97 protein-coding genes and 2 pseudogenes are annotated in these 105,495 nt (G+C 62.8%); 44 read left to right on the top strand and 55 right to left on the bottom strand.

Features of this window, described 5'->3' with window-relative positions:
- Positions 1 to 396 precede the first annotated feature (396 nt).
- The 7 genes from fae to AC0L2Z_RS20145 form a co-directional block, all read right to left on the bottom strand.
- Positions 397 to 903, bottom strand: coding sequence for a formaldehyde-activating enzyme (fae, locus tag AC0L2Z_RS20175; RefSeq protein ID WP_023797737.1), 507 nt, complete (start codon positions 901 to 903; stop codon positions 397 to 399).
- Between the two features lie 168 nt (positions 904 to 1,071).
- Positions 1,072 to 1,956, bottom strand: a complete 885-nt coding sequence (locus tag AC0L2Z_RS20170; protein WP_473629118.1) for a triphosphoribosyl-dephospho-CoA synthase — start codon at positions 1,954 to 1,956, stop codon at positions 1,072 to 1,074.
- Positions 1,953 to 2,921 carry an ATP-grasp domain-containing protein gene (locus AC0L2Z_RS20165; RefSeq protein ID WP_473629117.1) on the bottom strand — a complete coding sequence of 323 codons (969 nt, stop codon included), beginning with the start codon at positions 2,919 to 2,921 and terminating at the stop codon, positions 1,953 to 1,955. The genes AC0L2Z_RS20170 and AC0L2Z_RS20165 overlap by 4 nt, the downstream gene beginning before the upstream one ends.
- 86 nt (positions 2,922 to 3,007) lie before the next feature.
- Positions 3,008 to 3,964 (bottom strand): methenyltetrahydromethanopterin cyclohydrolase, encoded by a 957-nt coding sequence (gene mch / locus AC0L2Z_RS20160; RefSeq protein ID WP_023797740.1) that lies wholly within the window; start codon positions 3,962 to 3,964, stop codon positions 3,008 to 3,010.
- Positions 3,961 to 5,097: an ATP-grasp domain-containing protein gene (locus tag AC0L2Z_RS20155; RefSeq protein WP_287180476.1), complete on the bottom strand. Its 1,137-nt coding sequence runs from the start codon at positions 5,095 to 5,097 to the stop codon at positions 3,961 to 3,963. Before AC0L2Z_RS20155 ends, mch begins: the two co-directional genes overlap by 4 nt.
- Entirely contained in the window at positions 5,087 to 5,980 is an 894-nt protein-coding gene (locus AC0L2Z_RS20150) for an NAD(P)-dependent methylenetetrahydromethanopterin dehydrogenase (RefSeq protein WP_473629116.1), read from the bottom strand. Before AC0L2Z_RS20150 ends, AC0L2Z_RS20155 begins: the two co-directional genes overlap by 11 nt.
- A 41-nt stretch (positions 5,981 to 6,021) precedes the next feature.
- Positions 6,022 to 6,990, bottom strand: coding sequence for a beta-ribofuranosylaminobenzene 5'-phosphate synthase family protein (locus AC0L2Z_RS20145; RefSeq protein WP_287171195.1), 969 nt, complete (start codon positions 6,988 to 6,990; stop codon positions 6,022 to 6,024).
- A gap of 159 nt (positions 6,991 to 7,149) precedes the next feature.
- Here AC0L2Z_RS20145 and AC0L2Z_RS20140 point away from each other — a divergent pair, with 159 nt between their 5' ends.
- From AC0L2Z_RS20140 to AC0L2Z_RS20120, 5 genes are all read left to right on the top strand, one after another.
- The gene (locus tag AC0L2Z_RS20140; protein WP_023797744.1) at positions 7,150 to 7,530 is read left to right on the top strand and encodes a 4a-hydroxytetrahydrobiopterin dehydratase; all 381 of its coding nucleotides are present in this window, start codon (positions 7,150 to 7,152) and stop codon (positions 7,528 to 7,530) included.
- 118 nt (positions 7,531 to 7,648) lie between these two features.
- Complete coding sequence (locus AC0L2Z_RS20135; protein WP_473629115.1) at positions 7,649 to 8,740, top strand: tungsten formylmethanofuran dehydrogenase; 1,092 nt, start codon at positions 7,649 to 7,651, stop codon at positions 8,738 to 8,740.
- On the top strand, positions 8,734 to 10,365 hold the full coding sequence (locus AC0L2Z_RS20130; protein ID WP_473629114.1) for a formylmethanofuran dehydrogenase subunit A: 1,632 nt from the start codon (positions 8,734 to 8,736) through the stop codon (positions 10,363 to 10,365). Before AC0L2Z_RS20135 ends, AC0L2Z_RS20130 begins: the two co-directional genes overlap by 7 nt.
- Positions 10,353 to 11,261: a formylmethanofuran--tetrahydromethanopterin N-formyltransferase gene (gene fhcD, locus AC0L2Z_RS20125; protein WP_128173308.1), complete on the top strand. Its 909-nt coding sequence runs from the start codon at positions 10,353 to 10,355 to the stop codon at positions 11,259 to 11,261. Before AC0L2Z_RS20130 ends, fhcD begins: the two co-directional genes overlap by 13 nt.
- Positions 11,258 to 12,067 (top strand): formylmethanofuran dehydrogenase subunit C, encoded by an 810-nt coding sequence (locus AC0L2Z_RS20120; RefSeq protein ID WP_473629113.1) that lies wholly within the window; start codon positions 11,258 to 11,260, stop codon positions 12,065 to 12,067. The genes fhcD and AC0L2Z_RS20120 overlap by 4 nt, the downstream gene beginning before the upstream one ends.
- A gap of 61 nt (positions 12,068 to 12,128) precedes the next feature.
- Here AC0L2Z_RS20120 and AC0L2Z_RS20115 read toward each other — a convergent pair whose 3' ends face one another.
- The 3 genes from AC0L2Z_RS20115 to AC0L2Z_RS20105 are packed head-to-tail and all read right to left on the bottom strand — an operon-like array spanning position 12,129 to position 15,697.
- Positions 12,129 to 12,953 (bottom strand): alpha/beta hydrolase, encoded by an 825-nt coding sequence (locus AC0L2Z_RS20115; RefSeq protein WP_473629112.1) that lies wholly within the window; start codon positions 12,951 to 12,953, stop codon positions 12,129 to 12,131.
- 11 nt (positions 12,954 to 12,964) lie between these two features.
- Positions 12,965 to 14,452: an NAD-dependent succinate-semialdehyde dehydrogenase gene (locus tag AC0L2Z_RS20110; RefSeq protein WP_473629111.1), complete on the bottom strand. Its 1,488-nt coding sequence runs from the start codon at positions 14,450 to 14,452 to the stop codon at positions 12,965 to 12,967.
- Positions 14,453 to 14,470: 18 nt separating this feature from the next.
- Positions 14,471 to 15,697 (bottom strand): iron-containing alcohol dehydrogenase, encoded by a 1,227-nt coding sequence (locus AC0L2Z_RS20105; protein WP_473629110.1) that lies wholly within the window; start codon positions 15,695 to 15,697, stop codon positions 14,471 to 14,473.
- Positions 15,698 to 15,834: 137 nt separating this feature from the next.
- Between AC0L2Z_RS20105 and AC0L2Z_RS20100 the strand changes: the two genes are divergently transcribed.
- Both AC0L2Z_RS20100 and AC0L2Z_RS20095 read left to right on the top strand, forming a co-directional pair.
- On the top strand, positions 15,835 to 16,536 hold the full coding sequence (locus AC0L2Z_RS20100) for a GntR family transcriptional regulator (protein ID WP_287119420.1): 702 nt from the start codon (positions 15,835 to 15,837) through the stop codon (positions 16,534 to 16,536).
- A gap of 126 nt (positions 16,537 to 16,662) precedes the next feature.
- Entirely contained in the window at positions 16,663 to 17,256 is a 594-nt protein-coding gene (locus AC0L2Z_RS20095) for a DJ-1/PfpI family protein (RefSeq protein ID WP_473629109.1), read from the top strand.
- Positions 17,257 to 17,343: 87 nt separating this feature from the next.
- Here the strand turns inward: AC0L2Z_RS20095 and AC0L2Z_RS20090 are convergent, their stop codons facing one another.
- The 3 genes and pseudogenes from AC0L2Z_RS20090 to AC0L2Z_RS20080 form a co-directional block, all read right to left on the bottom strand.
- Positions 17,344 to 18,867, bottom strand: a complete 1,524-nt coding sequence (locus AC0L2Z_RS20090) for a xylulokinase (RefSeq protein WP_287342113.1) — start codon at positions 18,865 to 18,867, stop codon at positions 17,344 to 17,346.
- Between the two features lie 82 nt (positions 18,868 to 18,949).
- Positions 18,950 to 19,918 (bottom strand): shikimate dehydrogenase, encoded by a 969-nt coding sequence (locus AC0L2Z_RS20085; RefSeq protein WP_473629108.1) that lies wholly within the window; start codon positions 19,916 to 19,918, stop codon positions 18,950 to 18,952.
- Between the two features lie 73 nt (positions 19,919 to 19,991).
- Positions 19,992 to 20,375: pseudogene (locus AC0L2Z_RS20080) on the bottom strand (glucose-6-phosphate isomerase family protein); the annotation flags it as partial.
- 191 nt (positions 20,376 to 20,566) lie between these two features.
- Here AC0L2Z_RS20080 and AC0L2Z_RS20075 point away from each other — a divergent pair.
- From AC0L2Z_RS20075 to AC0L2Z_RS20045, 7 genes are all read left to right on the top strand, one after another.
- Positions 20,567 to 20,728, top strand: a complete 162-nt coding sequence (locus tag AC0L2Z_RS20075) for a hypothetical protein (protein ID WP_473629107.1) — start codon at positions 20,567 to 20,569, stop codon at positions 20,726 to 20,728.
- On the top strand, positions 20,721 to 21,221 hold the full coding sequence (locus AC0L2Z_RS20070; RefSeq protein ID WP_473629106.1) for an orotidine 5'-phosphate decarboxylase / HUMPS family protein: 501 nt from the start codon (positions 20,721 to 20,723) through the stop codon (positions 21,219 to 21,221). Before AC0L2Z_RS20075 ends, AC0L2Z_RS20070 begins: the two co-directional genes overlap by 8 nt.
- Positions 21,164 to 21,712, top strand: a complete 549-nt coding sequence (locus AC0L2Z_RS20065; RefSeq protein ID WP_473629105.1) for an SIS domain-containing protein — start codon at positions 21,164 to 21,166, stop codon at positions 21,710 to 21,712. The genes AC0L2Z_RS20070 and AC0L2Z_RS20065 overlap by 58 nt, the downstream gene beginning before the upstream one ends.
- A 201-nt stretch (positions 21,713 to 21,913) precedes the next feature.
- Positions 21,914 to 23,386, top strand: coding sequence for an ABC transporter substrate-binding protein (locus AC0L2Z_RS20060; RefSeq protein ID WP_473629104.1), 1,473 nt, complete (start codon positions 21,914 to 21,916; stop codon positions 23,384 to 23,386).
- A 73-nt stretch (positions 23,387 to 23,459) separates the two neighbouring features.
- On the top strand, positions 23,460 to 24,596 hold the full coding sequence (locus AC0L2Z_RS20055) for a carbohydrate ABC transporter permease (RefSeq protein ID WP_473629103.1): 1,137 nt from the start codon (positions 23,460 to 23,462) through the stop codon (positions 24,594 to 24,596).
- Positions 24,593 to 25,639, top strand: a complete 1,047-nt coding sequence (locus tag AC0L2Z_RS20050; protein WP_023797762.1) for a carbohydrate ABC transporter permease — start codon at positions 24,593 to 24,595, stop codon at positions 25,637 to 25,639. The genes AC0L2Z_RS20055 and AC0L2Z_RS20050 overlap by 4 nt, the downstream gene beginning before the upstream one ends.
- Positions 25,640 to 25,644: 5 nt before the next feature.
- A complete protein-coding gene (locus AC0L2Z_RS20045) occupies positions 25,645 to 26,721 on the top strand; it encodes an ABC transporter ATP-binding protein (protein ID WP_128173295.1) in 1,077 nt (358 codons plus the stop codon).
- A gap of 90 nt (positions 26,722 to 26,811) precedes the next feature.
- Here the strand turns inward: AC0L2Z_RS20045 and AC0L2Z_RS20040 are convergent, their stop codons facing one another.
- From AC0L2Z_RS20040 to AC0L2Z_RS20015, 6 genes are all read right to left on the bottom strand, one after another.
- Positions 26,812 to 28,320: a tripartite tricarboxylate transporter permease gene (locus tag AC0L2Z_RS20040; protein WP_027151366.1), complete on the bottom strand. Its 1,509-nt coding sequence runs from the start codon at positions 28,318 to 28,320 to the stop codon at positions 26,812 to 26,814.
- A 10-nt stretch (positions 28,321 to 28,330) separates the two neighbouring features.
- Positions 28,331 to 28,792 carry a tripartite tricarboxylate transporter TctB family protein gene (locus AC0L2Z_RS20035; protein WP_473629102.1) on the bottom strand — a complete coding sequence of 154 codons (462 nt, stop codon included), beginning with the start codon at positions 28,790 to 28,792 and terminating at the stop codon, positions 28,331 to 28,333.
- Positions 28,793 to 28,892: 100 nt separating this feature from the next.
- Complete coding sequence (locus AC0L2Z_RS20030) at positions 28,893 to 29,867, bottom strand: tripartite tricarboxylate transporter substrate-binding protein (RefSeq protein ID WP_128173293.1); 975 nt, start codon at positions 29,865 to 29,867, stop codon at positions 28,893 to 28,895.
- Positions 29,868 to 30,126: 259 nt separating this feature from the next.
- A complete protein-coding gene (uxuA, locus tag AC0L2Z_RS20025) occupies positions 30,127 to 31,359 on the bottom strand; it encodes a mannonate dehydratase (protein WP_473629101.1) in 1,233 nt (410 codons plus the stop codon).
- Between the two features lie 261 nt (positions 31,360 to 31,620).
- Positions 31,621 to 32,727: a glycosyltransferase gene (locus AC0L2Z_RS20020; protein ID WP_473629100.1), complete on the bottom strand. Its 1,107-nt coding sequence runs from the start codon at positions 32,725 to 32,727 to the stop codon at positions 31,621 to 31,623.
- An 8-nt stretch (positions 32,728 to 32,735) separates the two neighbouring features.
- Complete coding sequence (locus tag AC0L2Z_RS20015) at positions 32,736 to 34,301, bottom strand: GumC family protein (protein ID WP_473629099.1); 1,566 nt, start codon at positions 34,299 to 34,301, stop codon at positions 32,736 to 32,738.
- A 171-nt stretch (positions 34,302 to 34,472) separates the two neighbouring features.
- Between AC0L2Z_RS20015 and AC0L2Z_RS20010 the strand changes: the two genes are divergently transcribed.
- A complete protein-coding gene (locus tag AC0L2Z_RS20010; protein WP_473629098.1) occupies positions 34,473 to 35,780 on the top strand; it encodes a VpsF family polysaccharide biosynthesis protein in 1,308 nt (435 codons plus the stop codon).
- Positions 35,781 to 35,797: 17 nt separating this feature from the next.
- Here the strand turns inward: AC0L2Z_RS20010 and AC0L2Z_RS20005 are convergent, their stop codons facing one another.
- Positions 35,798 to 36,919 (bottom strand): glucosamine inositolphosphorylceramide transferase family protein, encoded by a 1,122-nt coding sequence (locus AC0L2Z_RS20005; RefSeq protein ID WP_473629097.1) that lies wholly within the window; start codon positions 36,917 to 36,919, stop codon positions 35,798 to 35,800.
- A 519-nt stretch (positions 36,920 to 37,438) separates the two neighbouring features.
- Here AC0L2Z_RS20005 and wecB point away from each other — a divergent pair.
- The 3 genes from wecB to AC0L2Z_RS19990 all read left to right on the top strand — a co-directional run bounded on the left by wecB (position 37,439) and on the right by AC0L2Z_RS19990 (position 40,717).
- Complete coding sequence (gene wecB, locus AC0L2Z_RS20000; protein ID WP_473629096.1) at positions 37,439 to 38,593, top strand: non-hydrolyzing UDP-N-acetylglucosamine 2-epimerase; 1,155 nt, start codon at positions 37,439 to 37,441, stop codon at positions 38,591 to 38,593.
- Positions 38,586 to 39,917, top strand: coding sequence for a UDP-N-acetyl-D-mannosamine dehydrogenase (gene wecC, locus AC0L2Z_RS19995; protein WP_473629095.1), 1,332 nt, complete (start codon positions 38,586 to 38,588; stop codon positions 39,915 to 39,917). The genes wecB and wecC overlap by 8 nt, the downstream gene beginning before the upstream one ends.
- 86 nt (positions 39,918 to 40,003) lie before the next feature.
- Positions 40,004 to 40,717 carry a WecB/TagA/CpsF family glycosyltransferase gene (locus tag AC0L2Z_RS19990; protein ID WP_473629094.1) on the top strand — a complete coding sequence of 238 codons (714 nt, stop codon included), beginning with the start codon at positions 40,004 to 40,006 and terminating at the stop codon, positions 40,715 to 40,717.
- Between the two features lie 104 nt (positions 40,718 to 40,821).
- Here AC0L2Z_RS19990 and AC0L2Z_RS19985 read toward each other — a convergent pair whose 3' ends face one another.
- On the bottom strand, positions 40,822 to 42,261 hold the full coding sequence (locus AC0L2Z_RS19985) for a lipopolysaccharide biosynthesis protein (protein WP_473629093.1): 1,440 nt from the start codon (positions 42,259 to 42,261) through the stop codon (positions 40,822 to 40,824).
- A 165-nt stretch (positions 42,262 to 42,426) separates the two neighbouring features.
- On the opposite strand from AC0L2Z_RS19985, the gene AC0L2Z_RS19980 reads away from it, so the two are divergent.
- Both AC0L2Z_RS19980 and AC0L2Z_RS19975 read left to right on the top strand, forming a co-directional pair.
- Positions 42,427 to 43,545 carry a glycosyltransferase family 4 protein gene (locus tag AC0L2Z_RS19980; RefSeq protein WP_473629092.1) on the top strand — a complete coding sequence of 373 codons (1,119 nt, stop codon included), beginning with the start codon at positions 42,427 to 42,429 and terminating at the stop codon, positions 43,543 to 43,545.
- Positions 43,542 to 44,960 (top strand): phenylacetate--CoA ligase family protein, encoded by a 1,419-nt coding sequence (locus tag AC0L2Z_RS19975; RefSeq protein WP_287395706.1) that lies wholly within the window; start codon positions 43,542 to 43,544, stop codon positions 44,958 to 44,960. Before AC0L2Z_RS19980 ends, AC0L2Z_RS19975 begins: the two co-directional genes overlap by 4 nt.
- On the opposite strand, the gene AC0L2Z_RS19970 is transcribed toward AC0L2Z_RS19975, so the two are convergent.
- Entirely contained in the window at positions 44,954 to 46,198 is a 1,245-nt protein-coding gene (locus AC0L2Z_RS19970) for a glycoside hydrolase family 5 protein (RefSeq protein WP_473629091.1), read from the bottom strand. The two genes, AC0L2Z_RS19975 and AC0L2Z_RS19970, sit on opposite strands and share 7 nt — an antisense overlap.
- A gap of 117 nt (positions 46,199 to 46,315) precedes the next feature.
- Between AC0L2Z_RS19970 and AC0L2Z_RS19965 the strand changes: the two genes are divergently transcribed.
- The 3 genes from AC0L2Z_RS19965 to AC0L2Z_RS19955 all read left to right on the top strand — a co-directional run bounded on the left by AC0L2Z_RS19965 (position 46,316) and on the right by AC0L2Z_RS19955 (position 50,575).
- Positions 46,316 to 48,220, top strand: a complete 1,905-nt coding sequence (locus AC0L2Z_RS19965; RefSeq protein WP_473629090.1) for a heparinase II/III family protein — start codon at positions 46,316 to 46,318, stop codon at positions 48,218 to 48,220.
- A 241-nt stretch (positions 48,221 to 48,461) separates the two neighbouring features.
- Positions 48,462 to 49,448 carry a sterol desaturase family protein gene (locus AC0L2Z_RS19960; protein ID WP_128184001.1) on the top strand — a complete coding sequence of 329 codons (987 nt, stop codon included), beginning with the start codon at positions 48,462 to 48,464 and terminating at the stop codon, positions 49,446 to 49,448.
- Positions 49,445 to 50,575, top strand: a complete 1,131-nt coding sequence (locus tag AC0L2Z_RS19955; RefSeq protein ID WP_473629089.1) for a GNAT family N-acetyltransferase — start codon at positions 49,445 to 49,447, stop codon at positions 50,573 to 50,575. Before AC0L2Z_RS19960 ends, AC0L2Z_RS19955 begins: the two co-directional genes overlap by 4 nt.
- A 58-nt stretch (positions 50,576 to 50,633) precedes the next feature.
- Here the strand turns inward: AC0L2Z_RS19955 and AC0L2Z_RS19950 are convergent, their stop codons facing one another.
- The 7 genes from AC0L2Z_RS19950 to AC0L2Z_RS19920 form a co-directional block, all read right to left on the bottom strand.
- Complete coding sequence (locus AC0L2Z_RS19950; RefSeq protein WP_473629120.1) at positions 50,634 to 51,953, bottom strand: PQQ-dependent sugar dehydrogenase; 1,320 nt, start codon at positions 51,951 to 51,953, stop codon at positions 50,634 to 50,636.
- A 63-nt stretch (positions 51,954 to 52,016) separates the two neighbouring features.
- Positions 52,017 to 53,102 carry a c-type cytochrome gene (locus AC0L2Z_RS19945; protein ID WP_473629088.1) on the bottom strand — a complete coding sequence of 362 codons (1,086 nt, stop codon included), beginning with the start codon at positions 53,100 to 53,102 and terminating at the stop codon, positions 52,017 to 52,019.
- Positions 53,102 to 53,725, bottom strand: coding sequence for a cytochrome c oxidase assembly protein (locus tag AC0L2Z_RS19940; protein WP_023797787.1), 624 nt, complete (start codon positions 53,723 to 53,725; stop codon positions 53,102 to 53,104). Before AC0L2Z_RS19940 ends, AC0L2Z_RS19945 begins: the two co-directional genes overlap by 1 nt.
- The gene (locus AC0L2Z_RS19935; RefSeq protein ID WP_128166553.1) at positions 53,722 to 54,102 is read right to left on the bottom strand and encodes a hypothetical protein; all 381 of its coding nucleotides are present in this window, start codon (positions 54,100 to 54,102) and stop codon (positions 53,722 to 53,724) included. Before AC0L2Z_RS19935 ends, AC0L2Z_RS19940 begins: the two co-directional genes overlap by 4 nt.
- Positions 54,103 to 54,109: 7 nt before the next feature.
- The gene (gene ctaD / locus AC0L2Z_RS19930; protein WP_473629087.1) at positions 54,110 to 56,626 is read right to left on the bottom strand and encodes a cytochrome c oxidase subunit I; all 2,517 of its coding nucleotides are present in this window, start codon (positions 56,624 to 56,626) and stop codon (positions 54,110 to 54,112) included.
- The gene (gene coxB / locus AC0L2Z_RS19925; protein ID WP_473629086.1) at positions 56,623 to 57,612 is read right to left on the bottom strand and encodes a cytochrome c oxidase subunit II; all 990 of its coding nucleotides are present in this window, start codon (positions 57,610 to 57,612) and stop codon (positions 56,623 to 56,625) included. The genes ctaD and coxB overlap by 4 nt, the downstream gene beginning before the upstream one ends.
- Positions 57,613 to 57,910: 298 nt before the next feature.
- Positions 57,911 to 58,381 (bottom strand): nucleoside deaminase, encoded by a 471-nt coding sequence (locus AC0L2Z_RS19920; protein WP_023797791.1) that lies wholly within the window; start codon positions 58,379 to 58,381, stop codon positions 57,911 to 57,913.
- Between the two features lie 164 nt (positions 58,382 to 58,545).
- Here AC0L2Z_RS19920 and AC0L2Z_RS19915 point away from each other — a divergent pair, with 164 nt between their 5' ends.
- Positions 58,546 to 58,983 carry a DUF2267 domain-containing protein gene (locus AC0L2Z_RS19915; RefSeq protein ID WP_091596603.1) on the top strand — a complete coding sequence of 146 codons (438 nt, stop codon included), beginning with the start codon at positions 58,546 to 58,548 and terminating at the stop codon, positions 58,981 to 58,983.
- 35 nt (positions 58,984 to 59,018) lie between these two features.
- Here AC0L2Z_RS19915 and AC0L2Z_RS19910 read toward each other — a convergent pair whose 3' ends face one another.
- The gene (locus AC0L2Z_RS19910) at positions 59,019 to 59,198 is read right to left on the bottom strand and encodes a hypothetical protein (RefSeq protein ID WP_023797793.1); all 180 of its coding nucleotides are present in this window, start codon (positions 59,196 to 59,198) and stop codon (positions 59,019 to 59,021) included.
- A 450-nt stretch (positions 59,199 to 59,648) separates the two neighbouring features.
- Here AC0L2Z_RS19910 and AC0L2Z_RS19905 point away from each other — a divergent pair, with 450 nt between their 5' ends.
- The 4 genes from AC0L2Z_RS19905 to AC0L2Z_RS19890 all read left to right on the top strand — a co-directional run bounded on the left by AC0L2Z_RS19905 (position 59,649) and on the right by AC0L2Z_RS19890 (position 65,699).
- Positions 59,649 to 61,598 (top strand): PrkA family serine protein kinase, encoded by a 1,950-nt coding sequence (locus AC0L2Z_RS19905; RefSeq protein WP_023797794.1) that lies wholly within the window; start codon positions 59,649 to 59,651, stop codon positions 61,596 to 61,598.
- A gap of 19 nt (positions 61,599 to 61,617) precedes the next feature.
- A complete protein-coding gene (locus AC0L2Z_RS19900; RefSeq protein ID WP_023797795.1) occupies positions 61,618 to 62,928 on the top strand; it encodes a YeaH/YhbH family protein in 1,311 nt (436 codons plus the stop codon).
- Between the two features lie 9 nt (positions 62,929 to 62,937).
- On the top strand, positions 62,938 to 64,560 hold the full coding sequence (locus AC0L2Z_RS19895) for a SpoVR family protein (RefSeq protein WP_128166565.1): 1,623 nt from the start codon (positions 62,938 to 62,940) through the stop codon (positions 64,558 to 64,560).
- A 548-nt stretch (positions 64,561 to 65,108) separates the two neighbouring features.
- Entirely contained in the window at positions 65,109 to 65,699 is a 591-nt protein-coding gene (locus tag AC0L2Z_RS19890) for a DUF1772 domain-containing protein (RefSeq protein WP_473629085.1), read from the top strand.
- A gap of 21 nt (positions 65,700 to 65,720) precedes the next feature.
- On the opposite strand, the gene AC0L2Z_RS19885 is transcribed toward AC0L2Z_RS19890, so the two are convergent.
- Both AC0L2Z_RS19885 and AC0L2Z_RS19880 read right to left on the bottom strand, forming a co-directional pair.
- A complete protein-coding gene (locus tag AC0L2Z_RS19885) occupies positions 65,721 to 65,927 on the bottom strand; it encodes a hypothetical protein (protein WP_029350518.1) in 207 nt (68 codons plus the stop codon).
- Between the two features lie 226 nt (positions 65,928 to 66,153).
- Positions 66,154 to 68,147 (bottom strand): annotated as a pseudogene (locus tag AC0L2Z_RS19880) (protein-L-isoaspartate(D-aspartate) O-methyltransferase).
- Positions 68,148 to 68,407: 260 nt separating this feature from the next.
- On the opposite strand from AC0L2Z_RS19880, the gene AC0L2Z_RS19875 reads away from it, so the two are divergent.
- The 3 genes from AC0L2Z_RS19875 to AC0L2Z_RS19865 are packed head-to-tail and all read left to right on the top strand — an operon-like array spanning position 68,408 to position 72,433.
- A complete protein-coding gene (locus tag AC0L2Z_RS19875; RefSeq protein WP_473629084.1) occupies positions 68,408 to 70,819 on the top strand; it encodes a phosphoketolase family protein in 2,412 nt (803 codons plus the stop codon).
- A complete protein-coding gene (locus AC0L2Z_RS19870) occupies positions 70,819 to 71,991 on the top strand; it encodes an acetate/propionate family kinase (RefSeq protein ID WP_473629083.1) in 1,173 nt (390 codons plus the stop codon). The genes AC0L2Z_RS19875 and AC0L2Z_RS19870 overlap by 1 nt, the downstream gene beginning before the upstream one ends.
- Complete coding sequence (locus AC0L2Z_RS19865; RefSeq protein ID WP_287238682.1) at positions 71,957 to 72,433, top strand: hypothetical protein; 477 nt, start codon at positions 71,957 to 71,959, stop codon at positions 72,431 to 72,433. Before AC0L2Z_RS19870 ends, AC0L2Z_RS19865 begins: the two co-directional genes overlap by 35 nt.
- 179 nt (positions 72,434 to 72,612) lie before the next feature.
- Here the strand turns inward: AC0L2Z_RS19865 and pdxR are convergent, their stop codons facing one another.
- The gene (gene pdxR, locus AC0L2Z_RS19860; RefSeq protein WP_473629082.1) at positions 72,613 to 74,133 is read right to left on the bottom strand and encodes a MocR-like pyridoxine biosynthesis transcription factor PdxR; all 1,521 of its coding nucleotides are present in this window, start codon (positions 74,131 to 74,133) and stop codon (positions 72,613 to 72,615) included.
- Between the two features lie 170 nt (positions 74,134 to 74,303).
- On the opposite strand from pdxR, the gene AC0L2Z_RS19855 reads away from it, so the two are divergent.
- From AC0L2Z_RS19855 to AC0L2Z_RS19845, 3 genes are read left to right on the top strand one after another with little or no spacing between them, the layout of a single operon-like run.
- Positions 74,304 to 74,930: a LysE family translocator gene (locus AC0L2Z_RS19855; protein ID WP_473629081.1), complete on the top strand. Its 627-nt coding sequence runs from the start codon at positions 74,304 to 74,306 to the stop codon at positions 74,928 to 74,930.
- Positions 74,931 to 74,942: 12 nt separating this feature from the next.
- Positions 74,943 to 75,863, top strand: a complete 921-nt coding sequence (locus AC0L2Z_RS19850) for a dihydrodipicolinate synthase family protein (RefSeq protein ID WP_473629080.1) — start codon at positions 74,943 to 74,945, stop codon at positions 75,861 to 75,863.
- 23 nt (positions 75,864 to 75,886) lie between these two features.
- Positions 75,887 to 76,528 carry a LysE family translocator gene (locus AC0L2Z_RS19845; RefSeq protein WP_473629079.1) on the top strand — a complete coding sequence of 214 codons (642 nt, stop codon included), beginning with the start codon at positions 75,887 to 75,889 and terminating at the stop codon, positions 76,526 to 76,528.
- Between the two features lie 68 nt (positions 76,529 to 76,596).
- Here the strand turns inward: AC0L2Z_RS19845 and AC0L2Z_RS19840 are convergent, their stop codons facing one another.
- From AC0L2Z_RS19840 to AC0L2Z_RS19820, 5 genes are all read right to left on the bottom strand, one after another.
- The gene (locus AC0L2Z_RS19840) at positions 76,597 to 76,827 is read right to left on the bottom strand and encodes a hypothetical protein (RefSeq protein ID WP_473629078.1); all 231 of its coding nucleotides are present in this window, start codon (positions 76,825 to 76,827) and stop codon (positions 76,597 to 76,599) included.
- Between the two features lie 61 nt (positions 76,828 to 76,888).
- Positions 76,889 to 77,971 carry a methyltransferase gene (locus AC0L2Z_RS19835; RefSeq protein ID WP_473629077.1) on the bottom strand — a complete coding sequence of 361 codons (1,083 nt, stop codon included), beginning with the start codon at positions 77,969 to 77,971 and terminating at the stop codon, positions 76,889 to 76,891.
- Between the two features lie 215 nt (positions 77,972 to 78,186).
- A complete protein-coding gene (locus AC0L2Z_RS19830) occupies positions 78,187 to 78,864 on the bottom strand; it encodes a DUF6064 family protein (RefSeq protein WP_473629076.1) in 678 nt (225 codons plus the stop codon).
- Between the two features lie 87 nt (positions 78,865 to 78,951).
- On the bottom strand, positions 78,952 to 79,866 hold the full coding sequence (locus AC0L2Z_RS19825; RefSeq protein ID WP_023797811.1) for an aldo/keto reductase: 915 nt from the start codon (positions 79,864 to 79,866) through the stop codon (positions 78,952 to 78,954).
- A gap of 214 nt (positions 79,867 to 80,080) precedes the next feature.
- Complete coding sequence (locus AC0L2Z_RS19820; protein WP_473629075.1) at positions 80,081 to 80,581, bottom strand: hypothetical protein; 501 nt, start codon at positions 80,579 to 80,581, stop codon at positions 80,081 to 80,083.
- 238 nt (positions 80,582 to 80,819) lie between these two features.
- Between AC0L2Z_RS19820 and AC0L2Z_RS19815 the strand changes: the two genes are divergently transcribed.
- Complete coding sequence (locus AC0L2Z_RS19815) at positions 80,820 to 81,665, top strand: hydrolase (protein ID WP_023797813.1); 846 nt, start codon at positions 80,820 to 80,822, stop codon at positions 81,663 to 81,665.
- A 28-nt stretch (positions 81,666 to 81,693) separates the two neighbouring features.
- The gene (locus tag AC0L2Z_RS19810) at positions 81,694 to 83,280 is read left to right on the top strand and encodes an ABC transporter substrate-binding protein (protein WP_473629074.1); all 1,587 of its coding nucleotides are present in this window, start codon (positions 81,694 to 81,696) and stop codon (positions 83,278 to 83,280) included.
- A 266-nt stretch (positions 83,281 to 83,546) separates the two neighbouring features.
- Here the strand turns inward: AC0L2Z_RS19810 and AC0L2Z_RS19805 are convergent, their stop codons facing one another.
- Entirely contained in the window at positions 83,547 to 83,723 is a 177-nt protein-coding gene (locus AC0L2Z_RS19805) for a hypothetical protein (protein WP_473536806.1), read from the bottom strand.
- Positions 83,724 to 83,824: 101 nt separating this feature from the next.
- Positions 83,825 to 84,016: a hypothetical protein gene (locus AC0L2Z_RS19800; protein WP_023797816.1), complete on the bottom strand. Its 192-nt coding sequence runs from the start codon at positions 84,014 to 84,016 to the stop codon at positions 83,825 to 83,827.
- Between the two features lie 240 nt (positions 84,017 to 84,256).
- On the opposite strand from AC0L2Z_RS19800, the gene AC0L2Z_RS19795 reads away from it, so the two are divergent.
- Both AC0L2Z_RS19795 and AC0L2Z_RS19790 read left to right on the top strand, forming a co-directional pair.
- Positions 84,257 to 86,194: an adenylate/guanylate cyclase domain-containing protein gene (locus tag AC0L2Z_RS19795; protein ID WP_473629073.1), complete on the top strand. Its 1,938-nt coding sequence runs from the start codon at positions 84,257 to 84,259 to the stop codon at positions 86,192 to 86,194.
- A gap of 28 nt (positions 86,195 to 86,222) precedes the next feature.
- On the top strand, positions 86,223 to 86,459 hold the full coding sequence (locus AC0L2Z_RS19790; protein WP_128166583.1) for a hypothetical protein: 237 nt from the start codon (positions 86,223 to 86,225) through the stop codon (positions 86,457 to 86,459).
- Positions 86,460 to 86,684: 225 nt separating this feature from the next.
- Here the strand turns inward: AC0L2Z_RS19790 and AC0L2Z_RS19785 are convergent, their stop codons facing one another.
- The 6 genes from AC0L2Z_RS19785 to AC0L2Z_RS19760 form a co-directional block, all read right to left on the bottom strand.
- Positions 86,685 to 88,571 (bottom strand): adenylate/guanylate cyclase domain-containing protein, encoded by a 1,887-nt coding sequence (locus tag AC0L2Z_RS19785; protein ID WP_473629072.1) that lies wholly within the window; start codon positions 88,569 to 88,571, stop codon positions 86,685 to 86,687.
- A gap of 452 nt (positions 88,572 to 89,023) precedes the next feature.
- Positions 89,024 to 89,776 (bottom strand): MOSC domain-containing protein, encoded by a 753-nt coding sequence (locus tag AC0L2Z_RS19780; RefSeq protein ID WP_198032780.1) that lies wholly within the window; start codon positions 89,774 to 89,776, stop codon positions 89,024 to 89,026.
- 7 nt (positions 89,777 to 89,783) lie between these two features.
- Positions 89,784 to 91,415 carry an ABC transporter ATP-binding protein gene (locus AC0L2Z_RS19775; protein ID WP_473629119.1) on the bottom strand — a complete coding sequence of 544 codons (1,632 nt, stop codon included), beginning with the start codon at positions 91,413 to 91,415 and terminating at the stop codon, positions 89,784 to 89,786.
- Between the two features lie 41 nt (positions 91,416 to 91,456).
- Complete coding sequence (locus AC0L2Z_RS19770; RefSeq protein WP_473629071.1) at positions 91,457 to 92,284, bottom strand: ABC transporter permease; 828 nt, start codon at positions 92,282 to 92,284, stop codon at positions 91,457 to 91,459.
- On the bottom strand, positions 92,281 to 93,222 hold the full coding sequence (locus tag AC0L2Z_RS19765) for an ABC transporter permease (protein WP_023797824.1): 942 nt from the start codon (positions 93,220 to 93,222) through the stop codon (positions 92,281 to 92,283). The genes AC0L2Z_RS19770 and AC0L2Z_RS19765 overlap by 4 nt, the downstream gene beginning before the upstream one ends.
- Positions 93,204 to 94,403 carry a C45 family autoproteolytic acyltransferase/hydolase gene (locus AC0L2Z_RS19760; protein WP_023797825.1) on the bottom strand — a complete coding sequence of 400 codons (1,200 nt, stop codon included), beginning with the start codon at positions 94,401 to 94,403 and terminating at the stop codon, positions 93,204 to 93,206. Before AC0L2Z_RS19760 ends, AC0L2Z_RS19765 begins: the two co-directional genes overlap by 19 nt.
- 140 nt (positions 94,404 to 94,543) lie before the next feature.
- Between AC0L2Z_RS19760 and AC0L2Z_RS19755 the strand changes: the two genes are divergently transcribed.
- Positions 94,544 to 95,476 (top strand): GntR family transcriptional regulator, encoded by a 933-nt coding sequence (locus AC0L2Z_RS19755; protein ID WP_023797826.1) that lies wholly within the window; start codon positions 94,544 to 94,546, stop codon positions 95,474 to 95,476.
- Positions 95,477 to 95,656: 180 nt separating this feature from the next.
- Here the strand turns inward: AC0L2Z_RS19755 and AC0L2Z_RS19750 are convergent, their stop codons facing one another.
- Positions 95,657 to 95,836 carry a hypothetical protein gene (locus tag AC0L2Z_RS19750; RefSeq protein WP_084833640.1) on the bottom strand — a complete coding sequence of 60 codons (180 nt, stop codon included), beginning with the start codon at positions 95,834 to 95,836 and terminating at the stop codon, positions 95,657 to 95,659.
- Between the two features lie 297 nt (positions 95,837 to 96,133).
- Between AC0L2Z_RS19750 and AC0L2Z_RS19745 the strand changes: the two genes are divergently transcribed.
- On the top strand, positions 96,134 to 96,568 hold the full coding sequence (locus AC0L2Z_RS19745; protein WP_084646611.1) for a hypothetical protein: 435 nt from the start codon (positions 96,134 to 96,136) through the stop codon (positions 96,566 to 96,568).
- 197 nt (positions 96,569 to 96,765) lie between these two features.
- Here the strand turns inward: AC0L2Z_RS19745 and AC0L2Z_RS19740 are convergent, their stop codons facing one another.
- Both AC0L2Z_RS19740 and AC0L2Z_RS19735 read right to left on the bottom strand, forming a co-directional pair.
- Positions 96,766 to 96,930, bottom strand: coding sequence for a hypothetical protein (locus AC0L2Z_RS19740; RefSeq protein ID WP_023797828.1), 165 nt, complete (start codon positions 96,928 to 96,930; stop codon positions 96,766 to 96,768).
- Positions 96,931 to 96,972: 42 nt separating this feature from the next.
- Positions 96,973 to 97,257, bottom strand: coding sequence for an acylphosphatase (locus tag AC0L2Z_RS19735; RefSeq protein ID WP_023797829.1), 285 nt, complete (start codon positions 97,255 to 97,257; stop codon positions 96,973 to 96,975).
- 164 nt (positions 97,258 to 97,421) lie between these two features.
- Between AC0L2Z_RS19735 and AC0L2Z_RS19730 the strand changes: the two genes are divergently transcribed.
- Complete coding sequence (locus AC0L2Z_RS19730; protein ID WP_023797830.1) at positions 97,422 to 98,234, top strand: nucleotidyltransferase family protein; 813 nt, start codon at positions 97,422 to 97,424, stop codon at positions 98,232 to 98,234.
- A complete protein-coding gene (locus tag AC0L2Z_RS19725) occupies positions 98,227 to 98,979 on the top strand; it encodes a metallophosphoesterase family protein (protein WP_023797831.1) in 753 nt (250 codons plus the stop codon). Before AC0L2Z_RS19730 ends, AC0L2Z_RS19725 begins: the two co-directional genes overlap by 8 nt.
- 16 nt (positions 98,980 to 98,995) lie before the next feature.
- On the opposite strand, the gene AC0L2Z_RS19720 is transcribed toward AC0L2Z_RS19725, so the two are convergent.
- The gene (locus AC0L2Z_RS19720; protein WP_473629070.1) at positions 98,996 to 100,186 is read right to left on the bottom strand and encodes an NADH-quinone oxidoreductase subunit D; all 1,191 of its coding nucleotides are present in this window, start codon (positions 100,184 to 100,186) and stop codon (positions 98,996 to 98,998) included.
- A 116-nt stretch (positions 100,187 to 100,302) separates the two neighbouring features.
- Entirely contained in the window at positions 100,303 to 100,740 is a 438-nt protein-coding gene (locus AC0L2Z_RS19715; RefSeq protein ID WP_023797833.1) for a hypothetical protein, read from the bottom strand.
- A 221-nt stretch (positions 100,741 to 100,961) separates the two neighbouring features.
- Here AC0L2Z_RS19715 and AC0L2Z_RS19710 point away from each other — a divergent pair, with 221 nt between their 5' ends.
- Positions 100,962 to 101,399, top strand: a complete 438-nt coding sequence (locus tag AC0L2Z_RS19710; protein ID WP_287238658.1) for a CBS domain-containing protein — start codon at positions 100,962 to 100,964, stop codon at positions 101,397 to 101,399.
- A gap of 182 nt (positions 101,400 to 101,581) precedes the next feature.
- Here the strand turns inward: AC0L2Z_RS19710 and AC0L2Z_RS19705 are convergent, their stop codons facing one another.
- The 4 genes from AC0L2Z_RS19705 to AC0L2Z_RS19690 form a co-directional block, all read right to left on the bottom strand.
- Positions 101,582 to 101,941: a YybH family protein gene (locus AC0L2Z_RS19705; protein WP_128173110.1), complete on the bottom strand. Its 360-nt coding sequence runs from the start codon at positions 101,939 to 101,941 to the stop codon at positions 101,582 to 101,584.
- A 112-nt stretch (positions 101,942 to 102,053) separates the two neighbouring features.
- Complete coding sequence (locus AC0L2Z_RS19700) at positions 102,054 to 102,278, bottom strand: hypothetical protein (RefSeq protein WP_023797836.1); 225 nt, start codon at positions 102,276 to 102,278, stop codon at positions 102,054 to 102,056.
- 72 nt (positions 102,279 to 102,350) lie between these two features.
- Positions 102,351 to 103,514 carry an NAD(P)/FAD-dependent oxidoreductase gene (locus AC0L2Z_RS19695; RefSeq protein WP_473629069.1) on the bottom strand — a complete coding sequence of 388 codons (1,164 nt, stop codon included), beginning with the start codon at positions 103,512 to 103,514 and terminating at the stop codon, positions 102,351 to 102,353.
- A gap of 2 nt (positions 103,515 to 103,516) precedes the next feature.
- Positions 103,517 to 103,642 carry a hypothetical protein gene (locus tag AC0L2Z_RS19690; RefSeq protein WP_287171130.1) on the bottom strand — a complete coding sequence of 42 codons (126 nt, stop codon included), beginning with the start codon at positions 103,640 to 103,642 and terminating at the stop codon, positions 103,517 to 103,519.
- A gap of 144 nt (positions 103,643 to 103,786) precedes the next feature.
- Here AC0L2Z_RS19690 and AC0L2Z_RS19685 point away from each other — a divergent pair, with 144 nt between their 5' ends.
- A complete protein-coding gene (locus AC0L2Z_RS19685; protein ID WP_128166604.1) occupies positions 103,787 to 105,154 on the top strand; it encodes an aspartate aminotransferase family protein in 1,368 nt (455 codons plus the stop codon).
- Positions 105,155 to 105,495: the final 341 nt, after the last annotated feature.

Below are 105,495 nucleotides of genomic sequence, written 5' to 3'. Positions count from 1 at the left end.
GCCGGCGGGGTGCGCAACGAGGCTGACATTCGCGCGCTTTCGTCACTCGGTATCGCCGCGGCGCTGGTTGCGACCTCGCTGCATGACGGCACGCTCACGCCGGGGCACCTCGCAGCGCTTGTCACCTGACAAACGCTGGGCACCTGACATTCGTGTGGCCTCGAACTTCGGCCGCGGAAACAGGGCCTTGTAGAGCGGCGGGCCGTCAAGTCGATCGTCTCGCCGCTCTATCTCTTTGCTGGAGCATCGGATTCCCAAATACCGGCTCTCAACCCTCGGATCAGGCCCGAGGGCAGTTTTTGGTCCGGTGCTCTAAAGGCCCAGAAGCTTTTTCAGGCGACGCAACAGACCATCCGGCTCCGCGGAGGGTTTTGCCTGTGCGGGGCTGTCTCTTGTCTAAGCCGCGAACGGATGCTTCACCTGGTCCCGCTTATCCGTGGCTTCGGCGGCCGTTGGCGTTCCTGCAACGGCGCGTTGGATGGCTTCCTTCGTCGCTTCGTAATTGTACTTCTGGATCTTGGCGTCGTCGGCGGCGTCCCAATGGATGAAAACGCCGACGCAGATGAACAGGTCGTCCGCCTCATTGGCAGGAATGGTCCCATCGGCGACGCTGTCCTGCACGGCCTTTGCGACTGCATGCTGGGCCGGGCCGAACATCTGCACGGCCTGCTTGGCGCCCTTGATCGTGACCTTGTTGAACATCACGGTGTTGGGCTTGCACTGAAGATTGGGCGCGATCACCGCCAAAAGGGAGGTAAAGCCGTCCTTGTTGTTGGTCAGCGCGTTGCAAAATGCTGTTTCGACTGCGCTCCCCCGTGGGCCGATGAGCAGGTCGACATGCGCCACTTCGTTGCCGTCTCCTACGAGCGATTCACCGACCATTACTTTCGAGATCTTTGCCATGCCAATTTTCCTCCAAGACACAGTTATGGTGTCCAAAGACGCCGCAAACCGAGCGAGCGCTCGATGGACAGCTATCCTTGTTGGCAGCGCCCGGGGATCCGGACCGGTTGGCTGGATAGCCGCGGAAGCCCAGCTTCCGCTCCTGAAAGTCAACCACCAACGTTGCGATTATGCAAGCTGAACGCCGAGAGTGTGGACTAAAAGAGTAGCCACGGTCAGGTCGGCCGAGGTGCCGGGGTTGACGTTGTTCGCTTTCAGCCGGCGGTCGAGCTCTATGAGCAGACGAATGCGTGACGCCCTGTCGTCATTGCCATGCAGCGCCGCCTCAATGGCAAGGGCTTGTTGCCGCGCCTGATTTGCGACTTCAGCGCCATGGTTGCGCACCACATGACTGTCAGGGAAGCCGGCGAGAAGCGCCATATAGGCGAACACCGTTGGCCACATGCCGCCTTCGCCGCGCGCCAAGGCGGCCTGCAGAGCGGCAAGCCCGACGCCGAACACGTCGCCGAAACCGGTAACATACTGGCGGGCGATCATGTCGCGTTCGGCCGCCTCCCGCATGGCTTCGAGCAGATGAACCTTCGGCTCCTGCCGCACATCGTTCGCCGCCTCTCCGAGGCCGCCCGGCGCGGCGGCGACGATCGCCTCGAATACCGCCCTGGTATCGTCGATGCTCATCGCGCGCAGCACCGCGTCGAGATTGTCGTGCAGTCGATTGTCAGGCAGTCGATTGTCGGGCAGTTGGGTGCCCGCCATTTCAGCGGCGCACAGCAGAGGCCCTGCCAGAAGGATGATGCCGAGATTGGTATTGGTCGCGACCGCCAGGCGTGTCGCGCGGACCGCTTCCAGCATGCGCTGTCCGACCGGCAGGCGCGGATCGGTCAGCGGGACTGACGAGACCTCGGCGCTGGTCATGAACTGGGCGGCGGACATGCCGTGCCCGTCGGCGAACAGATGGACGTTGCCCGGTTTCAGCGCCTCGATCTCCATCCGGCAGGCGTCCTTGTAGGCAGCCCGGAGGCGTTCTCGCGAATGCGCCATGCCGTCGGTCACGAATTCGCCGGCGCGGTGAGGCGGTAGGGTCGCGCCGCCGCCGCCTCTGGGTGATCAGCTGGGCGATCAGCCAGGAATTTCAGCAGGGCGTCGGCAATCGCATCGGCGATGTTGACCGCGACCACCGATTGAAGCCCGGACCAGGCGGGCATGCTGTTGACCTCCAGCACCAACAGCTTGCCGTCTGCCGCCGGCACGATATCGACGCCGGCGAAATCCGCTGAGATAGCGGCGGCGGCGGCCCGTGCCAGCGCCGCCAGTTCGGTTTCGCCATGCCCCGAAACCTGCCCCGAGACTTGCTCGGGCACCGCCCCGCGATTGACATTGGTGATCCAGTCGTCGCCACGGCGGCTCATCATCGCCAAAACCTCGCCGGCGCAGACGAAAACGCGAAAATCGCGGAAAGGAGGGCCAGAACGCGACACGTAATGCTGGAGATAGTAGACGCCGTTCACCTCGTCCTCGGCGGGGAGGTCGGACAGTGTTTCGATCAGCCGGATGCCGCGGCCCTGGGCGCCGAAAAGCGGTTTTAGCACCAGTGGCGCGAACGGCAGTTCGCGTCTGGCGACCGCTTCGGCCATGGCAAGACCCTCGACCGCGAATGTCGGCGGCGTCGGCAGGCCGGCATTCTTCAGGAGGAAGGTCGTCATCGACTTGTCGACGCAGCGTTCTATCGCCTGCGCGGAATTCCACACCGGAATGGAAAGCTTGCCGAATGCGTGCAGCACGCCGAGACGCCGGGTGACCGCTTCGAACGATCCGGCGGCGATCGAACGGACAAGCACGGCGTCGGGCAGCGCGCCGTCGAAACCGGGGATCGACAGTCCGCTCGGGCTGCCGGTGTCGAACGCGATCGCCGCCAGCGGCACGGTTGAGACCACGGCGCCGCGCCGCTCCAGCCTTGCCGCCAGGCCCTTGGAGCGGGCGTCCGAGACGTCGCTGACGATCAGGATGCGAGGGATCATGTCACGCCTTGGATACCGGTATACGGAAAGCCGGAACGAATGCCCCGGCAGGCGGATGACAGACCGATCCATTGCAGCGCCATGGTCTAACCGAGGCTCCGTTCGAGCATCTGCAGATCACGCTCGCCGGCGCGGAACGTATCGCCGGTCTCGATCGCCGTGACGATCACTTCGGCCGGGCTGAACAGCAGCGGATCGATGGCATAGAAATCTCCCTTGAACCGCTTGAAGACTTCGGCGAAGGGGTGGCCGTGGTCGCGCGAGGCGCGGCTCGGCAATCGCTCCGCGAGTTCGCTGGCGTCTTTCGCCGAGCCTTTTACGAAGAGCTGGACGCTGCCGCCATAGATGATGGCGTCGTTGGTTCTGCCCATGGCGGTCAGAAAATCCGGATGCGGGGCGGGGATGGGCGCCGTGCCGATGCCGTCGACAACGTTCTCCAGCGGAAATTTGAGATCGTTGGTCTTGTGCAGGGCAACCTCGAGCGCGCGCGCAACGATCTGCACGCCGCCCGCCAGGCTTTGTGTCGGCGCATAGAGGAAGGTGAGCTTTTCGGGTGCCAGTCCGGTTGCCCTGCCGACCTTCTCGACGATCGCCTGGGGCGGCGGTTTTGCCGTCTCCAGGATCAGCACGGCGGACGACGCGGTGTCGCGATAGGAGAGTGTTTCGAACAGCGGTTCGACGCGGGCGAGCGCCCGCGCCGGTCCCGATCCCATGGCAAAATAATCCTGGCTCGACAGGTTCCAGCCCGCATACTGGCTGCCCAGGCAGGCAAGCACCGGCTGCGACGACCGCACTTCGATGGTGAACGGCCATTTTGGTGACGCACGGTCCATGCACACCGAAATGCTGCCGAGGCCGCCCATCGCGGCTTCCGCCATGCGCAGCCCGGCCTCGACGCCGCCGGCGGCCTTGGCGCCGGCGTCGATCAGGCACTCGCCCAATGGCCCGGTGGAAACGCCGATACGTAGGCGTTCGGCGTCGCCGATCATGCCGTCGATGATGCGCTGCGCATTGTCGTTGAGGAATGCCGAACCGTCTTTCATGTCCGGTCTCCTTCCCATTGGTGTTGCAATCGGCTGGCTTGTCCCTTGATCAGCCGCCTGGTCAGATCGGCGCTCGGACCGCGCGCGAAGATGGTGCAGACCGGATCGCCGGCGATCAGTCGGGTGCCGGGCGACTGATGGTCGGCAGTCCATTCAGGCCAGGCAATCGATGGAAAGCGGGCGATCGGCGCCGCCGCATAGGTCACCATCGACGCCATCGAATCGACGAAGCGCGGCAGACGGTATTTCTTGCCCGCCGCGGCGCGCAGATGCGCTTCGATCAATGGCGCGTCGGCATCGTCGAAAATGTCGAGCGTGGCGCCGGGCCGCGGATTGATCTCGATGAGCTTGTAGCCATCCGGTCCGCGAATGAGATCGGCGCTGCACAATCCAACCAGGCCGGCGCGACGCGCCAGACCTGAAAGCCAGCCGCGGATCATCGCCGCCCGTCTGCGATCGAAGCGCCTCAACCGCACGGCGCCGCCATAGCGATAGGGCGCTGCCGGGGCAGGCGACGCCCATTGTTGGCTGAAGCCGACGATGTCAGCGCTTTGGCCGTCGCCGACGAACAGGGCCGAGATGCTGCGACCGGCAACGAAACGCTGAAAATAGCGGCCGCTAGGAGCCTGACACTGTAATATCGGGGTTTCTCCGGCGGCCCGCCTGATATGCGCGCCGCCGGCGCCGCCTGCGGTCTTGACCACCCAGTTCTCCGGATCGGGCGGCGGGTCCCATCGGAAGTCCGGATGCGGGATGCCGAGTTCGGCGCAATCGGCGGCCAGCAATTGCGGGTCCTTGATCCTGCGGATCGCGGCGCCGCTGTTGCCGGCGAGCGGAAAATGGCGCGCGAACTCGTCGACGGTCTCCGTCATCCGCTCGAAGCCCGAGCCCAGGACAATGGCGACCGGCTGGTCGTCTCCGGCCAGTTGCCGAAGCGTCTCGATGATGCGCTCGCCGTCGATGCCGCCTTGCAGGTCGCCCGGCAGCATCGTCGCGCGCTCGGCAAGCGCGACCGTGTCGGTATCGCAAAAGAAATCGGCGACCAGCGGACGATAGCCGGCGCGGCGCGCAGCGGCAGCCAGCGCCCGGCCTGAAATCGCCGCGATCAGGAGAGATCCGGCGTTATTTGGCAATCTCGCGTGCAAGGGAAAATGCTTCCTGGAAATCGAGCGTGATGGTTTTTTCGGATTCGATCATTCTTTTGAAGAGGCCGAATTCGACCTTGTATTTCACGTTGCCGATGGCGAGCGGACCAATGCCGACAGCTTTTGCCGCTTCGAGCGGATCGCCATTGGCATTGACGGCCACGCCTTCGATGCCGGCCGGCGGGACCGCATTGACGTCGGCGGCAATGAGCAGGCCGTCGCCTTTCAACTGGGCTTTTGAGACCACCTGGACGCCGGCCTTGGCGCACGCCAGGATCACCTCGCTCGCCTCGACCAGCTTCGTCTTGCGGGCGTCGCTCGATCCGTCGGCCGCATCGACGGCGATGTTGAACCGGCTTTTGATCTCGGCCGCGATCTGCTTGACCCTTTCGATGCCGTCATGGCCGACCAGCGTCACCCCCGCGCCTTCCCTGGCGGCGATCACGGCGGTGCAGAAGCCGACGACGCCGGTGGCGCCGAAAACAGCGATCCTGGTGTCTTTCAGCCCGCGCTCGAATTTCTTCTCCAGCGCTTTTTCGACCTTGGCCACCATCGCCGCGGCCGTGGTGAACGAGCCGGCCGGATCGGCGAATACCGAGACCTGGAAAGGCGGCACCATCGCTTTTCGCGCTGCCTCGAACATGTCAAGCGCCAGCGAGGCATCCTTGCCGGCGATAAAAATGCCGGTATCGACGCCCACATCGGGCGGGCGCGAAAAGATCGCGTCCTGCACGAGGCCTGTCACCTCTCCCAGGCTTACATCGACATAGGGGACGACGGCGTCGAAGCCTGCATCGAGCGCCATGTTCACGTCGAAAGGGCTCATATGCTTCAACGGCGTCAGCATGTGTAGGATATGTTTGCGGGCCATTTCTCGCCTTTCTTCTTGAACCTGATCGCGTTGCCCAGCCGTCAGCTGCCGACGAGGTCAAGTCTGGTCGAACTGATCTTCGCGCCGGAATTCCTGCCCTTGACGATCCTGATCTCGATGCCGTCTTCAACTGTCTGCCGAACCGCGTTGACGAAGCTGACTGCAGCGTCTTGCGATGGGGCAAAGGCAAACCCTGTCGGCCCCCACGAGCTCTGGCCGATGCCGACAGCGCCTGCTTCGTTGAGAGCGTGGGCCACGTTCTCGACCCGCCTGGAGGTGAACACGCCGCCTTGCGCCGGGGCGAAATGGGTGCCGATCAGCATCTGGATCGCGGTGACGGCGGCGCCGAAGGCTTGCAGGTCGTGCTCGACCAGAGCCGGCATGATGCCCATCAGCACCCGCCGGCAGATCTCGCCGCTGCCGGATGCCGGGAACGGTGGCAGCGAACGAAATGCCGCGATCTCGGCATCGCCATGCAGCCCATGCCCGCCATGGTCGAGGATCAGGATGACGCGCCACTCTTCCGGGAACGGCAGTCGCGCCACGACCGGCGGCGGCCTGCCGCTGTCGTCCTTGCCGGCGTCGACAATGACGCCACCGCTTTCGAAGCTGGCGATGCCGATGCCGGATCGTCCGCCGCGATCGAGCAGGGTCGCATCGCTGCCGATATCGAGAGGCAGTTGGTGGAGCGTGCGCAGCGCCGCGGCGACGGCAAGGGCGATCTGCGTGCCGGAGCCCAGGCCGGCATGGCTCGGGATCGACTGTTCGACCACCAGACGGTGCTGACCGCGAATGCCGAGATGGCTGCAGAGCGTCGACAGATGTTCGCCGGCGCGCCGGCTGTCGGCGCCTTCGACGATGGTCTCGCTGGACCGTGACAGGGTGACGACGGTTTCGGGTTCGCTCAGCGGCAGCCCGACGCTGCCAAAGCGACGCCCGGTATCGCCGTTGAGATCGAGGAAGCCAAGATGCAGGCGGGCGGGCACTTGTATGGTAACAGAATTCGACATCTACCCCCCGATGGGTGCATCATAGACGCATCATGGAAGTTTAGGTGCCCGTCGCCATGATAGCTGTTTTCGTCGAAGGGGCAAGCCGCAGAGAGTGCATTCGTTTTATCTTCTTTTGGCTCGGCGCGAGAACGGACCGGGCAATTCGCGGAGGTCGAGATGAACGAGACGCCGAGGGAAAAAGTCTATTCGGAAGCCGAGATTGCCGACCGGATCGAGAAGGAACTGCCGAAATGGTATTACGAGAACGGCTGGATCCGGCGCAAGTACAAGACCCACAGCTGGAAATCGACACTGATGGTCATCAACACGGTCGGCCATCTCGCCGAGGCGGCATGGCACCACCCCGACATCACGGCTTCCTATGCCTGGGTCGAGGTGCGCCTGATGAACCATGCAGCCAAGGGCATCACTGACAAAGACTTCGAGCTTGCCAAAAAGATCGAGGATGTCGTCCAGTGGCAGCCGGCCCGGGAAGGCGGCGCGCTGGAAGGCACTCCGCCGACCGATCAGCGCTTCGCTTACATCAAATATGATTAAGCGCGGTCGGAATTTGTTGATGGCGTAAGAAAACATTCGCTAATCTGCTGACAGGCGGGGTTCACGGCCAATCCAGTTTCGTCTAGGATTGGGCCGGCACCAGAAAGTAGCGTAGTGAATGGCGGTTGCTTGGATCGGCAACCGGGTAACGCTGGTCGAGCGCGCGGCCGCACATGCCGCCGCGCTGTTGGGGTCAAGCCGGTGCCCGGTTTTCAGCCTGGATACGGATATACACGGCACCAGGGCGGCGATCGCGCTGGCTGAGCGGGTTGGCGCGGCATACGATCATGCCGATGGCGCGGCAGTTTCCCGGGAGGCCGCGCTTTTTACCGACAAAGGCGCGATGACCGTCGCGCCCGGCGAAACGCGCCGGCGCGCCGATGTCGTGGTGATCGTCGGCGAACTCCCGCAGATCCATCATCAATTTGTCGGCGAGCTTGCCGAGACGGTTCCCGACCTCTCGGCCAAGAATCAGCGCGAGATCTTTCTGGTCGGGTCGAAAGAAACGTCTGCGCCGCGGTTGAGCAACGGGCGGACGGCGACGCTGCTGTCCTGCGGCGAGGCAGGCCTCGGCGCGACGCTGGCGGCACTGAGGGCGCAGTGGAGGGGGCGCCAGACATCGCAGCCGGTGTCGAATTTCGACGATTTCGCCAAAGCCCTGGAGGCTGCGCATTTTCCCGTCTTCCTGTTTTCAGGCGACGCAACCGAAGGGCTGGCGCTGGAGATGCTGCAGGGACTGGTCAGCGATCTCAACCGCAAATCACGCGCATCCGGCCTGCATCTGCCGGCGAGCGAAAATGGCTGGGGAAGCGCGCTCGCCTCGACCTGGATGACCGGTTTTCCGATGCGCACCGGCTTTGCGCGCGGCTTCCCGGACTTCGATCCCTGGCGTTACGATGTCGCGCGCATGATCGCCGCCGGCGAAGCCGACCTGCACCTGCGGATCTCGTCCTCGATTGTCCAGCCGCAGAAGAAAAGGAACCGCATGGCGCTGATCGCCCTGGCGAAAACGCATGAGCCGGTCGCGGGTGCTGCGGTCACCATCGCCATCGGCGAAGCCGGCGTCGATCACCAGGCGGTGGCCTATTCCAGCCGCACCGGTTCGCTAAGGTCGGTCGAGGCGCGAGCGGCGTCGGAACTGCCCTCCGCTGCGACCGTTATCCGGCTGGTTGCCAGTCATGTCTCCGCCGAGGCGGCGTTGCCATGCTGACGAAAATCGCCGGCGGCGACATCATCGATCCGGTCAACGGCCGTCTCGGCAAGGGCGACCTGTGGATCAGCGACGACAAGATCGCTGCGGCGCCGGCGGCGGGCGCTGCCGACCGGACCATCAACGCAGCCGGCTGCATCGTGATGGCGGGCGCCATCGACATCCATTCCCACATCGGCGGCGGCAACGTGAATACGGCACGGCTGCTCCTGCCCGAGCAGCATGCGGCGCACCAGGCGCGACCGGCGACGACGCCGCTTTCCAATGCCGGCTGGTCGACCTTCCAGACCGGGTGCCTCTACGCCAAGATGGGTTTCACCACGGTGGTCGAGCCGGCGATGTCGCCGGGAGCCGCGCTTCACACCCATCTCGAACTGGCCGACATCCCGATCATCGACAAGGCGACGCTGGCCATTCTCGGCAACGACGATTTCCTGCTGTCGATGATCCGCGACGACGCCTCCTCAACGATGATCGAGGACTATGTCGCCTGGACGGTCGCCTCGACGCGGGCGCTTGGGGTCAAGGTGATCAATGCCGGCGCGGCGGCCGCCTTCAAGGAAAACGTCCGCACCTTCTCGCTGGACGATGTGGTGCCTTCCTATGGCGTCAGCTCGCGCAAGATCGTCAAGACGCTGCAGGCGGCCGTCGACAGCCTTGGCGTCCCGCATCCGCTGCATGTCCATTGCAACAATCTGGGCAGCCCCGGATCGGCGGACACGGCGGCCGCGACGATCGCAGCGGCGGAAGGATTGCCGCTGCACCTCGCCCATCTCCAGTTCTATGGCTACGGCACGGAAGGCAAGCGCAGGTTTTCCTCGGCCGCCGCGCGCCTTGCCGAACTGGTCAATGCGACGCCGGAAGTCACCATCGATATCGGCCAGGTGATGTTCGGCCAGACGGTCACCATCTCCTCCGACGTCATGCGGCAGTTTTCGGCGCGTGGCAGTGCGCAGCCGAAGAAATCCGTCATTCATGACGGCGACGGCAATGGCGGCGGCATCGTGCCCTACCGCTATGGCAAGGATTTCTATGGCACGATGCAGTGGGCGATCGGGCTCGAGCTTTTTCTCCTGATCGACGATCCGTGGCGTGTCTTCTTCACCACCGATCATCCCAACGGCGCGCCCTTTACCTCCTATCCGGCCCTGTTCGAGCTGCTGATGAGCCGGGAAGCGCGCACCGAAATGATTGCCGGACTTCCAAAATCCGCCATGGCGCTCTCCACCCTGGCCGCAATCGACCGCGAATACACGTTCGAGGAAATCGCCATCATGACGCGTGCTGCCCCGGCCAAGCTGCTCGGGCTGACGGATCGAGGCCATCTCGGCGCCGGCGCTATCGCCGATATCGCTGTCTACCGCAGGGAGGACAATATCGCGAAAATGCTGGGGCAGGCGGCGTATGTCTTCAAGGATGGCGATCTCGTCGTGCAGGACGGAGAGATCACCCATTACCGCTGGGGCAAGGCGCTCAGGCTCAATCCGCCGCCGGACAAGGCGATGCTGCGGCGCCTGGAGGATTATCACCAGCAGCGCTACGGCCTGTCGCTGGACTGGTTCAATTTCCCGGAATCGGCGATCGCGCGCGAACAGCCATTCGGCGAGGTTGCATGCCGAACGTGAGCGTAAATGGCATAGTGATCGACGATACCTTTGCCGAGGCCTTCGGCATGCGCGCGACCGCCATCATCATCACCGCGCCGAACCGGAAATGGGCGCGCCAGGCGGCGATCACCATGACCGGCTTTGCCACCTCGGTGATCGGCTGCGGCTGCGAAGCGGCAATCGATGTCGAACTGGCGCCATCGGCCACACCGGATGGCCGGCCCGGCTGCCGCGTGATGATCTTTGCGATGGGAACAGACGAACTGCAGAAACAACTGCTCAATCGCGTCGGCCAGTGTGTCTTGACCTCGCCGGGTTCCGCCTGCTTCGCCGGACTGCAGGGCAGCGCCGAGCTGAAGCTCGGTTCGGCGCTGCGTTATTTTGGCGACGGCTGGCAGATCTCCAAGAAAATCGGCGGCAGGCATTTTTGGCGCGTTCCCGTCATGGACGGCGAATTCCTGTGCGAAGCGACGACCGGGCTGACGAAGGGCGCCGTCGGCGGCGGCAATTTCTTCGTCATGGCTGAAAGCAGCGCCAGGGCCTTGGCTGCCGCCGAGGCCGCGGTTGCCGCGATCGGCCTGGTGCCGGGCGCGATCGTGCCGTTTCCGGGCGGCATCGCTCGTTCGGGTTCCAAGATCGGCGGTAAATACAAGGGCATGATCGCCTCGGCCAACGAAGCCTATGCGCCGACACTGCGCGGTGTCGTCAGGAGTGAGCTCGGTGCCGACATCAACGCCGTCCTGGAAATCGTCATCGACGGCGAGACCAACGATGCCGTTGCCGCCGCGATGAAGGCCGGCATCAAGGCCGTCATCGAGCTTGGGCCGAAGCGAGGCGCGGTTCGCATAAGCGCCGGCAATTACGGCGGCAAGCTCGGCAAGTTCATCTATTCGCTGAAGGATATGCTGCCGTGAAAGCGCTGACCTTCACCCTTGTCGCCGAGCCGCCCGAGCGCCTTGACCTGTCGGCGCTGACGCCGGAGCGGCTTGCCGGGATCGAAAGGCGCGATATCGAAAAGATCCAGATCGGCACGTCGAAGCATGGATCGAAGGTCGGCGATATCTTTCGTGTCGCCGGCAACGATCCGCTGGACATCGTCTTCGAAGGCGGCAGCGCGCGCCTCGACCGCGTGGCGGAAGCCATGCGGGACGGTTCGGTTCGCGTCGTCGGCAATGCCGGCGCCCAGGCCGGGCGCGCCATGCGCGGCGGCACACTCACCATCGAAGGCAATGCAGGCCCGCATGCCGGCTCCGGCATGCGCGGCGGCAGGCTTGAAATAACGGGCAACGCCGGCGATCACCTTGGTGCGCCGCTCGCCGGGGAACTGGCCGGCATGAATGGCGGCGTGCTGATCGTCAGGGGCAAAGCCGGCGCTTTTGCCGCCGACCGCATGCGGCGCGGCCTGATCGCGGTGCTGAAAGGCTTGGGCGACAATGCCGGCAGCCGCATGATCGCCGGCACGCTGGTGGTGGCCGGCGGCACCGGCGAGATGCCCGGCTATCTGATGCGTCGCGGTTCGATCCTGCTCGATCGCGCGCCGAAAAGCCTGTCGCCGAGCTTCGTCGAATGCGGCGCGCCGGAGAGCGTCTTCGCCGCCGTCATCGATCGCCATCTGATCGCCGAGGGTATTTTGAAACGGCCGCTGCTGGGCAACGCGCCGCAGAAATATGGCGGCGACAACGCGGTGCTTGGCATGGGGGAGGTTCTTTTCCCTCGCTGAGGCGTGCTGCTGACGCCCTTGCGGTAAGCCGCGATGGATGATGGCCGGCATGTCTGCTGGATCAACGATCGTCGTTGGCAATCAGTTTCGTCAGGCAATCCCCCGCCTGGCTCCGGGGCATGCCGAGATCTCTGACACTGTCCATGTGGTTGCGGTTGGCGAGAACAAGCGACGTTACCGGCGAACCCTGCTGCAGCAGGTGCTCCTTGAATCGATCTGCCTGCTGATGGAAAGGCGGCGTCTCGTTGGCTCCGACCAGAACCATCGCCTTGGTTTGAGGATCATGCCGATGGGCAAGCGGTGTAAACCTGGCGACTTCCTCATCGGTGATTGCAATCTCGTTGGCGAGAAAGGAGTTTTGGAGTGGTTTCAAATCGTAGAGCCCGCCGAGCAGAAGGGCTGCCCGCACATTGGAGGGGGTATGCTCGCTGTTGAACAGGAACGTTGAAAGATGTGCCCCGGCCGAATGACCGCTGACGGTCAGGTTTGCCGGGTCTCCGCCATGGTCGGCGATATGGGCCAGAACCCACCGCTTGGCGCGGCGCACCTGGTCGACGATCGTCGCCATCCTGACCTTGGGCATCAGCGCATAGTCGACGATGGCGGCAATCGCACCGGCCTGGGTAATCGTCGCCGCGACGTATGAGTAGTCGCGCTTGGAGAACATCCTCCAATAGCCGCCATGGATAAACATGTGCACCGGCAGGCCGCTTGTTTTGCCCGGGGGAAAGAACAGGTCGATGGTTTCGGTCTGATCCGGCCCATAGGCAATGTCCGCTGTCATCGGGATGGTTGCGCGGACCGCCTCGCTGCGGTGAACGATGTCCTGGACGATTTGATCGAAATCGGCGACATGGTCGCGGATGCGGAACGGATCGTTTTGCACTTTTCCTCCGCTCAGATGCTGATGGCGAGGTATTTCGCCTCCATGAACTCGGCAATGCCGTGATGCTGGCCGCCCTCGCGGCCGAGGCCGCTCTGCTTGACCCCGCCGAACGGTGCTGCCGGATCGGACATCAAGCCGCGGTTGAGAGCGACCATCCCAGCTTCGATCCTGGATGCCACCCGCATTCCACGCGCAAGATCGCGCGTGTAGATGTAGGCGGCAAGACCGTATTCGGTGTCGTTGGCGCGCGCGATGATTTCGGCTTCCGTGTCGAATCTCGAGATCGGCGCCACCGGCCCAAAAATTTCCTCATGCGCCATCTCCGCCTCGGCCGGGACGTCGCAGAGCACGGTCGGCGGATAATAGTATCCCGTTCCCGAGCCTGCCTTGCCTCCGCACAGCACCCGCGCGCCACGGGCGACAGCATCGTTGACCAGACGGTCGATCTTGTCGACGGCCTTCCTGGTGATCATCGGCCCGCACTCCGTGGCCGCGTCCGTGCCAGCGCCGATCTTGAGTGCCGACATCCGCCTGGCGAGGCTTTCGCAAAAGGCATCGTAAACGCCGGACTGGACATAGATGCGGTTTGCAGCCGTGCAGGCCTCGCCGGCGTTGCGCATCTTCGCCACCATCGCCCCATCGACCGCCGCGTCGAGGTCCGCGTCATCGAACACAAGGAATGGCGCGTTGCCGCCAAGTTCCATCGAACACGAAACCACGTGCTTTGCGGCCTCGGCCAGCAGAACGCGCCCGACAGAAGTCGAGCCGGTGAAGGAGAGTTTGCGCACCCGCGGATCGGCCAGCATCGCGGCCGTCACCGGGCCGGGATTGGAGGTTGTCAGAACGTTGACAACCCCCGGTGGGACACCCGCTTCCTCATAAAGCGCGGCAAGCGCGTAGGCGGTGAGCGGGGTCTCGCTGGCCGGCTTCAAAATCACCGTGCACCCGGCAGCCAGGGCGGGCGCGATCTTGCGCGTCGCCATGGCGGCAGGAAAATTCCAGGGTGTGACAAGGACGCAGATGCCGATCGGCTCGTAGTCGACGACGATGCGGTTGGTGCCGGAAGGCGCCATCCCGAATTCGCCGGTGATGCGAACGGCTTCCTCGGCATTCCAGCGAAAGAATTCCGCGGCATAGGCGATCTCGCCACGCGCGTCCCGCAGTGCCTTGCCGTTTTCCAGCGAGATCAGGGTGGCCAGCGTCTCGCAACGCTGCGTCATCAGTTCGAAGCAATTTCTGAGGATTTCGGAACGCTTGCGGGGCGCCGTTGTGCGCCAGCCATCGGCGGCCTTGGCCGCAGCCTCGACGGCAGCTGCGGCATCTTCGATCGTCGCATCGGGAACCGCAGCGATCACCGCTTCCGTGGAGGGGTCGACGACCTGGATTTCCCTGCCGTCGGCGGATTGCCGCCATTGGCCGCCAATATACAAGCCGTGGGAGAATCTATGGAAGCCGGCAGTGTCCTGCTCGTCCTCCAGCAACTGATGAGATATGTTCATGGCCTGCTCCTCGATTGCTCACATGACACAGGCGGCGAGATCGCCATCATAGGCGGCCTGGATAAGGCCGCGCATGGCTGCCGGATCGAAAGGACGCGGATTGTTCTTGATGAGACGGTCGATGCCGAGCGCCTGTTCGGCCGTCCAATCGAGCTTGTCGGCGGGAAGCCCGAGCCTGGCCAGCGTAGGCGTGATCCCGATCGCTGCAAACAGCCGGCCGATCTCGTCGATCGTCGCGTCGGCCATCTCAGCGGTGCTCCGGTCCCTGCCGTCGAGACCAAGGGCAAGGCCGATCTCGGTCATCTCGGCGGCCGCGGCGGCCCGGTTGTACTTCATGACATACGGCAGCATGGTGGCGACACCCAGCCCGTGAGCGGTGTGGGTAAGGGCGCCGACCGGATATTGCACCGCGTGCGCCGCCGCCGTTCCGGCCGTCCCGAACGCGCAGCCGGCTGCAAGCGCGCCCATCATCACATCGGCGCGAGCGTCCTCGTCGGCGGGGGCGCGGCAGGCCTTTTCGAGACTGCGGCCAAGCAGCTTGATCGCGAGCAGCGCAAAATGATCGGTCAGCGCGCTCTTGCCGATGAAGACATGCTGTTGCGGCAGGCCGGGGTCAGTGCCGCGCCTGGCGGCGGTAAAAGCCTCGACCGCATGGGTCAGCGCGTCTGCGCCGGCGATCGCCGTCAGTCCCGGGGGACATGTCATCGTCAGTTCCGGGTCGCAGATGGCGGCTGCCGCGATCAGATGCGGGCTGGAGATGCCTACCTTCATGGTGCGATCCGGATCAGAAATCACCGCGACAGGGGTCACTTCCGAGCCGGTGCCGGCTGTCGTTGGCACCGCGATCAGCGGCAGCGTCGGACCGGGCACCTTGAACTCGCCGTAGTAGTCCTGGAGCAGGCCGCCGTGGCTGATGAGCAACGCGGCGCATTTGGCCATATCGAGACAACTGCCGCCGCCGATGCCGATCACCATGTCGGGCGCAAACTCCCGCGCCTCCTCGACGCAGACGGCAACCGTGTCGCGCGGCACATCGGGCTGCACACGATCGTGCACCAGAACATCGACCGATGCGCCCTCGAGCGCCGCCATGATCTCGGCGAAGGCGACAGTTGCGGCAAAGCGCTCGTCCGTACAGACGAGAGCGCGATGGCCGAGCCTGGCCGCAACGGTTGCAATGACATGGCGCTGACCCTTCCCGAAGAGGATTTCACGCGGCAGCCTTATGGCAGCGAAAAGGCTCATGGTCTTGCGTCCCTGGATGATGGTGGAAAGGCGAAAGCTCGCCGAGCTCCCAAGGTATCCTCTATCAAATCGTATAGGATATAGGATTGTATTGAGCGAAGCATCGTGTTAGCCAGTGATCCTGTCAAGAGGCAAAGATGCAGGTCACGAACGCAAGCAATTCCCGAGAAGTCGACCCCGCCAGCGGGCGCATCCAGCGATCCACCAGCCTGGTGGAGGACGTCTATGAAGCGATCTTCGCGCAACTCATGTCGCTGAAAATCGCGCCTGGCTCGCGGATCACCGTCGACAGTCTGGTCAAGGAACTCGACGTATCCCACACGCCGATCCGTGAAGCGCTTGGCCGCCTCGAAGGCGAGGGCCTTGTGCTGAAAACACACTTGATCGGCTACCGCGCCGCGCCGCAGATAACCAGGCGCCGATTTGACGAACTCTATGAGCTTCGCCTGCTGCTCGAGCCGCATGCGGCGGCCAAAGCAGCCGCATTGATGGATGAGACGAAACTTGCGGTGCTGGAGGAGTCCGCAGGCGGCATGGCGCGCCGCGAAGGCAAGGATGAACGCCTGCGTTACTCCAACTTCGCGCGGCAGGACGCCATTTTCCACGACCGTATCATGGAATTTGCCAACAATGGCCTCGTGCGCGAGACGCTCGCGTTCCAGCATACCCACTTCCACATCTTCCGCCTGATGTTCCATTCGCGCGTCACCGAGGAAGCGCTCGACGAGCATCAGGCCATCCTGGCCGCCTTCGCTGCCTCCGATCCCGCGGCGGCGGAACAGGCGATGCGCCGTCATATCGAGCATTCCCGTGATCGTTTGTTGCCGGCGTTCGATTGAGGCTGGCACGATGTTCGTCACCGTCGGGAGCGGCGCCGTCAAGTTGAATTCACCGTTGATCAACGCGAGCAAACGCCCGGGAGATCCCGGATAAAACCCTTCCACCCAAAAAACGAGGAGCCGACCATGCCTGGCAAGAAAATACTGATGTTGACCGGTGAGTTTACCGAAGAATACGAGATCTTCGTCTATCAGCAGGCGATGGAGGCGGTCGGCCACATCGTCCATGTCGTCTGTCCTGACAAGAACGCTGGCGACCTGATCAAGACGTCGCTTCACGATTTCGAGGGTGACCAGACCTACACCGAAAAACCCGGCCACTACGCGTTGCTGAACAAGACCTTTTCGGAGGCGGAAAGACAGCTCGACCAGTATCATGCCGTCTATTGCGCCGGCGGCCGTGGCCCCGAGTACATCCGCACCGACAAGCGTGTGCAGGCGATGGTTCGCCATTTCCACGAGACCGGGAAGCCGATCTTTACCATCTGTCATGGCGTCCAGATCCTGATCGCGGTCGACGGCGTCGTGCGTGGCAAGAAGGTCGGTGCGCTGGCTGCCTGCGAGCCGGAAGTGACGCTGGCCGGCGGAACCTATATCGACCTGTCGCCGACCGAGGCCTATGTCGACGGGACGATGGTCTCGGCAAAGGGCTGGACCGCACTTGCCGCGTTCATCCGCGAGTGCCTGAAGGTGCTGGGGACGGAAATCCGCCACAGCTGAAGTCGATCGTCCGATGCATCCCAAACGGGATGCATCGTGATTGCCAGATCTGTCGCTGCAGTCAGGGCTCGGCAGGCCTGAGATGCGTCACGGCTGCGTCGGCCGCGTGGCGGCCGCCAGTGCGTCGATGTCGTCGTAGAGCGCCTGGCTGTGATGGTAGAGCTGCTCGAAAACCGGTTGGGTGCGGCTGTAGATCTCGACCCATCCGGGGTCCGGCAGGATTTCGGCGCCGTAGCTCACGAAGCGCTCGGCCGCCTGGTCGACGCGCGAGAAGCGGCCTGTCGCCGTCGCGGCCATCGCGGCACAGCCGACAATGCCGCATTCGGGCTCCCGCGGGACCAGGATCGGAATGTTGAAGGCACTGGCCTTGATCTTCAGCCAGAGTTCGGTGCGCGCCCCGCCACCCGCAGCGATAACGCGCTCCAGCGGCCTGTTCGACGCGTGTTCCATGATGCGGATGTGGCGGGTCATGGCAAAGGCGATGCCTTCCAGGATCGAGCGGTGCAAATGCTCCATGCCATGCCCGGCGCCCAATCCGAAGAACTGTGCGCGGGCGTTGCGATGGCGACCCAGGCGTTCGCCGGTGAGAAAGGGCATGAAGAGCAGCGCGTCGCAACCGGCCGGCGCCTCGGCGGCGCGGGCGACGATCTCGTCGTAGGACAGCGCGTTGCCGTGGAAGGCGCGGCGTGCCCAGCGCATGCCGTCGCCGCCGGTCTCCAGTAGCACGAATTGCGCCCAGTTGCCTTCGACCGTCGCAACGTTCGAGATTTCCGGGTCAAGCAGCGGCTTCTCCGCGATAACAGTGATGATGGCGCCCGTGCCGGTGCTGTCGGAACCCATTCCCGGGCGACAGGCGCCTGAGCCGAGCAGTGCCACCGGATAGTCGGCGCCACCGACCAGCACCGGGGTTCCAGAGCGCAGGCCGGTGTCGAGCGCCGCCTGTTCGGTGACATGGCCGACGACATCCAGCGGATTGCGGATCGGCGGCAGCTTGGCGGCGTCGAGACCCATGCGCTCAATCATCACCGGCGACCAGTCGAGCCGCTCTGGGTTCATCAGGAAGCTGCAGGACGCGTCGCCTGTATCCATGGCGATCTCGCCGGTCAGCCGGTAGTTGATGTAATCCTTCGGCATGATGGCGACTGCGCTGCGGGCGTATGCGGCGGGATCGTTGTCTCGGACCCATTGCAGTTTGAAGCCCGGCCATGCCGGGGTCGGCGTGTTGCCGCTTTCGGGCAGGTAGCTGTCCGGCTGGTTCGCTTGCTCGAAGCGACGGACGAGATGGACGGTGCGCTTGTCGTTCCAGAGCGGTGCCGTGTCGCGCGTCAGCGCTCCGTGCGCGTCGAGCAGGACCAGCCCGTGCATCTGCCCGCAGACGCAGATGGCGGAGATGTTTTCGCGGGCGCCTTCGACGCGGTCCAGCACCGTCTTGACGCTCGCTCGCGCACCCTCCCACCAGTCGAGTGGCCGCTGTTCGGCCCAGCCGAATTCCGGCACGATCTGGTCGTGCTCGCGCGACGCAAGCTCGAGGATCTTGCCGGCGACATCGATCAGTGCGGCGCGGACGCTGCCGGTGCCGACGTCGATGGCGAGGAAAAGCTCGCCGCTCATTTCGGAAGAGTCCTGAGATGGGCAAACATGTGATCCTCTGTCTATCGGTCAGAGCGAGCGCGGCGTGACGAGACCCACGGCATCAGCCTTTCGCCGCTTCGATGGCGATGCGCGACATCTCGTCGAAATCCGGTCCCGACACCGGGATCGCGATGTCGAAGACCTCTGCGATCACCTGCGTCCAGCCATGCAGGAAATATGTCCAACCATCCTCGATCTGCAACTGCTGTCGGGCCTGCTGCCGCCTTGCCTGGTCGAGGAAGATCAGGTCGCCGCGATAGTTGAGATCCCAGGCAATGCCGCGCTTGGGGAACACGCCGTCACCGGTAATCGGCGAGCCGGGCGCGTCCTTGCCAAGTCCGGTCGCGTTGATCGCCAGCGAGCCTGGTTTCAGCGCCGCCAACGTCTCGTCATTGATCTCGGGTCGGTCTGCCAGGACATATTCGATCTCGACCGTCGACATCATGTCTTTGTGGATGCGCTCGATTTCATCGAGACGCGGCTGCCAACGGTCGCTGACAATGATGCGCGAAGGCAAGTCGGCGCCACGCTCCTTGCGCATCAGGTGCCAGGTGATCGCTATCGTCGATCCGCCGGCGCCCATCGACAGGACCTCCGCGCTGGTGTCCGCAAAATATCCCGCCGGAATGAAACCGTCTATCGCAAGGCCCGAAGAGATCGGATCCTTGGCATGGCAGACGAGTTTTCCGCCCCGCTTCGACAGGCAACTGGTCTCGTGCATCAGGCAGGCGTGCGGATCGATCACATCGAACAGGTCGCGCGCTGCGTTGAAAAGATCGATCTTGTGCGTGGTGACCAGCGCGCCAAGCGACTGCGGGTCGGATTTTATGAAGGAGACGACCTCACGGTAGGCCTCCGGATCGGCATGGAGTGGAAAGTCGATGCCCCTGAGAACCGCATCCTTGAGAACCGCTTCCTTCAGCCGGAGGTGGCGCGCCCATGCCGGGAAAACCCGCATGATCGAGCTGCTCCTCGTCGTGACGCCGATAAAATAGAATGTCGGCTGGGTGGCCGGCCGATAGCGGCTCATTTGCCATTCTCCCGGATTTTCTCCGCGCGCAGTGCAGCAATGCTAAATGAAGCAGCGATCTCGTAGCGAGCCTTCATGCCGGCGCCGTGCCGGATTGTTGCCCATAGAGGGCAGAGATCAGCTTTGCGTCACGCGGTCGCCAATCCGGGTTGTCGACTTGCCTCCAGCCTCCATCGCCGGCGACCACGCGCGAGCGCATGCCTCCCGATCTCGCGATGATCTCGTAGTCCTGCCCTGAATCGGCGGGGTAGCAGAACAGCATCACCAGATCGCCTTCCCCGACATTGATCGAGCGGTGGATCCAGAACGGCGGAACATAACAGACGGTCTGGGCGTCGATCGGCAGGATGCGAACCTCGCCCTCCGGCGACTCCATCAGCATGAGACCGTGCCCTTTCTGGCCATAGTAGATCTCGGGCCGGTCGGCCTGCCTGTGGATGTGACCGCGCGTCATGAAGCGTCGGCGCTGATCTGGCCCGCACCTCCTGCTATCGACAAGACCACTTGCTTTGCAGGGCACGATTTGCTCTCCCTGTGCAGACCAGCCTGGAGGTTGCTGGATTATGGCAGATTTCGACCACGAAGCACACGACAGTGGGTTGGGCGGCATGCCGCATCCGCTGTCTTAAGCAATCCGGGAGAGCCGCCTTGCTCCTCCAAGTCGCCTTCGACAAGCCTGAACACCTGGCTCTGCTCGCGCAGATGAAGGAATTTGCCGACATTATCGAGATCGGCACGCCATTGCTGAAACGCCTCGGCCTCTCGGCCATCACCACAGCGCGCGAGCTCTGCCCTGAAGGTGTTGGCTGATACGAAAACCGTCGACGCCGGCCGGTTCGAGGCTGATATGGTATTCGGCGCCGGCGCCGCATTCATGACGGTGCTGTCGTGTGCTTCGCCCGCCACGCATGAGGCGGTCGGAAAACGTGCCGCAGCCTTCGGCGCGACGGTCGTCGTCGACACCATCACCGAGGCGGGCAAGGCAGAATTGATTCCCTTGAATGCTGTCTTCCCCGAAAGCTTCGGCTATATCGCTGTCCACTCGCCAACCGATGCGCGGCTGGCCGGCAACATTTCCACGTCACATATCGACGCCGTCAGAAAGATGCATGATCGTGGCTTTCTGGTTTCGCTCGCCGGCGGGATCGGCCCCGACACGCTGGAAGCGGTGATCGCAGTCGAGCCCGAAATCCTCGTGGTTGGCAGCGCCATCACGGAATCCGCAAACCCGAAAGAGGTAGCCCGATGGATTCGCGACAGATTGCCCAATCCAGGCCGTGGCTGGCCGTGGGACAGGAGATAGCCGAAGTTCTCGGCCGGATCGACGCCGACGCCTTTGCAAGGCTGGTGCAGGCGTTCGATGACCCTGATCAGCGATGGTTCTTTTCCGGGCAGGGACGCTCCGGCCTTGTCGCGCAGATGGGTGCGATGCGCTTCATGCATCTTGGCCGAACGGTGCATTTCGTCGGTGAAGTATCGGCGCCATCGATCCGTAGGGGCGATGCGCTGCTGATCATCTCCGGCTCCGGGGAAACGCCGGTCAGTACAGGCTTTGCCCGCATCGCCAAGGCGGAGGGCGCCAAGGTCGTTACGCTGACGCATCAGCCGGCCGGGACCCTGGCCGGCATTGCCGATGTCACGCTGCATGTCCCTGTCGAGAAATCGAAACAGTTTGGCGGCAGCCTGTTCGAGCCATCCTGCCTCATCCTGCTCGACAGCATTGTGCTCTTCATGGCCCAGCAGATACCCGACGCGCACAGACTGATGTTGCACCGCCACACCAACTTGCAGTGAGCATCGGTGACGCGGTGCATTGGCCGGGAAGCCTGGCTGGGCGCCTCATCTTCCGTGGCGGCAAGGCACTGGACTCGCTGCGCGATGCCGATATTGTGCTTGGCAAGCGTTGGTGCCGTGCTCTGGCGACGGCAACCGACGGGGAGATACCGGCGGCTTGGTTCGCAGGAACATGTCCCGGTCAACACGGGAGGAAGTCTGATGAGAATTGGGGTCTTTCTGGCCGGCTTTTCGGCTTTTGCCGCGCTGGATGGCGCGCCTGCCTTTGCCCAGGACAAGCCGTTTGCGGGGGTTACCGTGAACGTCATTACGCAGACCGGTGCGATTCAGGAGCCGCTACAGCGGCGCGCGCCCGAGTTCGAAGCGCTCACCGGCGCCAAGATCAATGTCATCGCGGTGCCCTTCTCGGATCTCTATCAGAAGATTCTCACCGACTGGGCGAGCGGCACCAACTCGGTCGACGCCGGCGTGTTCGCCCCGCAATGGATGGTCGACTACATTGCCGGCGGCTACCTCGAGGACCTGACGCCGCGGGTCGAGGCCGACAAGGACATCCAGCAGGACGATGTGGGCGCGTTCTTCCGGGACTTCTCCGAGAAGTACAACGGCAAGACCTACATGATCACGCTCGATGGCGACTTCCACATGATGTACTACCGCAAGGATGTGCTCGAAGCGGCCGGCCTGGCGGTGCCGAAAACCTGGGACGAGTATCTCGAGGTCGCCAAGGCCACGCATGGCAAGGACATGAGCGGCGATGGCGTGCCGGATTTCGGCTCGTGCATCGCCAAGAAGCGCAACGCGCAGAGCTACTGGTTCGTCACCGATGTGGTCGGCTCGATGACCCAGTCCAAGGGAACCAGCCAGGGCACCTTCTTCAACACCAAGGACATGACGCCGCTTGTCAACAACGACGCCTTCCGCAAGGCGCTCGACTTCCTGTCTGAATCGACCAAGTACGGCCCGCCGGACGAGTTGAACCTCGACGTCAGCGATACAAGGCCGCTCTTCGCTTCCGGCCGCTGCGCGCTGAACCTCGACTGGGGTGATGTAGGCACGATCTCGATCGATCCGAAGCAGTCCAAGGTGATGGGCAAATGGGGCGCTGCGATCATGCCCGGATCCAAGGAGGTCCTGAACTGGGACACCGGCAAGCTAGAGGCCTGCACGGCAGAAAACTGCCCGCACGCGATCGACGGCGTGAACCATGCACCATTCGCCGCCTTTGGCGGCTGGGGCGGCGGCATCAACGCTGCGGCCGATCCGAAGGTGAAGGACGCCGCCTACGCCTACTTCTCGTTCATGACGCAGCCAGCGCAGTCGAATGCCGACGTTACCGTCGGCGGCACCGGGTTCAACCCGTACCGCACCTCGCAGCTCGGCTACAGCGACCTTTGGAAGAAGGCCGGGATGAGCGAGGAGGAGGCCAAAGTCTACCTGGGCGCGATCAACGACAGCATGAGCAGCCCGAACATGATCCTCGACCTGCGCATCCCACAAAATCAGAAGTACCAGCAGGTCGTGCTCGACGAGGCGGTCTCGCGCTTCCTCGCCGGCGAAATCGACAAGGAAGCGACCGTCGCGGCGGTCGAGGAAGGCTGGAATGAGCTGAACGAAGAGGTTGGCAAAGACGAGCAGCTCAAACTTTACAAGGCGACCATCGGCGCCAAATAGGCAGCCAAGCAAACAACCCGGCGTGGCATCGTCCGCGCCGGGTCTGATGCCTGCCCCACTTTCTCAGGGTATGATGACCACAACCGACACGATGCCAGACGCTGCCAACCGCCGCAGCTGGGCCGAATGGCTGGACGGTCACTCAGGCCGGATCATGGTGCTGCCAGCCGTCGTCGTGCTTCTCTGCTTCGCAATTTTTCCGCTCATCATCTCGGCCTATCTCGCGCTTTCGCGCTTTGCGCTCGCGTCGGGCGGATTCACGTTGAAATTCATCGGACTTTTGAACTTCCGCAAGCTGCTGGTCGGCTCGCAGCAGTATCACCTGCTCGGTAAGTTTGGCACGTTCGGCTTTGTCCAATTCGCTTTGCTGGCCTTGATCGCGGCAGGGCTGTTTTTCCTCCTCGCCCGCTACTTGTTGCGTGGCAGGCCGACCGTCGTCGGCACGGTTGGTCGGCTTCTGGCGACCTCGATGGCGATGGGCCTGGCGGTTCTTGCGCTGGCCACCATGGCGCCGGGCGGCGTGCCGGGGACTGTCGTCAACACGCTTCTCTACGTGTTCGTCGGCGTGTCCGTGCAGTTCGCACTGGGGCTGGGCCTCGCGCTGCTGTGCGGCCAGCCGATCCGCGGCCGGAATTTCTTTCGCGTCCTCTTCTTCATCCCGCTGATGGTAACCCCGGTCGGTATCGCCTACACGTTCCGCATGCTCGCCGACATGCAGAAGGGGCCTTTCGCCCCATTCGTGCGCGCTTTCGGCATCAGCGAGTGGTCGTGGGCGACAGAGGCCTGGTCGGCGCGGCTGATGGTGTTGGTCGGCGACACCTGGCAGTGGACGCCGTTCATGTTTATCGTGCTGCTGGCGGCCATCGAGAACCAGCCGCGCGATCAGGTCGAGGCGGCGCGGCTCGACGGCGCCAACGGCTTCCAGATTTTTCGCGACATTACCTGGCCAGCGATCGCGCCGATTGCCGCCACCGTCGTGCTGATCCGGCTCATCGAGGCCTTCAAGATCATCGACCTGCCGAACGTGCTCACCGGCGGCGGTCCCGGCCTGGCGACGGAATCGATGACGCTCCATTCCTTCATTTCCTGGCGCACCCAGGATCTCGGCGGCTCGGCCGCTCTCGGCTACATGCTGCTCTTCATCTCGACCATCGTATGCGTCTCGTTCTTCAACTTCGTGGTCCGGCCGGCGCGCCGGTTCGAAGCATGAGCACCGAGCCGCGCTCGCTGGCGCGCCGGCTGTTCGAGCCGGCCTCGATCGACAGCCAGGCGCCGGTCGCCAGGGTGCTGACCTATGTGCTGTTGTCCCTGTGGACGCTGGTTGTGGTGATTCCTCTCTACTGGGTGTTCATCACGTCCTTCAAGGGGCCTGGGGAGGTCGACAACGGGCCGTTCTATCTCCCGTTCGTCGACTTTGCCCCTTCGCTTCAGGCATGGGACTTCATGCTCGTGCAGAATTACACGCTGCGCCCTTACATGAATTCGGTCGTTGTCGCGGTCGCCAGCACACTGCTCGCAGTCCTGATCGGCTCGCTGGCGGCCTACGCGCTCGTGCGTATCCGCTTCCAGGTGAAGCTCGCCGCTGTTGCAATCTTCTTGATCCTGCTCACCGCAATCATCGTGGCGGTGGCCACTTTCGGCGTACGCTGGGAGATCGCCATTGTCGTGGCGGCCGCTCTCTTCGTCATTGCGCTGTTCACGCTCGTTGGACGCACGAAGCTTGCGGTCGGCAACAGCGACATTGAGTTCTGGATCATCTCGAACCGTATCATGCCGCCGATCGTCGCCGTATTGCCGATCTACGTGATGTTCCAGCAGATGCGCCTGCTTGACACGCAGGTGGCGCTGATCGCCACCTACACCGCCATCAACCTGCCGATCGTGGTGTGGCTGACGCGCGATTTCTTCGCCGGCATCCCGCTCGACCTCGAGGAGAGCGCACAAATAGATGGCGCCTCCAAGTTCCGCGTTTTCTTCACCATCGCGCTGCCGCTGGTGCGGTCCGGCCTGGTCGCGACCTTCCTGCTGGTGCTGATCCTTGCCTGGAACGAGTATCTGCTGGCCCTCTTCCTCTCCAATGCCGATGCGCAGACCATGCCGGTGCTGGTATCGGCACAGAACACGACCCGTGGGCCGCAATGGTGGAACATGTCGGTGTTGATCACCGTGATGATCGCCCCCGTGATCATCATCTCCAGCATCCTGCAGAAGCACATCGCGCGCGGACTGCTGGTCGGCGCAGTGAAGGGCTAGTCAATATGCGGGTCACCCTGTCCGATATCTACAAGTCCTTCGGCGCGGTCGAGGTGGTCAAAGGGCTCGACCTGGAGATCGAGGACGGCGAGTTCCTGGTGCTGCTCGGCCCTTCAGGCTGCGGCAAGACGACAGCGCTGCGCATGGTGGCCGGGCTTGAATCGGTGAGTTCCGGCCGCGTCCTCATCGGCGACCGCGACGTCACCCACGTGCTGCCCAAATATCGCGACGTGGCGATGGTGTTCCAGTCCTACGCGCTCTATCCGCACATGACGGTTGCCGAGAACATCGCATATCCGCTGAAGCTTCGTGGCGTGCCGCGCACTGAGCGCGACGCCGCCGTGCGCAGTGCCGCCGTCAAGGTGCATCTCGAGGAGTTCCTCGACCGCTATCCGCGGCAGCTTTCCGGCGGTCAGCGGCAACGCATCGCGCTCGCCCGCGCCATGGTGCGGCGGCCGAGCGTGTTCCTGATGGACGAGCCGCTCTCCAACCTCGACGCCAAGCTGCGCGGCCACATGCGTTCGGAACTGAAGCGCCTGCAGGCCGATCTGGGCGTGACGACGATCTACGTCACCCACGATCAGATCGAGGCCATGACCCTGGCGCACCGTGTTGCCATCATGAACCGCGGCGTCGTGCAGCAGATCGCAACGCCCCGTCAGATCTACGACGATCCGGCGAACCTGTTCGTCGCCGGCTTCATCGGCTCGCCGCCGATGAATTTTCTCCACGGTGAGCTGGTCGAGGGTAGCTTCGCCTGCGCGGAAGGGCGATTTGCGACCAGCGTTGCCGAAAGCCGTAAGAAGGTCACTGCCGGCCTCCGGCCCGAGGATTGCCGGGTCACGGCGCCATCGGAGGGCAAGATTGCGGCGCGAGTCTATGCCGTGGAACTGATCGGCGATCATACCTTGATCACCTGCCAGTTCGGTGGGGCCACCGTGACCGTCAAGGCCGACAAATCGGCGCACTACGACATGGATGAGCCGATCGGCATCACCTTCCAGGATGCCGCCGTCTTTCTGTTCGATGCGGAAACTGGGGCCCGCATTCGCGGCCGCGCCGGTAGACAGGCGGCCGCGTGACTTAAGTTCTTGTTTTTATGAATGTCGTTATCGCAAAACCGCTGCGCACCCTCGGGTCAGGCCCAAGGGCATGCTTTTGCGTGACATACATTAATTCTCCTCCACGAACACCTCTTCGCGCTTCTTCTTGACCGCCGGCAGGAAGACGATGACGAGCACGGCGAAGGCGATGAACAGCAGGCCGGCGCTGATCGGCCTCGTCACGAAGGTGGTCGGGTCGCCGCGCGCGAGAATCATGGCACGGCGCAGGTTTTCCTCGAGCAGCGGGCCGAGCACGAAGCCGAGCAGCAGCGGCGCCGGTTCGCAGCGCAGCTTGGTCAGGAGATAGCCGAGCAAGCCGAAGAAGGCGACGGCGTAGAGGTCGTAGATGTTGGTGTTGACGCTGTAAACGCCGATCGAGCAGAACGCCATGATGATCGGGAAGAGCACGTAGTAGGGGATCGTCAGGAGTTTCACCCAAAGCCCGATCAGCGGCAGGTTCAAGATGATCAGCATCAGATTGCCGATCCACATCGAGGCGATGATGCCCCAAAACAGCGCCGGCTGTTCGATCGCGACATTGGGGCCGGGCACGATGCCCTGAATGATCATCGCGCCGATCATCAGCGCCATGACCGGGTTGGCCGGAATGCCGAGCGTCAGCATCGGGATGAAGGAGGTCTGCGCACCGGCATTGTTGGCCGATTCCGGTCCGGCGACGCCTTCGACGGCGCCCTTGCCGAATTCCCCGGGGTTTTTCGAGATGCGTTTTTCGACCGTGTAGGAGGCAAAGGCTGCAAGGATCGCGCCGCCTCCCGGCAGGATGCCGAGCGCCGAACCGATGATGGTTCCGCGCACGATCGGCGCCGCCATGCGGCGAAAGTCGTCGCGGGTCGGCATCAGGCCGGAGACGCTTCGGATCATCACCGAGCGCTCGTGCTCGTTTTCGAGGTTGCGCAGGATCTCGGCGACGCCGAAGACGCCGACCGCCACCGCGACGAAATTCAGCCCGTCGGCATATTCGCGGATGCCGAGCGTGAAGCGCGGCGTGCCGGTGTAGATGTCGGTGCCGACGATGCCGAGCAGCAGGCCAAGCACGACCATCGCCAGCGCCTTGACGATCGAGCCGTGGGCGAGCGCAACGGACGAGACGAGGCCGACGATCATCAGCGAAAAATACTCGGCCGCGCCGAATTCCAGCGCGATCGCCGTCAGCGGCGGGGCAAAGACGGCGACGAGGAAGGTCGACACCGTGCCAGCGAAGAACGAGCCTATCGCCGCGATGGCGAGTGCCGCCCCGGCGCGGCCGTTCTTGGCCATCTGGTAGCCGTCGATGGCGGTGACGGCCGACGAGGATTCGCCAGGCATGTTGATGAGGATGGCGGTGGTCGAGCCGCCATATTGCGCGCCGTAATAGATGCCGGCGAGCATGATAAGGGAGGAAACCGGGTCGCCGATCTGGAAGGTGATCGGTAACAGCATGGCGATGGTGGCGGTGGCGCCGATACCGGGCAAAACGCCGATCAGCGTGCCGAGAAGGACGCCGATCAGGCAGAAACCGAGATTTGCCAGCGACGAGGCCGTCGAAAAACCAAGCGCGAGGTTGTCGAGGAGTTCCATGTTCATCTCCTCAAAACTGCAGCCACGGGCCGAAGCGCCGGAACGGCAGGCCGAGCGCATAGCTGAAGACGAGGAACGCAAACAGCGTCAGGCCGGCGGAGAGCGCGAGCGCCGTCAGCGGCCTCATGCGACCGCTGGCAAAGGATGCGATCAGCGCCGTCAGGAAGATCGAGGGGAGGAAGCCGAGACCGCGCACGGTCAGGCCGAAGAAGATCGGGGCAGGCAGGATGAACAGCATGCCGCGCCAGGCTACATGGCCGATCGGCTCGCTCTCGAAGCGCACCGCTTCGACGAGGATGACGGCGCCAAGCAGGATCAAAACGATTGCCAGGACCAGCGGGAAATAGCCCGGTCCCATGCGGAAGGCGGTGCCGATTTCGAGGTCGAGCGACTGCAGCGCGAAAAATCCGCCGAGAAAGATGAACAGCGCGGCGCATATGCCGTTGGTCGTGTCGATTGTGAAGGGTTTCATGACGTCCTCCCAGGCCCGCGCCGCGGGCGCGCCGATGCCGGTGTGAAAATGGGGCCGGTGTGAAAAAAACGGGGCGCTGGTGGGCGCCCCGTTCAAAATCTCAGTCGGCGTACTGGCCGGCGGCTTCGATGATCGGCTTCCAGCGCGCGATCTCGCCCTCCAGCTTGGCCTTCAGCGCGGCCGGAGTCGCATCAGCTTCAGGCGATGGCTTGGTGCCGAGTTCGGCGAAGCGGGCGACGACATTCGGGTCCTTCAGCGCGACCTGAAGCGACTTCGACAGGCGTTCGGTGACCTCGGTCGGCGTGCCCTTGGGCGCGTAGAGGCCGTGCCAGATGCCGACCTGCACCTCCGGGAGACCGGCTTCCGTCGTCGTCGGGACGTCCGGCAGAACATCGAGGCGTTCAGCCGAGGTGACGGCGTAGACCTTGATCGTGCCGCCCTGGATCTGCTTGGTGGTGTTGGTCGACTGATCGCACATGATGTCGACCTGGCCGCCGAGAAGGTCGGTCATGGCCGGTCCGGTGCCTTTGTAGGGCACGGTGACCAGCGGCGTGCCGATCGCGCTCATGAACAGCATGCCGCACAGATGCGAGGCCGCGCCTATGCCGGCATTGGCGACGGTGACGGTATCCTTGTTGGCCTTGGCGTAGTCGACCAGCCCCTTCAGGTCGGTCGGCTCGAGGTCCTTGCGGCCGACGACGGTCATCGGCACCTCGGTGACGAGGCCGACATATTCGAAGCTGTTCAGCGTGTCGTATGCGAGCTTTCTGTACAGCGTGGCGCTTGTCGCCATGCCGATATGATGGAGGAGAAGCGTATAGCCGTCGGGCTCGGCGCTCGCGACGCGACCGGCGCCCAGCGTGCCGCCGGCGCCGCCGACATTCTCGACGATGATCTGCTGGCCGAGATCCTTCGACATGGCTTCCGCGACGAGGCGCGTGACCGTGTCGGTCGGGCCGCCGGCCGAAAACGGCACCACCACGGTGATGGTGCGTTCGGGATAGGTTTGCGCGCCCGCGGCGAACGAATACAGCGTGACGGCGGCGGCGGCCAGAGCGGCGGCGAATCTTCTCATCTCAACTTCCTCCCAGGATATGAATTCCCAACCGCCTCCTGGAGTTCTTCTCAACACCGGCTGCGGGTGGACCAATAACTAGCGTAACCTAGCGGATTGCAATCGGACTCAAGCCGCATGGTGCTATTATACACAAGTCCGCGCAAATGGGTGAAAAGGTGCCGTCAGGCCGGAGGCGGACTGCCGGACGCCCAGCGGTCGAAGATGGCATGTTTAACGAGCACAGGTCGCGGACCGGCCTGTGGCATTTCCCTCTGGATTATGCGGTGTAAGTGGAGATCGGCTCTCCTGATGTCGACCTGCGAATGGCATGTTCGACGCCGCGAAGCTCGGCCAATCCCTTGAGCCGGCCGATGGCCGGATAGCCGGGCTGCGCCCCGCGCGTCAGGTCATCGAGGATATCCTGGCCATGGTCGGGGCGCATCGGGATGATGGCGTCCGGGCGGCCCTTCACTTTGCGCCGCGCTTCCTCGTGAAGCAGCGCCGCCACCACCGCCACCATGTCGGTGTCGCCGGCAAGGTGCTCGTCCTCGTGGAACGAGCAGGGGGTGCCGGCCGCTTCCTTGCGCACATTGCGCAGATGGGCGAAATGGATTTTTGGCCCCATGCGCTCGATCATGCCGGGCAGATCATTATCGGGTCTTGCGCCGAGCGATCCGGTGCACAGCGTCGCGCCGTTGGCCGGGCTGTCGACTGCGTCCAGAACGTAGCTGTAGTCGGCCTCGGTCGACATGATGCGCGGCAGGCCGAGCAGCGGAAACGGCGGATCATCGGGGTGGCAGCAGAGTCGCAGGCCGAGGTGTTCGGCCGTGGGCACGACCTCCGCCAGGAAATCGACGAAATGCCGGCGCAGGGTTGTTGCGTCGATGCGGTCATAGTTTGACAGTTGAGCCGCGAGGCCGTCGAGAGACGTGTCTTCGGTCGAGCCGGGCAGGCCGGAATTGACGCTTCTTGCCAGAATCTTGCGCGCATGGTCATCCATTTGCGCATATCGGCGCGCCGCCTCGGCGGCGATCTCCGGTGTGTAGTCGCCGGGCGCCGCCTGGCGTTTCAGAATATGGATGTCGAATGCGGCGAAGTCGATCAGATCGAAGCGCATGGTGGTGCCGCCATGCGGCAGGCGCCAGGCAAGATCGGTGCGGGTCCAATCGAGCACGGGCATGAAATTGTAGCAGATGACCGAAATGCCGGCTCGCGCCAGGTTTTCCAGCGATGTCCTGTAGTTGGCAAGATGGCTGCGCCATTCGCCGACCTGCGTCTTGATCGATTCGGAAACCGGCAGGCTTTCGACAATCTCCCAGGTCAGTTCGCTTGCGCTTCCATCCGGCAAGGATGCTACTTCGCGCTGACGCCTTTCGATTTCGGCGGGCAGCCAGACGGCGCCGTGAGGAACGTGGTGAAGGGCCGTGACGATGCCTTGCGCCCCGGCTTGACGCGCGTCCGCAATCGTCACCTTGTCGACCGGGCCGAACCAACGCCACACATGTCTCATTCGAACACTCCTTTAAAAAGAATCGCCGTGCGGCCCGCCCGCGCTCCTGCCGCGGTGACCGACCTGCTGCTTTTCTTCATCCGCTGCTATCAGATTCCGGTGTCGGCGCGAATGGCGATAGCGGCTGACGGCAATCGACGCCAGCGCGAAGTTCTAGGCTAAAGCGAGTCGTGTCTGAAGGGATTCATGCGACGCGCTTTAAGTCTTTGTTTTTGTGCATGTCGTTGACCCAAACCGCTGCGCACTTTTGGGCGACATGCATTAGAGCAGCGCTTCGTACAGATCGCCGATCTTTTCAACTTCGAAATCCGCCGCCCTGCTTTTCAGGATGGCGGCAGAAGTGGGGTGGTCCAGCATGTCAGCCATCGCCTTTGCCATAGCCGCGGCATCGCCGACCGGCACCAGGACGCCGAAACGACCGTCACCGAGAATCTCGCGCGGACCATGTGGCGCATCTGTGGAGACTACCGGGACGCCCGCAGCCATGGCCTCGACCAGCACATTGCCAAAGCCTTCGCTCGTCGAGGAAAGGACGAACAGATCGGCTGCGGCATAACAGGCGGCTGGGTCGTTGACGTAGCCAGCAAAGAGCACGTCCGCGCCGATACCGGTTTCCTCGGCATAGGCGCGCAATTCGATAGTCAGCGGACCTTCGCCGAAGATGACAAGCCGAGCGCGGCGGCCGGCGCGCAGGATGGCGAAAGCCCGCAGCAAGGTCCGATGGTCCTTGACTGGCACCAGGCGCCCGGCGGTGGCGATGACCGGGCCATCGCCTATCGTCGCCAGCTGTGCCTGCCATGCATGGGAATCTTGTTCGAGCGTCGCAACCGGCGGCAGCGGATTGTTAATGACGACAATCTTGGATTTGGGAAAGCCGCGGGCCGCAATGTCGCGGCCGACACCCGCTGAGACGGCGATGGCTTTGGTTGCGCGCGCTGCAACCAGCGCGGAAAGCCAGACCGCTATTCTCGCGCCGAGGCTGCTGGAAGGCAGTGAGGCGGCTGCGTGGAAGCTTGGAAAGAACCGCGCCCGGCTTCGCGCCAGGAGAAGCGCCAGCGCCACGACCAGATTGGCAAATTCCGGGGCGCTGTAGACCGCATGCGGACCAAGGCGGCTGAACAAACCTGCGCTTCGCACGATGGCTTTCAGCGTCTCCCACTTGCCGTAACCTTCGCCCTGGATGGGAAGGTCGAAATCGACCAGATGCACGGCGGGGGAGCGCAGCGCGGCGTTGGGTCCTTGCGCGTTCCAGGTAAAAAGGGTGACATCGTGCCCACGCGATGCCAATTCATTTGCCATGAGGACGAAGACACGCTCGGCGCCGCCGCCCCTGAGACTGGCGATGTGAAAGACAATGCGCTTCGCCATGCCTGGATTCAGGCTCGGCTGACGCCGATGCCTGATCGGTTCGGCGGCTGGCGCATGTCGCGAACGATACCCATGGCAATGGCCAGCAGCATGCCCAGAGCAAAGCCGGCGAAAGCTCCCAGGCCTGCCGTCACAGGGGTGCGGGGCGGCCATGAGCGACCCGGTGGCGGCACGGCGGTGGAAATCACCTGCACATTGGTGGTGTCGATCTGCTCGCGCTCGGTGATTTGGCGCGCGCGAGACAGGAAGCTTTCATAGACCGCCCTTCTCGAGGCGGCGTCGCGTTCAAGCTCACGCAGGGCGACCTGGGACTCGCTGTCGGTGAAAACGTTATTCTTCAGAGCGTTCATCCTGGCGGTGAGAGAAGCCAACGAGGCGTTGGCCTTGTCCAGGTTGGCTTTTGCCGTGCCGACCGTGCGGGAGAACTCCGCCCTGAGTTGAGAACTGACGGTTTCGAATTCTGTCCTGAGCCGGACGATCGTCGGGTGGCGCGGACCAAAGGTCATGGACTGAGAATCGATCTGCTGCCGCAAGCCATTCGCCTTGTCGCGCAGCACTGAGAGTGCTGCCGAAACCGCGGGGTCAGGATTGGCCCCATTGACACCGGAAGCAACCAAGGCGTCGTAACTTGCCTGCGCCGCGATGACGCGCGATTGCGCCTCGCCAATTTCGCTATTGAGCTGCGTCATCGTCTGCGAACTGACAAGCTGGCCATTGCTGGCCGACAAATTGTGGCTGCGCCTGTAGCTCTCGACCTTCTCTTCGGCTGCCTGCACGTCGCGCTTGAGTTGGCCGAGCCGGCCCTCAAGAGCAGCTGCGGCACGGCCGGCGCCAGCAGCTTCGGCCGTGGCCAGTTCTTCCTGGAAAGCCTTCACCATGGCTTGCGAGATCAGGATCGCCTTGCCGGTGGTTTCTGCCGATACCGCGAGGGTTGTGACGAACGAGGTTTCATCTGCAGCGACGCTGACCCGCTGCGCCAGGCTTTTCTGGGCGACAAGCTTCGGATCGGACTTGCCGCCACTCACTGCAGCACCAGAGGTGGAAGCGGTCTGGTCCGGATCGAAAAACTCCGGATCGTTGGCGAGACCGAGTTCGTCCACCACACGTGCAAGCACGTTGCCGGAGGTCAAGATGCGCTGCTTGCTGCGCGCGTTCAGTATTTGGCTGTCGACCTGGCCCGGTTGCGAGTAGACATCGTTTTCCACAACCTGCAAATTGGCAGGATTGATGAGGATTTCCGTCGTGACGGTATAACGCTGTTTGCTGAGCAATCCGTAGGCGGCGCCGATGACGCCGCCGGCCACCGCCAGCATCAATGCCCAGACGAGCCCGGCACGCAGCCAGACAAAAAGGCGTCGAAAATCGAGCTCGAGGAAATCGCCGATCTTGTCGAGCGTCACAGTCGGGACAGGCTCGGGCGTGGGCGGAGTGACAGGGGCGGAGGGGCGCGCCGTGACCGGAGCATCCTGTTGCAGCCTTGCCCTGCTGGCGCGCCGCGCATTGGCGATCCGCTCGAATGCGCTGATATTGGAATCCGCTGTAGGGGGAGGGGTTGTGCCGGAAGCGGCAGACATGGCGCTAACTCTGGTTATTCGCTACGCGGACCAGCACTACAGAAAGATCGTTAACATGTCATTTTCCAAGTTGGCATATTTTGCCGAGTCACGCACCGCGTCCGTTCAGCGGCCCCTTGAATGGATCTCGTTGGCCAGAATGCCGTTTGAATACCTTCACTTGGATCGGCCATGAGCTATCCAGCTGCCGTATCGGAACGATCCAGCCAGGCGCGCCGTCAGAACGCGCTCTCGCTTCTGTTTTTCCTGTGCGCGGCGTTGGCGTTCCTGCTCCGCTTCACGGTCTCACCGCAGATCATGAACATGGTCGTCGACTATACCGCCGACGGTGGTTCATTCTACGAGAAACTGCATGTCGGCACCTATGCTATCTTTCTGCTGCTTCCTATCGTTCTTTTCAGCCGACCGTTTCTGCTGCAGGGCGACGAAATTGGAATCTTCAAGGCTTTGCTGCTCTATTCTGCGGTGATTTTCGCGCTGGTGCCGTATCTGTTCATCACCGGCCGCGCCGGCTCCTCCGGGTTTATCATCGATACCTATCTGGTGGCGGGCGCCGCAGGCCTGTTGATGCTGGCCCTGAACGCGCAAGTGCGGCGTGCCTTGGGCGACCTCGTGCTTGGGATGGTGGTCCTCAGCGCTGTGATGGGCACGATCGAAGCGATGACTCAACATCGGTTTCTGCCCTACGGTCTCAACGAACTGCAGTTCAGGCCGATCGGGCTATCGGCGCACCCGCTGGCCCTGGGCGCGCTCTGCGCCACAGTCATCGGGTTCGTACCGCTGACGAACTGGCGCATATGGGTTCGGGTGCTGGCGATCTTCGTATTGCTCGTCGGCTGTGCTGCATCAGGCGCCCGCGCCGCCCTGTTGCTCGCTGCCGCAGAAACCCTCATCCTGCTGATGTTCGTGCCCTGGCCGCGCCTGTCGCTCAAGCATCAGCGGCAGGCCAAGTCTGTCGTGCTGCTGTTCGCCGTGGCGGGCGGCGCAGTGCTGGTGGCCATACTGTTTTCGGGCGGGCTGCTGAACCGATTCGGCAACACGATCTTTGACGAAAACTTCATGGCGCGGGTGACGATCTACCAGGTGTTCGGACTTGTCAGCTGGAAAGACATCCTGTTCGGCATGAACGTCGACGACCTGTTGGCAATCGTCAACGAGAAGTTGCATCTGCCCTACATCGAGAGCGCGCCGGTGGTCATCATCATGCTCTTCGGCTTGCCGATAGCCGTGCTCTTTATCGTGCTGGTATTCTGGTTCATTTTTCGGTTGCTGCGCGGGGCGCCGCTGCCGGCATGGATCGGCACTATGACGTTCCTGCTTGCTGCGCTGTCGAACAACGCGCTTTCGTCAAAATCGCCGGAGATCACCATTATCGTGGTGTTGCTGCTTGCCTATAGAAACGCCCCGTTTCGAAGCGGGCCGGCGAGCATACTGTCGGCCGCGGCTGCATCCAAGCCAATACTGAATCGGCCTGGATAGCGCAGGCTGCAGACGCGTCAGCCGGCGCTATCCACAACCTCGACATTGCCTGCGCGGTTGAGCGTGTGAATGCCCGTGCGGGCCCATGCCGGCCCCGGGCCGATCGGGCGGGGCGGCGCAAAACGGACGTCGAAATCGTCAAGCCGTTCCAATCGCATCAACCCGAGACCGCCGCCATAGGCTCTCGAGCCGTTTTGCACCGGCAGCACCGGGGCGTCACCGTGGCGGATGAAGGCGCCGCCGGGCCGAGCGGCCGAGTGATCGACGGCGATGGGATTGAGCGCATGCGCAACCCACGGCCCGCGCAGCGAGGGTGCGGAATAGACCGCCATCGTGTCCGACGCGCTGCCATAACCGAACCGCTCCGTCCCCAACAGCCAGAAGCGGCCGGCCGATTCGAGCAGCGTGGCATCATTGAAATCCTTGTCCGTCAACAGCACGGTGTCGCGTACCCAGCGATCTGGAAACTGCGCGGCGCGGTAGAGCACAAGCTCGCGCGCCGCCGCACTTTCAGGAATCATGAAAATCTCGCCGGCGTGAGCGAACACCTGCGGATACGACAGGTGGTGCTTTTCCTCCAGTACCACCCTCGGTACGCCGAAGTTGCCGTCGGCGCCCAGTTCGGCGACAGAAATCACGCCGCGACCGGTAGCGTAGGGAAATTCCTCAACAAACAGATAGTGGCGGCCATCCCGCTCGAGGACGAACGGATCGGCATAGAATCGCTGGCCATCGTCCGCGAGGACGGTGAACGGCTTACCGTCGAGTTGCCCGGTTTCGGCGACACCTGGCCCGTCGATCAGCCGATAGGCAACCTGCCAATAGAAGGGACGTCGTCCAAGCCTGAGTTTTTGCACGGCGCGATCGAGCAACCCGCGGCAGAAAAAGGGCAGATAGTGCCGGACAAAACCGGCGTTCCTCAGCATCGGCGCCGGACTATCGGCAATTGGCGCAAGTTCGCCCGCGGCAAAACGGGCAACGCTTTGCGCAACCAGCGAGATGGCCCCAGCGAGCAGGTCGTTGCAGCTGCGAGACAGCCAGAGCCGGTCGCCGAGCATCGGTCGGCCCCGGGTGACTGTGACGCCGTCGAGGCGCACGGCAAGTTCGGGCAATCGCCCGCTCGCCAGCGTCTCGGCCACACCGGCAGGGAAGCTGCTGCGGCCGCAAAATTCGAGCGTCATAACCGGCGTGCCTCGCCGTGCGAAAGTGCCGGTAAGATCGACCACGAGTTCGGCCGGACCAGAACCGCCAGACGGCAACGGCTCGGAGCGGCTTGCCAATGAGGGACCGAAGCGCCGGCTCTCGATCGCCAGCACACTATCCAGGCCGCGTGCGATCGGCGCAGGCGTCGGCGCGCGGCCGCTCGAAACCACGTGACCGCCTGCGCTCAACCGCACCAGAAGCGCATTTTCCCAGCGCCGAGATCCGACCGTGTGGCCGATAATTAAAATATTAGTCAATCGAATATATTCTTTTTCAAGACTACTCTGCCAGGATACCTATCGGTTCAGGCTTTCATAAGAGTTACCGGGGCGAACGTGGGCTTGGCTGTTAATCATATATTAAGATTTAAGGTAACGGAGGCGGCTTCTGCCGCTATTATAGCTCGTGGCGAATAATCGGCAGGTCGCGACGCCTTCTGGCGACCAGGATCAGCAATGAACATCCTTTCACATCCAAAACTGCCGTCCAGGCAAAAACTGCTGATCGTGTTCGGCACCAGGCCTGAGGCGCTCAAATGCTTTCCGGTGGTGCGTGCCGCGCTTGCCCATCCAGGTTTCATCACCGAGACATGCATCACCGGCCAGCATCGCGAGATGGTCGACCAGGTCATCGAACTGACCGGCCTGCCGGTGCATCATGATCTCAACATCATGCAGCCCGGCCAGACATTGTTCGACGTGACCTCGCGCGTGCTGCTGGGCATGGCCGAAGTGCTGGAGCAGGCGAAGCCTGATATCGTCCTCGTGCAAGGCGACACGACCACGGCGATGACTGCGGCTTTGGCTGCCTTCTACAAGCGCATCCCGGTCGCCCATATCGAGGCCGGATTGCGCAGCCACAATATCAACTCTCCGTTTCCAGAGGAACTGAACCGCAAGATTGCCGGCGATATCGCGACCTGGCATTTCGCGCCGACCATCCAGGCGCGCGACAATCTCATCGCCGAAGGAAAGGCTGCGAGCACCATCTTCGTGACCGGCAACACGGTGATAGACACGCTGTTGCATTTTTCCGGCGCGATCGACGCCGACAGTCTGATGAGCGCAAAACTCGCCGCCGGTTTCCCGTTCCTCGATCCGGCCAAGAAAATGGTGCTCGTCACAGGTCATCGTCGTGAGAATTTCGACGGCGGCATCCATCGTATCTGCACGGCGCTGAAGGGGCTGGCAATGCGCGAGGACGTGCAGATCGTCTATCCGGTCCATCCCAACCCCAATGTGCGCTCGGTGGTCAACGCAGAACTGGGCGGCGTGCCGAACATCCACCTGGTCGACCCGCAGGACTATCTGCCGTTCCTGTTCCTGCAGAAGCAGAGCTATCTGGTGCTGACCGATAGCGGCGGCGTGCAGGAAGAAGCGCCTTCGCTCGGCAAGCCGGTGCTGGTGATGCGTGAGAATACCGAGCGGCCCGAGGGGATCGCGGCGGGCACCGCCCGTCTCGTCGGCACCGATATCCAAAAGATCCTGTTGAATGCCAACAGCCTCCTCGACGACCAGGAGGCCTATCGCGGCATGGCGGAACGACACAACCCATATGGCGATGGCCGGGCCAGTAACCGGATCGTTGAGGAACTGCTGCATCATGGCTGAGATCAAGACCGTTTCCGTTATCGGCATGGGCTATATCGGCCTGCCGACCTGTGCCATCTTCGCCAGTCGTGGGCTCGACGTCATTGGCGTCGACATCAACGAAGCGGTGGTCGAGAAGGTCAATCGCGGCGAGATCCACATCGTCGAGCCGGACCTCGACGGTCTGATCCAGAAGGTTGTAGGCAACGGCAAGCTCAGGGCTTTCTCGACGCCGCAGCCGGCGGACGCCTTTGTCATCGCCGTGCCTACCCCGATAACCGAGGACCACAAGCCTGACGTGAGTTATGTGCTCGCGGCGGCACGAAGCATCGCCTCGGTGCTGAAGCGGGGAGACCTTGTGGTGTTGGAATCGACATCGCCGGTCGGCACGACGCGCATCATGACGGGACTGCTTGCCGAGTTGCGGCCCGATCTCAAATTTCCTCTCGCGCATGGCGAACAGGCCGATGTCCTGGTCGCCTACTCGCCCGAGCGGGTGTTGCCGGGAAAGGTCCTAACCGAGCTGATCAACAACGATCGCTCAATCGGCGGACTATCGCGCAAGTCGTCGGAACGCACCGCTGCACTCTATTCAACCTTTGTTGCCGGCGACCTGTTCACGACCCAGGCCGAAAGCGCGGAACTGGTGAAGTTGACCGAGAATGCGTTCCGCGACGTCAACATCGCCTTTGCCAACGAGCTTGCGGCAGTGTGCCAGGATCTGTCGCTCAACGTCTGGGAGGTGATCGATCTCGCCAACCGGCACCCCCGCGTGAACATCCTGCAGCCGAGCCCGGGGGTCGGCGGCCACTGCATTGCGGTCGATCCGTATTTTATCATCGATGCCGCGCCCAACAGCACGCGGCTGATGGCTTCGGCACGCCGGATCAATTCCGAGCGTCCGTTGTCGGTGGTCAGGGATATACAAGCCTTGCTCGACCCGTCCCGCAAACAGACGATCGCTTGTCTTGGCCTCAGCTTCAAACCCAATATCGACGATATGCGCGAGAGCCCGGCCGTCGAGGTGGTGAAGCTTTTGTCGGATATTCCCAACCTGAAGATCATTGCGGCTGAACCCAACGCACACAGGCTGCCGCATGAGCTCGAGGGCAAGGGCATCGTCTTCACCGATGCGCTTTCCGCCATCGACCAGTGCGATATCGTCGTCCTGCTGGTCGACCATCGGCAGTTCAATCTGGTTGATCCCGAAGCGCTCAAGGACAAGAAGCTCATCGACACCAGGGGTTTGTGGACCTGGCGCAAGGCACGCAAGCCCGACGCCCGCATCGAAGGCAAGAAATCAGCGCTCGAGGCGCTTCCTGCAAGTGCAGAGGAGGCCGCATGAACGCGCACGACCCGGCATGGGCGCAGCATCGCCTGTTGGCGTCGCGGCGCCGGGAATTCCTTGGCGCGCCGATCCATGCGCTGACCATGGCCGAGACGCTGGCCATCGCCGATGAGGCGATGACCCTGCGGCGGCCGCTGCATCATGTGGTGGTGAATGTCGCCAAGCTTGTGAACATGCGCGACAATAGCGAGCTGCGGGAGGATGTGGCGACGGCGGATGTGATCAACGTCGACGGCATCGGCGTGCTTTGGGGGGCGCGTCTTTGCGGCGTTGCGCTGCCGGAGCGGGTGGCCGGCGTCGACATCATGATCAATCTGCTGAGCCTCTGCGCGAAGCGTGGCTTCAGGCCCTTCCTCCTGGGCGCCGAACAATCCGTTCTCGATGCCGTTGGAATGCGACTTGCCAAGGATCATCCGGGTCTCGTCGTCGCCGGCATGCGCAATGGCTATTTCAAGCCGGAAGACGAGGCCGGCATCGTCGAGGCGATCAACGCCTCGGGGGCCAACTGCCTGTTGGTGGCGATGCCGACGCCGCGCAAGGAGCGCTTTATCAAGCGCTATCGTGACGAACTCACCCCGAGTTTCGTCATGGGCGTGGGCGGCAGTTTCGATGTCTATGGCGGCAAGGTTGCCCGGGCGCCAAAACTGGTTCAAGCGGCCGGTCTGGAGTGGTTGTTTCGCGTGGCGCAGGAGCCGCGACGCTTGTGGCGCCGCTACTATGACACCAACGCCGCCTACGCGGCGCTGCTGTGCCGGGAGTTATGGGGCCGTCGGGGACGCCGGAAGGTCGGTCCATAAATAGCGATTGCCAGGGCGCCGACCCTGGGCTGCTGCGTCGGTCCGAAGTCGGAGCCGCCTTTTCCAGGACTATGGCACGGCAATTTGGCAAATGCCGTTGCGGCCTAGGCGAGCCTTAGCCGCGCCCTCAGCTTGGCTACGAATTGCATCGCGGCGGCAGGGTAGACCAGCCAGGTCAGCCCGAAGAAAACCACTGTGCCAGCGGCGCCGCCCGCGACGAGCGAGAAGATGGCCGGCATATCGCCGAACAGAGCGCTGGCAAGGCCGGCGGCCAGCCCCGTGCTGGTCGAGATGACGACCGACATGCCGATGTCGCGCCATGGCACCGGCACCGGCGTCAGCCGTTCGCTGATGATGATGCAGGCTAAAAGGCCTGCCAGCGATCCGCCCGCCAGCGCCAAAGCAGCGCCGACCTCCGCCATCGGCGGGATCAACAGCACGGACAATGCGATTGTCGCCACCGAGCCGAAGGAATTGGCGATGATCAGCAGCCACGGCCGCTTGTGTGCGTGCACCACGGTGCCATAGACGAAGCTGGCGAGATTGGCACACAGCACACTGAAGGCGATGATCGGAAAGAGCAGGCCGAAACGGCCGTGATACTCGGCGGGCAGCAGGAGTTGCGTGATATCGCTGCTGAGTGCGACCAGCATCGCTGCAACCGGCAGGCAAAGGCGCATCATCAAGGCCATCAATTGCGACAGCAGCCGGCCCGATGCCGCGGGCCCGTCGTCGTCGAACCGGCTGACCACCTCGGGAAAGGCGCCCATGTTGATGGAATTGGCAACCATATCGATCGGCTGGCGGGCCAGTGCATAGGCTGCAGCGAAGATCGCGACTGCGCCGGCATCGTAATAGATCTTGAGGAACACACGCTCGGCGCTGTGCAGGCCGAAGCCTACCAGCGCCATGATGACCAGGGGCACGCCGAGGACGAAGAACTCCTTTTGGGTGAAGCGTGGCGGACCGGCAACGACGCGTCGGGATGCCATGATGCCCGTTACGATGCCGGCGACCAAAACACCAAGGCTCGAGCCGAGCGATACCGTCAGAAAGGAATCTTGAAACATGACGATGGCGCCGATCGGCAGCGCCAGCTGCAGCACGGCGCGCAGGAACTCGAGCATCGAATAGACCGAATGACGCTGCTGCATCTGCAGCACCGTCAACGCGTAGCGGCCGATGGAACCGGCGATCAGGTAGCTGCAGACGGCGATCGCGAACTCGACCCAGCGCTCCGGCACGATCACTGCAGAGGCGATCACGGATATGATCAGCGCCAGCGCCGTGCTGGCAAGCAACACCCGCCCGGCCAGCATCAGGCTGCCGCGGCTGACGTCGCCTTTGCCGCCAAGCCTGAGCAAAGCGATGCGCAGCCAGTTGGTGACCGCAATGTCGGTCATTTCGCCGACGGTCACCACAAGGGTCAGCAGCCCATACTCGGTCTGGTCGATCAACCGCGTCACGATGACCAGCAGGAGCAGCGCGGAAATCCGCGTCAGCAGGATCGCCGGGGCATAGATGAGCGTGGAGCGCAGCAGCAAAGGGTTGTCCCCGGAAAATTCCGCCTCGACTAACCGTCGACCGGCGGAAAATCCAGCGCGACAGCGGCGAGGGGTGAACAGATTCAGTTTGAACTAAAAGATTTGCCGTAAACTTACCGGGAACGTTTGCTTTGTGGTTACGCGGTCCGTGCTATCGAGAATACCATGCTGCAAAGTCTCTTACCCGATCGAAAAATACATGTCCTGGTCGCGACCCCGTCGGGTGTGTCGGGGCAGGGAGGCATCGACCGCATCATGGCGGCGCTCGACCGCGAACTCCAACGGCAGGGAGACGGAAAGATCGAGGCGCGCTTCCTTCCCAGTCGCGGTTCAGGCTCGGTCGCGCTGTCGGTCTTCTACATGATTGGCTTTTGCCTTCGGATGTTGGTCGCGCGTATTGCCGGCCGTGCCGACGTCGTTCACATCAACGTATCGAGCTTTGGCAGTACCTACCGCAAGATGGTCATCGCGAGGTGCGCGCGATTGCTCGGCATCCCCTATGTGCTGCATTTGCATGGAGCTCAATACCAGACGTTCTGGAAGGAAAAGCGCAGCTTCATGAGCCGCCGCATCCGGCATATGTTCGAGCATGCCGATCGGATCGTGGTTCTGGGCCGTATCTGGCGCGACTTCGTCACTGCACGGGCGCCAGGCGCGGCCGCGAACATAGTGATTGTGCCCAATGCTACCGAAGTGCCGTCCCTGGCCCATGTCGGTGGTGGAGACAGCGTTCACATCCTATTCCTAGGCCGTATCGGCGACCGCAAGGGCGTGCCGCAATTGTTGGACGCACTGCATCGCATGAAGCCTGTCAAGCAGTGGCGCGCCACAATCGCCGGCGATGGTGACGTCGAGGCCGTACGGGCAAGATCGGCCGGACTGGGGCTTGCCGGATGTATTGCCTTTCCAGGCTGGGTGGGTCCGAACGAGGTTGCATCGCTGATCGCTTCGGCCGACATTCTGGCGCTCCCCTCATTCGCCGAAAACCTCCCGGTCTCGGTCATCGAGGGAATGGCCTCCGGCCTCGCGGTGGTCACCACGCCTGTCGGCGCGGTAGAGGACATCATCGTGCACAAGAAAACCGGGTTGCTGGTGCCGCCCGGCGATGTGGCGGCGCTGACCGAGGCACTGACAGAACTGGTTGACGACACGGCGTTGCGCGCCCGTCTTGGCTCGGCTGCCATGGCGGTGCACCGGGAACGGCTGGAGCTTTCTTCGTTCGCGGCATCGATATGCCGTGTGTGGCATGAGGCGGCAAACGGCAGGTCCGGTGCAAAATCATGAATTTTCTTGACGTAGCGCGCGGTGCCTATGTGCGAAGCCCGACAGCGGTCAGGCGGCTGCTGGCGCCCGTGCTGGCGCTGGCGCCAACTCGGGTAAAATTTGGTGCGACCTATCGGTCGTGGCGGAGCCGGATCGCCATGGCCGCCGAGGATCCTGTCTATGCCGGGCAATTTCATCTGGCCGCGCTGCGCGCGCTGTTGCGGAAAGCCCATGCCGGCAGTCCGTTCTATCGCGAGTCGATCGACCAAGCCCTCGGTCCTGGCTTCGATCTGTCGACGCTGGGACTTGCCGACCTGCGCCGCCTCCCGGTTCTGTCCAAGGACATCCTGCGAAAGGCTGGAACTGCAGCGTTGGCGGTGCCGATTGCCCAACTGGATGAGGCCTCCGGCAACGGCTCCAGCACCGACAAGCCATTTCGCTTCTATCTCGATAAGGATCGGAGCGCCCGCGAGATGGCGTTCGTCTACCACGTCTGGTCGCGGATCGGTTTTGATGAAGGCACGGCGCGCGTCTGCTTCCGCGGCTTCAGCCTCGATGCCACCGGCAAGCGACGGCATGAATGGGACCCGGCACTCCGTGAACTGAGGCTCGCTGTCTTTCCAATGACCATCGACGACGCCGATGCCTATCTCGACCTGATCGACGCGCGGGGCATCACGTATTTTTATGGCTATCCCTCGGCCATAGAGCTGTTTTGCCGGCATATGCGCGTGCTTGACCGAGTACCAAAACGGCCCGTCAAGGGCATGATGATGATCTCAGAGCCAGTCCATCCCCATCAACGGGAGATCATCCGAAACGTTCTTGGCGACGTACCGCTGTCCTGCTTCTATGGGCTCAGCGAAAAGGTGCTGTTCGCCGAAGAAACGCCCGGAGCCCTCGGCAGCTACGAGTTCAATCCCCTCTACGGCCTCGCCGAATTGGTCGACGCGGCAGGCGAGCCGGTAACAGAGACAGGCAAGGAGGGAAGGCTCGTCGGCACTGGCTTCCTGTCGACCGGCATGCCTTTCATCCGCTACGATACCGGCGACTCTGCCCGGTTGGTGGAATTGCCGAATGAGGCAAACGGCCAGCGGCTTAGAGTCGAGGCTGTCATGCCGCGCCGAAACGTCGACTATCTGGTGACCGCCGACGGCGGCCGGGTGGTGACGACGCACCTCGTGCCCGACGGCCCCGCATTCTTCGACGGCATAGAGGAACTGCAATTCTACCAGGACCAGCCCGGCGAGGCATTGATTCGCTATATCCCGACCGCCGGGGCGGCACCTGCCTGCGCCGCGCGACTCGTCGAGTCGTTGGTCAACCGCACAAACGGTCGTATCCGGTTTTGCCTGAAAGCCGTGGACCGCATTGCCGCCGGGCGGGGCGGCAAGCGGGCGCTCATCAACCAGCAACTCGACATGTCGCGTTACTGAAACGCAAGACCCAGCGCTCGCACCAGTCCGCCATCAGCTACGGGCGGTCCGTCGGGGAGGATCAGCGACATCCCATGCGGATTGGCGAATTCCCAGACAGACCAGGGTATCGCGAAGCGTTCCGCCTGCTGGCGCACCGCCTCGAGATAGCGCAGACGGTCAGCGTCGAACGCGCCCATGCGGCCGTCCGCCGACATGAGGATGACGCCGAATTCGCCCATGAACAGCCGCCGGCTTGGAATGCCATGCGCCTGGCCCCAGTCGACCGCCTGACGGAAGCTCGCCTCGAGTTGGCTCGGCCCCCAATTCTGCTCGAAATACCGGGCGATTGCTTCACGCGCCGCGACCATGTTCATCACCTGCTCGACCGGGCTCAAGCCGGCGGCGTCCATTCGGGCCTTAAGGGTTTCGGTCACCTTTTCGGGCGTGCTGCTGTCGGCCGGCCAGGGCAGCCCCGAGGCGAAAGCGCCTGTACCGTCGGAGCGCTGGTGGGTGAAACTGTGCGGCTCGTACATATGGAAGCTGTAGTAGATGTTCGGATCGTCAAAGCCGGGGGCGAGATTGACCAGTCCGGCAATGCTGCCGCCACAGGCGCCTGTTGCGATGATGGTCAGTTCGCTGCTGACTGCGCGAATATCGCGGACCGTGTCTGCCATGATCCGCTGCCAGTCATCGCTGCCGCTCGGATCACAGGGATAGTATGCCGGCTCGTTGTAAGGCTCGAGGGCTGCCTTGTCGGTGCCAACCCTGGCCAGCATGATGGCGACCGCCACAACCATTTGGCGATAGCTGGCAACGCCTTCGCTGTCGGCACCGTCATAGATCATCTCCATGCTGTAGGCCGGAACCTGGGTGACGCCGTGCAGGTCGAAAACCACCTTAAGGCCGGCCGACGTGACCCGCTCGACCGCGGCGGCAAGTATGTCCAGCGCCTGCTGGCGTTTGGCGCCCCGGCTGGCAAGCAGAGGGCCGGGATCGACGCTCAGCCGGACGAAGTCGAAGCCCATCGACCGAATGTGCGCAAACGCGTCGCCGGGCCAATCGGTGAGCGGGGTATGTGCAGCGCGCCACTCCTGCTCGCTGCGATAGGGCGGCCAACGGTAGGATCCATCGTTCTCCACCGGCGACCAGTTGAGCCATTCATGCACGCCAACGCCGCGCTGCAGCGGGATCGGGGCAGCGCTGGCGGCTATCGCCATGCCGAGCATCCATGCTGCAACAAGCGCCGTCCTTCTCATCGCCACTCTTTCCGTTTCATGGTCGGAGATATTAACCGCAGGATCGGAAAAGAGGATTGCGGTCGCGCGGCTTTTCGACAGCATGGTATACAAGAATCCAAACCTTGGCGGAGCGGTATGAGAATCGGCTGGTACATCAACCGGTTGCGCGGCATGGAGCCGGCTGAGGTGTTGCACCGGCTGGGCGAGCAGCGTCGAAGGATCGCTTCGCGCCGCCGCGACGGCGGCTGGCAGCGTTATGCTTCGCCCCGGTTGCATCCGGTGCTGCGCGGATTGCGCGATGCTGTGCTGGCTGCGACACCGGCACAACGGCAAGCCATAGCGGCGGCGGCGCAAAACACGCTTGGCGGCGAGTTTTCCGCACTTGGGCGGACATGGCCGCGGCGCGATCCCGATCGGCTGTTTCCTCCCGAGCTTTGGCGCCTTGATCCGGTGACCGGCAGGCTTTGGCCGGGTGCCGAGGCCCATACTTTCGATATCGATTTTCGCCATGGCGGCGGCCGCGGCGATGTAAAATACGTGTGGGAGATCAACCGGCTGCAGCGGTTGCCGCCACTGGCCGCCCACCTGCTTCTCGCCGGCGACGACCAGTCCCGGAGGGCCATACAGGCGGCGATCGACAGCTGGCATTCAGCCAACCCGCCGTTTCGGGGGGTTGGCTGGGCCTCCGGCATCGAAGTCGCGCTGCGGGCCATCAGCCTGATTGTCACCATGGACCTCGTCGGCGACCGACTGGGCGCGGCGACACGGCAGCAAGTGGGCGAAATACTGGCGGCAAGCGCCTATTGGCTGCCGCGGTTCCCCTCCCGGTTTTCCTCCGCCAACAATCATCTCGTCGCAGAACTGGCTGGCGAGTATCTGATCGGCCTGGCGTTGGGGGCTGCAGCCGACGCTGCACGCGGCGCCCTCCAGGCTGAGGCGGGCAAGCAGATTCTCGCCGATGGCGCCGGTGCCGAGCAGACCCCGACATACGCGGCCTTCACCGCCGAACTCATCTTGCTGTGCGCCGCTGCGGCACGCCAGGCCGGAACGCCGTTTGCCTCGCCCGTCGAAGCGCGCCTGGCCGCTTTTGCCAATTTCGTCGCCTGGCTGCCACCAGCCGCCGGCTTTGGCGACAATGACGAAGGTCGCGTGCTGACGCTCGGGGACGAGCCGGACTATGTCCGATCCGTCGCCGCCGCCATCCATGGCTTTCTACAGATGCCGGGCAAGGCAGCGGGACCCGACGATTTTCGGGCGCTTGTCTTTGGCACGCCGTTGGAGCCGGCACCGGTGTCGCGTGGGCTGCAAACGTTCACGCAGGGCGGGCTCTCGGTCTGGCGCGGCGAGATGAACGGCCGCAGCATCGATCTGACATTCGACCACGGCCCGCTCGGCTATCTCTCGATAGCGGCTCACGGCCATGCCGACGCGCTGTCGCTCACCTTGTGCATCGATGGCGAGCCGGTGCTGGTCGATCCCGGCACCTGGCTCTACGGTTCGGGAGGCGTCTGGCGCAACTGGTTTCGCTCGACACCGGCGCATAACACGCTGAATATCGAGGGCAAAAGCCAAAGCATCATCGCCGGGATGTTCAACTGGTCGCACAAGGCGATTGCGGAGTTGGTGGAGAGCGAGCCGGGAACGCACTGGAAGCTGCGCGCCCGCCATGACGGGTATAAAAGCCGCTTCGGCGTCGTGCATCAGCGCACCGTGACGCACCGGGCCGACGGCATCGTCGTGAGCGACCAACTGCTCGGCGGCAGGCGTGTGGCCGAGATCGTCTTTCAACTCGCAGCCGGCCTCGGCACTGACCGGGACGAAACTACGGTCACGGTGCAGCGCGGCGATGAGCCGCTGATAGCCATGCGCTTTCCGGACGCTGCGGTCGACATCCGTGCCGGCGGCGACGCACCGGGGCAGGGCGGCTGGGTTTCACCGCGTTTTGGCGTCAGGCAGCCGGCCGAACGCGTCGCCTGGCGTGGCGAAGTGGGCGAAGACGGAATTGAGATACACCTCGCGGCAATCCGCCGGCCGCTATGATAGCGACCGGCGCTGCAGCAGAGCGGCCTCTCCGGTGTTTCGGCCATGTTCGAGATTAATTGCTTTCGAACTTTTAGCGTTTTGTTACGGTTGAACTGCTAGTCTGGCGCAAATCCGGCATGCTTTTGCTTGTTGCAGCCGCAATAGCCATTTGGTTGCCGGCACATGCAGTGGGTTTGGCAAGTTTCTTGCTTCGCAATTCGCCGGACGGCCATTTTACGGCCCAGGAGCCACCGCACCGATGTTTTCTGAATTCGCCGGATTGATTGTGGAAAAGCTTTCGAACGTCGATCTGGTGACGCTCGGCCTCCTGCTTTTCACGGCACTGGGGAGCGCGGTGGTCGCTTACTGGCGGACTGTCGAGCATAAATCCCTCAGGGACTTTTTCGATTTCGCTTTCCCGGCGGAAGTCATCCTGCACCCGTCGGCGCGAGCGGATGTCCTATTTTGGGTCACCAAACGGGCGATAATGCCATTCCTGCTCATCCCTGCCGGCGCCACCTTCGTTGCCGCCGTCGGCTATGGGACGCACCACGCAATCGGCTGGCTGCTTGATATCGAGGCGCCGCTCATCGACGGCCCGGCCGGACCGGTGACGATCGTCATCTTCACCGCAACCATGCTGATCGCCTACGACATTTCGTACTATCTCTACCATGTCGCCCAGCACCACTTCCCGTTCCTGTGGGAATTGCACAAAGTGCATCATTCGGCCGAGGTGATGGTGGGAATCACCAAGGATCGGGTTCATCCGCTGGACGACCTGATGAACCGTATCTGGGATGGCGTCATCCCGGGGATCTGCTTCGGCATCTGGAGCCTGATCGCGCTCGATCCAGTAGAGATCGCCATCTTCGGCATCAACGTCTATGTCATCCGCAACATCCTGATGATGGACTTTGTTCGTCATACCCATTTCAAGATTTCCTTCGGCCCGTTGAACAACGTCATCTTGTGTCCGCACTGGCACCAGGTGCACCACAGCATCGACCCTCGCCACTATGACAAGAATTTTGGCCTGCTGTTTTCGTTCTGGGATCGCCTCTTCGGGACGCAGTTTGTCCCGGATCCGGATGAAGACCTCAAATTTGGCCTGATAGATCGCGATGTGCGCGACTATCAATCGCTCTTTGGGCTTTACGTCCTGCCGCTCAGGAAGATGGGAGGGCATCTCCGCAGACTGTTCCTGAGGCGTCCCGATGCCATCGCACAGGATCGTTCCCAATGAACACAATTGTTTCGATTGACGCCTCGAGCGCAGAGCGCCTGGAAGTTGTCCGTTCGGCGGATCGCCTGGTTGCGATCGAAGCCGATTGGATGAATCTCTGGCATCGCACCGATGGGCTGGTCTTTCAGAGTCATGCCTGGATTTCGGCCTGGTGGAATACCGTAGCTGACCGTGACCAGCGCGCGCTGCGGATCGGCCTGGTCTGGAATGGTGACAGGCTCGTTGCTGTCCTTCCAATGGCGATCGGCAAGCGCAAAGGCCTGCGGTTTCTCGAATGGGCGGCCAACAGTTATACCGATTACGGCGATATTCTTGTTGCTCCGGAATGCTCGTTGTCGGCCCTGCAGGACGTATGGGCCCGGATCTGTGACGCCGGTGGCTTCGATATTGCCTTTCTCAATCGTCTCTTGCCGGGTGCGGCGGTCCGCAAAATGCTCACTCCGGACACCTCCAGCGGGATCAGGCTTCGCCCCAATCACAGGGAGGAAGTCAGTTATCGCGTCGCCGGACAGTGGGCGAGCGGAGGAGCGTGGTTCGCGGAGCAGTCGAAAAAGACACGGCAGAATTATCGGCGCGGCGTCAAGACGTTGGAAGAAGCCGGCGAAATGAAATTTCGCCTGCTTGCGCCAGACGAGCCACTGCAGCCGGTACTCGACCGGCTCTCTGCCCTGAAGCGCAGATGGCTGGTCGAGCGCAAGCGTGAATCGCAACTTTTCGAAGAGGGAGCGCCGGTACTGGCCGCACTTGTTGACGCGCTGGCGCGTGCCGGCGTGCTGCACATTTTCGTACTTGAATGCGATGGCGCAATGGTCGCGATTTCCATCAACTTCGTCCAGCACCACACCATGATGGCGTTCGTGACCACTTTCGATCCGGATTTCAGCCGGGCGTCGCCGGGCATGATCCTGATGATGGACTACATACAGTGGTCGTTCGATCACGGCTTGAGCACGGTCGATTTCCTGTGCGGTGCAGAGGCGTTCAAGCATAAATTCGCAACGCAGGGCGTTGTCCTGCAATCCGTTCTTGGGACGCGCACGGCGCAAGGCTCGCTCGCTTCCCTTGCCGATCGTATGCGTCAGAGGGTCCGGCATGCACGCGGGCGCGGATTGGCAACGACAGCTTGATTTCGGCTTGATCGGTGCGGGAACGCTGTTTCCGACCGGCAACGGCAGCACGAACCGCTCACAGTGCCGATTGCGTGTGAGCTGGAACGACCCGCCAGACCTTGTTGCCGACATCGTCCGCCACCAGCAGGGCGCCGCGCCGGTCTATCGCCACGCCCACAGGACGGCCATAAGCCTTGTCGTCCTCGCTCAGGAAGCCGGTGAGGATGTCCTGAGGCGGGCCGGAGGGCCTACCGCCGGCAAACGGCACGAAAATCACCTTGTAGCCGCTGTGCGGCCTGCGGTTCCACGAGCCATGCTGCCCGACGAAGGCGCCATTCCTGTATTGAGGACCGAACAGGTCGCCTGTGTTGAAGGTCAGTCCCAATGAAGCCGTGTGCGCCCCGAGCGCATAGTCCGGCTTAATCGCCTGGGCGACGAGGTCGGGCCGCTGCGGCTTGACGCGATCATCGACGTGCTGGCCAAAATAGCTGTAAGGCCAGCCATAGAAGCCGCCATCCTTCACCGAAGTCATGTAATCCGGCACCAGATCGCTGCCGATCTCGTCGCGCTCGTTGACGACGACCCAGAGCTCACCGCTTTGCGGGTGCCACGACAGGCCGTTCGGATTGCGCAGGCCGGAGGCGAAGAGACGCGTCTGTCTCGAGGTGAGATCGATCTCCAGCACGGCGGCTCGGTTCTCTTCTTCCTCCAGGCCGTTCTCGCCGACATTGGAATTGGATCCGACGGTCGCATAGAGCTTCGTGCCGTCCTGCGAGGCGGTCACGTCCTTGGTCCAGTGGTGGTTCCTCCCCGCAGGCAGTTCGACGATCTTCTCCGCCGCTGCGGTGATCTCGGTCGCACCCTCCTGGTAGGGAAAGGCCACGATTGCATTGGCGTTGGCGACGTAGAGCTTGCCGTTGAGCAGGGTCATGCCGAATGGCGAGAACAGCCCGGTGAGAAAGACGGTTTTGGTTTCCGCCACCCCGTCGCCGTCCTGATCGCGCAGCAGCGAAATGCGATTGGCGGTATGCGTCCCCGCGCCGGCCTGACTCTGGAGGAAATCGACGATGAAGCGGCGTATGCTGAAGCCCTCCTCCGGCCTGGGCGGCGCATTGCTCTCGGCCACCAGCACGTCGCCGTTTGGCAAAACATACAGCCAGCGCGGATGGTCGAGCCCGCCGGCATATTCGTTGACTGCAAATCCCTGGGCCGCTGTCGGCTTCGTGCCCTGCGGCCACGGCGTGGCCCTGGCGACATGGACGGTCGGCAGCCAGGTAGGATTGGGCTCCGGCAGCGTCGGGTTGGGGCCATAGGTCTCGGCGATCGGAACGGTCGCCTCTTCGCGGGAAAGGAAGAAGATCGCTCCCGCGGCAATTACGAAAACAATGATCAGCATGAGAAGGGCGGTAAGCAAGTTATTCACCAGAACCTCGAAAAAGTCGAAAGAACCCAAACGCACCTATCGCGTTGCGGTTGCGGACGCAGCCGCCGATCGGGAGAAGTAGGCCGCAAGCGCGCGGACGTCGTCGTCCGTCAGACCCTTCGCCGCATTGACCATGAGATGGCCGAAGCGCGTTCCACCCCGCTTTCCCGCCCTGAACAGCCCAAGCTGCGTCTCGATGTAGCGCGCCGGCTGGCCGGCGATCGAGGGATAGAGTGGGCTGCGGTCGTGTCTTCCGTGACAGCCGAGACAGGCGGGCACATTGGCCTCCCTGACGCCCCTCTCGGCGATTTCCTTGCCGCGCCGGACAAGTGCTGGATCGCCCCCGCCGCCGGGATGCATCGCCGGCAGGGCAGCGAAATGCTTGGCCAGGTCCGGCCAGAGTTGAGGCCCTGCCGCAATGGCTGGCAGGCTCATCAATCCGCTTGCCCGGCCTTCCTCGGCATAGGCACGCAGGCTTTCAAGGAGATAGGCCTCGCTCTGCCCGGCCAGAACGGGTATCGCGGGACCGCGTCCAAAACCGTCCTCGCCGTGGCAGCGGGCGCAATCCGCCAGCGCTTGCGGCAGGGTTTCGGCAGCGCCTGCAGGAGGCGCAAGCCTTTCGCCATAGGCGAGATCGCGATAGGCGGCCTCGTCCAGCGACGGCAGTACGCGCAGGAAGGCGACCATCGCCCAGACCTCGTCGTCGCGTTCCTGCGTCGGCCAGGCTGGCATGCCGGTGAAACGCACGCCGTGCTTGACGATACGAAAAAGCTCCGCGTCCGACCATTCGCCGACGGCCCCGGCAAGGTCAGGCGGCTGCGGCAGCATTCTCATGACGACAGGAGATCGCGGCTCGCCCGGCGCGCCGTGACAGATGGCGCAGCCGCGTGCGAAATGCCCGGCGGCCGGCTGAATCGCATGGCGCGGCAGAGCCTCTGGAGCGTCGACCGCCAGGGCATAGGTGCGCACAGCCGATCGCATGGCGAAATGGAGGAACCATTCCGTGATCTTCCAGTGGCCGCTCGAGGCACCGACATTGAAAAAGCCGATCCAGGCCGCCAGCACCACGACGAAGGGCAGAATGGCAAGCGCTATGGCGAGCTTCTTCCAGCTGATATGCATCAGACCGTCTTCCGCGGTGGTGTGGCGAGGATGCGCGCGAAAAGCGTCACGCCGCCGGCCAGGTAGACCGCGGCGCCGACCAGAAGCATGATGACGCCGCCAAGTTCCTGATCCTGCTGGGCGGAAAGCGCGATGCCGAAGCAGCTTGTCTCGCCGGTCCCATAAAGCGGCCGCGGGGTCAGCGCCAGCAGCGCGCCGAGCAAGGTCATGTGGATGGACGTCAGAAGCAGGGCGAAGGCGCCGGCGGCATAGCCTGTGGTGTCCGAGCCGCGGCGCGGCAGGCAGGCCAGCCACAGGAACAGCCCGGCGGCAAGGAACGTGACCTGCTCGACAGCGGTGACAAACAGCGAGCTTTGCGCCAGAGCCCGCAAGGCCGGTGCGTGCCAGGACCAGACGACGATGAGTTCGACGAGGGAGGCGGGGAGGGCGAGGGTGAACGCCCGGCTCGCACCTGGTGTCGGGCCGAGCGGGACCCCAATCGCCATCAGCGGCGCGGCGATCGCCACCACTCCCATATGCGCCAGCATGTGCGCCGAAAACGAATCCCGCAAGCCATCGAGCAGCGGCCCGAGCCAGACCAGGGCAAGGACGAGGATGCCGAGGATGAGGCAGGCGCGTCTCACCGGATACACTCCGTCAGGAACAATGCAGGCATCGCGGTGAAGATCACGGCGATGAAGCTGAGACCCGAGAGCAGCAGCGTCGCAAAGCCTTGGAACAGGGTCCGGTCGCGTCTCGTCGGATCGTCGTGCGGCGGATCGTCTGTGCCGAAGCCCCATTGCCGCCAGGCGAGCCATGCTGACAGCGCGATCAGCGAGAGGGCGATCACGGTGGCGGCGGCGATGCCGGCGCGCACAGCGCTGAAACTCAGCCCGACAAGCTCGGGCTTGGCGCAATAGATCGCCGCGCCGATGTAGCAAACAAGGAAATGCGCAGCCCACACCACCGGCGCAGTGAACAGCGTCCACAGTGTCTCGATCTGTTTTGGGACAAGCCACATCGGCGCCTCACATCGCTGCCGGAAAGAGGCCGATGATGGCGAAGGTGGTGACGGCGGCAATCAGCAGGAAATGCCAGTAGAGCACCACATTGCCTAGATCCAGGTCATGCTTCGGCGTCAGTCGGCCGGCCAGCGAGCGGGCCAGGCAATAGGCCTGCATGACTGTGCCGAGCGCTGCATGGGCGAGCACCCAGATCACCAGGATCCAGACGATTGCGGGATAGACGTGGCGCGTCGGGTCCATGCCTGGAGACAATGGCGCGGCCAGGCCTGTGGCGGACGCGGCAACGGTCGTTAGCAGGGACAGCACCAGCAAGCCGCGCATAGTGGCCGTAGCGCCGCGCCTGTTGACCGTGCGTGCCGCCACCATCAGGCCCCACGCCGCAGCGAACAGGCTGGCAGCCACCAGCGACCAGACCGCATCGGGCCCGGCAATCCCCGCGGTGAAGTTGGCATGGATCGTCCAGTAGAAGAAATAGCCGAAGACGAGGCTGGCGAACGCGGTGCCATCGCCCACCATGGTGATGAACATCGCCCACCAGCCGACCGAATCGGAGCCGGAGGCATAAAGCGGCAGGCTGAGGCCCAGGCCGACATCCTTTTCCGGCTTCTCGGGGATTTCGCCAGTGCCCGACCAGAGCCAGTAGATGACTGCGCAAAAGCAGATGATTGCGGCCAGCGCCGTCGCGATCCACCAGTGGAAGGTAAGCGCGATGAAGGCGCCTCCGAGCGAAAGAGCCGAGACGATGGTGACATGGGAGGTGCCGCCGACGCGCAGCACCTGGACGGGTTCGGCGTCGAGCACGGTGGTGACCAGTCCCTCGCGCCATCCCTCTTCCGCGTCGGGCAGATAATAGCGGCCTTCATTGACTTTGCGGGCAAGGTCCTTCTGGTCCCACAAGGGGTAGCGGCTGCGCACGATGGGTATCGAGCGGACGCCCCAGTTCTCCTCCGGCTCGGAAATCCATTCCAGCGTGCCGGCATTCCACGGGTTGAATTCGCCGCGCGGCTGCCGGTGCTTTGGCCTGAGCACGTCGAAGACGACCACCAGCACGCCCGCGGCGAAAATGAAGGCTCCGGCCGTCGAGATCAGGTTCAGCCAGTCCCAGCCGATTTCGGCTGGATAGGTGAAGACGCGTCGGGGCATGCCGCGCAAGCCGCTCAGATGCATGGGGAAAAAAGCGATGTTGAAGCCGCAGAACATCAGCCAGAAGGCGATCCGCCCCATCCGGTCGGAGAGTTTCTTCGCGTCGATCAGCGGGTAATAGTAATAGAGCCCGGCCACCACCGGGAAAAGCATGCCGCCGATCAGCACATAATGGAGATGCGCAACGACAAAATACGTGTCGTGCGCCTGCCAGTCGAAGGGTGCGAGCGCCACCATGACGCCTGTCAGTCCGCCGATGACGAAGATGGCAAGCCCTCCGGTGCCGAACAGCATCGGGGTCGAGAAGATCACCCGGCCGGCCAGCATGGTGGCGATGAAGACGAAGATCTGCACGCCGGTCGGTATCGCCACCGCCTCGGAGGCCGCCGAGAAGAAGGCCAGCGAGATCTGCGGCAGGCCTGTCACAAACATATGGTGCACCCACAGGCCGAAGGAGAGGAACCCCGTCCCGACTGCCGCGAGCACGATCCAGGAATAACCAACGATCGGACGCTGCGAAAAAGTCGGCACGATCATGGCCATCAGCGCGATGGCCGGCAGGAAGATGATGTAGACCTCTGGATGGCCGAATATCCAGAACAGATGCTGCCACAGGAGCGGGTCGCCGCCGCGCGCCGCATCGAAGAACGGCCAATCGAACATCCGTTCCATCTCGAACAGGAGATCGCCGGCGATCAGCGGCGGGAAGGCGAACAGGATCATTCCGGCGACGATCAGCAGGTACCAGGCGAAGAGCGGCATCAGGTTGATGCGCATGCCCGGCGCGCGGCATTTCATGATGCCGACGATGAGCTCGACGGCGGCCGCGATCGAGGCGACTTCGATGAAGGAAAGACCGAGCAGCCAGATGTCGGCGCCAATGCCGGAGAACTCCTTGTCGGTGGCGAGCGGCGGATACATGAACCAGCCTGCCGACGGCGCCGCATTGAAGAAGATCGAGCCGCAGACGAAGATGCCGCCGAGCAAAAAGCTCCAGAAACTGAACGCTCCGAGGCGTGGAAACGGCATTTCGCGGGCGCCCAGCATCGGCGGCAGGAGGAAGATCGCGACCGCCTCGAAGATCGGTACCGCGAACAGGAACATCATCACCGTGCCGTGCAGGGTGAAAGCCTGGTTGAAGAAGTCGGCCGAGAGAAAATCGTTGTCTGGCACAGCGAGCTGCATCCGCATCAAGAGCGCGAGCACGCCGGCAAACAGCATGAAGGCGAAGGCCGCAGAGCCGTACCAGAGGCCGATCTGGTAATTGTTCACCGAGGTCCAGTAGCGCCAACCGGTCGGATTGGCCCACACAGCGCGCAGCCGCTGTTCCTGCACCTTGTATTCTTCCGGCGAACGCTCCTTGACCGCAGCGCTCATCGCAGGCCCCTCAGCCAGGCGGCTATGGCGCGAATATCGTCCGGCGGCAACATGTCGAAGGCCGGCATCCCGGAGCCAGGCTTGATCAGGTCGGGCCGGGCGATGAAGCGGGTGACGGCGTCTTCGGTGTTGGGCAGGATTCCGGCTGCGACGGTGGCGCGGGAACCGATATGCGAAAGATCCGGGCCGATCAGGCCGCGCGCATCGGTGCCCGCGACGAAATGGCAGGACCCGCAGCCATGGCGCAGGAACAGCGCGCCGCCGCTCGCGCCGGCCCCTTCCGCGGGAATTGCCTGGGCGGCAAGCCAGGACCGGAAGGCTTCGGGCGCCATGGCGACGGCCGAGAACGCCATCAGCGCGTGAGACGTGCCGCAATATTCCGCGCACGGACCGCGGAATATACCAGCTTTGGTGGCCATGATCGAAAGCCTGTTGGTGCGGCCGGGGATCATGTCCATCTTGCCGCCGAGCGGTGGGACCCAGAAGGAATGGATCACATCGGCGCTTTTCAGGGTCAATTCGACCCGCTCGCCGACCGGCAGCCTGATCTCGTTGGCGGAAGTGACCGGCGGTCCCTGAGGAGGGTGATAGACAACTTCCCACCAGAACTGCCTGCCGGTGACTTCGATCCGCAGGGCGGCGGGGCTCGCCTGGGCGAAGGGCCGAAGGCCAGGCATCAGCCACAGCGCATAGGCGAGCAGCGCACAAAGCGTGACCGAGGGGAAGACTACGCCGCCCCAAAGGATGATGCTGCTGGCAGATTTTTCGGCCAGCCTGCGGCGATTGACCAGGGCTGCATGAAGAAGCAGGCCGACCACGCCCAGCCAAATGACGGCGCCGCCGCTTAGCATGACCCAAAACAGCATTTCTATCTGCTGCGCTTCCGCTCCCGCGGGCTCAAGTGCCGACTGAGTGCTCGACTGGGCGCCGGCAGAGCCGCTCGCGAGCAACAATGACGCAGCTGACAGGCTGAAATATCGACCCATTTGCAACCCCTCCGCGGTAAACCGGCGAGAGGGGAGGAAGGTTCCGGGCAACTGAGCTTTCCAACTGGTGGAATGAACGTGTCGGTCGAGTCCGAATGTAGGTTCCAGTCGGCGGTTTTGCGTGTCGGCGGTTTTGCGCGCGAGTCTTGAGATGCGCACCGGGATTTGCGATGAACGCGTCGATGGCTTTCTGCAACAACACGCGGGCCTCGCGTGTCAAACCTTTGGGCCGGAAGTGGCCGGAGCTCGTGGCGCCGCAGAGGCTACGGATTCTTCACAGCAGTCCTTTTTGGTTCGGTCACCAGAAATCCTTGTGGTCGGTTACGATCTCTTCTTCGAGTTCAGGGAATGGGCCACGGATTGCTACATGGCGCCGTCCGGCGGCGAACACTTGGTGACAACTCAGATCGAGGGTCAGATTCTCCGAATTGTCTCCGGTCAGCTCGGCCAGCCGCCTTTCGCTGAGTCCGTAGACCACGGTGCCGATGCCAGCCCAGTAACAGGCCCCGGCGCACATGCAGCACGGCTCGACCGAGGTCACCAGAGTGCATCGCTCGAGAAAGGTCGGGTCGTATTGCTGCGCGGCCGCGCGGGCCACGTTTGCCTCTGCGTGGCCAACGCCGCGATCCCGGGCGTAGGTGTTGCCCGACGAAAGCAGCACGTCGCCTTCCGGCCCGACCAGGAGCGCCCCAAAAGGATGATTGCCACTCGCCCGGCTCTCGGTGGCGATCTCCACGGCGAGACGTAGATATTCGGTATCGCTCTTCATGGCCGCCTCCTTGGGGTGCCCGTTCGTAACTGTACGCGTAAAGAGCTCTTGGACAATTTTCAACGAGTGACGAAACAATTGCGCTCGATCGCCGTTTGCGCGTCATGGCGGGTATTTTGGGCGTGTGATTTGGGCGGGTGTTGGATTGCCCAGAGGAGGCGACGATGAGCGCAACCGGCTTGGAAGTTTTTGACAAAACCCTGCAGACGACAAACATCTGGCTGGACGAGATCATGGCCGATCACGGGCCCGACAGGCGCGTGGCCTGGCATATGCTGGGAGCCGTTCTACGCACCTTGCGGGATTGGCTGCAGATCGAACTGGCTGCCAATTTGGGGGCTGAACTGCCGCTTCTCGTGCGCGGAGCCTACTATGATCGGTATCGGCCGCGTGATCTGCCGACGAGCAGCCGTTCGTTGGAGGATTTTTTGCAGCGGGTGGCCGAGGAGATGAAATCCACTCGACCGGTGAATCCCGAGGATGCGACGAGATCCGTGTTCAAGGTACTCGCCAGGCATGTCGACCTCGGCCAGTCGGCCAAGGTGCGGGACGCGTTGCCGAAGCAGATCCGGGCGCTTTGGCCCGAAAGTGTTGGAGTCTAGCAGCAAGACCAAAGTCGGGCCTGCCGATGCGGTTCTCAACTGCCTCCGCCCGGGCGATCGTTTTCCTCGCGATACAGTCGCTCGGTGGCCCGATCGCTTTCTCTGCGCTCTGCAGGCCCACGGCGTCGCCACGTAAGGAGTGCGTAGGCCAGCACGATTGCCAGCAGTAGCGGGCCGCCAGCAACGACGATCAACCACATGCTGTTCTCGAACATGGAACATCTCCTTTCCCTCGTTTCGTTACCGAGCAGGAGCGAAACCGTTGCTCCCGGTGCAGGGTTGGACACCGCAGTGCAACTCTCTTCGCCGAATGGCCAGTGATTCGCCATTCAACTGCTGAACGCGGCAACTGCTGAACGCGGGCAACTGCTGAACGCGGGCAACTGCTGAACGCGGGCAACTGCTGGGCGGTTTATTCCCTCAGAAAGGCAACTTGTACCCAGCGGGCTGTTGCGCTCGGCAAGCGCTGGTGGAAGAATGGACTTCCCTCGGAAACGTTCCATTGTGCGAGCCATTCGCTGGCTGACTTCCAGGCGTTCACGATATCTCTCTGGACCCCTAACATCCGGTCGCGGACGCACTACGTGTAATAGGGAACCACAAAGGCTTTCCGACAGTTGAGTGAAGAGGCGACAGCAACCAGACCGGCCGGGGCGAGGAATACCATGCGCGAGAACCACTCCGACGTCTTCGATCTGTTTTCGGAGATTTACACCAATGCGGCGCAGGAGGAGATAAGCATCCAGCAATATCTCCTTGCCTGCCGCGAGGATAAATCGATGTATGCTTCGGCGCCCGAGCGGATGGTCGAGGCGATCGGCGAGCCCACCCTGATCGACACCAGCATGGATGAGCGGCTCGGCCGCATTTTCTCGAACAGGACAATCAAGGTCTATCCCACCTTCGCCGAGTTCTATGGCATGGAGGACACGATCGAGCGCATAGCCGGCTATTTCCGCTATGCCTCTCAGGGGCTCGAGGAGCGCAAGCAGATTCTCTATCTGCTTGGCCCTGTCGGCGGCGGCAAGTCCTCGCTCGCCGAACGGCTGAAGAAGCTGATGGAGGAGCGTCCGATCTATACGCTGAAGGTCGGCGGCCAGATCAGTCCGGTTTTCGAATCGCCGCTCGGGCTTTTCAATCCTGACCGCATGGGCGACCTTTTGGAGGACAAATACGGCATCGCGCGGCGCCGGCTGAACGGTCTTATTTCGCCATGGGCGGCCAAGCGCCTCGACGAACTGTCCGGCGACATCTCCAAGTTCAGCGTCGTCAAGCTGATGCCTTCGCGGCTACGCCAGATCGGCATCTCCAAGACCGAGCCAGGCGATGAGAACAACCAGGACGTTTCGGCCCTGGTCGGCAAGGTCGACATAAGACAGCTCGAGCATTTCAGCCAATCCGATCCGGACGCCTATTCCTACAGCGGCGGCCTGAACCGGACCACGCAGGGGCTGCTCGAGTTCGTCGAGATGTTCAAAGCGCCGATCAAGGTCCTGCATCCGTTGCTGACCGCTACCCAGGAAGGCAGCTACAACGGTACGGAAAACTTCGGATCTTTCCCGTATCAGGGCATCGTCGTAGCCCACTCCAACGAATCGGAATGGCTGCAGTTCAAGAACAACAAGAACAACGAGGCATTCCTCGACCGTATCCTGGTGGTCAAGGTGCCGTATTGCCTGCGGGTCACCGAAGAAAGGCAGATCTACGAAAAGCTGCTGCGCGAAAGCGAATTGGCCTCCAGTTCCTGTGCACCGGAGGTTCTCGACATTCTCAGCCGGTTCACCGTCTCGACCCGTCTGGCCGAGCATGACAATTCGCCGCTCTACACCAAGATGCGCGTGTATGACGGCGAGAACCTCAAGGACATAGATCCCAAGGCGAAGTCGGTTCAGGAATACCGCGATGCCGCCGGGGTCGATGAAGGCATGACCGGCGTCAGCACGCGCTTTGCCTTCAAGATCCTGTCGCAGACCTTCAACTACGACACCAAGGAAGTGGCCGCCGATCCCGTGCACCTGATGTACATTCTGGAGGAGGCGATCAAGCGCGAGCAGTTCCCCAAGGAAACGGAAGCCGCCTATCTCGACTTCATAAAGTCGGAACTGGCCACGCGCTATGCCGAGTTCATCGGCCATGAAATTCAGAAGGCCTATCTGGAGTCCTACAGCGAATACGGCCAAAACCTGTTCGACCGCTACATCGCCTATGCCGATGCCTGGATCGAGGACCAGGACTACAAAGACCCCGATACCGGCCAGATCCTCAATCGCGAGGTGCTGGACAACGAACTGTCGCAAGTCGAAAAGCCGGCCGGCATTGCCAACCCCAAGGACTTCCGCAACGAGGTCGTGAAGTTCACGTTGCGCGCAAGGGCGAGGAACCATGGCCGCAACCCGTCGTGGACGAGCTATGAAAAGCTGCGCGAAGTCATCGAGAAGCGGATGTTCGGCCAGGTCGAGGATCTGCTCCCGGTGATCAGCTTCGGCTCCAAGCAGGACAGCGTAACGGAGAAGCGGCATACCGAGTTCGTGCATCGGATGGTCGGACGCGGTTACACCGAACGCCAGGTCCGCCGGCTGGTGGACTGGTACATGCGGGTGAACAAGGCGGGCTGAGTCCGGCCGGGATGGTTCCATGCCGATCTTTGTCGATCGCCGACTGAACCCAAAGGACAAGAGCCTCGGCAACCGCCAGCGCTTCCTGAAGCGTGCGCGCGAAGAGCTGAAGCGAAGCATCCGGGATCGGATCCGTACCGGCAAGATCGCCGATGTCGACAGCGAGCACACCGTCTCGATGCCGGCGAGGGGCACAGCAGAGCCGAGCTTCAGCGATGCCAAGGACAGCGGCCGGCGACAGCACATCCTGCCGGGCAACAAGCATTTCGCCCCTGGCGACCGGGTTCCCAAGCCCGGCCAGGGCGGCGGCGGCTCGTCTCCCGGCAAAACGGTCTCGGAGGACGATTTTCGTTTCGTGCTCTCGCGCGAGGAGGTGCTCGACCTCTTTTTCGAGGATCTCGAACTTCCCGACATGGTCAAGCTCAACCTCAAGGAGATACTATCCTTCAAACCGCGCCGCGCCGGGTTCGCTGCGACCGGTTCGCCGACCAACATCAATGTCGGGCGCACGATGCGAAACAGCCATGGTCGCCGGATTGCGCTAAGGCGCCCCAAGCAGGAGGAACTCGATGCGATTGCGGAGCAACTCGCAATCCTGGAGGCCGAGCCGCAGAGCGCGGCGCCGGCACGCCAGCGCATTGCAGCGTTGCGGGAGGAGCTTGAGCGACTTGAGCGCCGCCGCAAGCGGATCGCCTATGTCGATCCCGTCGACATCCGCTTCAACCGTTTCGACGCCCAGCCCGTGCCGAATGCCAATGCGGTCATGTTCTGTCTCATGGACGTATCCGGCTCGATGGGCGAACGCGAGAAGGATCTGGCCAAGCGCTTCTTCGTGCTGCTGCACCTGTTCCTGAAACGGCGCTACGACCGCACCGAAATCGTCTTCATCCGCCATACGCACGAGGCGCAGGAGGTGGACGAGGAAACCTTCTTCTACAATACGCAAAGCGGCGGCACGGTTGTTTCCACGGCACTCGAGGAAATGCACCGCATCATCGCGCAACGCTATCCCAGCAACGAGTGGAACATCTATGCCGCCCAGGCGTCGGACGGCGACAATTTCGTCACCGATTCCGAGCGCTGCATCGGCTTGATGGACGGCCAGGTCATGCGCCTGTGCCAGTATTTCGCCTATGTCGAGATCATCGACGAACGTGAGAGCCATATTTTCGGCACCACCGACAATGGGACCTCGCTCTGGCGCGCCTACAGCGTTGTCAACCAGCGATGGCCGAATTTCCAGATGAGCCGTATCGCCAACGCAGCCGACATCTATCCGGTCTTTCGCCAGCTCTTTGCCAGGCAGCCGGTCCTGCAGAAAAGCGCTTGAGGGGAGCCGATGGCGAACCAGACCAGCACGTCGGGCCAGACCAGCAAGTCGGGCCAAACCAGCAAATCAGGCCCAACCAGCAAACCAGGCCAAACCAGCAGATCAGGTTTGCTCTTTTCGGGGTCCGACTGGGATTTCAAGACACTGTCGCGCGCCTACGACGCGATCGAGGCGATCGCGATCGAAGAGCTTCACCTCGACATCTATCCGGTGCAGATGGAGATCATCTCGTCCCAGCAGATGCTCGACGCCTATTCCTCGGTCGGCATGCCGCTGATGTATCGCCACTGGTCCTTCGGCAAGCATTTCCTCTACCAGGAATTGCTCTATCGCAAAGGCGGGCGGGGGCTCGCCTATGAGCTGGTGATCAATTCCAATCCTTGCATCGTCTACCTGATGGAGGAAAACACAATGGCCCTGCAGGCCCTGGTGACAGCTCATGCAGCGCTTGGCCATAATCATTTTTTCAAGAACAATCATCTGTTCCGGCAATGGACGGACGCCAGCGCGATCCTGAGCTATCTGGACTTTGCCAAGGGTTACATTGCCCGTTGCGAGGAGAGGCACGGCGTTGCCGCGGTGGAGGCGATCCTCGATGCGGCCCACGCGCTGATGGAACAGGGGGTCTTCAGATATCGCCGGCCGCCGAAGCTGTCGTCGGAGCGGCAGCGTGTAGGCGTTCGTGAGCGCCTGGAGTACGAAGAGCGTTCTTACAACGATCTGTGGCGCACGCTGCCGCCTTCGAAGGGCGGAGACAATGTTGGGGCAAAGGATTCCAACATCGCGGAGCGAAAGAAAACGCTCAAGCTGCCCGAGGAGAACCTGCTTTACTTCCTGGAAAAAAACAGCTTGGTCCTGGAGCCTTGGCAGCGTGAAATCGTCAGGATCGTCCGCGTCGTCGCGCAATACTTTTATCCGCAGCGGCAAACACAGGTGATGAACGAAGGCTGCGCCACCTTCGTGCACTACACGCTGATGAACATGCTGTTCGATCGTGGCCTGATCAGCGAAGGCGCGATGCTGGAAATCCTGCGCAACCATTCGAACGTGATCTTTCAGCCAGGCTTCGACGACCCGCGGTTTTCCGGTATCAATCCTTATGCGTTGGGCCTCGACATGATGCAGGACATCCAGCGCATAGCGACCGAGCCGACCGCCGAGGATCGTGACTGGTTCCCCGATATCGCCGGCAACGGCAATTGGCGCGAAACCCTGCTCGACGCGTGGGCGAACCATCGCGACGAATCTTTCATCCGCCAGTATCTGAGCCCCGCCCTGATGCGGAAATGGCGGTTCTTTGTCCTCGCCGACGCCGCCAGCGAGCCGCATTACGAAGTCGCGTCGATACACAATGAGCGTGGCTACGAAAAGATACGCGCCGGGCTCGCCCAGAGCTACGACATCGGCGCGAGCCGGCCGGATATCCAGGTTGTGGATGTCGATCTGCTCGGCGACCGGCAGTTGCGACTGGAGCACAAGGTGAAGAACGGCATCATGCTGGAGGAGGCCGGTCGCGACGCGACGCTGCGCCATATCCGGACCCTGTGGGGCTATGAGGTCAGCCTGGCGGCGATCGATGCGCAAACCGGCGCGACGCTCAACGAACGTTCGACCAGCCAAATCGGGGAATGACCAAAACCGGAATGGCCGGCGACGGCGTCGTTCTACCGCCGGGTTTTTACTCCTGGGTTCAATGCTCCGGGTCCAATGCCCTGGCCGTCGGACCCGGGAAGGTCGGTTCCGTGGGGATCTCCGGTGGTATATCGGGAGGAATTTCGACGGGCTGCCTTTCGGGGCTGGGAACGGGATCAGGCGAAGGCGGAGGAACGCCCGGAGGCTCACCAGGCGGAGTCTCCGGCGGAGCAGGCGGCCGGGCCGGCTCAGGATTGGGATTATCCGGTATCGGCACGGGATTGTTCGGGTCTGGATCAGGATCGGTCATCGGAGACTCCCCGAAGCTTGCTTCACATCTCCTCGGCGCCAATGTGTTTCCACTCAACAGCTCCGGCGCCAATGAATAGCTCGTTCTCGCTGTCCACCCCGGCCTAGACGTGGGTCGTTCACAGCGGCATGTGTCTCCTTCCGTTTCCTCGGAGGAGGATCATCCAGGGTGACAACCATCGCGCCGAACGATGGTTCCATGGCTTGGCGGTGGGGCTCAATGCCGGCGGCGTTGAATAATGGAGCGGCGGCTCCACCTTCGTCGCCTTTACCGTGTCGGCGAGCACGCTATGTACGCCGCGTATTGCCAAGACGGTTCAGGGAGGAACAGCATGCGCGCGTTCATGATTGTCACCCTTCTTCTGGTCGCAATCGCAATGGCGCTGTCGCTCGCACACGCGTTGGAGTTGCCCGGCAAGTTGCGCCTCAAGGAGGCCACCTACAAATCTGTGCAGGAGATCTACTATCCCGGCTTCACGATCGGCGGGTTTGCCGAGATCGGCGGCATCATTGCACTCGCCATCCTGCTTTACCTCACGCCCTATCCAGGCGGTCGATTCTGGTGGACTTTGGCGGCCCTTGTCTTCCTGGTGGCGGAACATGCGACCTATTGGGTGGTAACACATCCCGTCAACAATTTCTGGGTGCAGGACGTCGCAGTGTCGAAACCAGCCGCGACGTTTTTTTCAATGCTCCGCCGGAAGCAAAGCGGCGACTGGAAAGACTTGCGCGATGTTTGGGAAGCCTCGCACGTCGCCAAGGCAGGCCTGGCGATGCTGAGCCTGATCTCGATTGCTGTCGCCGCGACATTTTATGCTGGGAGTGAATAGCGCGTGGGATGCGCAGCGACGCTACTTGTTCGTCCGCATCTTTTGCCTTGGATTGATCCCGCCAAGGGCGTTCGTGTCGTTCTCGACATCGCCCTCGATGGTGTTTTCGCCTTCGAGCAAGAGTTCGTCGCCTTCCTTGATCGTGCCCTTGGAGGTGCCGATGCCGGGATTGTTCCTCAGATCGGCATCGCTCGGCTTTTTCCACTTTGGATGTTTGGTTCCGCTCATGGCACAACTCCTTGGAAAAGGGTCCTGTTCTAGAAACAGCAGGGCGCGATGAATGTTCCGCCGAAACTCACCTTGATGGGGCCTTGTCCGCGAGGCGGCTAAAGCGCGTCGCATTTGGCCGGCCCCACGCGACGCGCTTTAGATTGTTGTTTTATGCATGTCGTTATCGCAAAACCGCTGCACGACCTCGGGTCAGGCCCGAGGGCATGCTTTTGCGCGACATGCATTAGAGCCCGAACGGATAGGTGTCGGGAACGCCGGTTCCGACATGCTCCGGCCCAAGCGGCGTCACCGCGACGGTTTCGTCAAACCAGACGAACGCGTCAAACTGCTGGGCAAGAGAGGCATCCGCGTAATGGCTGCGCAGTTCGGTTTCCGGCCGATAGATCACGCCGATGAAGCGCTCCAGCCGACGCTCCAGAAGCCGCTCGCGCAACGTATCGTCGCGCTTGATATCGAGCAGGAAACGCGAGACGCCGCTATCATGGCAAAGCCGCTCGTAGCTGTCGTTGTGAGAAGGCCGCACCCGCTTGGTCTCCATCTCGCTGTCCCAGTCGGAGGCCGCGGCGACTGTCCCGGAATGCGTGCTGAGCCCGATCAAGGCTGCCTCGTCGCCGAAGCGCTGACGGCAGAGCTGGCCGATGTTCACTTCGTCCCTGACAATCCCCATTTCGGTGTAGCGGCATCGCCGATATGGGAGTTATGCGCCCACACGACCGCCTTGGCGTTCGGCCCGCGAGCTTCCAGCAGATGCTCGAGCGTCTCGAACATATGGGTGTCGCGTAAATTCCAGGACTGCGCGCCGCCATAATACATGATCCGGTAATAGCGTTCCGCGGAAGCGATCAGCCGGGCATTCTGGGTGGCATCCATGAAATCGACGCCGTCCTGCTGGCCATAGTCGAGCTGCCTGGCAAGGAGCTCGCGGCATTGTTCAAGTACGGCCTGCTCGCATTTCTTGTAACCCGAAGTGAGCGCGACACGGCCGTAGGTGGATGGTTCATGCTGCCAAGGCGTCAGGCAGCCATAGCGTTCACGCGCGATCTTTGCTGCCTGCGGATCGACCCGATCGAGATATTGTAGAACCGCGGCGATCGATCCGCTCATATTGTAGATGTCGAGGCCATAGAACCCGGCTAGCCGGGACGATAGCCTGATGCGCTCGTTGTGATGTCGCATCCAGTCGACGAACGCCGCAACGTCGGTGTTGCGCCACATCCAGGTGGGAAAGCGCTGGAACGGCGGATCGGCGTTGGCGCGTGGCGGCCGATGGCGGACGTAGCGGTCGATCGCCGCTGCATCAGGCCAGTCGGCCTCGACAGCGACAATGGTGAAGCCGTGCTTCTCGATGAGCCTGCGGGTGATCGCGGCGCGAGCCCGGTAGAACTCCGACGCGCCGTGGCTCGCTTCACCGAGCAGGACGACGCGCCGGTCGCCAAACCGATCGAACAATTCGCCGAACGCCGGATCGTCGAAATCCGGCAGCGGTTCGGCCGCCGCCGCGATCATCTCCGGCAGGCTGCGCGTGCGTGCGCGTCCGGACGGGCGATCATTCGCGATACGGTTGCCGTTCTCGGGCCAGCCCTGCTCGCCAATGAGCGGGACAAACCGCACGCCGCCGAAATCCTCCTCGCTGTAAGTTGCAGCGCCGGTTCGGGTGACCTTGAGAAGGCGCTGATCATGCGGATCGTCGCCGACCGGGATGACGAGCCTGCCACCGACGTCGAGCTGTTCCTGAAGCGCGAGCGGCGCACCGGGTCCGCCGGCGGCGACCAGAATGGCGTCGAAGGGCGCTGCGTCGGGCCAGCCTTTGCTGCCATCGCCGGTGCGGACTTCGATATTGTCGTAGCCAAGCTCTTGGAACCGCTGTCTCGCCGTTTCGGCCAACCCGGCGTGGCGCTCGATCGTGTAGACGCGTTCGACGATCCGGCTCATCACGGCAGCCGCGTAGCCCGAACCGGTGCCAACCTCGAGGACATGGTCGCCCGTTCCGATTTCCGCCATCTCGATCATCAAGGCGACGATGTAGGGCTGCGATATCGTCTGACCCTCGGCGATCGGCAACGGCCCGTCCTCGTAGGCGAATTCTTCAAAGCCGGGAGCGACGAAAGCCTCGCGCGGAACCTCGCGCATCGCTTCCAGCACTTCGCGGTCATGGATGCCACGGCGGCTGAGATGGACTTCGACCATTCGGTTGCGTGCGTGGGAAAGATCGAGCATCTTTTTGCTCCTCTTGCGAGCAGACAGCCCCCGATTGTCCCCTAATCGTGCCCGACGGCTCATCGGGTATGCGCTCGGCCTCGGCAACTCATGGCCGGCGGCTAGTCTCCTTAACCATTGGCGAGCTTTCAGGTTCCTGCAAAAGAGCGATTGGCGGGCACAAATGGCGGCTCCAGCCGAACTTATTTCCGTGAAAATCCTTTCTCCAGAGCGATGTCACTCCAGATATCGACGGGCGAACGCATTCTGGAGAATTTTCGATGAACGACGAGGCTCAGAAAGCTGCGACCACAACCGGCCGTTATCAGGTCGATCTCATGGACCGCTATTGGCGGGCCGCGAACTACATTTCGGTTGGCCAGATCTATCTGATGGACAATCCGCTGCTGCGCGAGCCGCTGAAAGCCGAACACGTCAAGCCGCGGCTGCTTGGCCATTGGGGCACGACGCCTGGCCTCAACTTCATCTACGTCCACCTGAACCGCGTCATCCGTCAACGCGGTCTCGACGTTCTGTTTATCTGCGGCCCAGGTCATGGCGGCCCGGCGATGGTCGCAAACACCTGGCTGGAGGGCAGCTACAGCGAAATCTATCCCGAAATCGGCCAGGGCGAAGACGGCCTGAGGAAACTTTTTCGGCAATTCTCCTTCCCCGGAGGAGTGCCGAGCCACGCTGCTCCGGAAACGCCCGGCTCGATCCATGAAGGCGGAGAACTGGGATATGCGCTGGTCCATGCTTTCGGCGCGGCCTTCGACAATCCCGATCTGGTGGTCGCCTGCGTCGTCGGCGACGGCGAAGCGGAAACCGGTCCGCTCGCGGCGGCATGGCACTCCAACAAGTTCCTCAACCCGGCATCCGACGGCGCTGTCCTGCCGATCCTGCATCTCAACGGCTACAAGATCGCCAACCCGACGATCCTTGCCCGCATGGATGACGTGGAATTGCGCGCCCTGTTCGCCGGCTATGGCTACGAACCTTTTTTCGTCGAAGGTCACGAGCCGGCTCGCATGCATCGGTTGATGGCCACCAAGCTGGACACCGTGCTCGACAGAATCCGCTCGATCCAGGAGCGCGCCCGTACGCCGTTCTGGCAAGGAGAGCGTCCGCTGTGGCCGATGATCGTGCTGCGCAGCCCGAAGGGGTGGACCGGCCCGAAGGAGGTCGATGGCGAGAAGGTCGAGGATTTCTGGCGCTCGCATCAAGTGCCGGTGTCGAACGCCCGCAGCAATGCGGGACACCGCAAGATCCTCGAAGACTGGATGCGGAGCTACGAACCGGAAAAGCTGTTCGACGACAGCGGGCATCTTCTTCCAGAGCTGGCGGCGCTTGCGCCAACCGGATCCAAGCGCATGGGCGCAACCCCCTATGCCAATGGCGGACTGCTGAAGCGCGACCTCGTGCTTCCCGATTGGAAAAACCTGGCGCTCGATGTGCCGCGTCCGGGTGGCGCCAAGGCCGAGGCGACGCGGGTTCTCGGGGGCTATCTTCGCGACGTCATGAGCCTGAATGCGCAGACCGGGAATTTCCGGCTGATGGGGCCGGACGAGACATCCTCCAACCGGCTTGACGAGGTATTCGAGGTTACCGCCCGGGTCTGGATGCAGCGGATAGAGCCCTATGACGTAAAACTCTCCCGGGACGGCCGCGTCATGGAAGTGCTCAGCGAGCATCTCTGCCAGGGATGGCTGGAGGGCTATCTGCTGACCGGCCGCCATGGCCTGTTCTCCTGTTACGAGGCGTTCATCCACATCGTCGATTCCATGGTCAACCAGCATGCGAAATGGCTGAAGACATCCCGCGAACTTGCCTGGCGCGAGCCGATCGCTTCCCTCAACTACCTGCTGACCTCGCATGTCTGGCGGCAGGATCACAACGGCTTCAGCCACCAGGATCCGGGCTTTGCCGATTTCGTCGCCAACAAGAAGGCCGACACGGTCAGGCTCTATTTCCCGCCGGATGCCAACACGCTGCTGTGGATCACCGACCATTGCCTGAGAACCTATAACCGCATCAACGTCATCACCGCCGGCAAGCAGCCGGCGCCGCAATTTCTGTCTGTCGAAGCCGCGGAAGTGCATTGCAGGGCGGGGGCGGGGATCTGGGAGTGGGCCGGGACGGTTGCCAAGGGCGAGGATCCGGATGTGGTCATGGCCTGCGCCGGCGACGTGCCGACACTGGAGACGCTCGCGGCCGCCGACATTCTGCGTTCGGCGCTTCCCGACCTGAAGGTACGCGTCGTCAACGTGGTCGACTTGATGACGCTGCAGTCGAATTCAGAGCATCCGCATGGCCTGGCGGACGAGGATTTCGACGCGCTGTTCACGAAGGCCAGGCCGGTCATCTTCGCCTATCACGGCTATCCCTATCTCATCCACCGCCTGACCTACCGGCGCGCCAACCATGACAACATGCACGTGCACGGCTTTCGCGAGGAAGGCACCACGACGACGCCGTTCGACATGGTCGTGCTCAATGAGCTCGACCGCTACCACCTGGCGCTCGCGGCGGTCGAACGCGTGCCTGGGCTCGCCGAACGGGCGAAAGACCTTGCCGCCGAACTTCACGGGAAGCTTGCCGAACACAAGGCTTACGTCCGCGAGCATGGCGAAGACATGCCCGAGATCCAGGAGTGGAACTGGCCCGAGAACAGCGCGACGAAGGCTGGCGATTGATGCGACAGGCAATTCTTGCACTGAACGCCGGCTCCTCCAGCATCAAGTTCGGACTATACGATCTTGAGCCGTCCGCCGAACTGCAACTTGTCTCGCGTGGCACGCTGGATCTGGGCGATGCGCCGAGGCTCAGCGCGAAAGCGGCCGACGGAACAGCGCAATGTGATCGGCGGCTTGCCGGAGACGCACGCGATGCGGGCATCGGCGATTTGCTCCGCTGGATCGCGAGCGAACTTGGCGGCAGGAAACTGGTCTGCGCCGGTCACCGCATCGTGCATGGCGGGCGCGAGTTCGTCGAACCCGTCCGTCTGACGCCGGACGTGATCGAGGCGTTGGACAGGTTGACGCCGCTTGCGCCACTGCACCAGCCCCGCAGTCTCGCGCCGATCCGCACACTTGCCGCGCTGCGGCCGGATCTGCCGCAGGTCGGCTGCTTCGACACAGCCTTCCATCAGACGATCGATCCGATCGTCAGCCGCTTCGCGCTGCCGCGCAGATACGATGCAGACGGAATCCGCCGCTACGGGTTTCATGGTCTTTCCTACGAGTACATCGCCGGGCGGCTCAAGGCGATATCGCCGGCGCTTGCAGCGAAGCGGACGATCGTCGCCCATCTCGGCAACGGGGCGAGCCTGTGCGCCATGCGCGACGGGAGAAGCTTCGACACGACGATGGGCTTTTCCGCGCTCGACGGGCTGGTCATGGGCACGCGTTGCGGCGCCATCGATCCGGGCGTGCTTTTGTACCTCGTCCTGGAACGAGGCATCGCCGGAGAGGCTCTGCAGCATATGCTCTATGAGCAATCCGGGCTGCTTGGAATATCCGGTATCTCGGGCGACATGCGCACGCTGGAAGCGAGCGACGACCCCCACGCCCGCGAAGCGGTAGAGCTTTTTGCCTTCAGGGCGGCACGTGAGGCTGCCGCGCTCGCCAACACGCTGGGCGGCCTCGAATGCCTGGTGTTCACCGCCGGCATCGGCGAGCGCTCGGCGCCGGTCCGCAAGGCAATATGCGAAAGGCTTGATTGGCTTGGCGTGGCGATCGACGAGCCATCCAATGCCGCCCATGCCGGGATCATAAGCCGACCTGACAGCAAGGTCGAAATACGCGTCGTCGCGACCGACGAGGAGAGCATCATTGCCCGCCACGCGCGGGTGCGAGGGGATGCTTGATAACGCAGTCAGCGGCGCGTTTTCGGGGCAAGGAACCCTGCGCGTCCGCGACCGTTTCCCCTATCTGATGACCATGGGGGATATGATTACCAAAGGGAGAAATCCAATGGCGGAGACCACCAATATGGCAGGCACCTCAAAGGCGGCAAACGACGCGCAGGAAGCGATGAAGAAACAGATCGCCGAGCTTCGTCGCGAAATCGCCAAAATAAATCGGACCCTTTCCGACCGTGCCGAGGAGGCACAGGGCTGGTACGAGAGCGCCGCCGAACGGGCCTCGCGCGCAGCCCGGCAATTGCGTAGCCAGGCACACACCGTGACCGAAACCGTCCAGCAGAACCCAGGCACGATCTCTACGGCGATGATGCTTGGCGGCGTGCTCGGCGTTCTCTTGGGAATTGTCATCGCAAAGAGCTCCGAGCCTGAACGGCGGTGGTTCTAGAGCATTTTGCAGCCAAAAATCTTGGCTTGGCGTCCGACAAAATGCGTAAAACAAGGAGTTAGAGCGCGGTTTTGGTCCACCAAAACGCAAAGCGCTCTAGCGGCAGATCACCACCCGCGCGGTGCCGAGGCTGCCTTCGGCGTCGCGCGCGCCTGTTCCCTCAGCAGGCCGTAAAGCACCTACGATACATCGCCGCAGCCTGTTGCCTCCTCGTAAGCACGTCGAAGGAGCTTTAGTCCTCTGTGGATCTGGCCCTCGGTCAGACTTGCGTATCCCATCACCAGGCCGAGGCAGCTGCGATCCAATGTCTGGTCGAAATCCAATGTCTGGTCGAAGTAATGCGGCGATATCGAATAGATGCCAACTCCGAGCGCGGCGGCTTTATCGATGAACGATGCCGCCATGGAGGGCGGCGTGTCGTGAAACCAGACGACGACGTGCAGACCGGCCTCTGCGCCTTCGACCCGAACGAGATCGCGGAATTCCGCCTGCAGAGCGTCCAGGAGCGCTGCACGTCGGCGGGCATTTTGACGCCGGGCCTTGCGCACGTGGCTTTCGTAGGCGCCGGTTTCCATCAGGGTCGCAAGCGCCTCCTGTTCGAGGCTGGGGGCATGCCTGTCCGTCAGCCGCTTGGCATGGGCAAAAACCTCCTGCAACTCACGCGGAACGACGACGTAGCCGATCCGCAGCAACGGCGACAATGTCTTCGAGACCGTACCGATATAGATGACGTTCGACGCGCCTCCCAGCGCGCGAAGCGGCGGTATCGGGTTCATGTCGAAACGATATTCGCTGTCGTAGTCGTCCTCGACGATGTAGGCCCTCTTCTCTTTCGCCCATCCTAGCAGTTGCTGGCGTCGCCCCATCGACATTACGCTTCCCAGGGGAAACTGATGTGAAGGCGTGACGTAAGCCAGCCGCGCGTCAACATCCGCCAACAGGTCCGCCCTGATGCCTTCGGCGTCGACCTCCACCGGGGCGGCGATGGCTCCTGTCATCTCGAAGACGCTCCGTGCCATCGGGTAGCAGGGCTCTTCGATGGCGAAGCCGTCGCCCTCATCGAGAAGCAGGCGGGCGCAGAGATCCAGTCCCTGCTGAGAACCGTTGACGACGACGATCTCGCTCACCTCGCACCGGATGCTGCGCGCTCGCCATAGATAGCCCTGCAGGGCGGCACGCAGGCGGATCGAGCCACAGGGGTCGCCATAGGACAGCTTGAGCGGCCGTCCCAGCGCAGCATCGTTCATGGCCTTTCGCCAGGCAATGGTCGGGAAGTCAGAGGCCGACATGTCGCCGTAGCGGAAGTCGGCGACGAGCTTCTCCGACGCAACCCGCATCGGGATGGCTCGGGATCGAAGCCTTTCTGCGAAAGCGGAGAGGCTGTGTGGCTCTGCGGCTGTATCAACGAGGTCTCCCGGCTCGCTGTGCGCGACCTTGATGGCCACCCGTGGCCGCGCGCCATGTCGAATGACCACGAACCCCTCGGCGGCGAGCTGTTCGTAAGCGGACGTCACAGTCGTTCGCGAGACGCCAAGCTCGACCGCCAGTGCACGAGCCGACGGAAGCACGTCTCCGCGGCCGTAGACCTCCGCCACGATCTGTTCCCGCAGGTTCTCATAGATCCCGCGCGCGCCCAATCCCGACGAATTTCCCGACGACGAATTTCGCCGCGACGAATTCTGCTTGCGGGACTGGACCATCGCGATTACCCAAATGAAGACGTTTCGTCGATCCAGACATTACCGGGAAAATCAGCCAGGCAAAGGCCTGAAGGCAACTGGACCAGAATTTTTTATCCAAAACTGGTTCTATGACAGGGCCAGTTGTGCCGATATTGATGGCGCCAGATTGCACCTCCCGAAGAAGTAAAATGCTGGCCGACCAATTCATCATCGTCTTTACCGCCTACGTCATCGCTGCCGGCAGTCCCGGGCCGAGCAATATGCGTATCATGGCCGTCGCCATGAACGACGGCCGCGGGGCCGCGCTGGCAATCGCATCTGGCGTCGTCAGTGGCTCGATCTTTTGGGGCCTGATGGCGGCGTCAGGTGTCTCGGCGATCCTCAGTCGATACGCGCACGCACTTGTGGTCCTGCAGCTGCTCGGCGGCCTGTATCTTCTCTATCTCGCCTTCAAAGCGGGCAAGGCTGCGCTTTCTTCACACAAGGATCAGCTTCGCCCGACCAACGAACGGAAGGCGACGGCGGCCACTCTCTACCAGCGCGGACTGCTGATGCATCTCACCAATCCGAAATCGATCCTGGCATGGATCGCGCTGATGACGCTGGGACTCGGGCCCGGGTCGTCGTCGCATACGGTTCTGGTGATCCTCGCGGGCTGCGCGGTGCTGAGCGTCACCATCTTCTGCGGCTACGCGATCGTCTTTTCGACCGCTCCCATGATCGCCCTGTATCGGCGGGCGCGGCGCTGGATCGAAGGCACGCTGGCGGTATTCTTCGGATTTGCCGGGCTAAAGCTTCTCCTGACCCGCATCTGAAAAGGTTCCTTCATGTCACTCTTCCAAGGCCTTTCAGCATTCCCGATCACCCCGGCGGACGCTTCCGGCAGGCTCGACCCCGTCGCCCTCGCGCGGCTTCTGAGGAACATCGAGGAGGCGAGAGCGGACTCCATCGGACTGCTCGGCAGTACCGGCGCCTATGCTTTCCTCACGCGACAAGAGCGTCGACGGGCGGTCGAAACGGCAATGGACACGGTCGGCGGCAAAATCCCGGTTATTGTCGGCGTCGGAGCGATCCGGACCAGCGATGCCGTGGACCTTGCCCGTGACGCGAAGGCTGCGGGCGCCGACGGCCTGCTCCTGGCTCCGGTTTCCTATACGCCGCTCGTCGACGACGAGGTCTTCGAACACTTCACCACAGTCGCCGACGCGGGGCAACTCCCGCTTTGCATCTACAACAATCCCGGCACGACCAGGTTCACCTTCAGCCTGGACCTCATTTCCCGCTTGTCGAAGGTGGTCAACATCGAAGCCGTGAAGATGCCTTTGCCGTCCGGTGGTGACTTCGCGTCCGAACTCGCCTCCCTCCGGTCTGCGACCGGGTCGGCATTCAGGATCGGCTACAGCGGCGACTGGGGCGGCGCGCCTGCGCTGCTCGCCGGGAGCGACGCCTGGTATTCCGTCGTCGCAGGACTTCTGCCGTCACCGGCCCTGGCCCTGACGCGAGCGGCGCAAGCCGGGGACGCTGCGGCCGTCGAGCGACTTGACGCCGCCTTCGGACCGCTTTGGGCGCTGTTCAAGGAATTCGGCAGTTTCAGGGTGATGTATGTCGTCGCCAGTCTTCTGAACCTGTGCGACGTCGATCCGCCACGCCCTGTCCTCCCGCTGAAGGACCAGGCACGGCAGCGTGTCGCCGCCGCTCTCGACCATCTCGATGCGGTTTTCTCCGCTGGTTGTATGCAAGCTCGATAGACAGTCTTAATCAGGACATTTCCATGCTGGAATCCAACGCCTTCACCGTCTACCTGTTCACGGCATTCCTGCTGGCGATTACCCCGGGTCCGGGGATTTTTTATGTCGCCGCCCGGACCCTTTCCGGCGGTCGCTCGGAAGGAATCGCTTCGAGCCTTGGCAATGGTCTCGGCGGGCTGTTTCATGTCGTGGTCGGCAGCCTTGGCGTCTCGGCGATCGTGCTGGCAAGCGCCGAATTGTTCACGGCGCTCAAGGTGGTCGGCGCGCTCTATCTGGTCTGGATGGGATACCGAACCATTCGCCATGCCAGGCTCGACTACAAGTCGTTAGGTCATTCGGAGCCGCCCGTCGGCACGATCCGGGCCTTCAGGGATGGCGTTCTTGTCGAAGTGATGAACCCGAAGACGGCGGCATTCTTCCTCGCCTTCATTCCCCAGTTTGTCGACACGTCGTCGGATCACGTCGTTCTGCAGTTCCTGATCCTCGGCGCCATCTCGGTTGCCCTCAACACGCTCGCCGATATTGTCGTGGCGTTTGCAGCCGGAAGACTTCGCGATGGCGCGGCGTCGCGTGGGAATCTCGTTCGCCGTCTTCGTGAAGGCTCGGGCGGTGCCATGATCATGCTTGGATGTGGGCTGCTGCTGGCAACGCGCCCAGTTGCCTGAGCTTGTGAGAAGGAGCAAAAATGCATGAGGGCCGCTCGCCTTGTACCTGCGATGACGGCCGAATTCGCTTACCTCATCGACATCAGGTTCGTGACCAGACCTGCCTTGACCTCAAGCGCAGGCGCGGGTGCCTCGGCATGACCGATGTCCCGCAACCGCTCGGGGGTCAAACCAGCAATTGCCCGACGTCTTGAGACGGTCCGCTGCCAGGTCTTGAGCGCCGCGATTGCGGTTGCTGTGGTTTTCAGCATAAGTCCAAGCAGACGGTGACGATCGACGCGGGTTTGCGTGTGAGCCATTTCGGCCTCCATCATCATTGTCGCGCAGGGTTGAACTGCGGGGCGCCTGTTCCACTGCGCCTTACGGCTTGCGGCCGATCACGGCGCCGTTCGCGCCGGGTGCCTCGAACCAGACCGTCTCGATGTGCCGGAATCCGGCTTCCTCGAGCCACGCCGAATATTCGGCCTGCGTGTTGTTTCGTCCTTCCGTCTCGATCAGCATGTTGAGGCTCATCAGCGCCGCCGGCGCCGGTCCGGTCTTTTCGTCATTGACGAGAAGCTCGCTGATGACGACTGCGCCGCCGCTCGGCAAAGCCCCGAACGACCGGCGCAGCAGCGCGCGGTTCTTCGCCTCGTCCCAATCGTGCAGGATCATCGACAGGAGATGCAAATCGTGATCCCCGGGAAGCTGCTCGAAGAAGTTGCCGCCTGCGGTCTCGATCCGGTCGGTCAAACCGGCCTCGGCAATCTTTCCCGCGGCGATCGCGGCGACATGCGGCAAGTCGAACACGGTCGCACGCAGCGCCCCATACTGTTTGCAAAGCTCGATGTCGTACGCCCCCGATCCGCCGCCGATGCCCAGGAGGCGGCGGAAATGTCCGAAATCCATCGCTTCGCCGAGCTTGCGCGCGGTCATCGTGGAGACCGAATGCATCGCCTCCCAGAACAGCGCCAGCATCATCGGATCTTCGCCGTCGAACGCCGAGGATCGCACAGCTGGGTCCCACGTGGTCGGCCGGTTCGTGCGCAGCGCCTCGGTAAGCCTGCCCCAGCCGGGATAGAGCCGCTTGTCGAGCATCTGCACAAAGCCGCCGAAGTAATACGGTTTTCCGCGCACGAGATAGGTTTCGCTTAACGGCGTGTTGCGATAGCGGCCGCCGGTTTTCTCCAGGAGCCCGAGTGCAGCGCAGCCGGTCAACAGCATCTCGGCCGGGCGTTGATGCAGGCTGAGCGCTTCCGCCAGCTCCGCAACCATCTTGCCGGCGCCGCCCGCAAGGCGGCTGAAGAGGTCCAACTCATGCGCAGCGGCCAGAGTCTTGAAGGCCCAGAAACCGGTCGAAAGCGCCATCAGCGGGACGGCGGAAGGAAGTTCCGGCGTGGCGGCAATCGGTTGGACGGTTGCATCTTTGGCCTGAGGCGCTGTCCGCGAAAGTTGACTGGCCATGATCACCTCCTCTTTCATAGCAAGTCACGACTGCAACCGGCTGGCGCAACCGGCTGGCTTGTGACAATCCACGCGGCGAGCGTGTGGCTGCAATCTGCTGAAGTGCGAATCTGGCGGTGCGGCGTTACGCTACGATTTCAGAGGGAGAAAATTCGGTTACATCTGAACTTGTATTATTTGGCCGGAGCCGGCTGACTTTCTCGATCGTGCCGGCATCACCGAGCGATACGGCGCAGGGTCAACGCAGCGACAGTGCTGGCCGCTGCCAGAAGCGGCAGCCAGGCTTGCGGATCGCCCATGGCATGCAGCGTCAGGCCGCTGAGCAGCAGCCACAGCAGCGGGATCGCCAACAGCAGCGGCACAAGCCCGCCGCTCGCGGCAAGCAGGACGCCGAGCGCTGCGATCGCCGTCGGGTCCGGCGCGATGCCGAAGACCTCGGCGCTCGCCCATGGCCGCCCGAAGAGCGGCGGCAGCAGGGGATAAACGACGAGGCCAGCGACCGCGATCAGCAGCCCGAGCCGCTCTGCGAGGTCCCGCCGGTCAAAGGCGAGGCCGCCGCGCGCACCGCCGATCACCAGCAGCAGCGCCTGCAGGCCGAAGGCCGGCGCGACATAGGCGATCGCCCAGTTGATCGCGGCATAGCGGCTCCACAGCAAGCACCAGCCGACGAAGGCAAAGAGCGCTGCGAGGACGAGCGCAATCCACAGACCATGGCGACGCGGCTGCCTAAGCACGAGCAGGACAATGGCGAGGCCGGCGGCGAGCGTCAGGAGATGCAGCGGCCAGAACGCGGCATTGGCCAATTCGAACATGCGCCAATAGACGCGCGGCGAGAAGAGCAGGAAATCCTCCAGCCGGTAGGTCCACCATTCCGACATCCAAGCAGGTTCCACAAAAGCCTCCCACGGTTTTGCGACATGAACCTGCGACAAACAACAGAATCCAGGCAGGCATTCGTGGGCCAGCCGACGAATGCCTGCTTAGAGGTCCCGGACATAGGCCGCCATCCGCTCGCGCATGGCCGTGTCGGGGAGGGGACCGGTCGCCGCCAACAGGTTCTCGCGCACGTGGTCGACGCGGGTGGTGGCGGGGATGGCGACGGTGACGGCGGGATGCGAAACGATGAATTTCAGTATGAACTGCGCCCAGGTCGCAGCACCGATCCCGGCCGCCCAGTCCGGCAACGTCTCGCCCTGGAGCTGGCGCGTCAGCGCGCCTTGCCGAAACGGCCGGTTGATGATGACACCCATGCCGCGCTCGGCCGCCAGCGGCAGCAGCCGTTCCTCCGCTTCACGGTCGACGACGTTATAGGTGAGCTGCACGAAGTCGAGCGGATGCGCGCGCATGATCTGTTCGAACAAGTCGTGCCGCCGTCCTTCGGACGTCGTGATGCCGACATAGCGGATCCGCCCGTCCGCCTTCATGGCGAACAGGGTTTCGAGATGCGTCTCCCAGGCGACGAGGTTGTGGACCTGCACGAGGTCGAAACGCGGCACACCCCAGAAGCGGCGCGACTGCTCGATCTGCGCGGGTCCGTCGGCGGAGGAAGTCCAGACCTTTTCGGCGGAAAACAGCGCTTCGGGCCGACCGAGCTTTTCGAGGCCATAGCCGATCACGGGCTGCGAGGAGCCGTACATGGGCGAGGAATCGATCATGCGGCCGCCTGCCGCGAAGAAGGCCGCCATCACCTCGGCGCACTCGTCGCGCAGCACCGGATCGTCGCCGATATTGAAGGTGATCCAGGTGCCCAGGCCGACAGCGGGAAGCATCTCTCCCGAGGAGGGCACGGTCCGCATCACCGGCGCGGGCGGCGCGCCGGGCGCGGTTGCCGGCAACACCAGAGCCGCGCCGGAAGCGGCGGCAGCCTTAACGAATGTCCTGCGGGTGATGATCATCGTCTGCCATCCCTGTCCTTTCGACCTCTTGTACTCCCGACCCCAAGAATGGTTCCGGCCGACCGGCTTTCCGCAAGGCCGATCGGCGGGGAGCCGGCGGTCGTCTCTGGCAACGGTTCGGATATGGAACGTCTGCCTGAAACAGGAACGAATGCTGCAGGGCCTGGGTTGCGCCAGCCAGCCCGATTAGCTGGAACCCGATTTGCTGGCCGGGTTACCTGGGGCTGGCTCTTGTCCTGACTTGATGGCGCTGGCGGGCATAGGCCACGCAGCCGTCTACCGTGCTGACGCAGAGCGCATCGCGGTGGTTCGGCGTGTTGTTGTCGCCGGCGTAGGCAACCTCGGCAACACGGCCGTCGACCATTCGGATTTGCGTGTTGCAATAGCCGCCAGGATCGACATTGAGCGATCCTCCAATCGTCGGGATCGCACCCACGGCCAAGGTTGGAATCACCACGTTGAGATTGCCGCGTTGAACGGTACGCTGATAGGTCCAGATCTGGCCTCCCCCCGCATCAGCGGTGGCAGTCGGAAAGCCGGCGCACATTCGAACGTCCGCCTCGCTGAGACCGACCATCTCCTTGCGGGCCGCCGCCGTTGTGGCGTCTTCCTTCGGGTGGTTCGACGTGTCGTTAGGCGCGACGCAGGAGGACACGATCGAACTGCCGGCCAGGAGAACAAGAGGGACAAGCCTGCGGATGCGGGAAAATATCATGTGACCGCGAAGTTAGGCGAGCAGACAACCGAGTCAACCTGCACAACTTCACAATGTCGTTGGTCGTGCCGCTCGGCTGGGCTTGACGCGCGACGGCCCGGATAGCTGCTCACGCTTGCCCGATGATGTCAGGCGTTACGCGATGTAAAATACGTACTTTCCTGACGATGTGGATAAACAAATGCTTTTCAGTCACACAAAATGATGAAACAATGAAATTGAGATCAGGGAAAATTCGATGCGCAACGTCAGCGGACATGGCAAGCGCCTGTCCTATTACGATTTCGGGCACACGACGGTGTACGCCTCCCGCTTCGACCAGCGCTTCCCCTATTGCGCCTATGTCCCCGACGACTATGACGAGGACGGCAACAAGACCTATCCGCTGGCGGTGATCGTGCATGGCACCGAGCGCGGCATGCTCGCCTACCGGGACGCCTTCGCCGACTTCGCCGAACAGAACGGCGTGATCGTGCTCGCCCCGCTGTTCCCGGCGAATATCTGTTTTCCGGGCGATCTTTCCTCTTACAAGATGTTGCGCCAGGGCGACCTCCATTACGATGCCGTGCTGCTCGACATGGTCGAGGAGATGCGCGAGCGCTATCGCATCCGCGGCGACCGCGTGCTGATGTACGGCTTCTCCGGCGGCGGCCATTTCACCCATCGTTTCCTGTTCCTCCATCCCGAACGTCTGCTGGCGGCATCGATCGGTGCGCCGGGCGTCGTGACCCTGCTCGACTTCGATCACGATTTCTGGGTCGGGGTGCGCGACTTCGAGAAAGTGTTCGGCAAGACCATCGACCTCGACGCCATGCGCACGGTCGCCGTGCAGATGGTGATCGGTGGTGACGATCTCCAAACCTGGGAGATCACCATCAAACCGGAGGATGACTGGTGGATGCCCGGCGCCGATCTCGCCGGCGCGACCCGCAACGACCGGATCAGATCGTTGAAGGGCAGCCTGGAGAGACATGGCGTCGAGGTGCAGTTGGATGTCGTGCCTGCCATCGCTCACAACGACGGCGCGCTCATCGCCAAGGTCAAGGAGTTCTTTGCGCGGACATTGAATGCCGCGCCCGGCTGAAAAACTGCGGTCAAACTGGAGATAAAAAATGGGAACAGGATTGATGATGGGAAGACGATTGTTTCAGGTGCTGGCGACAATCGCGGTGATGATTTGTGCACTGCCGGCGATGGCGCAGGAGCAGCCGAAAACCGGCGGCACGCTCAAGGTCCGCATCAACGCAGACATCCGCGCCACCGACGGTCTCAATCGCGACGCAAACACCGACACTGTGCTGCACCATATCTTTGAGACGCTGGTGGCTTATCGCGCCGATCTCACGGTCGGCCCGGCATTGGCCGAATCCTGGACAGTATCGGACGACGGCAAGACCTATGCTTTCACGTTGCGCGACGGCGCGGTTTTCCACAATGGCGACGCCGTGACCTCGTCCGACGTCAAATGGAACTGGGACCGCCGCATGGACCCGGCCAATCAGTGGTTCTGCATTCCCTTCTTCGACGGCAGCCAGGGCCTCAAGGTCGAGCAAGTGGCGACGCCTGATCCACGCACCGTGGTCTTCACGCTCAAGGCGCCGAATGCGCTCTTTCTGGCGCAACTCGCCAGTGTCCAATGCAATGGCTGGGTCGCCAGCCCGAAGAATGTCGGCGCCGACGGCAAGTGGCTCGCCGATTCCGCCATCGGCACCGGCCCGTTCACGCTGAAGGAATGGGTCAAGGGCCAGTATCTGGTGCTTGAGCGCTTTGCAGACTACAAGCCGGTGAAGGAGGCGCCGAGCGGCTATGCCGGCAGCCGTGAGGCTTATGTCGACGAGGTGCGCTTCATGGTCATCCCCGACACGGCGGCGGCGGAAACCGCGCTGTTTGCCGGCGAACTCGATGTCCTGCCCGATCTTGAATCATCGCGTGCCGAGGAAGCCAAGTCGCGCGGCATGACGGTGCTGTCGACGCAAGGCCTGTCGTGGACGGTGATCCTGCTGCAGACCAAGGACCCGCTGCTGTCGAACGTCAAAATACGGGAGGCGCTGGCGCATGCCGCCGACATCAACCAGATCGCCGCCGCCAGCACCAGCGGTGCCGCCACGGGAGGTCCCTCGGCCGTCGCCCAGGCGAGCTCGTTCTTCGACGACGATTTCCTCAAATGGCCGGAATACGACCCGGCCAAGGCCAAGGCCCTGCTGGACGAAGCCGGTTACAAGGGCGAGCCGATCAAGATCCAGACCAACACCCGCTACCAGGGCATGTACGAGAACGCCGTGCTGCTGCAGGCGATGCTGACGGCCGCAGGCTTCAACGCCCAGCTCGAAGTGCTGGATTGGGCGGCACAGCTCGACAACTACCTTGTCGGCAAATTCCAGATCCAGTCCTTTGGCTATTCGGCTCGTCTCGATCCGTCGCTGATGTATGGCGTCATCCTTGGCGACAAGGCGACCGACCCGACGGCGCAGTGGGACAGCAAGGAGGCTCTCGATCTCTACACGAAGTCGATGGCCACGACCGACGCCGGGCAACGCAAGGCACTGTTCAAGCAGCTCCATGCACTCATGGCAAAGGATGTGCCGATCCTTGGCCTCTATTACGAGCCGTCCCTCGATGCCGTGTCGCCGAAAGTAAAGGGCTATTCGGTATGGCCCGCGGCAAACCCCCATGTATGGGGTGTCTGGAAAAGCGAATAGGCCGGCGGTTCTCCTGTCGCCAAAAGATCGGAGGCGTGTTGCCCTCCGATCTTTCGTTTGAAGGTACCTGGTGGTGAAAACCTGACGGTTGGTACCCGTCGTGGAAGACCTCTCTGGGTAGGATTTTGCGTTCACGTTCGCAATTAGAACGAGCAACCAGCGCCAATTCCAGTCATTCGTAGCCCTCCTCCAAACCTGACGTTCGCGCTACAGCTCGGCGATCCTGAGCCGACTGTCGGACGGTATGGCTGCCCGGATCCGCCTGGTCAGATCATATGCACGAGGTAGGGTTTTGCCATCTCTTCCTGCACATAGGTTATTCCCTGTTCGGCCAGCGCCGCGTGCAGCGTTTGCGCCGTGGTTTTGAAGATGAGTTGGCCTTCGACGCAAACCTTGTGTTCGCGCGCCCTTCTCCGGAACCACAGTGCCTGCATATATGGCACGCTGCGCCTTAGGCCGACTTGCCGAGAGCTTTTCAGGATAAACCGAATCTGCTCACGCAGGCCCGCGTCGGTGTCTTCGCCGTGTTGAACGCAGTGCTCGATCAGAATCGGGTGGAAGAACGGCGTGAACGCGGTGTTGACCGCACGGGCGGCTTCTGCCGGTCCTCGACCTTGAGTTCGCCCGCCTCGGTCCCCTCGCGAATGATCGGCACAAAGATCGTCACCATTCGCTCGATATGCGACTTGATGATCGCCCGGTTCTCCTGCATGGCGGCGACGATCGTGTCGTGCATGCGCCTTTCCGGGAGTTGACACTCTCGACACTGCGCGAGAAAGGGGCGCATCTTCGAGGCGCCCGCGTCCGCGACTGAGGCGGGCGCTCTTCCATGTTTACGAAAGGAACACCCCTATGAGGATCGGAATCATCGGCGCTGGAAACATCGGCGCCACATTGGTGCGAATGCTTCGGCGCGTCCTCTCCTTAAAGCCGTCACCGGGCTTGCAATGCGGTGGCGCATTATGACGTTGGCCGCATGAGCACGTCCGCACAACCAGTGCGTCTGGTCCGCCCCGAAAAGAAGCGGCGTCGCATCCCCATTGCAGTCATCATGGCGATGAGTTTCGGCAGCCTCGTGTTCCTGTCGGTCGGCGGCGTGCTCGCATTGTCGGTCGGCGCCAACCTTCGCAACACTTTCGACCTGCTCGGCGCCCAGTCGACGCTCCTGATCGATGCGATGGAGGATTTGCTGCGCGCCGAGATGGGGCGCGCCGAGAGCGCCGTGGACGGCGTCGCGCAGCTCTACAAGCAGGGCGAGTTCCAGATCGACGACGAGGCGATGTCGGCGGCACTTGCCAGTGCGCTGGCGGCAGCGCCGGGGGTGAACGCAATGTTGATCTGCACACCCGACCTGATTTGCAGGGGGGCGGCGGTGACCGGGGACAACGACGCCAAATATCCTGCCGGAACGATCCGGAAACTCCCCGCCGAGACCGAGAAATCGCCGCAAGTGCGCGCCGTTCTTGAAGAGCGCCAGCAGGTCGACGGACGCAGGTGGGGCGCCTTCGTGGCCAACGAATATGGCTTGTTCGCCAACGTCTCGGCGCCGCTGTCACGCGATGGCGCCACGAAGGCCTGGGTGATCGCCGCGGTGGAACTGCAGAACTTGTCCAAAATCACGCAGGAACTGTCGTCGCGCTTCGGCACGCATGCCTTCATTTTGGATGGCGACGGATCCATCCTGGCGGACCAGCGGCTGGCTTCCCCGGATGCGCTGAAGAACGGCATCCTGCCGCTGACGCCGCTCGCCAATTTCGGCGATCCGGTTCTCGCCGGATATGAGGCGCGCAAACCGGAAGCGGAGTTCAGCACGCAGCGTACCCGCGATATCGAGGTTGCCGAAATCCAGGTTGACGACAAGGACGGTTCGACGTCATGGGACGGAGAGAACACTTACGTCGCTATTACCCGTGAGATCACCGGCTATGGCGACCGGCCCTGGACGCTCGGCGCATATTTCAAGACCAGTCAGATCGGTGACGAAATCGAGCGCGTCATGGGATCGGCCATGCTTGGACTTGGCGCGATGGCGGTGGCGGTCATCGTCGCGATTCTTCTCGGCAAGCGCCTGTCGCGCCCGATCCAGGCGATTGCCGGCCAGGCCACGCGCGTCGCCGATTTCGATCTCGACGGCGTGACCCCCCTGCCGCGCAGCAGGGTGCTGGAGTTGGACAACCAGGCTTCGGCCTTCAATGCCATGCTGATCGGTCTGCGTGCATTCTCGACCTATATTCCGCGCTCGCTGGTGGCCAAGCTGGTGCGCACCGGAGAGATCGGCATCGCCGAACCGCGCGAAGCGGTCGTCACCGTCATGTTCACCGACATCGCCGGCTTCACCACCCTGTCGGAGCAGATGGACGCCGCCGCCGCGGCCAGGCTGCTGAACCACCACTTCGCGATCCTGTGCGGCGCGGTCGATGCACATGGCGGTACTGTCGACAAGTTCCTGGGCGACGGCATGCTGGCGTTCTTCGGCGCGCCGGATCGTCTGAAGGGCCATGCCGCCGCGGCCGTCCGCGCAGCCGCGGCGATCCGCGAGGAGCTGGACAAGGACAATCTGGAAGCGGCTGGCGAAGGCCGGCCTCCACTTCATGTCCGCATCGGCATCCACACGGGCTCCGTCATCGTCGGCAATATCGGCGCATCCGACCGCGTCAACTATACGATCGTCGGCGACACCGTGAACGTCAGCCAGCGGCTGCAGGACCTCGGCAAGCAGCTCGAACCGGGCGCCACCGCCGCAATCGCCATTTCCGGCGAGACCGCGTCGCGGCTCGACGAAAGGTTCGAAAGGATCCCGGCGGGCAAGCACCGGCTGCGCGGCCGCGGCGAGGCGACGGAGGTCTTCCAGCTTGGCAAAGTCGCGACGTCAGCATCGCCCCCTATGGACGTTCACCGCGCCCAAGCGGGCTGAGTAACATGGCGACAAGGCGACCGACCCGATGGCGCAGTGGGACAGCAAGGAGGCCCTCGATCTCTACACGAAGTCGATGGCCACGACCGACGCCGGGCAACGCAAGGCACTGTTCAAGCAGCTCCATGCACTCATGGCAAAGGATGTGCCGATCCTTGGCCTCTATTACGAGCCGTCCCTCGATGCCGTGTCGCCGAAAGTAAAGGGCTATTCGGTATGGCCCGCGGCAAACCCCCATGTATGGGGTGTCTGGAAAAGCGAATAGGCCGGCGGTTCATCTGTCGCCGAAAGATCGGAGGCGTGTTGCTCTCCGATCGTTCGATTGAAGGTACCTTCGCAATTAGAACGAGCAACCAGCGCCAGAAGCGGCCAATCAGACACACTTCGGACATGACGGCAATGGGCCGGTTGCGGTGTTGAGCAGATACATCTGAAATTTACGCCACTGCGACACGAGCTATTTCGGTCGTCAGGGAAGCTCGCTGAAGGGCTACTTCAGGCACTCGGGAAGACGTTTTGGAACAGTCATCTTAGCCAGTTGCTCGTCGGATGCACACAGCGGGAAACCGGTCAGGACCAAGGTTTCCAAGTAGCGCTCGCGCTCGGTGGGGCTTATCCCCGGCGCGTTGACCATACCTTCGACGGTCATGTCCGGGTAGTGCTTGAGCGCCTCCTTGACTGAGGCTTGCGCTTCTTCCATCCGGCCCGCGCCTGCGAGCGAACCGCTGCGCACCATCCATCTCCACTGGTTGTAGTTGTCAGGTGTCAGGCCGTCCATCATTTTCAGCGCATCGTCGTATCGCCCCACCATAAAGTAAGCGTTAGAGAAGAGGCCGGTGGCCCACATCGGGTAGTTAGGATCGAGCCGGATCACCCGATCGACCAATTCGGCACCTCGTTCTGGTTCACCGAAGGACGCGGCCCAGCCGGCATAGAAGGTCAGGATTTCAGCCGAACCGGGCGCGAGGCTCAGGGCTATTTGCAGCTCAGCTTTCGCGCGCGAAAGCTCGCCCCGCTCGCCTAAGCTCATGCCCAGCGCGGCGTGAGCTTCAGCGTCGCTCGGATCAAGTCGCACGGCGCGTTCGGCTGCATCGGCAGCCGCCTTTGCTTCTGTCTCGGGATTGACGCCGAAGTTCGCCAATAGCGAGTGAGAGTGGTAAAGTTCGACCCAGGCGCGGGCCAAGCCGGGATCCAGCTCGACGGCGCGGTTGAGCAGCACGATGGCCTGCTGAATATCGTCTTTGGTGATCCGCGCAAGCTTCTCGGTGCCAAGCAGATAAAGCTCGTATGCGCTAAGGTTCTCTGGCGGCTTGCGCTTGGCCGCAGCTCGGCCAGCTTTCTGGATCAGCCCCTCGCCGCCGCCTAGCCGGTTGGTGACTTGCTCAGATATCTCAGTCTGGACTGCGAACACATCTTCGGTGGGCCGGTCCCAGCGCTCCGACCACAGATGATTGCCGGATTGGGCATCGATCAGTTGCGCGGTGATCCGGACGCGGCCGCCCTGGTGCTGGATCGAGCCTTCGAGCACGTAGCCGACATGGAGCGCTTTAGCGACTTCGCGCACATCCACCGGCTTGCCCTTGTAGACTTGCGTCGAATTGCGAGCCACCACCTCCAATTCCGGGAAGCGTGCAAGGTCAGTGATGATGTCCTCTGTGAGGCCGTCGGCCAGCCGTCCAGTAGCCTCGTCGCCGCCATAATTTTCAAACGGCAGCACCGCTACCGATGGCCTGGCACTCACCGGCGCCGCCGGCCAGAATTGCCAAGCCGCTGCGGCGGCAAGCAGAAGGGCCACGGCCACCGCCATCCCCTCTAGCGCCCACCGCGGAGGAGACCGTATTGAGCGATGGCGGATGCCCTGTTTTTCAAGCGTTATGCGGAAAACCTGCACGGGTTCGGTGACGTTCTTGACCTTCTTCTCGCCCAAAGGTTCGAAACCGAAGGCAAGCTTTTTCTCGACCTCCTTGGCCACCTTACCGGAGACACAGATGCCGCCGGATTCCGCCAATTGTTGGAGCCGGGCGGCAATATTGACCCCGTCGCCGTAACGGTCGTCACCGTCGATTATCACCTCGCCAAGATTTATTCCGATCCTGACCAAGATCTGCTCGGCCTCGGGAAGCGACGCATTGCGCTCGGTTAGGCCACGCTGCAGCGAGACTGCACATTCCACCGCATCGACCACGCTGGCAAACTCGGCCAGCAAGCCGTCGCCCATGAGCTTGAAAATGCGACCGTGGTGCCGCGCAATCTCTGGTTCGAAAAGCTCTGCGCGACCAGCTTTCAGCCGTGCAAAAGTCCCCGCTTCATCACGCTCCATTTGAGCGGAATAGCCGACCACATCAGCAGCCAGAATGGCAGCAAGCTTGCGGTCCATGTCTAAGACCCTGCCTTCAGCTGAATAGTAGACGGCTTCCGACTAAGCGTAAAGGCGCTCGAAATTGCGCAGGGAGGGGGCAGTTCGCTAGGCTGACGCTGGTCTCTGGTCCGAGCTCATCATGGCAATGCTCCGATGATGGTTAGGCTGATCTTCAAGGCGGTGATTTTGCCAAGGTCCACAATTGGGCACAACCGCGGCTGTCACTGTGGTCGCTGGGACGTCGGCTTCAGGAAGCGGTCAAACCGATCGCAGCGTCCGAGATCGGCGCGAGGCCGACATCTTTTATGGCATCACGACCGTCTGCTTCGGGTCACCACTTCCCCTTCGGACTCTCCTGCGGAAGGGGAGAAAAGTGGTCGTGAGCTGTATTCGCCCCCGGCGCCAAGCGTTGGATGTTCACCTCTAGCGTCACGACGTGCCGCCGCCCGGCGTCGAAAGCTGGACAAAGGTCAGGCTTCGTTCAAGGTGACCTGGTCGCCCAGCCTGATCTTGCCCGGTTCGATGATTTGGCAGAGCGCGCCGAAGCCGCCTTCGCCATGGCGCGCTATGGTTTGCAGCACTGCCGGCTCGAAGGCGAGATCGCCTTGTGCCAGCGCTGTGAAGGTGCAGCGCGCGCACGGTTCCGAGATCACGATCCGCGCCTTGCCGATCGCCAGCACTTTCCCGATGATCTGCTGCTCGACGAAACCTCCCCGCGAAACGTCGGTTTCGATCACGATGTTGGGCCGGAACCGCCTGGAATCCACTTGCGAAGGATCCTCAAGCAGGCCGGCAAGTCTGTTCATCGAGGCTGACGTGACGATGTGGAGGTCGGCGCGCTGATAGCGTGGCGCGATATGATCCTGGGCTTCCGAGCCGAAGCGGACATGTGGGTGCAGCGCCGCCGGGAAATCGAGGAAGGCCGAAACCAGCTCGCCTGCGAGGCTGGAGCCGGCATCGATCCAGGAGCCGTCCAAGCCGATTTCCGGCCGGTCACCCTTCAGCCTTGCAACAAGGTTGGGCAGCGGTCGCCAGTATTTTAGCTTCTCCGGCGCGGCAACAGCGCCGTCGCGCCGGTCGATGATGCCCCAGATCCGATCGCCCGGAATCCCGCCCTCCGCAAGCTCGGTCCCGTCCAGCCGTTCGCCGCCCATCGAACTGATGGGGTATCGCCAGATCTCCGTGATACGGCCAAACGCTGTCATGGTGCGGCGACGAGCCATGCCGTCCTCATCGAGCCACTGCCTTGCGTGCGCCCGCGCCATCGGCGAAATGGCGATCGATCAGCATCGCCGCATCGAGAAGGGCGCGTGTGTAGGCGTGGCGCGGTCGATCGAAGACGTCGTCGCGGTCGCCGATCTCGACAATCCTTCCGTCCTGCATGACGGCGACCCGATCGGCAACCTGCTCCACCGCACCCAGATCATGCGAGACGAACAGGCAGGCGAACCCGTAGCGTTCCTGCAACGACCGGATCAGAAGCAGGATCTGTTTCTGCACCGTCATGTCGAGCGCCGAGACCGGCTCGTCGGCGACGACGAAGGCCGGTCGCCTGACGATCGCCCGGGCGATCGCGACGCGCTGGCGCTGGCCACCCGAAAGCTGATGCGGGAAACGCTTGAGAAGGTCGCGCGTCAGCCCCACTTCCTCGATGACCTCATCCATGCGCGCGGTCCGCCGCTTGCGGTCCAATTCGGTGTCGAGCTTCAGCGGCTCGGTGATGATCTCGGCAATCGACTGGCGAGGGTCGAGCGACGAATAGGGGTCCTGGAAGACGATCTGCATGTCACGACGCTGCGCACGCGCGTCAGCGGATCGATCGTTTGCAATCGCCGTGCCAAGAAACGAGATCGTTCCACTGGCCGGCCTGACGAGACCGACAATGGCGCGCCCGAGGGTCGTCTTGCCGGAGCCCGACGCGCCGACCAGCGCCAGGGTTTCGCCGCGCCGGATGGTCAGGTCGACGCCGTCGACGGCGCGCTTCGGCGACGCGCGCCCAAACAGCCTGGGACGGCCCGGATAGTCGATGACGACATTGCTGATCTCGACCAGGGGCGGGCCGTCGACGGTTTTTCTCGATCCGCCGGCGCTGCGCTTGGGAAGCGCATCCACCAACCGCTTCGTGTAATCGTGCTGCGGTGCGTGAAGCACTTGGGTGCTGCTTCCCTGTTCGACCGCCTTGCCTTCGCACATCACCGTCACGTTGTTCACATAGTGCGACACCATGCCGAGGTCGTGGCTGATCAGCAGGACGCCGGTTCCGTTCTCCCGCGTCAGCTCGACCATCAGGTCAAGCACGTCGCGCTGCACCAGCGTGTCGAGCGCGGTGGTCGGCTCGTCGGCGATCAGCAGGCGCGGCTTGAGCAGCATGACCGATGCGAGCATGATGCGTTGGCGCATGCCGCCGGAGAATTCGTGCGGATAGGCCGCAAGGCATTTGCCGGGATCCTTGATCTGGATCCTCTCCAGCATTGCCAGCGAGCGGTCCTTTATCTCGGCGCGCGACATGGCGCTATGCAGGCGCAGACCCTCCGCCATCTGCTCGCCGATGGTGACGGCGGGATTGAGCGAGACCATCGGCTCCTGGAAAACCATGCCGATCCGCGCACCGCGTATCTGGCGCAGCGCCTTTGGAGCGAGGCCGGTGAGCTCTTGTCCTTCGAAGTGGATGCTGCTGTCCGGCGTCGTGACCAGCGGGGCAGGGAGCAAGCTCACGATCGAGCGGGCCGCCATCGTCTTGCCCGAACCGGATTCGCCGACCAGCGCCAGCATGTCACTGGGGGCGAGGTCGAAATTCAGCCCGTCGACGATCCGCTTTCCCGATGGCCCGACCGAGATCGACAGGTTGCGCACTGAAAGCATCGTGTTGTTGTCCGCGGTCGGCACGAGCATGTTTCCAGGACCTACATTTTCGGGTCGAGCCAGTCGCGCACCGCGTCGCCCAGCATGTTGATGCCGAGCAGCGTGATCGAGATGCAGAGACCCGGCAGGATGATCAGATGCGGCGCCTGGCCGATATAGGGCCGAGCCGTCGACAGCATGTTGCCCCAGCTCGGCGCTGGAGGTGGGACGCCCAGTCCAAGAAAGCTCAGCGCGCTCTCCGACAGGATGATCCAGCCGAACATTGTGGTGGCGAGCACGATGATCGGGGCGACGCAGTTGGGCAGCACGTGCCGCGCCATGGTGATGATCTCGCTGTTGCCCATCACCCGCGAGGCCTCGACATATTCCCGCTCGCGAATGGACATCACCGAGGCCCGCACCACGCGCACCACGATCGGCATGTAGGCAAGGCCGAGCGCAACGATGATACCCTCGCGGCTGGCGCCGATCACCACCATCAGACCGAGCGCCAGAAGCAGGCCGGGGAATGCGAGGAAGGCGTCGTTGACCATCATGACGACGCGATCGACCCAGCCGCGCAGGAAACCGGCGAGAACGCCGAACACGATGCCGAGGATCAAGGCGAAGGCGACTGTCGCAAAAGCGATCCAGGCGCTGGTCCGCGCGCCGCTGGCGAGGCGGCTGAGCACGTCGCGCCCGAACTCGTCGGCACCGAGCAGGTGCTGGGGCGACGGCCCGCTGAGCCGCAACGGCAGATCGAGCTTGAGCGGATCGTAGGGGGCGATCCATGGACCGAACACCGCCAGAAGGATCAATGCCCCGGTGACGGCAATCCCGAAGGTCGCATTGAATTTCAGGCCGGGCCGGCCGAGCGCACGGGCGATCATGCGGCGACCCTCGGATCGAGCAGCGGATAGACGAGGTCGACGAGAAGGTTGACCACGACATAGATGAAGGCGATGAACAGCATCGTTCCCTGAATCACCGGATAGTCGCGGGCATAGATGGCGTCGACCAGCAGCCGGCCGAGGCCGGGAATGGTGAAGACGGTCTCGATGACGACGATGCTGGAAAGCAGGCTGCCGAGCACCAGGCCGATCAGGGTCAAGGTGGGCGCGAAGGCGTTCTTGAAAGCATGGCGCCACATCACAGCGCTTTCGGAAAGTCCCTTTGCCCGCGCATGGGTGATGTATTCCAGCCGCGCCACCTCGATCGTGCTGGCCCTGGCCATGCGCGCGATCGGGCCGGACTCGACGAGCACCAGGGTGACCACGGGCAGGATCACATAGAGAGCGGCTTGCGCGAAGTCGCGGCTGAAGGGCACGTAGCCGACGATCGGCAGCCAGCCGAGATAGAGGCCGAAGATCAGCATCAGCATCAACCCCAGCCAGAAACTGGGGATCGAGAGCAGGATGGTCGAGGTGGCGACGACGGTGATGTCGCCAAGACTGTCCTGTCTCCAGGCGGCCAGCATGCCGGCCGGCACGGCGATGACGGAGGCGACAAGCACGGCCAGGAGGACGATGATCGAGGAGACGGCAAAACGGTCGAGGATCAGCGGCAGCACCTCTTGCCCGCTGCCGATCGAGCGCCCGAAATCGCCTGTAAGGACGTTGCCGGCCCAGATCAGATATTGCACCACCACGGGCTGGTCGAGCCCCATCTGATGCCGCATGGCTTCGACCTGTCCGGGCTGTGCGAGGTCTCCCAGCATCAGCGTCGCAGGATCACCCGGGATGAAGCGCATCATCACGAAGACCGCAACCGACACCAGGATCAGGGTCGGTATGGCGCTGGCGATGCGGGTCAGGACAAAGCGGACCATCGTTTCTCCTGTGCTGATATCGAAGGTCGCCCCCGTGCCAGCATCGCCTTCTCGGCGCGCTCGCGGACCTCGTCGTCGAGGGTAAGTTCGTAGCGGGTGAATTCGCGGTTCTCGGCCGGCAACGGTGCGATCTCCATGACGCCGGCGGCTGGTTCGAAGACGATCATCGCCACCGTCGCCGAGAGATTGCCGCCTTTCTTCCTGATCCGCGGACGACAGACGCTGAACGGCGAAGCGAAATCGTCGAAGAGAGCTTCCTTCAAATCGTCGATCGTGACGTCCCCATGCCGCGCCGACAGGCGACGGCGCACGCGCTGGTCGCGATAGAGACTGTCCGGCACGTCGCGAAGCCCGGTTTCGCGCAGCTTCGACAACGCCACCGGGCTCTGCCAGTGATTGGCGTGGACGATCATGTCGTCGTCCGGATAGATGGCGAAGGCCTCGTCCGGCGCGCATTCGAAATCGACCGCGAAGCCCTCGGCGGTGCTCAGGATCATGTTGTTGGAGCCGGATTTCGGTGTCGTCGCCACCACCTTGATGGCGTCCGCGAAATGCTGCGCTTCAAGCGCCCGGCGCCGGATGAAGGGCAGCGGAATTCCGATCTCGCGATAGTCGCGGTCCGATTCGAGATAGTTCGCGGTGATGCCGATGCCGGCCGCGTTGAAGCCGCTGCGCGCCAGTCCGCCGGCTTCGGTGAAGGTGAGGAGGTCCGGCCCGTCCGTTCGCCGGATGCGCAGCACCACCGAGGTCTCGGCGCATTCGGCCTTCCAGTCCCAGTTCTGGCCATGGATGAGCCTGCCGTTGCGGGTCGCCTCCGGCAAGATCACAGCGCCCGTGCAGCCGTCGGGCTCGTCGTCGGAAATGCCTTTCTCGCGCCGGGCGAGCTGCAGGATTTCGGTACGCGCGTTGACCAGGACGATCGAGGACAGGTCGAGATTGGCGCCTGACGCGATCCCTTCCATTTCCTCGACGAGATCGGGCGCCCGTTGCCGCAAGCGAGGCAGGAAGATTTCGGAAAACCGCGCGACATCGTCCCGCCCGAAGCCGAACCGGTCGAGCTGCCCTGCGTAGAGCGCCACCGAAGCGCCGATGCGACCGCGCGCCTGTTCGCCATAGGCCATGCCGCGCGCTTTCGGCGCTCCTTCGATCTCGACAAGCGGAAAAGGTGCGACTGTTGTCATCAAGGGAAGCCTCAACTCGTTGAGTTCGGATACTAATGCATTTTGATTGAATGAAAAGCAGGAAAATTCGATAGATTGCCAGTTCGAACTGCGTGGCGCATATCTATAATGCGAAGATGCGAACGCCTGAGGAAGTGCCTATGAATGAAACGATCATCGACCGGCCGGCACGCGGCGAGACGGCCAGTCCGCTGCAGATCGATCTGGCGCGGCGGATCCTGGAGCGGATCAGGGATTCGGGCTGGACGGTTGGAACCCGCGTCTCGGTGCCCGACCTTGCCCGCACCTTCGGCGTCTCGCGTTCTCCGATCAGCGCGGCGTTGGAGCTGCTGGTCGCCCAGGGCATCTTGAGCCCGTTCGAGACGAGGGGGCTGCAATTGGCGCGCGAGGTCGCCGACCTCGACCCTGAGGATATCCTGCCCAGTTCACCGCTCGAGGAGCTTTACCGCAGGATGATGCGTGAGCGCGCGCTCGGCCAGCTGCCGCAAGAGGTGTCCGAGGCGGAACTGATGCCGCGCTATCAGGTGTCGCGCGGCGTCGTGCGCAAGCTTTTGCTCCGCTTTGCCGCCGAAGGGCTGGTGCAGCGCCTGCCGGGGCATGGCTGGCGTTTCGCCGACACACTGGTCGGCGAGGACGCCTACCGGGAAAGCTATGAATTCCGGACGGCCGTCGAATGCGCGGCGCTGCGGTCACCCATGTTCAATGCGGATCCTCAGCAACTGGCGCCGGTCCGCCGCGCTCACCAGCGCATCCTGGCGATCGTGTCGACGGGCAAGACGCTGATCGGCGGCGACGAATGGTTCCGGATCAACGCATCCTTTCACGAAGGGCTTGCGGCCTGTTCCGGCAACCGGTTCCTGGCGGATGCGGTGCGCCAGCAGAACAATCTGCGCCGGTTGCAGGAGTCGGCGGGTTTCGAGGAACTGCCGGCGGAACGCATCGAGCAGTCCTGCCGGGAACATCTGGCCATCCTCGATGCCGTCGAGGCGGGCGAGATCGAATGGGCCGAGGCGCTGCTGCGCCAGCATCTAAGGCAGGCATCCGAGTTCGCTTCGCCGCAGCGCTCGATCTGATGCCTGCTATGTCCGCGACGATGAGCATTTCCGTCGTCATTTTCCGCGCCTGATCACCACTGACAGCACCGAGACGACGGCGAAGCAGCCCGCATGCTGGCCGCTCAGTGAGCCAACGCGCCGACGCCATCTCGGATCCATGCGGGATCTGGGCGATCTGGAACGAGCGTCTCCGCTCCGTCAACTCCCGGGAACTTTGGGACTGATTTTCAGCGGCGCATCATTCTCATCCGGATTGGGGACAGGAGCTTCGTCGGGAAGTCTGTCCGGGTCCGGCTCACGCACCGGCTTCGGTTCAGGAAACGGCGGCGGTGTGGGCGCGGGAGTGGGCGTTGGTTCGGGAGTGGGAAGAATGGCCATGGTGTGATTTCCTTCCGCTCGCACTCTGCCTTGGCGGGTCACCGACGTCGGCTGGGATTTTTGAAGCCACCCGTTTCGATCGGTTTTCGCTCGGGCTGACGCACGCAGAACGACCACGCATGCCTATGGTTCCGACGCGAACTCCGATGATCCACGCAGGCATCGGCATTCGTGGCCGGACGGGGCCGTCAGAAAAGTGATCGAATGGTCCGCCCATGAGGGCCTTGCCGGCGTCGTGGAGCGCCATAATTTCCATTTCAGGGTGGGACGAACTCACCTGCTGAATAGGAGGCGGCCGTGAAGCACCAAACACTTGACCAACTGCATACCGTTGCCGACGTTCACGCTGAAGCAACAGACCTCGTAGCGACTCGAAGCCAGCGTCTCGAACGTTGGGCGAAACTGCTGGAGAAAAATCCCGATCGACGTCTCGAAGCGTTGACCGGCACCGAATACAAGTCCCCTGAGATACGCGAGAAAATGCGTTACAACGACTCGCCTCTCACGGTTGCCTTCGAGGACCCGATCTTTCGCGCGCAAGGCTTGAGAGATGACACCTACGGTGAAGCCAAGCGCTTCTTCGAGCTGACCGACTGGCAGCTGCACGAAATCGTCTGCCATTGCCATGTCGGCGCCTCGATACGAGCGCGATGGGCTGCCTCTCGCGTCCGTTCGGCAATGTCCGAAAGGTTTGGTTTCTTCGCCTGGCTGCGAGGAATATTCATGCACTGACGCTTCGGGCACTGACGCTACGGCATTGACGCTGCCGGCATTTATGTTGGGGGCCGGCATGTTCGGGTGATGGGGCGGCGAAGTGATTTCCACGCCTCGCATCAGCGGTCGTTGATGAGCGGATAGGCCGTTTCGACGGCGATCCGCCATCGGCGAAGCTCGAACCATAGGCTCGATACCACAGGGATGCGCGGATTTCAGTCGGCGGGCGCCGTGTAGCGACGATGGACTGCTTCCGCAATGGCGGCGCGGCTTTCCATGAGGATCGAGCTATCGTCATCCTCGATGACAGCCGCTGCCTCCGCAAGCGCCTTTTCCTTGACCTGTTGCGGAACCGCTGGCTGTCGATTGCTCCCGCGCAAGGCAACGTCGCGGAGGCTTGGCCTTCAAGCCGGTACACACTCCTAGCCGATGATCCTGAATCCGTTCGGCTCCTGGCCGGCATCGACGTCCTGGGATGTCACGCTGGAGACCGACGCTCCGGTCGGCCCTTTCCACAACCGGTCCAACATGGTCGAAACCGCGCCTTCGGCTCCGACGATCAGTGCCGTTACGGATCCATCCTCCTCATTGCGAACCCACCCGGACAGACCGAGCCTCTCGGCCTCGGTCCGTGTCCACACGCGAAACGAGACGCCTTGCACCCTTCCCCTCAGTCTGACGCGTACCGCCTTGCGCCCGTCCTCCATGGTCGCCTCCGTGCAGTTGGTTTGTTCACACCTTCAACTCACCAGCGGCGAGAAAGGCTCCGCCATCACATTTTACGCTTTATGACGGCAACGGAACCATGCGGCGGCGGCTTTGTTTAAAAGACGGACAGCTGCAGGTTGCTGGGCCTCGGAGCCACGATTTCATGACCAACGATTCTCCAACGGGAGGCGCCATCCCGGCATCCGTTCCGACGATCGATCCGAAAGCGGCGCCGACGCTTCAACACGCCGAGGCCGAGGTCTTTTATACAGAGGCGATCCGCGAACTCGCCGCAACGGACATCCCCTTTCTTGTCGCCGGCACCTACGCGGTGAGCGCCTATACGGGCGTCACGCGCCAGACCAAAGACCTCGACATTTTCTGCAAGGCCGGCGACTACGCGCGCATCCTGGCGCATTTCAAGCAAGCCGGCTATGCGGTCGAGATCGTGGACGACCGGTGGCTTGGAAAGGTCTTCAAGAGCACGCATTTTTTTGACGTCATATTCGCATCGGCGAACGGCACCATGCCGGTCGGCGATCAGTGGCTGGAGCATGCGCGGCAAATCGAGCTGCTGGGCAGTCAGGTGCGGATCGTCGGTCCGACCGAGCTTATCTGGTCCAAATGCTTCATCCAGGACAGAAGCCGCCACGACGGCGCCGACATCGCTCATACCATCCTCAAGGCGCAGGATCAGATCGATTGGCGCCGGCTGCTTTCCTACCTCGAAGTCCACTGGGAGGTGCTGCTGATGCAGCTTCTCAATTTCCGCTGGATCTATCCGAGCGAGCGCGATCACGTTCCCGCCTGGCTGCTCGACGAATTGCTTGACCGGCTCGCCAAGCAGCGGGAGTTGCCTACGCCCCGAATGAAAATCTGCCGCGGGCGCCTGCTTTCGCCGACCGACTACGAGATCGACGTCAAGGAGTGGGGTTTTGCCGGCGTCGGCGGAACAGGAGAATTTCGTGATGGCTGAGAGGAACGAGGCTGCTACGGCAAGGGTTGGGAACGGCGGCACCGTGAGGATTGCGGCTATCGGCGACCTGCATGTGCGGGAAGACGCCCAAGCCTCCTGCCGTGATCTCTTCGGCGAAGTTTCGCGCGAAGCGGACGTCCTCGTGCTCACTGGCGACCTCACCAATCTCGGCAAGCCGCGTGAGGCCGAAATCCTTGCGGAGGATTTGCGCGCCTGCGCAATCCCGGTCGTCGCCGTGCTCGGCAACCATGACTATGAATCCGGCGCGGTCGAGGACGTCGCCCACATCCTTCGGCAGGCGGGCGTCCATCTTCTTGACGGCCAGACCACGGAAATCAAGGACGTCGGCTTTGTCGGCGTGAAGGGGTTCATTGGCGGTTTTGGATCACGCATGCTCGGCTCCTTCGGCGAGCCGGCGATCAAGGCGATGGTCGCCGAAAGCGTCAGCGAATCGATGCGGCTCGAAAACGCAATGCGGCAGGTTCGCACCAATCGTACGCTTGTCGTCCTGCACTACGCTCCGGTGGTCGAGACGGTCGCCGGCGAGCCATTGGAGATTTTTCCGTTCCTGGGCTCGTCGCGGCTGGCGGAGACGATCGATCGGTTCAAGGTCAGCGCCGTGGTGCATGGCCACGCGCATCGCGGCATCTATGAAGGTCGCACGCCCGGCGGTGCCCCGGTCTACAACGTCGCCATGCACGTGGCGAAGCCGACCGGCCGTCCCTACGCCCTGCTCGAAATCTGAAACACCCCGCGCCTCGTCAGCGATCGATCTCGCCGAACACGATATCGAGCGAGCCGATGATCGCGGCGACATCGGCGAGCATGTGCCCGCGCGACAGAAAATCCATCGCCTGCAGATGGGCAAAGGACGGCGCGCGGATCTTGCACCGATAGGGAGTATTGCCGCCGTTCGAAACCAGATAGACGCCGAACTCGCCCTTCGGCGCCTCCACCGCGGCGTAGACTTCTCCGGCGGGCACGCGAATACCCTCCGTGTAGAGTTTGAAATGGTGGATGGTCGCTTCCATCGAGCGTTTCATCGTCGCCCGCGGCGGCGGCGTGATCTTTTGGTTCGGAATTGCCACCGGCCCTTGGCCTTCGGGCGATCGCAATTTCTCCAGGCATTGCCTCATGATCCGCACCGACTGGCGCATTTCCTCCATGCGGACGAGATAGCGGTCGTAACAGTCGCCGTTCTTGCCGATGGGAATGTCGAAATCCATCTCGGGGTAGCATTCATATGGCTGTGCCTTGCGCAAGTCCCACGCCGCGCCCGACCCGCGCACCATGGGGCCGGAGAAGCCCCAGGCCCAGGCGTCGTCGAGGCCGATCACGCCGACACCGACGTTGCGCTGCTTGAAGATACGGTTTTCGGTGAGCAACTCGTCGAGGTTGCCGCAAACCTTGAGGAACGGATCGCAGAAAGCCCAGATGTCGTCCAGGAGCTTCGGAGGCAGGTCCTGGTGCACGCCACCGACCCTGAAATAATTCGCATGCATGCGGGCGCCGGAGGCGCGCTCGTAAAACACCATCAGCTTCTCGCGCTCGGCAAAACCCCAGAGCGGGGGCGTCAGCGCGCCGATATCCATGGCCTGTGTCGTGACGTTGAGGAGATGCGACAAGAGCCGGCCGATTTCGCAAAACAGAACACGGATGAGCTGTCCTCGCTTCGGGACCGAGATTTCCAACAACTTCTCGGCGGCGAGGCAGAACGCATGCTCCTGGTTCATCGGCGCGACATAGTCGAGCCGGTCGAAATAGGGCAGAGCCTGCAGATAGTTCTTGTACTCGATCAGTTTTTCGGTGCCGCGGTGGAGCAGGCCGATATGGGGATCGGCGCGATCGACGACCTCGCCGTCCAGTTCGAGCACCAGGCGCAGCACGCCGTGAGCAGAGGGATGCTGCGGTCCGAAGTTGATGGTGAAGTTGCGAACTGCGGCTTCGACCATGACGCTGCTCCGCTGTACCGGGTTTCAGGGCCGAAGCCCAGTGCTCCGGCCCGCCACGCCCGGACCACCGATCAGGTGCCCGCCAATCACGTGCCCGCCAATCACGTGCCCGCCAATCACGTGGTTGTCTGGATGATCAGAGTCAGCATGCCGTCGCCGTCGATGTTGGCGGCAACAACCTGCGACGAATCCAGCCCGTTCGCCGCCAGCACCGATGCTGCCTGTGGCGAGGCATCGATCGAGCTCTGCAGAGTAAGCAGATCTTCAACGCTGGTCTGGGTGATCACGGCCTCGGCTTGCGTCTTGAGTTCCGGCGGCAAATCCTCGAGGGCGACAATGGCAATGCCAGTAAAATTCTGGTCGGTGAAACCTTGATCCGGCAGGGCTTGGTCAGGCAGGGCCTGGTCAGGCGTTTGGTTGGGCAAGCTTGGATCGGGCAGGGCTTCCGGAGCCGGGGGTGCGATTTGGGGAAGCTGCGGGTCGGTGGATTGCGCGTGGATCGGCTGCGCCAGGGCCAATCCCGAAAGGGCGGCAATTGTCGTCAATATGCGCATGATCGTTCCTTCCGTTTTCCGTTTTGCTCGAGGAGGATCACCTGGTGACCACACAACCATTGTCCCGGATTATGGTTCCCGTCCGTCACGGATATGGCCATGGTGGAGCCTATCCTGGCGCGAGCGGTCGAACGATGGAACGATTCCGACAGGCGTTCATTCTCCCCTGATCACACCTTCATCACAGGATCGGCGGGGCGCTGCAGCTCGAGGAGAAAGCCATGAGAATCAGCGAGTGCATGACACGGAAAGTTCAGGTCGCCAGTCCGGACCAGTCCTTGCGGGATGCCGCACGAGCCATGGCCGATCTTGACGCCGGTGTTCACCCCGTGGGTGAGAATGAGCGGCTGGTCGGCATGATCACGGACCGCGACATTGCCGTCCGTGGCATCGCGGAGGGCAGAGGTCCCGACACCAAGATCAGGGATGTGATGAGCGCGGAGGTACAGTGCTGCTTTGACGACCAGGAAGTCGGCGATGTCCTTCAGAATATGCGCGATCTCAAACTGCGGCGAATGCCGGTGATCAGCCGCGACCGGCGGTTGGTTGGCATTGTCTCGCTCGGCGACCTCGCCACGAACGGCGAGCCCGCCTGGGCCGGCGAAGCGCTGGGCGGCATTTCGCAGCCGGGCGGCGACCATTCTCAGACGGCGCACTGATGCATCATAAACAGATTTGAAGTTCCTGCTCGATCGACGGCATCGGCGTTCAGGAACTTCGAATCCACAACCGTACTGGAGTCACTCCTTTGCGCTACAGGGCCGCACGCCCGGACGCGCGAGCACTTGGTTTGCGCATGATTCCCAGCGAAAATCGATTTCCGGGATCATCCGGGCCGACGCTACGCTACGGAGAATCGATCGATGACCCACAGCCATGTCCCGTCGCCCTGGCGGCGGGCGACCTCGGCGGTTACGGTGCCATCGGGAAGATGGGTTGACGTCAGTGCCAAATCTCCGCTGACAACAGCCGGAGCCTGATTTCCGGCGGCATATTTTCGGCCCGTTGCGGTGATGTCGGCGAAGAGTGCCCGGATCGCTTCGCGGCCACGCGTCAGTCGCCCGTCACCGCTGTCGACGACGGCATGCGGCTCAAAAAGCGCGGCCATGCCGTCGATGTCTCCCACCCACTGCCGGGAGATCAGCAGACGCTCCAGATCCTGGGGATCACGCGCCGGCTCGCGGCTTGCTTCATCGGTCATGGCGAAACTCCTCCGACGCTCGGTAGCAAAGCGTTCGATCCTGCGCCAAGTTTCGTTGGAAGACGAGCCGCAAGCTCCGCCATGCTGATCGCAAGGTGGAGCAGCCTGGCGATCATCCTCCCCAGCCGAGATCGCGATCCGCAACGCGCCATTCGGCGGTGCGGGCGCGGCGCCGGTGGCTGCGGCTGTCGTTGAGGAAGTCGGCGATCCTTGCCGCCGACTTCGCCGAGGCGAAAGTCAGCAGCCGATCGTGATGGACGACGGGCTCGCCGGTCTCATTGTCCCAGATCTCGAACCGGCAGCTTGGGTTCGGTATGGCTTCGAAACGGATCTTCATATCGATGGTCCCGGTGATCGTCGGACCGAGGTTCCGCGATCCCGGCTTATGGATGGCTTACGGGCGTTTGGATTATGCCTTTGGCAGCGGGCGCGCTCGCGCGGGTCGCCCTCGGCTAGCCGCCTTCGGCGCGAGGCGCTGGGCGACATGGTCGGCGATCGCCAGGCTTGAGGTCAGGCCGGGGCTCTCGATGCCGAACAGATTGACCAGGCCCTCCACGCCATGCACCGCCGCGTCCTGGATGACGAAGTCGGCATTGGCTTCGCCGGGACCGGAGAGCTTCGGCCGGATGCCGCTATAGGCCGGCCGCAGGCTGCCATCGGCCAGGTCCGGCCAGTATTTGCGGATCTCGTCGTAGAAGCGCTCGCCACGTATTGGATCGACGCGATAGTCGAGTTGATCGGTCCATTCGACGTCAGGCCCGAAGCGGGCGACGCCGTCGAGGTCGAGCGTCAGATGGACGCCGAGCCCGCCGGGTTCGGGCACGGGATAGACCAGCCGCGAGAACGGCGCCCGGCCGGCGACCGAAAAGTAATTGCCCTTGGCGTAGCGAAGTTCTGGCACGAATTGCCGGTCGAGCCCGTCAAGCGAGCCGGCAAGTGCCGTGGCGCCGAGCCCGGCGGCGTTGACGAAGCGCGCGGTGGCGATTTCAAAGCGCTCGCCGCTGGTGCTGTCGATCGTGTCGAGCACGATGCGCCCACCTTCAATGGCGCCCGAGGCGATGCGTGTGTTGAGGCTGAGCGCCGCCCCGTGCTCCTCGGCGTCGCCCAGCAGCGCAAGCATCAGCGCGTGGCTGTCGATGATGCCGGTGGCGGGAGACAAAAGCGCGGCCGTGCCGCGCAGCTTGGGCTCCAGCCTGCGCGCCTCTGCTGCGGTCAAGGGCGTCAAATCGCCCGCGCCGCAAGCAGCGGCATTGGCCAGGATCGAAGCGAGCATCGGCTCCTGTTCGGCATCCGTGGCGACGATGAGCTTGCCGCAGCGCGCATGCGGCACCGCCCGCTCCTGGCAATAACGGTAGAGCCTTTCGCGGCCTGCCACGCAGAGCCGGGCCTTCAGCGATCCGGCCGGATAGTAGATGCCGGCATGGATGACCTCGGAATTGCGCGAACTGGTCCCGGTGCCGATGGCGTTCTCGGCCTCGAGGATCAGGGTGTCCATGCCACGCCGCGCCATCTCTCGCGCGATCGCGAGGCCAATGACGCCGGCGCCGGCAACGATGCAGTCGACATGGTCCACGATCAGGCCACCTCAGCCTTGTTGTTGTGCCTGCTGGTGAGCCGTTCGGGAATCAGGTCTTGGCCATGCGCACAGCCGCCTTGGCGCAGGTTCCGGCGTTCAGCAGCCCCGAAGCTGAAATTCTGCATGTCTTTCGTCCATCCGCCGGCCCTTCCGAAAGGTCTTGACACCCTTACAAGAAACGGATGCAGCAAACAGCATTAATCCAGAGGCCGATGCGCACGCCGAACGGCGGCAGGACGCACGTCCCGGCATGCAGGACAGGAGCCATCATGGACGCTCGACCGAATTCTCCCGAAGCCCGCGACATCAGCTACCACATGCACGGCTACACCAATGCCCGCAAGCACGAGGAAGCAGGGCCACTGGTCATCGAGAAGGGCGACGGCATCTATGTCGAGGATCTCGCCGGCAACCGCTATATCGAGGCGATGGCCGGGCTTTGGAGCGTCGCGGTCGGCTTCTCCGAGAAGCGGCTGGTCGACGCTGCGGTGCGCCAGATGTCCAAGTTGCCTTACTATCACGACTTCGGTTCCAAATCGCATTCGCCGCTGATCGATCTCGCCGAGAAGCTGGTGCAGATGGCGCCGGTGCCGATGAGCAAGGCGTATTTCACCAATTCCGGCTCCGAGGCCAACGATACGGCCATGAAGATGATCTGGTACCGGTCGAATGCGCTCGGCCAGCCGGCGCGCAAGAAGATCATCAGCCGCATTCGCGGCTATCACGGCGTCACCATTGCTTCGGCGAGCCTGACCGGGCTGCCCAACAACCACAATTCCTTCGACCTGCCGATCGCCAATGTGCTGCACACCTCGACGCCGCACCACTGGCGCGAGGCGCTGCCGAATGAGAGCGAAGGAGAGTTTTCGAGCCGGCTTGCTGACGATCTGGAAAAGCTGATCCTGGCCGAAGGACCGGAAACCGTCGCTGCCTTCTTCGGCGAGCCGATCATGGGCGCCGGCGGCGTCATCGTGCCGCCGGCAGGCTACTGGGAGAAGATCCAGGCGGTGCTGTCGAAATACAACATCCTGCTCGTCGCCGACGAGGTGATCTGCGGCTTTGGCCGAACCGGCGAAATGTTCGGCTCGCAGACCTTCGGCATCAGGCCCGACATCATGGTGCTGTCGAAGCAGATCTCTTCGTCCTACCTGCCGATCTCGGCCTTGCTGATCAACGAGAAGGTTTTCGAGCCGATTGCCGACGAAAGCAATCGCATCGGCACCTTTGGCCACGGCTTCACCGGCGGCGGCCATCCCGTTGCGGCGGCGGTCGCGCTGGAGAACCTGAAGCTGATCGAGGAACGCGATCTCGTCGGCAATGCGCGCACGGTCGGCGCGCATATGCAGAAGCGGCTGCGCAAGCTCGCTTCGCACCCGCTTGTCGGCGAGGTGCGCGGCGTCGGCCTGATCGCGGCGGTCGAACTGGTCGGCGACAAGGCGAACAAGACGCCGTGGGAGACGGCCGGCGCGCTGGGCGGGCTCGTCAACGGTTTCATGCAGCAGAACGGCGTCATCTCGCGCAACATGGGCGATGCACTGGCCTTCTGCCCGCCGCTGATTATCACCGAGCCCCAGGTCGATCAGGTGATCGACGCGTTTGAAAGGTCGCTTGAAGCCGCGGCCAAGCAGGTCCTGTAGTGGCGCCCGTCGCTCGAGATCATGCCGTTATAAGAGAACCGCATTTTTCTTATAACTGGAGCCGCCTGACATGAAGACGGTCGTCCGCAAGCGGCGTTATAAGAAAATTGCGAAAAACTTATAACGCCGCAGGAGAGGTTCAGGAATCCTTGTTGCCGTCGTGCGGCCAAATCAGAATGGTTTTGCGCGCAGACCCTGGGACCCATTCCGTTACCTCGGAGCGCTGCTGCGGTGCAGAACGCTTTGATCGCGGAGGGACAGCGCCCCATAGGCGCTAACTTAGGGCACGAGCGTTATCCTTGCTGCGGCGGATTGGCTTTTTCGTCGCCTCGGTGGATCGC

It is taken from the genome of Mesorhizobium sp. WSM4850 (assembly GCF_055811735.1).
The sequence above is the reverse complement of the archived record's forward strand: the minus strand, read 5'-3'. Positions and strand labels throughout refer to the sequence as shown.

Bases quoted from the DNA above. Each gene is read 5' to 3' on its own strand.
- fae (WP_023797737.1), bottom strand. From the start codon at position 903: ATGGCAAAGATCTCGAAAGTAATGGTCGGTGAATCGCTCGTAGGAGAC.
- AC0L2Z_RS20165 (WP_473629117.1), bottom strand. From the start codon at position 2,921: ATGATCCCTCGCATCCTGATCGTCAGCGACGTCTCGGACGCCCGCTCC.
- mch (WP_023797740.1), bottom strand. From the start codon at position 3,964: ATGAAAGACGGTTCGGCATTCCTCAACGACAATGCGCAGCGCATCATC.
- AC0L2Z_RS20150 (WP_473629116.1), bottom strand. From the start codon at position 5,980: ATGGCCCGCAAACATATCCTACACATGCTGACGCCGTTGAAGCATATG.
- AC0L2Z_RS20145 (WP_287171195.1), bottom strand. From the start codon at position 6,990: ATGTCGAATTCTGTTACCATACAAGTGCCCGCCCGCCTGCATCTTGGC.
- AC0L2Z_RS20140 (WP_023797744.1), top strand. From the start codon at position 7,150: ATGAACGAGACGCCGAGGGAAAAAGTCTATTCGGAAGCCGAGATTGCC.
- AC0L2Z_RS20135 (WP_473629115.1), top strand. From the start codon at position 7,649: ATGGCGGTTGCTTGGATCGGCAACCGGGTAACGCTGGTCGAGCGCGCG.
- AC0L2Z_RS20130 (WP_473629114.1), top strand. From the start codon at position 8,734: ATGCTGACGAAAATCGCCGGCGGCGACATCATCGATCCGGTCAACGGC.
- fhcD (WP_128173308.1), top strand. From the start codon at position 10,353: ATGCCGAACGTGAGCGTAAATGGCATAGTGATCGACGATACCTTTGCC.
- AC0L2Z_RS20110 (WP_473629111.1), bottom strand. From the start codon at position 14,452: ATGAACATATCTCATCAGTTGCTGGAGGACGAGCAGGACACTGCCGGC.
- AC0L2Z_RS20105 (WP_473629110.1), bottom strand. From the start codon at position 15,697: ATGAGCCTTTTCGCTGCCATAAGGCTGCCGCGTGAAATCCTCTTCGGG.
- AC0L2Z_RS20100 (WP_287119420.1), top strand. From the start codon at position 15,835: ATGCAGGTCACGAACGCAAGCAATTCCCGAGAAGTCGACCCCGCCAGC.
- AC0L2Z_RS20095 (WP_473629109.1), top strand. From the start codon at position 16,663: ATGCCTGGCAAGAAAATACTGATGTTGACCGGTGAGTTTACCGAAGAA.
- AC0L2Z_RS20090 (WP_287342113.1), bottom strand. From the start codon at position 18,867: ATGAGCGGCGAGCTTTTCCTCGCCATCGACGTCGGCACCGGCAGCGTC.
- AC0L2Z_RS20085 (WP_473629108.1), bottom strand. From the start codon at position 19,918: ATGAGCCGCTATCGGCCGGCCACCCAGCCGACATTCTATTTTATCGGC.
- AC0L2Z_RS20065 (WP_473629105.1), top strand. From the start codon at position 21,164: ATGGATTCGCGACAGATTGCCCAATCCAGGCCGTGGCTGGCCGTGGGA.
- AC0L2Z_RS20060 (WP_473629104.1), top strand. From the start codon at position 21,914: ATGAGAATTGGGGTCTTTCTGGCCGGCTTTTCGGCTTTTGCCGCGCTG.
- AC0L2Z_RS20055 (WP_473629103.1), top strand. From the start codon at position 23,460: ATGACCACAACCGACACGATGCCAGACGCTGCCAACCGCCGCAGCTGG.
- AC0L2Z_RS20050 (WP_023797762.1), top strand. From the start codon at position 24,593: ATGAGCACCGAGCCGCGCTCGCTGGCGCGCCGGCTGTTCGAGCCGGCC.
- AC0L2Z_RS20045 (WP_128173295.1), top strand. From the start codon at position 25,645: ATGCGGGTCACCCTGTCCGATATCTACAAGTCCTTCGGCGCGGTCGAG.
- AC0L2Z_RS20040 (WP_027151366.1), bottom strand. From the start codon at position 28,320: ATGGAACTCCTCGACAACCTCGCGCTTGGTTTTTCGACGGCCTCGTCG.
- AC0L2Z_RS20035 (WP_473629102.1), bottom strand. From the start codon at position 28,792: ATGAAACCCTTCACAATCGACACGACCAACGGCATATGCGCCGCGCTG.
- AC0L2Z_RS20030 (WP_128173293.1), bottom strand. From the start codon at position 29,867: ATGAGAAGATTCGCCGCCGCTCTGGCCGCCGCCGCCGTCACGCTGTAT.
- uxuA (WP_473629101.1), bottom strand. From the start codon at position 31,359: ATGAGACATGTGTGGCGTTGGTTCGGCCCGGTCGACAAGGTGACGATT.
- AC0L2Z_RS20020 (WP_473629100.1), bottom strand. From the start codon at position 32,727: ATGGCGAAGCGCATTGTCTTTCACATCGCCAGTCTCAGGGGCGGCGGC.
- AC0L2Z_RS20015 (WP_473629099.1), bottom strand. From the start codon at position 34,301: ATGTCTGCCGCTTCCGGCACAACCCCTCCCCCTACAGCGGATTCCAAT.
- AC0L2Z_RS20010 (WP_473629098.1), top strand. From the start codon at position 34,473: ATGAGCTATCCAGCTGCCGTATCGGAACGATCCAGCCAGGCGCGCCGT.
- wecB (WP_473629096.1), top strand. From the start codon at position 37,439: ATGAACATCCTTTCACATCCAAAACTGCCGTCCAGGCAAAAACTGCTG.
- wecC (WP_473629095.1), top strand. From the start codon at position 38,586: ATGGCTGAGATCAAGACCGTTTCCGTTATCGGCATGGGCTATATCGGC.
- AC0L2Z_RS19990 (WP_473629094.1), top strand. From the start codon at position 40,004: ATGGCCGAGACGCTGGCCATCGCCGATGAGGCGATGACCCTGCGGCGG.
- AC0L2Z_RS19980 (WP_473629092.1), top strand. From the start codon at position 42,427: ATGCTGCAAAGTCTCTTACCCGATCGAAAAATACATGTCCTGGTCGCG.
- AC0L2Z_RS19975 (WP_287395706.1), top strand. From the start codon at position 43,542: ATGAATTTTCTTGACGTAGCGCGCGGTGCCTATGTGCGAAGCCCGACA.
- AC0L2Z_RS19970 (WP_473629091.1), bottom strand. From the start codon at position 46,198: ATGAGAAGGACGGCGCTTGTTGCAGCATGGATGCTCGGCATGGCGATA.
- AC0L2Z_RS19965 (WP_473629090.1), top strand. From the start codon at position 46,316: ATGAGAATCGGCTGGTACATCAACCGGTTGCGCGGCATGGAGCCGGCT.
- AC0L2Z_RS19960 (WP_128184001.1), top strand. From the start codon at position 48,462: ATGTTTTCTGAATTCGCCGGATTGATTGTGGAAAAGCTTTCGAACGTC.
- AC0L2Z_RS19955 (WP_473629089.1), top strand. From the start codon at position 49,445: ATGAACACAATTGTTTCGATTGACGCCTCGAGCGCAGAGCGCCTGGAA.
- AC0L2Z_RS19950 (WP_473629120.1), bottom strand. From the start codon at position 51,953: ATGCTGATCATTGTTTTCGTAATTGCCGCGGGAGCGATCTTCTTCCTT.
- AC0L2Z_RS19945 (WP_473629088.1), bottom strand. From the start codon at position 53,102: ATGCATATCAGCTGGAAGAAGCTCGCCATAGCGCTTGCCATTCTGCCC.
- AC0L2Z_RS19935 (WP_128166553.1), bottom strand. From the start codon at position 54,102: ATGTGGCTTGTCCCAAAACAGATCGAGACACTGTGGACGCTGTTCACT.
- ctaD (WP_473629087.1), bottom strand. From the start codon at position 56,626: ATGAGCGCTGCGGTCAAGGAGCGTTCGCCGGAAGAATACAAGGTGCAG.
- coxB (WP_473629086.1), bottom strand. From the start codon at position 57,612: ATGGGTCGATATTTCAGCCTGTCAGCTGCGTCATTGTTGCTCGCGAGC.
- AC0L2Z_RS19920 (WP_023797791.1), bottom strand. From the start codon at position 58,381: ATGAAGAGCGATACCGAATATCTACGTCTCGCCGTGGAGATCGCCACC.
- AC0L2Z_RS19915 (WP_091596603.1), top strand. From the start codon at position 58,546: ATGAGCGCAACCGGCTTGGAAGTTTTTGACAAAACCCTGCAGACGACA.
- AC0L2Z_RS19910 (WP_023797793.1), bottom strand. From the start codon at position 59,198: ATGTTCGAGAACAGCATGTGGTTGATCGTCGTTGCTGGCGGCCCGCTA.
- AC0L2Z_RS19905 (WP_023797794.1), top strand. From the start codon at position 59,649: ATGCGCGAGAACCACTCCGACGTCTTCGATCTGTTTTCGGAGATTTAC.
- AC0L2Z_RS19900 (WP_023797795.1), top strand. From the start codon at position 61,618: ATGCCGATCTTTGTCGATCGCCGACTGAACCCAAAGGACAAGAGCCTC.
- AC0L2Z_RS19895 (WP_128166565.1), top strand. From the start codon at position 62,938: ATGGCGAACCAGACCAGCACGTCGGGCCAGACCAGCAAGTCGGGCCAA.
- AC0L2Z_RS19890 (WP_473629085.1), top strand. From the start codon at position 65,109: ATGGAGCGGCGGCTCCACCTTCGTCGCCTTTACCGTGTCGGCGAGCAC.
- AC0L2Z_RS19885 (WP_029350518.1), bottom strand. From the start codon at position 65,927: ATGAGCGGAACCAAACATCCAAAGTGGAAAAAGCCGAGCGATGCCGAT.
- AC0L2Z_RS19875 (WP_473629084.1), top strand. From the start codon at position 68,408: ATGAACGACGAGGCTCAGAAAGCTGCGACCACAACCGGCCGTTATCAG.
- AC0L2Z_RS19870 (WP_473629083.1), top strand. From the start codon at position 70,819: ATGCGACAGGCAATTCTTGCACTGAACGCCGGCTCCTCCAGCATCAAG.
- pdxR (WP_473629082.1), bottom strand. From the start codon at position 74,133: ATGGTCCAGTCCCGCAAGCAGAATTCGTCGCGGCGAAATTCGTCGTCG.
- AC0L2Z_RS19855 (WP_473629081.1), top strand. From the start codon at position 74,304: ATGCTGGCCGACCAATTCATCATCGTCTTTACCGCCTACGTCATCGCT.
- AC0L2Z_RS19850 (WP_473629080.1), top strand. From the start codon at position 74,943: ATGTCACTCTTCCAAGGCCTTTCAGCATTCCCGATCACCCCGGCGGAC.
- AC0L2Z_RS19845 (WP_473629079.1), top strand. From the start codon at position 75,887: ATGCTGGAATCCAACGCCTTCACCGTCTACCTGTTCACGGCATTCCTG.
- AC0L2Z_RS19840 (WP_473629078.1), bottom strand. From the start codon at position 76,827: ATGGCTCACACGCAAACCCGCGTCGATCGTCACCGTCTGCTTGGACTT.
- AC0L2Z_RS19835 (WP_473629077.1), bottom strand. From the start codon at position 77,971: ATGGCCAGTCAACTTTCGCGGACAGCGCCTCAGGCCAAAGATGCAACC.
- AC0L2Z_RS19825 (WP_023797811.1), bottom strand. From the start codon at position 79,866: ATGATCATCACCCGCAGGACATTCGTTAAGGCTGCCGCCGCTTCCGGC.
- AC0L2Z_RS19820 (WP_473629075.1), bottom strand. From the start codon at position 80,581: ATGATATTTTCCCGCATCCGCAGGCTTGTCCCTCTTGTTCTCCTGGCC.
- AC0L2Z_RS19815 (WP_023797813.1), top strand. From the start codon at position 80,820: ATGCGCAACGTCAGCGGACATGGCAAGCGCCTGTCCTATTACGATTTC.
- AC0L2Z_RS19810 (WP_473629074.1), top strand. From the start codon at position 81,694: ATGGGAACAGGATTGATGATGGGAAGACGATTGTTTCAGGTGCTGGCG.
- AC0L2Z_RS19800 (WP_023797816.1), bottom strand. From the start codon at position 84,016: ATGCACGACACGATCGTCGCCGCCATGCAGGAGAACCGGGCGATCATC.
- AC0L2Z_RS19795 (WP_473629073.1), top strand. From the start codon at position 84,257: ATGAGCACGTCCGCACAACCAGTGCGTCTGGTCCGCCCCGAAAAGAAG.
- AC0L2Z_RS19790 (WP_128166583.1), top strand. From the start codon at position 86,223: ATGGCGCAGTGGGACAGCAAGGAGGCCCTCGATCTCTACACGAAGTCG.
- AC0L2Z_RS19785 (WP_473629072.1), bottom strand. From the start codon at position 88,571: ATGGACCGCAAGCTTGCTGCCATTCTGGCTGCTGATGTGGTCGGCTAT.
- AC0L2Z_RS19780 (WP_198032780.1), bottom strand. From the start codon at position 89,776: ATGGCTCGTCGCCGCACCATGACAGCGTTTGGCCGTATCACGGAGATC.
- AC0L2Z_RS19775 (WP_473629119.1), bottom strand. From the start codon at position 91,415: ATGCTTTCAGTGCGCAACCTGTCGATCTCGGTCGGGCCATCGGGAAAG.
- AC0L2Z_RS19770 (WP_473629071.1), bottom strand. From the start codon at position 92,284: ATGATCGCCCGTGCGCTCGGCCGGCCCGGCCTGAAATTCAATGCGACC.
- AC0L2Z_RS19765 (WP_023797824.1), bottom strand. From the start codon at position 93,222: ATGGTCCGCTTTGTCCTGACCCGCATCGCCAGCGCCATACCGACCCTG.
- AC0L2Z_RS19760 (WP_023797825.1), bottom strand. From the start codon at position 94,403: ATGACAACAGTCGCACCTTTTCCGCTTGTCGAGATCGAAGGAGCGCCG.
- AC0L2Z_RS19755 (WP_023797826.1), top strand. From the start codon at position 94,544: ATGAATGAAACGATCATCGACCGGCCGGCACGCGGCGAGACGGCCAGT.
- AC0L2Z_RS19750 (WP_084833640.1), bottom strand. From the start codon at position 95,836: ATGGCCATTCTTCCCACTCCCGAACCAACGCCCACTCCCGCGCCCACA.
- AC0L2Z_RS19735 (WP_023797829.1), bottom strand. From the start codon at position 97,257: ATGGAGGACGGGCGCAAGGCGGTACGCGTCAGACTGAGGGGAAGGGTG.
- AC0L2Z_RS19730 (WP_023797830.1), top strand. From the start codon at position 97,422: ATGACCAACGATTCTCCAACGGGAGGCGCCATCCCGGCATCCGTTCCG.
- AC0L2Z_RS19725 (WP_023797831.1), top strand. From the start codon at position 98,227: ATGGCTGAGAGGAACGAGGCTGCTACGGCAAGGGTTGGGAACGGCGGC.
- AC0L2Z_RS19720 (WP_473629070.1), bottom strand. From the start codon at position 100,186: ATGGTCGAAGCCGCAGTTCGCAACTTCACCATCAACTTCGGACCGCAG.
- AC0L2Z_RS19715 (WP_023797833.1), bottom strand. From the start codon at position 100,740: ATGCGCATATTGACGACAATTGCCGCCCTTTCGGGATTGGCCCTGGCG.
- AC0L2Z_RS19710 (WP_287238658.1), top strand. From the start codon at position 100,962: ATGAGAATCAGCGAGTGCATGACACGGAAAGTTCAGGTCGCCAGTCCG.
- AC0L2Z_RS19705 (WP_128173110.1), bottom strand. From the start codon at position 101,941: ATGACCGATGAAGCAAGCCGCGAGCCGGCGCGTGATCCCCAGGATCTG.
- AC0L2Z_RS19700 (WP_023797836.1), bottom strand. From the start codon at position 102,278: ATGAAGATCCGTTTCGAAGCCATACCGAACCCAAGCTGCCGGTTCGAG.
- AC0L2Z_RS19690 (WP_287171130.1), bottom strand. From the start codon at position 103,642: ATGCAGAATTTCAGCTTCGGGGCTGCTGAACGCCGGAACCTGCGCCAA.
- AC0L2Z_RS19685 (WP_128166604.1), top strand. From the start codon at position 103,787: ATGGACGCTCGACCGAATTCTCCCGAAGCCCGCGACATCAGCTACCAC.